The organism is Providencia alcalifaciens, assembly GCF_915403165.1.
Classification (GTDB): Bacteria; Pseudomonadota; Gammaproteobacteria; order Enterobacterales; family Enterobacteriaceae; genus Providencia; species Providencia alcalifaciens_C.
The window spans coordinates 3,398,985-3,514,327 of sequence record NZ_OU659204.1; the positions used below are offsets into that span (position 1 = coordinate 3,398,985).

At 43.1% G+C, this 115,343-nt stretch carries 96 protein-coding genes and 1 pseudogene (2 of these 97 cut by a window edge); 43 read left to right on the plus strand and 54 right to left on the minus strand.

All coding sequences use genetic code 11. The features are described from left to right. Both LDO73_RS15515 and LDO73_RS15520 read right to left on the minus strand, forming a co-directional pair. A protein-coding gene (locus tag LDO73_RS15515; protein ID WP_224059214.1) for an aminoimidazole riboside kinase crosses the window boundary here: on the minus strand, nucleotides 1–267 show its start. 657 nt of this gene lie to the left of the window's left edge; only the first 267 of its 924 coding nucleotides appear in the window; the start codon lies at nucleotides 265–267; its stop codon lies beyond the left edge, outside the window. Between the two features lie 39 nt (nucleotides 268–306). Further along, entirely contained in the window at nucleotides 307–1,302 is a 996-nt protein-coding gene (locus LDO73_RS15520) for a LacI family DNA-binding transcriptional regulator (RefSeq protein ID WP_224059216.1), read from the minus strand. Between the two features lie 220 nt (nucleotides 1,303–1,522). On the opposite strand from LDO73_RS15520, the gene LDO73_RS15525 reads away from it, so the two are divergent. From LDO73_RS15525 to LDO73_RS15585, 13 genes are all read left to right on the plus strand, one after another. Beyond that, nucleotides 1,523–2,785, plus strand: a complete 1,263-nt coding sequence (locus LDO73_RS15525; protein WP_224059218.1) for an MFS transporter — start codon at nucleotides 1,523–1,525, stop codon at nucleotides 2,783–2,785. Then, nucleotides 2,782–4,227, plus strand: coding sequence for a glycoside hydrolase family 32 protein (locus tag LDO73_RS15530; RefSeq protein WP_224059220.1), 1,446 nt, complete (start codon nucleotides 2,782–2,784; stop codon nucleotides 4,225–4,227). Before LDO73_RS15525 ends, LDO73_RS15530 begins: the two co-directional genes overlap by 4 nt. Before the next feature lie 355 nt (nucleotides 4,228–4,582). Beyond that, complete coding sequence (locus tag LDO73_RS15535) at nucleotides 4,583–6,058, plus strand: vWA domain-containing protein (RefSeq protein WP_224059222.1); 1,476 nt, start codon at nucleotides 4,583–4,585, stop codon at nucleotides 6,056–6,058. A 314-nt stretch (nucleotides 6,059–6,372) separates the two neighbouring features. Continuing rightward, entirely contained in the window at nucleotides 6,373–7,794 is a 1,422-nt protein-coding gene (locus LDO73_RS15540; RefSeq protein WP_224059224.1) for an SrfA family protein, read from the plus strand. 4 nt (nucleotides 7,795–7,798) lie between these two features. Next, the gene (locus tag LDO73_RS15545; RefSeq protein ID WP_224059226.1) at nucleotides 7,799–10,792 is read left to right on the plus strand and encodes a virulence factor SrfB; all 2,994 of its coding nucleotides are present in this window, start codon (nucleotides 7,799–7,801) and stop codon (nucleotides 10,790–10,792) included. Further along, on the plus strand, nucleotides 10,789–13,512 hold the full coding sequence (locus tag LDO73_RS15550; RefSeq protein ID WP_224059228.1) for a putative virulence factor: 2,724 nt from the start codon (nucleotides 10,789–10,791) through the stop codon (nucleotides 13,510–13,512). The genes LDO73_RS15545 and LDO73_RS15550 overlap by 4 nt, the downstream gene beginning before the upstream one ends. Before the next feature lie 4 nt (nucleotides 13,513–13,516). Further along, nucleotides 13,517–14,536 carry a hypothetical protein gene (locus tag LDO73_RS15555; protein WP_224059230.1) on the plus strand — a complete coding sequence of 340 codons (1,020 nt, stop codon included), beginning with the start codon at nucleotides 13,517–13,519 and terminating at the stop codon, nucleotides 14,534–14,536. A 9-nt stretch (nucleotides 14,537–14,545) separates the two neighbouring features. Further along, the gene (locus LDO73_RS15560; RefSeq protein ID WP_224059232.1) at nucleotides 14,546–16,528 is read left to right on the plus strand and encodes a vWA domain-containing protein; all 1,983 of its coding nucleotides are present in this window, start codon (nucleotides 14,546–14,548) and stop codon (nucleotides 16,526–16,528) included. After that, the gene (locus LDO73_RS15565) at nucleotides 16,528–17,220 is read left to right on the plus strand and encodes an ABC transporter ATP-binding protein (RefSeq protein WP_224059234.1); all 693 of its coding nucleotides are present in this window, start codon (nucleotides 16,528–16,530) and stop codon (nucleotides 17,218–17,220) included. The genes LDO73_RS15560 and LDO73_RS15565 overlap by 1 nt, the downstream gene beginning before the upstream one ends. Beyond that, complete coding sequence (locus LDO73_RS15570) at nucleotides 17,201–18,436, plus strand: ABC transporter permease (RefSeq protein ID WP_423810860.1); 1,236 nt, start codon at nucleotides 17,201–17,203, stop codon at nucleotides 18,434–18,436. The genes LDO73_RS15565 and LDO73_RS15570 overlap by 20 nt, the downstream gene beginning before the upstream one ends. Next, on the plus strand, nucleotides 18,426–19,979 hold the full coding sequence (locus LDO73_RS15575) for a formylglycine-generating enzyme family protein (RefSeq protein ID WP_224059238.1): 1,554 nt from the start codon (nucleotides 18,426–18,428) through the stop codon (nucleotides 19,977–19,979). The genes LDO73_RS15570 and LDO73_RS15575 overlap by 11 nt, the downstream gene beginning before the upstream one ends. A gap of 12 nt (nucleotides 19,980–19,991) precedes the next feature. Next, complete coding sequence (locus tag LDO73_RS15580) at nucleotides 19,992–20,684, plus strand: hypothetical protein (protein WP_224059240.1); 693 nt, start codon at nucleotides 19,992–19,994, stop codon at nucleotides 20,682–20,684. Nucleotides 20,685–20,697: 13 nt separating this feature from the next. Continuing rightward, nucleotides 20,698–21,186: a hypothetical protein gene (locus LDO73_RS15585; protein WP_224059242.1), complete on the plus strand. Its 489-nt coding sequence runs from the start codon at nucleotides 20,698–20,700 to the stop codon at nucleotides 21,184–21,186. 109 nt (nucleotides 21,187–21,295) lie between these two features. On the opposite strand, the gene LDO73_RS15590 is transcribed toward LDO73_RS15585, so the two are convergent. Further along, a complete protein-coding gene (locus tag LDO73_RS15590; RefSeq protein WP_224059244.1) occupies nucleotides 21,296–22,171 on the minus strand; it encodes an SEL1-like repeat protein in 876 nt (291 codons plus the stop codon). Nucleotides 22,172–22,442: 271 nt separating this feature from the next. Between LDO73_RS15590 and LDO73_RS15595 the strand changes: the two genes are divergently transcribed. From LDO73_RS15595 to pta, 4 genes are all read left to right on the plus strand, one after another. Next, on the plus strand, nucleotides 22,443–23,183 hold the full coding sequence (locus LDO73_RS15595; RefSeq protein WP_224059246.1) for a MurR/RpiR family transcriptional regulator: 741 nt from the start codon (nucleotides 22,443–22,445) through the stop codon (nucleotides 23,181–23,183). Nucleotides 23,184–23,465: 282 nt separating this feature from the next. Further along, complete coding sequence (locus tag LDO73_RS15600) at nucleotides 23,466–25,022, plus strand: PTS transporter subunit EIIC (protein ID WP_224059247.1); 1,557 nt, start codon at nucleotides 23,466–23,468, stop codon at nucleotides 25,020–25,022. Between the two features lie 11 nt (nucleotides 25,023–25,033). Next, nucleotides 25,034–26,404 (plus strand): class-II fumarase/aspartase family protein, encoded by a 1,371-nt coding sequence (locus tag LDO73_RS15605; RefSeq protein ID WP_224059248.1) that lies wholly within the window; start codon nucleotides 25,034–25,036, stop codon nucleotides 26,402–26,404. Nucleotides 26,405–26,878: 474 nt separating this feature from the next. Further along, nucleotides 26,879–30,112 carry an autotransporter Pta gene (pta, locus tag LDO73_RS15610; RefSeq protein ID WP_224059249.1) on the plus strand — a complete coding sequence of 1,078 codons (3,234 nt, stop codon included), beginning with the start codon at nucleotides 26,879–26,881 and terminating at the stop codon, nucleotides 30,110–30,112. A 71-nt stretch (nucleotides 30,113–30,183) separates the two neighbouring features. Here pta and LDO73_RS15615 read toward each other — a convergent pair whose 3' ends face one another. The 7 genes from LDO73_RS15615 to LDO73_RS15645 form a co-directional block, all read right to left on the minus strand. Beyond that, the gene (locus tag LDO73_RS15615) at nucleotides 30,184–31,140 is read right to left on the minus strand and encodes an Rpn family recombination-promoting nuclease/putative transposase (RefSeq protein WP_224059250.1); all 957 of its coding nucleotides are present in this window, start codon (nucleotides 31,138–31,140) and stop codon (nucleotides 30,184–30,186) included. A 207-nt stretch (nucleotides 31,141–31,347) separates the two neighbouring features. Continuing rightward, nucleotides 31,348–32,091 (minus strand): glycerophosphodiester phosphodiesterase, encoded by a 744-nt coding sequence (gene ugpQ / locus LDO73_RS15620; RefSeq protein ID WP_224059251.1) that lies wholly within the window; start codon nucleotides 32,089–32,091, stop codon nucleotides 31,348–31,350. Further along, nucleotides 32,088–33,158 (minus strand): sn-glycerol-3-phosphate import ATP-binding protein UgpC, encoded by a 1,071-nt coding sequence (locus LDO73_RS15625; RefSeq protein ID WP_224059252.1) that lies wholly within the window; start codon nucleotides 33,156–33,158, stop codon nucleotides 32,088–32,090. Before LDO73_RS15625 ends, ugpQ begins: the two co-directional genes overlap by 4 nt. 2 nt (nucleotides 33,159–33,160) lie before the next feature. Next, a complete protein-coding gene (gene ugpE / locus LDO73_RS15630) occupies nucleotides 33,161–34,006 on the minus strand; it encodes a sn-glycerol-3-phosphate ABC transporter permease UgpE (RefSeq protein ID WP_224059253.1) in 846 nt (281 codons plus the stop codon). Then, nucleotides 34,003–34,890 carry a sn-glycerol-3-phosphate ABC transporter permease UgpA gene (gene ugpA / locus LDO73_RS15635; RefSeq protein WP_224059255.1) on the minus strand — a complete coding sequence of 296 codons (888 nt, stop codon included), beginning with the start codon at nucleotides 34,888–34,890 and terminating at the stop codon, nucleotides 34,003–34,005. The genes ugpE and ugpA overlap by 4 nt, the downstream gene beginning before the upstream one ends. Nucleotides 34,891–34,958: 68 nt before the next feature. After that, nucleotides 34,959–36,272 (minus strand): sn-glycerol-3-phosphate ABC transporter substrate-binding protein UgpB, encoded by a 1,314-nt coding sequence (ugpB, locus tag LDO73_RS15640; protein ID WP_224059257.1) that lies wholly within the window; start codon nucleotides 36,270–36,272, stop codon nucleotides 34,959–34,961. A gap of 624 nt (nucleotides 36,273–36,896) precedes the next feature. Further along, nucleotides 36,897–38,468, minus strand: coding sequence for an AbgT family transporter (locus LDO73_RS15645; RefSeq protein WP_224059259.1), 1,572 nt, complete (start codon nucleotides 38,466–38,468; stop codon nucleotides 36,897–36,899). 456 nt (nucleotides 38,469–38,924) lie between these two features. Here LDO73_RS15645 and LDO73_RS15650 point away from each other — a divergent pair, with 456 nt between their 5' ends. Beyond that, nucleotides 38,925–39,293: a DUF1992 domain-containing protein gene (locus LDO73_RS15650; RefSeq protein ID WP_224059261.1), complete on the plus strand. Its 369-nt coding sequence runs from the start codon at nucleotides 38,925–38,927 to the stop codon at nucleotides 39,291–39,293. A 7-nt stretch (nucleotides 39,294–39,300) separates the two neighbouring features. On the opposite strand, the gene LDO73_RS15655 is transcribed toward LDO73_RS15650, so the two are convergent. The 18 genes from LDO73_RS15655 to LDO73_RS15740 form a co-directional block, all read right to left on the minus strand. Beyond that, nucleotides 39,301–40,002 carry a helix-turn-helix transcriptional regulator gene (locus tag LDO73_RS15655; protein WP_224059263.1) on the minus strand — a complete coding sequence of 234 codons (702 nt, stop codon included), beginning with the start codon at nucleotides 40,000–40,002 and terminating at the stop codon, nucleotides 39,301–39,303. A gap of 69 nt (nucleotides 40,003–40,071) precedes the next feature. Continuing rightward, the gene (locus LDO73_RS15660) at nucleotides 40,072–40,407 is read right to left on the minus strand and encodes a tRNA-binding protein (RefSeq protein ID WP_224059265.1); all 336 of its coding nucleotides are present in this window, start codon (nucleotides 40,405–40,407) and stop codon (nucleotides 40,072–40,074) included. 162 nt (nucleotides 40,408–40,569) lie between these two features. After that, nucleotides 40,570–40,896 carry a DMT family transporter gene (locus LDO73_RS15665; protein WP_006814367.1) on the minus strand — a complete coding sequence of 109 codons (327 nt, stop codon included), beginning with the start codon at nucleotides 40,894–40,896 and terminating at the stop codon, nucleotides 40,570–40,572. Between the two features lie 18 nt (nucleotides 40,897–40,914). Beyond that, entirely contained in the window at nucleotides 40,915–41,328 is a 414-nt protein-coding gene (locus LDO73_RS15670) for a DMT family transporter (RefSeq protein ID WP_224059267.1), read from the minus strand. 52 nt (nucleotides 41,329–41,380) lie between these two features. Next, a complete protein-coding gene (locus tag LDO73_RS15675) occupies nucleotides 41,381–42,064 on the minus strand; it encodes a hypothetical protein (protein WP_224059268.1) in 684 nt (227 codons plus the stop codon). Nucleotides 42,065–42,086: 22 nt separating this feature from the next. Beyond that, entirely contained in the window at nucleotides 42,087–42,731 is a 645-nt protein-coding gene (locus tag LDO73_RS15680) for a phosphate propanoyltransferase (protein WP_224059270.1), read from the minus strand. Beyond that, on the minus strand, nucleotides 42,728–43,120 hold the full coding sequence (locus LDO73_RS15685; RefSeq protein ID WP_224059271.1) for a BMC domain-containing protein: 393 nt from the start codon (nucleotides 43,118–43,120) through the stop codon (nucleotides 42,728–42,730). The genes LDO73_RS15680 and LDO73_RS15685 overlap by 4 nt, the downstream gene beginning before the upstream one ends. Before the next feature lie 13 nt (nucleotides 43,121–43,133). Then, the gene (gene cutD / locus LDO73_RS15690) at nucleotides 43,134–44,084 is read right to left on the minus strand and encodes a choline TMA-lyase-activating enzyme (RefSeq protein ID WP_224061200.1); all 951 of its coding nucleotides are present in this window, start codon (nucleotides 44,082–44,084) and stop codon (nucleotides 43,134–43,136) included. A gap of 82 nt (nucleotides 44,085–44,166) precedes the next feature. After that, complete coding sequence (gene cutC, locus LDO73_RS15695; protein WP_224059272.1) at nucleotides 44,167–47,598, minus strand: choline trimethylamine-lyase; 3,432 nt, start codon at nucleotides 47,596–47,598, stop codon at nucleotides 44,167–44,169. Between the two features lie 59 nt (nucleotides 47,599–47,657). Then, nucleotides 47,658–48,788, minus strand: coding sequence for a 1-propanol dehydrogenase PduQ (locus tag LDO73_RS15700; protein ID WP_036949247.1), 1,131 nt, complete (start codon nucleotides 48,786–48,788; stop codon nucleotides 47,658–47,660). Between the two features lie 7 nt (nucleotides 48,789–48,795). Continuing rightward, nucleotides 48,796–49,059, minus strand: a complete 264-nt coding sequence (locus tag LDO73_RS15705; protein WP_224059273.1) for a EutN/CcmL family microcompartment protein — start codon at nucleotides 49,057–49,059, stop codon at nucleotides 48,796–48,798. Between the two features lie 25 nt (nucleotides 49,060–49,084). Further along, a complete protein-coding gene (locus tag LDO73_RS15710) occupies nucleotides 49,085–50,722 on the minus strand; it encodes an acetaldehyde dehydrogenase (acetylating) (protein ID WP_224059274.1) in 1,638 nt (545 codons plus the stop codon). 69 nt (nucleotides 50,723–50,791) lie between these two features. Then, entirely contained in the window at nucleotides 50,792–51,070 is a 279-nt protein-coding gene (locus LDO73_RS15715) for a BMC domain-containing protein (protein WP_006658501.1), read from the minus strand. 15 nt (nucleotides 51,071–51,085) lie between these two features. Beyond that, a complete protein-coding gene (locus LDO73_RS15720) occupies nucleotides 51,086–51,370 on the minus strand; it encodes a BMC domain-containing protein (RefSeq protein WP_006658500.1) in 285 nt (94 codons plus the stop codon). Between the two features lie 16 nt (nucleotides 51,371–51,386). Beyond that, nucleotides 51,387–51,665 (minus strand): BMC domain-containing protein, encoded by a 279-nt coding sequence (locus tag LDO73_RS15725; RefSeq protein ID WP_004249182.1) that lies wholly within the window; start codon nucleotides 51,663–51,665, stop codon nucleotides 51,387–51,389. A gap of 633 nt (nucleotides 51,666–52,298) precedes the next feature. Then, nucleotides 52,299–52,799 (minus strand): FidL-like protein, encoded by a 501-nt coding sequence (locus LDO73_RS15730; protein ID WP_224059275.1) that lies wholly within the window; start codon nucleotides 52,797–52,799, stop codon nucleotides 52,299–52,301. Then, a complete protein-coding gene (locus LDO73_RS15735) occupies nucleotides 52,796–53,638 on the minus strand; it encodes a transcriptional regulator (protein WP_224059276.1) in 843 nt (280 codons plus the stop codon). The genes LDO73_RS15730 and LDO73_RS15735 overlap by 4 nt, the downstream gene beginning before the upstream one ends. Before the next feature lie 42 nt (nucleotides 53,639–53,680). Next, the gene (locus tag LDO73_RS15740) at nucleotides 53,681–54,253 is read right to left on the minus strand and encodes a TetR/AcrR family transcriptional regulator (protein WP_224059277.1); all 573 of its coding nucleotides are present in this window, start codon (nucleotides 54,251–54,253) and stop codon (nucleotides 53,681–53,683) included. A 315-nt stretch (nucleotides 54,254–54,568) separates the two neighbouring features. On the opposite strand from LDO73_RS15740, the gene LDO73_RS15745 reads away from it, so the two are divergent. Beyond that, a complete protein-coding gene (locus LDO73_RS15745; RefSeq protein ID WP_224059279.1) occupies nucleotides 54,569–55,126 on the plus strand; it encodes an NADPH-dependent FMN reductase in 558 nt (185 codons plus the stop codon). Nucleotides 55,127–55,199: 73 nt separating this feature from the next. Here the strand turns inward: LDO73_RS15745 and potD are convergent, their stop codons facing one another. The 4 genes from potD to potA form a co-directional block, all read right to left on the minus strand. After that, the gene (gene potD / locus LDO73_RS15750) at nucleotides 55,200–56,249 is read right to left on the minus strand and encodes a spermidine/putrescine ABC transporter substrate-binding protein PotD (protein ID WP_224059281.1); all 1,050 of its coding nucleotides are present in this window, start codon (nucleotides 56,247–56,249) and stop codon (nucleotides 55,200–55,202) included. A 119-nt stretch (nucleotides 56,250–56,368) separates the two neighbouring features. After that, entirely contained in the window at nucleotides 56,369–57,172 is an 804-nt protein-coding gene (potC, locus tag LDO73_RS15755) for a spermidine/putrescine ABC transporter permease PotC (RefSeq protein ID WP_036949236.1), read from the minus strand. Beyond that, on the minus strand, nucleotides 57,169–58,032 hold the full coding sequence (gene potB, locus LDO73_RS15760) for a spermidine/putrescine ABC transporter permease PotB (protein ID WP_224059283.1): 864 nt from the start codon (nucleotides 58,030–58,032) through the stop codon (nucleotides 57,169–57,171). Before potB ends, potC begins: the two co-directional genes overlap by 4 nt. Then, nucleotides 58,019–59,128, minus strand: coding sequence for a spermidine/putrescine ABC transporter ATP-binding protein PotA (gene potA / locus LDO73_RS15765; protein WP_006658491.1), 1,110 nt, complete (start codon nucleotides 59,126–59,128; stop codon nucleotides 58,019–58,021). The genes potB and potA overlap by 14 nt, the downstream gene beginning before the upstream one ends. A gap of 813 nt (nucleotides 59,129–59,941) precedes the next feature. On the opposite strand from potA, the gene LDO73_RS15770 reads away from it, so the two are divergent. After that, entirely contained in the window at nucleotides 59,942–61,588 is a 1,647-nt protein-coding gene (locus LDO73_RS15770; protein ID WP_224059286.1) for a fumarate hydratase, read from the plus strand. Nucleotides 61,589–61,672: 84 nt separating this feature from the next. On the opposite strand, the gene LDO73_RS15775 is transcribed toward LDO73_RS15770, so the two are convergent. After that, on the minus strand, nucleotides 61,673–62,803 hold the full coding sequence (locus tag LDO73_RS15775; RefSeq protein ID WP_224059288.1) for an agmatine deiminase family protein: 1,131 nt from the start codon (nucleotides 62,801–62,803) through the stop codon (nucleotides 61,673–61,675). Between the two features lie 133 nt (nucleotides 62,804–62,936). Between LDO73_RS15775 and LDO73_RS15780 the strand changes: the two genes are divergently transcribed. Next, nucleotides 62,937–63,806 carry a LysR substrate-binding domain-containing protein gene (locus LDO73_RS15780; protein WP_224059290.1) on the plus strand — a complete coding sequence of 290 codons (870 nt, stop codon included), beginning with the start codon at nucleotides 62,937–62,939 and terminating at the stop codon, nucleotides 63,804–63,806. Nucleotides 63,807–63,848: 42 nt separating this feature from the next. Here LDO73_RS15780 and LDO73_RS15785 read toward each other — a convergent pair whose 3' ends face one another. Both LDO73_RS15785 and araD read right to left on the minus strand, forming a co-directional pair. After that, nucleotides 63,849–65,201, minus strand: a complete 1,353-nt coding sequence (locus tag LDO73_RS15785) for a polysaccharide deacetylase family protein (protein WP_224059292.1) — start codon at nucleotides 65,199–65,201, stop codon at nucleotides 63,849–63,851. A gap of 272 nt (nucleotides 65,202–65,473) precedes the next feature. After that, on the minus strand, nucleotides 65,474–66,172 hold the full coding sequence (gene araD / locus LDO73_RS15790; RefSeq protein ID WP_224059293.1) for an L-ribulose-5-phosphate 4-epimerase: 699 nt from the start codon (nucleotides 66,170–66,172) through the stop codon (nucleotides 65,474–65,476). Between the two features lie 519 nt (nucleotides 66,173–66,691). Here araD and LDO73_RS15795 point away from each other — a divergent pair. From LDO73_RS15795 to LDO73_RS15825, 7 genes are all read left to right on the plus strand, one after another. Beyond that, nucleotides 66,692–67,504, plus strand: coding sequence for a DeoR/GlpR family DNA-binding transcription regulator (locus LDO73_RS15795; protein ID WP_165906944.1), 813 nt, complete (start codon nucleotides 66,692–66,694; stop codon nucleotides 67,502–67,504). Nucleotides 67,505–67,743: 239 nt separating this feature from the next. Further along, nucleotides 67,744–68,736, plus strand: coding sequence for a substrate-binding domain-containing protein (locus LDO73_RS15800; RefSeq protein WP_224061201.1), 993 nt, complete (start codon nucleotides 67,744–67,746; stop codon nucleotides 68,734–68,736). A 142-nt stretch (nucleotides 68,737–68,878) separates the two neighbouring features. Next, a complete protein-coding gene (locus tag LDO73_RS15805; RefSeq protein WP_224059294.1) occupies nucleotides 68,879–70,384 on the plus strand; it encodes a sugar ABC transporter ATP-binding protein in 1,506 nt (501 codons plus the stop codon). Further along, the gene (locus tag LDO73_RS15810; RefSeq protein WP_224059295.1) at nucleotides 70,377–71,366 is read left to right on the plus strand and encodes an ABC transporter permease; all 990 of its coding nucleotides are present in this window, start codon (nucleotides 70,377–70,379) and stop codon (nucleotides 71,364–71,366) included. Before LDO73_RS15805 ends, LDO73_RS15810 begins: the two co-directional genes overlap by 8 nt. Nucleotides 71,367–71,379: 13 nt before the next feature. Next, entirely contained in the window at nucleotides 71,380–72,414 is a 1,035-nt protein-coding gene (locus LDO73_RS15815; protein WP_224059296.1) for an ABC transporter permease, read from the plus strand. 16 nt (nucleotides 72,415–72,430) lie between these two features. After that, nucleotides 72,431–73,300, plus strand: coding sequence for an L-ribulose-5-phosphate 3-epimerase (locus tag LDO73_RS15820; RefSeq protein ID WP_224059297.1), 870 nt, complete (start codon nucleotides 72,431–72,433; stop codon nucleotides 73,298–73,300). A 10-nt stretch (nucleotides 73,301–73,310) separates the two neighbouring features. Next, nucleotides 73,311–74,780: an FGGY-family carbohydrate kinase gene (locus LDO73_RS15825; protein ID WP_224059300.1), complete on the plus strand. Its 1,470-nt coding sequence runs from the start codon at nucleotides 73,311–73,313 to the stop codon at nucleotides 74,778–74,780. Between the two features lie 67 nt (nucleotides 74,781–74,847). Here the strand turns inward: LDO73_RS15825 and LDO73_RS15830 are convergent, their stop codons facing one another. Continuing rightward, nucleotides 74,848–75,201: a hypothetical protein gene (locus LDO73_RS15830; protein ID WP_224059302.1), complete on the minus strand. Its 354-nt coding sequence runs from the start codon at nucleotides 75,199–75,201 to the stop codon at nucleotides 74,848–74,850. Between the two features lie 53 nt (nucleotides 75,202–75,254). Beyond that, the gene (locus LDO73_RS18170) at nucleotides 75,255–75,551 is read right to left on the minus strand and encodes a hypothetical protein (RefSeq protein ID WP_224059304.1); all 297 of its coding nucleotides are present in this window, start codon (nucleotides 75,549–75,551) and stop codon (nucleotides 75,255–75,257) included. Between the two features lie 1,243 nt (nucleotides 75,552–76,794). Here LDO73_RS18170 and LDO73_RS15840 point away from each other — a divergent pair. The 3 genes from LDO73_RS15840 to LDO73_RS15850 all read left to right on the plus strand — a co-directional run bounded on the left by LDO73_RS15840 (nucleotide 76,795) and on the right by LDO73_RS15850 (nucleotide 80,483). Continuing rightward, complete coding sequence (locus tag LDO73_RS15840) at nucleotides 76,795–78,213, plus strand: NAD(P)/FAD-dependent oxidoreductase (protein ID WP_224059305.1); 1,419 nt, start codon at nucleotides 76,795–76,797, stop codon at nucleotides 78,211–78,213. Nucleotides 78,214–78,302: 89 nt separating this feature from the next. Further along, complete coding sequence (locus tag LDO73_RS15845) at nucleotides 78,303–78,806, plus strand: RidA family protein (protein WP_224059306.1); 504 nt, start codon at nucleotides 78,303–78,305, stop codon at nucleotides 78,804–78,806. Nucleotides 78,807–79,016: 210 nt separating this feature from the next. Continuing rightward, nucleotides 79,017–80,483 carry a hypothetical protein gene (locus tag LDO73_RS15850; RefSeq protein WP_224059307.1) on the plus strand — a complete coding sequence of 489 codons (1,467 nt, stop codon included), beginning with the start codon at nucleotides 79,017–79,019 and terminating at the stop codon, nucleotides 80,481–80,483. A 142-nt stretch (nucleotides 80,484–80,625) separates the two neighbouring features. On the opposite strand, the gene LDO73_RS15855 is transcribed toward LDO73_RS15850, so the two are convergent. From LDO73_RS15855 to LDO73_RS15875, 5 genes are all read right to left on the minus strand, one after another. Continuing rightward, on the minus strand, nucleotides 80,626–80,856 hold the full coding sequence (locus LDO73_RS15855) for a ParD-like family protein (RefSeq protein WP_224059308.1): 231 nt from the start codon (nucleotides 80,854–80,856) through the stop codon (nucleotides 80,626–80,628). 67 nt (nucleotides 80,857–80,923) lie between these two features. Further along, a complete protein-coding gene (locus LDO73_RS15860) occupies nucleotides 80,924–81,679 on the minus strand; it encodes an ABC transporter ATP-binding protein (protein ID WP_224059309.1) in 756 nt (251 codons plus the stop codon). 1 nt (nucleotide 81,680) lies between these two features. Further along, the gene (locus LDO73_RS15865; RefSeq protein ID WP_224059311.1) at nucleotides 81,681–82,664 is read right to left on the minus strand and encodes an iron chelate uptake ABC transporter family permease subunit; all 984 of its coding nucleotides are present in this window, start codon (nucleotides 82,662–82,664) and stop codon (nucleotides 81,681–81,683) included. After that, the gene (locus LDO73_RS15870) at nucleotides 82,651–83,613 is read right to left on the minus strand and encodes an ABC transporter permease (RefSeq protein ID WP_224059313.1); all 963 of its coding nucleotides are present in this window, start codon (nucleotides 83,611–83,613) and stop codon (nucleotides 82,651–82,653) included. The genes LDO73_RS15865 and LDO73_RS15870 overlap by 14 nt, the downstream gene beginning before the upstream one ends. A gap of 3 nt (nucleotides 83,614–83,616) precedes the next feature. Continuing rightward, nucleotides 83,617–84,612 (minus strand): siderophore ABC transporter substrate-binding protein, encoded by a 996-nt coding sequence (locus LDO73_RS15875; RefSeq protein WP_224059315.1) that lies wholly within the window; start codon nucleotides 84,610–84,612, stop codon nucleotides 83,617–83,619. 204 nt (nucleotides 84,613–84,816) lie between these two features. Between LDO73_RS15875 and LDO73_RS15880 the strand changes: the two genes are divergently transcribed. The 6 genes and pseudogenes from LDO73_RS15880 to glgP all read left to right on the plus strand — a co-directional run bounded on the left by LDO73_RS15880 (nucleotide 84,817) and on the right by glgP (nucleotide 95,964). After that, a complete protein-coding gene (locus tag LDO73_RS15880) occupies nucleotides 84,817–86,490 on the plus strand; it encodes an alpha-glucosidase (RefSeq protein WP_224059317.1) in 1,674 nt (557 codons plus the stop codon). Nucleotides 86,491–86,873: 383 nt separating this feature from the next. Further along, nucleotides 86,874–88,757: pseudogene (glgB, locus tag LDO73_RS15885) on the plus strand (1,4-alpha-glucan branching protein GlgB); the annotation flags it as partial. Nucleotides 88,758–88,761: 4 nt separating this feature from the next. After that, nucleotides 88,762–90,693, plus strand: a complete 1,932-nt coding sequence (gene glgX, locus LDO73_RS15890; RefSeq protein WP_224059319.1) for a glycogen debranching protein GlgX — start codon at nucleotides 88,762–88,764, stop codon at nucleotides 90,691–90,693. A gap of 9 nt (nucleotides 90,694–90,702) precedes the next feature. After that, nucleotides 90,703–92,013: a glucose-1-phosphate adenylyltransferase gene (gene glgC, locus LDO73_RS15895; protein WP_224059321.1), complete on the plus strand. Its 1,311-nt coding sequence runs from the start codon at nucleotides 90,703–90,705 to the stop codon at nucleotides 92,011–92,013. An 11-nt stretch (nucleotides 92,014–92,024) separates the two neighbouring features. Beyond that, a complete protein-coding gene (gene glgA / locus LDO73_RS15900; RefSeq protein ID WP_224059323.1) occupies nucleotides 92,025–93,527 on the plus strand; it encodes a glycogen synthase GlgA in 1,503 nt (500 codons plus the stop codon). Further along, nucleotides 93,520–95,964, plus strand: a complete 2,445-nt coding sequence (gene glgP / locus LDO73_RS15905; protein ID WP_224059324.1) for a glycogen/starch/alpha-glucan family phosphorylase — start codon at nucleotides 93,520–93,522, stop codon at nucleotides 95,962–95,964. Before glgA ends, glgP begins: the two co-directional genes overlap by 8 nt. A gap of 166 nt (nucleotides 95,965–96,130) precedes the next feature. Here glgP and LDO73_RS15910 read toward each other — a convergent pair whose 3' ends face one another. The 3 genes from LDO73_RS15910 to LDO73_RS15920 form a co-directional block, all read right to left on the minus strand. Then, a complete protein-coding gene (locus tag LDO73_RS15910; RefSeq protein WP_224059325.1) occupies nucleotides 96,131–96,691 on the minus strand; it encodes a DUF6630 family protein in 561 nt (186 codons plus the stop codon). 88 nt (nucleotides 96,692–96,779) lie between these two features. Beyond that, on the minus strand, nucleotides 96,780–97,163 hold the full coding sequence (locus LDO73_RS15915; RefSeq protein WP_224059326.1) for a VOC family protein: 384 nt from the start codon (nucleotides 97,161–97,163) through the stop codon (nucleotides 96,780–96,782). Between the two features lie 26 nt (nucleotides 97,164–97,189). Then, on the minus strand, nucleotides 97,190–97,675 hold the full coding sequence (locus tag LDO73_RS15920; protein WP_224059327.1) for a MarR family winged helix-turn-helix transcriptional regulator: 486 nt from the start codon (nucleotides 97,673–97,675) through the stop codon (nucleotides 97,190–97,192). 58 nt (nucleotides 97,676–97,733) lie between these two features. Between LDO73_RS15920 and LDO73_RS15925 the strand changes: the two genes are divergently transcribed. Further along, the gene (locus LDO73_RS15925; protein ID WP_224059328.1) at nucleotides 97,734–98,210 is read left to right on the plus strand and encodes a carboxymuconolactone decarboxylase family protein; all 477 of its coding nucleotides are present in this window, start codon (nucleotides 97,734–97,736) and stop codon (nucleotides 98,208–98,210) included. Nucleotides 98,211–98,252: 42 nt separating this feature from the next. Here the strand turns inward: LDO73_RS15925 and LDO73_RS15930 are convergent, their stop codons facing one another. The 4 genes from LDO73_RS15930 to LDO73_RS15945 all read right to left on the minus strand — a co-directional run bounded on the left by LDO73_RS15930 (nucleotide 98,253) and on the right by LDO73_RS15945 (nucleotide 103,620). After that, on the minus strand, nucleotides 98,253–99,905 hold the full coding sequence (locus LDO73_RS15930) for an ABC transporter permease (protein ID WP_224061203.1): 1,653 nt from the start codon (nucleotides 99,903–99,905) through the stop codon (nucleotides 98,253–98,255). Nucleotides 99,906–99,967: 62 nt separating this feature from the next. Beyond that, on the minus strand, nucleotides 99,968–100,948 hold the full coding sequence (locus tag LDO73_RS15935) for an ABC transporter substrate-binding protein (RefSeq protein ID WP_423810861.1): 981 nt from the start codon (nucleotides 100,946–100,948) through the stop codon (nucleotides 99,968–99,970). Nucleotides 100,949–100,962: 14 nt separating this feature from the next. Continuing rightward, nucleotides 100,963–101,715, minus strand: coding sequence for an ABC transporter ATP-binding protein (locus LDO73_RS15940; RefSeq protein WP_224059330.1), 753 nt, complete (start codon nucleotides 101,713–101,715; stop codon nucleotides 100,963–100,965). 186 nt (nucleotides 101,716–101,901) lie between these two features. Continuing rightward, a complete protein-coding gene (locus tag LDO73_RS15945; protein WP_224059332.1) occupies nucleotides 101,902–103,620 on the minus strand; it encodes a lysophospholipid acyltransferase family protein in 1,719 nt (572 codons plus the stop codon). A 305-nt stretch (nucleotides 103,621–103,925) separates the two neighbouring features. On the opposite strand from LDO73_RS15945, the gene fdhF reads away from it, so the two are divergent. Further along, nucleotides 103,926–106,073 carry a formate dehydrogenase subunit alpha gene (fdhF, locus tag LDO73_RS15950; RefSeq protein WP_224059333.1) on the plus strand — a complete coding sequence of 716 codons (2,148 nt, stop codon included), beginning with the start codon at nucleotides 103,926–103,928 and terminating at the stop codon, nucleotides 106,071–106,073. Nucleotides 106,074–106,379: 306 nt separating this feature from the next. Here fdhF and LDO73_RS15955 read toward each other — a convergent pair whose 3' ends face one another. Continuing rightward, complete coding sequence (locus LDO73_RS15955; RefSeq protein WP_224059334.1) at nucleotides 106,380–107,975, minus strand: sigma 54-interacting transcriptional regulator; 1,596 nt, start codon at nucleotides 107,973–107,975, stop codon at nucleotides 106,380–106,382. A gap of 510 nt (nucleotides 107,976–108,485) precedes the next feature. On the opposite strand from LDO73_RS15955, the gene hydN reads away from it, so the two are divergent. The 3 genes from hydN to hybG are packed head-to-tail and all read left to right on the plus strand — an operon-like array spanning nucleotide 108,486 to nucleotide 109,677. After that, nucleotides 108,486–109,034, plus strand: coding sequence for an electron transport protein HydN (hydN, locus tag LDO73_RS15960; protein WP_224061205.1), 549 nt, complete (start codon nucleotides 108,486–108,488; stop codon nucleotides 109,032–109,034). Between the two features lie 10 nt (nucleotides 109,035–109,044). Continuing rightward, a complete protein-coding gene (gene hypA, locus LDO73_RS15965) occupies nucleotides 109,045–109,386 on the plus strand; it encodes a hydrogenase maturation nickel metallochaperone HypA (protein ID WP_154602955.1) in 342 nt (113 codons plus the stop codon). A gap of 18 nt (nucleotides 109,387–109,404) precedes the next feature. Continuing rightward, entirely contained in the window at nucleotides 109,405–109,677 is a 273-nt protein-coding gene (gene hybG, locus LDO73_RS15970; RefSeq protein ID WP_036949187.1) for a hydrogenase maturation factor HybG, read from the plus strand. 134 nt (nucleotides 109,678–109,811) lie between these two features. On the opposite strand, the gene LDO73_RS15975 is transcribed toward hybG, so the two are convergent. Together LDO73_RS15975 and fumC are read right to left on the minus strand one after the other, a co-directional pair. Further along, the gene (locus tag LDO73_RS15975; protein WP_224059335.1) at nucleotides 109,812–111,605 is read right to left on the minus strand and encodes an NAD-dependent malic enzyme; all 1,794 of its coding nucleotides are present in this window, start codon (nucleotides 111,603–111,605) and stop codon (nucleotides 109,812–109,814) included. Nucleotides 111,606–111,646: 41 nt separating this feature from the next. After that, nucleotides 111,647–113,095 carry a class II fumarate hydratase gene (gene fumC / locus LDO73_RS15980; RefSeq protein WP_224059336.1) on the minus strand — a complete coding sequence of 483 codons (1,449 nt, stop codon included), beginning with the start codon at nucleotides 113,093–113,095 and terminating at the stop codon, nucleotides 111,647–111,649. 1,122 nt (nucleotides 113,096–114,217) lie between these two features. Between fumC and LDO73_RS15985 the strand changes: the two genes are divergently transcribed. Then, a complete protein-coding gene (locus LDO73_RS15985; RefSeq protein ID WP_224059337.1) occupies nucleotides 114,218–114,445 on the plus strand; it encodes a SymE family type I addiction module toxin in 228 nt (75 codons plus the stop codon). Nucleotides 114,446–114,487: 42 nt separating this feature from the next. Here the strand turns inward: LDO73_RS15985 and LDO73_RS15990 are convergent, their stop codons facing one another. Together LDO73_RS15990 and LDO73_RS15995 are read right to left on the minus strand one after the other, a co-directional pair. After that, nucleotides 114,488–114,820 (minus strand): immunity protein YezG family protein, encoded by a 333-nt coding sequence (locus LDO73_RS15990; RefSeq protein ID WP_224059338.1) that lies wholly within the window; start codon nucleotides 114,818–114,820, stop codon nucleotides 114,488–114,490. Next, nucleotides 114,820–115,343 carry the final stretch of a hemagglutinin repeat-containing protein gene (locus LDO73_RS15995; protein WP_224059340.1) on the minus strand. Its footprint extends 10,390 nt past the window's final position, so only the last 524 of its 10,914 coding nucleotides appear in the window; its start codon lies beyond the right edge, outside the window; its stop codon occupies nucleotides 114,820–114,822. Before LDO73_RS15995 ends, LDO73_RS15990 begins: the two co-directional genes overlap by 1 nt.

Consider the following 115,343-nt stretch of genomic DNA (forward strand, 5'->3'; position numbering starts at 1 on the left):
CAGTTCAACCACCACTGTTGATGTACGATGTTGCGAGTCCAACTTCATATAGTCAGTGTCCACTCTCTCTTGCTCTAGCGTACGGCACATGAAGCGTCCAAAAGGATCATTACCGACTCGACCAATAAACCCACTTTGTCCATCAAGGCGAGCAACCCCAGCAGCAACATTCGCAGGAGCCCCCCCGGGAAGCTGAAGTAAGCAACCTTCTCTTTCTGGGATCAAATCAACAACAGCATCACCGAGAACCCACACTTTATCGGTCATAAATTACTCCACAAGCAATATTGAAAATATTCAGTATGATTAAATTGAATCCCTTGGTAACCAAGGAGATGAAATATAGACAGTTTCTCGATGCGTCTCCCCATTAATGATATGTAGCGCGCTACGCTTGCCAATCTCATAATGTGGAAGTTGTACCGTCGAAAGCGGTGGAATAAATAATTCACCGATCCCAACCATATTGTCGTAACCCACAACGGCGACATCTTTTGGGATCTTCAATCCACTCTCTAGCAAGATCTGATAAACGATAAATGCGATCCGATCGTTTCCACAAATGACTGAATCAAAACCCGCTTTTCCATGGTGGATCTGCTTGCGGACAATCTCAGGGATATCTGCATAATTTTCTGTACTTAAAAAATGATGAGATAACGCATCCGCATTAATTCCATGTTCTTCACAAGCGCGCTTAACCCCAAGAGCTCGACGAAGAGTCGCCGGGTGGTTAGCAGGAAGATATAAACACAGCGGTTGGCGGTATCCCGCATTTAATAGCGCTTTCACCGCGTTATATTGGCCATCTTCATCATCAGGTACATAGCTGGCAGTTTGCACATTTAAGCTTTCACAGTTAGCGAGTACTAATGGCACTTTCATCATGTGCTTCGTAATTTCAACCTGCCGAAGCCCCATTGCTGTGTAAATAATGCCATCTGGGCGATGGGAGAAAAGTAAACTCGCGATAGCTTCAGGATCATCACCTTCTAGCATGTTCACCACATAGCTATTCCAACCATGTGAACGCGCCGTTTCTTCAATAGAAAGCGTGATATCGACAGAAAAAGGAGACGTCGCCGTATCTAGCGCCAATACCCCAATCGTTCGAGGCTTTTGTCCTGACCGTGTACCGCGGATAATGCGAGCTGAAAGATCAGGCGTATAACCCGTTTCATTAATTGCTTTTTGAATGCGCTCCAATGTCTCTTTTTTCAGCTTTTCAGGATTATTGATAGCTCTTGAGACCGTCATCATTGAAACACCAGCCAGCTTGGCGACATCTTTTAAGAGTACCATTTTGCCCTCTTCACTCTGATTCCAACGTCTTTTCGTCGGAGTATATCAACCAATAAATAGCCACATGATTGCGAGAATAAGAAACCTGTGACATACCTCTCACACCGACAATGTTAATGTTAACATTGGTGATTAACATCATATTTATGCACTATACCGTCTTTTATAAATTGGATGTTAACATTAACAATATAGACATTCTGACAGTAGGAGAATATCTATGGGCAAAAAAACACGCGCTAACATGCATGCCTATCTCACATTAAGTGGTTTGTTATTTACTTTTTTTTGGACATGGTCATCCGTGTTTTCCTTGGTATCTCTGTGGCTCAGCCAAAAAATTGGCCTAAAGGGCACCGATACAGGCATTATTTTTTCTGTTATCAGCCTAACCGCATTTTGTGCTCAGCCTCTTTACGGATTTATTCAAGACAGGCTTGGCTTGCGCAAAAATCTATTATGGTTTCTGGGGGGATTGCTATTAATCAGCGGGCCTTGGTTTATTTTTGTCTGTACCCCGTTATTAAAATGGAACATTTTTGCGGGAGCTGCTGCGTTGGGCATTTATGTTGGCGCGACTTTCTTTGCCGGTATTGGCGCACTTGAATCCTATACTGAACGCGTCAGCCGCATCGCGAGTTTTGAATATGGTCGTGCCCGTATGTGGGGTTCACTGGGCTGGGCAGGTGCCACCTTTTTTGCCGGGTTATTATTTAATATCGATCCCAACTTGAATTTCGCCATGGGTTCCGCCAGCGCACTTCTGTTCATCATCCTGTTATGGCGGTTACGCAACGTTCGCCCTCATACCATGAATGAGCTTGAGTTCGGCAAAACTCAGTCGCTGACTATCGCTGATGCGCTGGGATTATTACGCATGCGCTCATTTTGGTCTTTGGTGATATTTGTCTGCGGGGTAAGTGTTTATAACGTCTACGATCAACAATTTCCGGTTTATTTTGCCTCGCTGTTTGCTAACCAAAACGAAGGCAATGAGATGTTTGGCTACTTAAACTCGCTTCAGGTCTTTTTAGAGGCCGGTGGTATGTTCTTAGCACCTTTCCTCGTCAATCGCATTGGTGCAAAACGTGGCCTGCTTTTAAGTGGTGTCATCATGGCGCTGCGCATTTTAGGTTCCGGGCTTGCCGACGATGCAATCACGATTTCATTGATGAAACTGCTACATGCGGTTGAACTTCCTATCCTATTAATTTCATTATTTAAATACATTACATCCGTATTTGATAAACGTTTATCTGCAACCATCTACTTAGTGGGTTTCCAGTTTGTAGCGTCGCTCTGCGCCTCATTCTTATCCCCACTCGCGGGGTACAGCTATGACACGATAGGCTTTGCAGATACCTATATGATCCTCGCCGCTATCGTCATTTTCATGACGATAATTTCAAGTGTCCTTCTGCAATCAGAGGATGCATCAACCGTCAATCACATGACAACATCGAAAAAAACGGTGGAACTATGAACCAAAAACTTCAGCAAGCACAATTTGCTCTTGAGCAACTTAAAGCTCAACGTGGAAACACCTATTACCCTGACTTCCATCTTGCTCCGCCCGCTGGCTGGATGAATGATCCAAATGGTTTGATCTACTTTGATGGGTTATATCACGCATTTTATCAACATCATCCAATGAGTGCTGATTGGGGACCAATGCACTGGGGTCACGCCACCAGCCACGACATGATCCATTGGCAACATCAGCCTATCGCGCTAGCGCCCGGTGATGATTATGATCGTGATGGATGTTTTTCGGGTTGTGCCGTGAACGATAATGGAACCCTTTCACTCATTTACACAGGGCATGTGTGGCTAAAAGACGCCGGTGACGATAGCGCTATCCGTGAAGTGCAATGTTTGGCAACCAGCACTGACGGAATTCACTTTGAAAAACAAGGTATTGTGTTAACACCTCCTGATGGCATTATGCATTTCCGTGATCCTAAAATTTGGCAAGAAAATGGAACTTGGTGGATGGTGCTCGGTGCACGAGACGCGGCAAATTGTGGACAAACGTTGATCTATAAAGGTAACTCACTACGCGAATGGCAACTTGATCGGATCCTCGCCCATGCGGATGTTGATGGTGGCTATATGTGGGAATGCCCAGATTTCTTCCGGTGTGGCAACCACCACTATTTGATGTTTTCACCACAAGGCATCCAACAAAGCACGGGTTACCAATATCGTAATCGCTTCCAATCCGGCGTGATCCAAGGTCACTGGCAAGCGGGAAGTGCGTTTATACAAAGTCAAAAATTTACTGAACTGGATAATGGGCACGATTTCTACGCGCCACAATCATTCACGACAGCGGATGGGCGACGTATCATTATGGCTTGGATGGATATGTGGGAATCTGCCATGCCGTCCAAACAAGAAGGCTGGGCAGGCTGCTTAACCCTACCACGCGAGCTATTTGTACGAGATGGGCATTTATGCCAACGCCCAGTGATTGAAGCCAAATCACTACGCCAACAGAGCCAACCCATTGAGCCTCACTCAATCAGTAAAACAGAAGTTTTACTCGACCATTCCAGCGCCATCGAGTTAGAGCTCGTTTGGGATATAAGCCAAAGCAATGCAGAACGATATGGTATAGCGCTAGGTAATAAAGTGGGCGATGGATTAGAGCTGTATATTGATAACCAATCCCAGCGCTTAGTGCTCTGGCGGCACTACCCTGAATATGAGCTGGACGGTTATCGCAGCATTCCATTACCCGCAAGCGATAAACTTTCATTGCGTATTTTTATTGACCGCTCCTCCGTTGAGATCTTTGTCAACGAAGGTGACGCTGCAATGTCTAGCCGTATTTATCCCCAACCTGATGCACGCAAGCTCATGTTATTTGCTTCTCATGGCACCGCGGTTATTTCTGAAGGGACACTTTGGCAACTCAAATAATTATTGAGCCGGAATTGAGATAAACAAAATCGCCTTGTGATAAGTGGCATCATGAAGTAGCTCCATAAAGTTAGATATTTTGAGTTAAGTATCTTGTAAGGTCTGATTTCGACACACAATTGGAGTCAGACCTTTTAATTTGGCGAAAAAATAGTAAATATCTTTCTGAATAAAAGAAGAATGATTCTTATGACAAACTTTGATTAGCCATCATAATTTTTTATCACACAATTTATTTTCGTCGACTCCATGTTTTGAACATAATTAAGACTAAGCTCCTAGGATGTGATAATTATATTCTTTATTATCTTGTTAACTTTCCGATGCGATGACTTTTTAGCAAGGTTGCTTAGCCATGAATAGAGTATTGCGTTTAACCAACGACACCCAAAAAGCAGATTACAGTTTAAATAATCAACAAGAACTGTCGGCATTATTAACCCAGTATTTCCCCGCAAAATACCAATATTTATTTGCCCATGCGGAACAACAACCCGATGGCGCAATTATCTGGAGTACATCCGTCTCTGGTCACCCCACTCCATTATCATCTTTAGATAAAGTTGAATTTTCAAATAATCACCGACTTCTTTGCGAGAGATTAAATGATATTCAGACGCGGGCTAATAAATTACTTGAACAAAAACAAATCACCCAAGAACAATATTTATTATTAGAAAAAGCCGCCGTCCTTCCTGACACTGAAAGTGTTTATATTATAAACAACCAGCCAGTTATTACATGGTGGCCGAGAACAACGCCCCTTCCGGCTCCGGTTGTACCTCCTGCGGCTATTCAACCCACAGCCCCTATTGCTGCTGCCGCCATTGCGTCAAATAAAAATCGTTGGTTAGCTTTATTTGGCTTTTTAATTCTGTTATTACTTTTCGCACTGTTATTTTCATGGCTAAGAGGCTGTTTTGATCCTAAAACTCTCCCACCTGCTGTAGAAAATACGCATGTTGAACCTGCGCCTAAGCCTATTCCTGAACCCATTCCTGAACCTGCACCTGAGCCTGAGCCTATTCCTGAACCTGCACCTGAGCCTGTTCCTGAGCCTGAACCTGTTCCGGTTAAACCATTAACACCGATGGAAAAATGCCTACAAACGGAAATGCAAAAACGCGGAATGACGGACGCAAAAGCCAACTCTGTCTGTTATGCAAAATTAAATCCACCGGTACGAAAAGTGTGCCCAGTGAATCGGAACCCTAAAGATGCGCCTCAAGTTGTTATTATTTTCGATGCCTCTTATTCCATGAATATGAGCATGAAATTGACAAGACAACAAATTGACTATATCGAAGAAACTTGGGAACCATTCACAGGTTGGGACGTGGAACCAAGACGTATTAGCGTGGCCAAAACAGCATTAGGGGAAATTGTTAAACACATACCTAATGACACAAATATCATGACGATCGTTGCAGCTGACTGCGAAAAAATCCAGTCGACAGGGAATATCACGCCGAATAATCGCTCTAGTTTATTGAATTTTATCAAAAGAATAGAGCCTGACGGTGGAACTCCACTGGCTGACTCCATCGCTCAAGCCAATAAATCGATTAAAGACAACAACCGAGATACGATTATTATCTTGATCTCGGATGGTGTTGAATCTTGTGAAAAAGACCCATGTGCCGCAGCGAGAGCGTTAAAACGCGCTCACCCTAAAGCTGTTATCAATGTTATTGATATTATGGGAAGTGGGGCTGGAAACTGTGTGGCAAAAGCGACGGGAGGAAAAGTCTTTACGGCCAAAAATGCCAAGGACGTTGCGGTAATGATGAAAAAAGCCCTCAGTGATTATATTCCAGAAGGATGTAATTAATTTCATATTATAATTCTTATTTTATGGTGCAATATTGTTCTATTGCACCATAAAAAATTAAAAGGTGAATTTTAAAACTTTCATCACATTAATTTATTAGCATTCATAATACCGGTTCGTCATTATTTTCATTTAACATACAAATTCATATGCGATTTACTTTTATTTCATGACCAACATCAATTTGAAAATTTAACATAATAGACAACACGTTTTTTGTTGATTAAAATAACAGATTAAATCATGCCTTCCAGAAACATTAACAATCAGAAAATTCTCATGTTATTTTAATTTAAAAAATTAGGAAGATTAAGGTGAATAAAGCTTTCCTGCGTAGTGGAAAATTAGAAAATTATCTTCCATTGGGAGAAAATGGGCAGGCAATTTATGTGTCTGCATTACAACTTCGAGAAACATTGCGCTTACAAAAAAAAAATAACATTGCAGATTGTCTCGCCATTCCCCAACCTAATGAAACTGGTGAGCGAATTGATTGGTACTCCCCTGTTGATGGCGAAATTATTTCTTGGACAACCGCATCTGAAGAAGAAAAAAATAATGCTTATGCACTGCTGAAAAATAATCAAAATGAATTGAAAAAATTCAGTGAAAATAAACTGCAATCAGAAAATAAAGAGCAGCAATTATTTGGTGCACTACTGAGTAAAACAATCCAATTTCCTGATCAAGACCACGTTTATATTGTCGGTGGTCAGCCTGTCATTACATTTTGGGGATTCGTGAGCGAGAACAAACAGTCACGTACCGATCCTGTGGCCTGTTTAAAACCATTAGTTTCTCCTACGCCAATCGCAACAGCCACCGCGCCAGTGATTGAAGCCACTCCGATGATTGTCCCCAAAAAACCGTGGTGGCGATTTTTGCTGTGGTTATTACCTTTACTGTTGCTTCTACTGCTTGCCGCTTTTTTTTTACGAGGTTGCTTTAGTGCCCCCATCATGCCAACTGCCAATCTTGATATGCCACAGGTGACCCTACCGAATATCAATGTTCCCGCCGTTGAACTCCCTACACCGCACTCTGGTGTAGACCCGATATTAGTCGCGCCACGGTCTACTCAAGTAACCAATACCCATGGCGTAAATGGTACCGTGGTCACTCCCGATTTAGCCACAAACGGGCAGATTGCAGGCGCGGTAGAGGCCAATCAACCAAACACTCCATTAGTCGACCCTGTTATTACGCCATTGCCAGAGGGTGACAATGGCAATATACCAGCAGTATCACCAGACCCCAACGCGCCAAATACGCCTGTGGTCGATCCAGTTCAATCTGCCTCCGGTAATACACCAGCCACCGCCATTTCCGCAAATAACGACGCAGTGGTAAATACATCAGTACCGCTGAATATTCCGCAAGAAGCCGTTCAGAATGGATCGGTTCAGTTTTTAAATGGACAGTGGAATGTGGGCGCTGGTGTTCAAGATCAAAAAACCGGTAAGCCACTAAGCCTGCAATACAATATGAATAATGGTAAAGGTGACGTCATTATGACCCGCAGTGATGGCGTGACTTGTCGGGGTCCCATCGTGGCATCCATGAATTCTGGTGGGCTGAATATTAATAACCAAGCCCAAGCAAATTGTAGCGATGGCTCATCCTATCGCATGCCCAATATTACCTGCCGCCCTGGCGCAAAAAACATCGCTGACTGCCAAGGCGCATATGATAAAAATCAAATATTCCCTATCTCAATGAAGCGGGAGAGTAACTAATTCTATGTTAGCGCAATTAACTGATCATAAAGATAAAATAACGCTTATTCGTGATAGTAATATCCAATTTTTGGATTTTGGTTTTACGCTGCCCCAACGTAAAGAGTATGGCGAATTCACACGCAAAGGCGAAAATGGCCCATTACTGCGTTTAATTTATGATGAACGCAGCGATAAGTTTTTCTTCCCTGCGCCTAAAAATAGCACGCCGACAGCATCAGAGCCTGAATTTAGTTTTTCCATCGAAGAGTCATTAAAGTTACTGAATGATATTTGGATCCCGCTACCCTTTTTCCGATTCAATCCACCGAGATCATTTTCTAGTGGCCCATATAACTGGGCCAGAGCCATGTTTCACCAATTGGCTGAACCCGATGAAGATGGAAATACACACCGCATTGTCGTCGCGTTTGATACCCGAATTGTGCCAAATCGTGAAAATACTGCTTATCTTGCACCGAATGAAGATGATGTGCGCTCAGGTATTGGGTTTGCTCTCGCCTATTTAGGCCATGAAGTTGAAGATTTCTTAGAGCTTTCTTGGGTTGATAGTTGGTTGCGTGAAATTTTCAGTGAACAAGCCACATCAACACTCAGAATGTATCACGATGAATTGGAAGAGGCGCTTTCACAGTTTCAACATCAAGCCCATTACCTCAATCTGCTGCAAATTCTGGGTAAGGATATTAAGTTACCCGAAGTTAAGCTGAATGAAACCAAGTCCCAAGAGCCACCGATTGAAGTCGATTTAATCTTGGACGTTGGCAACTCACGAACCTGTGGGATCTTAATTGAAGATCATAAAAACGATGACAAAGGTCTGACCCAGCTTTATGAGCTGACTCTTCGTGATTTAAGCCAGCCTTATTATGTTTACAATGAGCCATTCCAAAGTCGGGTTGAATTCGCCCAAGCTGAATTTGGTAAACAAGATTTTTCCGTCAGTAGCGGACGCAATGATGCCTTTATGTGGCCAACAATTGCTCGAGTGGGCCCAGAGGCCAACCGAATGGCATCTCAACGACTCGGTACTGAAGGGTCTACTGGGGTTTCTAGTCCAAAACGCTATTTATGGGACGATACCCCTTATTCCCCAGGATGGCGTTTTAGTCGTTCTTTTGGTCAAACCGAAAAAGAGCCATTGGCAACCGCAACCCCAATGACTTATTTATTGAATGACCACGGTGAACCGCTTTTTCGTTTAGACGAAAATGATCGCATGCCCGTTTTTACGCCAAACTATACCCGCAGCTCACTGATGACCATCATGCTAACTGAGGTTCTCACTCAAGCATTGACCCAGATGAACAGCTCAGCGCAGCGTTTAAAAATGAACCATGCCAGCGCACCGCGTCAGCTACGCAATATTATCTTAACCATTCCCCCTGCAATGCCGAAGCCTGAAAGAGTCATTTTCGAAAACTGCATGGAAAATGCCCTTGGGTTAATATGGAAGGCAATGGGCTGGAACCCAATTGATAACCCGCTAACATTTAAAGGCAATGATGTTGATTGCCGTCCACCACTGCCTTCAATTCATGTGAAGTGGGATGAAGCCACCTGCGGGCAATTGGTGTATCTCTATAACGAAACACAGATTCACTTTGGTGAGCGCACTGAAGCATTTTTTAAAAGCCAAGTTCGTGATGATAACCGAGCACTCACAGGGGATTCCGTATTAAAAATTGCCTCGATTGATATCGGCGGCGGAACAACCGATTTGGTGATCACCCGTTATAAATTAGATGCAGGTAATGGTAGCAACGTTAAAATCGTTCCCACTCAGCTATTTCGTGAAGGATTTAAAATCGCGGGTGATGATATTCTTTTAGATATCATTCGACTCTGCGTATTACCCGCACTGCGAACCTCATTACTTGATTCCGGTGTCTCCGATCCTGATGCGCTGATGTCCTCCCTGTTTGGTAGTGAAGGGTTGGATGCGGGACAACAAGTCTTACGCCAGCAGCTCACGTTACAAATTTTCAGTCCTATTGGGTTAAAGATTTTAAATCAGTACGAAAATTATAACCCACTGAAAATTTGCGAAAATATTAACACGACATTTGGTGAGTTTTTATCCCAGCAACCAACCCAAAAAGTGTTTCATTACATCAACGATGCCGTCAATAAAGAGCTAGGCACCACCGATGCGTTTTCGATTCTCAATGTGCCTTTGCAAGTCAATTTCTCTCAACTTCATGGGGAGTTTATTTCAGGGCAACGAATCAATATCACCTCCAGCTTGAAAGCCTTGTGTGAGGTTTTACATTACTATTCCTGCGATATTTTATTGCTAACCGGCCGACCTTCTCGATTACCCGGCATTCAAGCGCTCTTTAAATTGCTGCAACCTGTTCCGCCATCCCGCATTTTACCTTTGCATGGATATAAAACGGGTGGATGGTATCCGTTTAATAAAAAAGGGCGGATTGACGATCCAAAATCCACCGCAGCGGTGGGAGCGATGCTCTGCTTGCTCGCTGAAAATTCTCGGTTATTGAATTTCTATTTTTCTATCGGGAATTTCCGCCCCTATTCCACCGTTCGCTATTTGGGGATGTTGGATAGCCATAATACGTTAAGCGATGATGTGGTCTATTACCGAGATATTGACCTTGACCGCCCAGACTATCAACTCGATGAGCAGACCTCTTTCGAAGCTCGAGGTGCAGTCCGTTTGGGCTTTAGGCAATTAAATAATGCCCGTTGGCCCGCTTCGCCGCTCTACACATTGCGTATTAAGAATCCCAAATTGGCTCAAAAGCTCAGTGTGGAAAACGGCGTTATCCGCATGAAATTACAAGTTGAGCAACAGCGTCCATCCCGTGACGATAACCCGGTAAGTCTTGAGCGTTTTGTGATTTCCGAGGTTGAAATGCTGGATGCATCGAATGTCAAACCACGAGATTTAAATTTTAAGCTCAACACATTAGCAGACAGTGGTATTGGCGAAACTAACTACTGGATGGACAGCGGGAGTGTATTAGTTAAATGAGTATGAATAATGAACAACAGCTGATTGATGGCTGGAACGCCATTTACCAAAATGCCGACAATGCAATTAACTGGATTAACACGGTCAGAGAGCATGCTCCTCGTCTAAACACTGAGGCTGATAGTCTTATTTATCGCTTAAGACGCAGCAAAAACATCGCCAAAAATTTGGTAACCGCTACCCAGCGCCCGATGTCGGTTGGCTTCTTTGGTCTGTCTCAAGCAGGAAAGTCATATCTTATCTCGGCATTGGCGGCGGGCAATAACGGACGCTTGAAAACAAAAATGTCCGGTAAAGAGTTGGATTTCATTGACCACATTAACCCACCTGGCGGCGGTAAAGAGGCCACTGGGTTAGTGACTCGATTTACGCGCTCGGCAACCAAAGGCACAGACAGCCACCCCGTTGAATTACACCTATTCAATGAAGTGGAAATTATTAAGATCCTCGCGAACGCTTATCTGTATGACTTTAACCAAGAAAAAATTGATTACGTTTTAGACGAGCAAAAATTATCCCAGTTACTCACGCAGTTTGAGCAACAGCGCGCCTCTGCGCCTGTGGCGGGTATCTCCCACGATGATATGATTTCTTTATGGGACTATTTAAAGCGCCACGCGGAAAACAGTCACAAAAAGCTCGCATTAACTTATTGGCCGAAAGCGGTTGAATTGGCACCGTACCTATCGATTTCACAACGGGCAAAACTTTTCGCCATTTTATGGGGTGAAATCCCTGAATTAACAGAAGCTTACGAAATCTTTAGTCGCACCTTAGCGAAATTAAATTACGCTGAGATTGTGCTTGCCCCGCTAGAATCATTAGTCAAAGAACGCAATGGCATCCTCGTTCAAGAAGACAGTATTATGAACGTCGATATGCTTGAGCGGCTCAATAAAAGTATTGATAACGACATCCAAGTTTGCCCAATCAAGGGAGAACATGTGGGTTCGCCAGTGTCACTCTCGATTGCCGAATTAACGGCACTGACCGTCGAAGTCGTGATCCCACTGCTTGATACCCCAAGCAAACCGCTCTTTGAGCAGGTTGAGCTGTTAGACTTCCCGGGTTACCGAGGCCGACTGGGCGTTGAGTCCATGAGCGGCATTCGCAATGCCGTGGACAGCGACGATGCCAACCCACTCGCCCAATTAATTTTACGTGGAAAAGTCTCTTATTTATTCGAACGTTACACGGATAACCAAGAGATGAACGTCCTGGTTGTCTGTACCGCATCCACCAAACAGTCCGATGTCAAAGAAGTGGGCGGCGTGCTCACGGAATGGATACATAACACTCAAGGTAAAGATGAGCAAACACGGGCCAAACGCCCTTGTGGGTTAATCTGGGCGATGACGATGTTTGACTTACGTATCTCTCAGTCACTCTCGCTCAATGAAGCCCTTTTACGCCAATCTTGGGGTAAAGGCGGCATGATCAAAATGGCAATGCTAGAGCGTTTTGGTCAATACCCTTGGATGTCTGATTGGGTTGATAATCACGCGTTTGATAACACCTTTTTAGTACGGAAACCTCGCGTTCCAACCTCATTTATCCGCATGCAAAACGAGGAAGAAATCGCCTTTGATGATGGCTGTAAAGAACATCTTCAATTAATGAAAAGAACCTACGTGGAAGATGAGTTTGTTCAGCGACATATTCGCGATACCAGTGAATCATGGGACAGCATGTTGCAGCTCAATGATGGTGGCATGTCACGCCTTGCTAATTACCTAGAGACTGTTGCATTAAAGAAATTGAAATTAGAGCGTATCACTGAGCAACTCGATGAATTAAGAAAAGAATTGATCGGTAATTACCTTGAAAAATGGTATCAATCTGGCGGTGAAGAAGAGTTATTAGTCAAAACGAAAAATGCCGAGGCCATCCTACGTTTCATGCAGAAAGTGCCTTACCTGCAAGGGCCGTTTATTGATTACATCATGCCGAGCCGCAAAGACTTGTATGAGCTTTATATGCAAGAAGAAAGCGCACTTAGCAAGATTAAAGATCCTAAACAGTCTGACGCCGAGCCGCAAAATGTCTCGATTTTCTCACTTGGCGGCAACGAATTTGGTGGCGGTATCGACCTATTTAGTGATGAGCCAGCCACCATTTCTGCCCCTGAAACCGATAAACCCCAAAGCTATGGGTATGAAGTCATTTACCCACAAAAAGTCATTGCGCTTTGGATAAACCATTTACGCAGTTTACCGGATAACAATACGTTACTGACTTACCTTAATATCGAACAAGAGATTATGGTGACGTTTGTCGATGAGCTGATTACTGCCATTTCCCGTTTGCAGCTAGAGCAAAAGCTGGTGAATGCGCTGGCAGGGACAGAAACGGTCGGCGTTTTGCGAGATAAATTAGCCGAGTCTCAAGTTTCGCGTGTTCATAACATTTTAGGTGATTTCATCACTTGGTTTAATTTCAAAGATGAAGGGGTTCTACGTCCAAACAGCAAAGTGAATGTTGGGAAAAAAATCTTTGAACGCCCAGACCGAAATAGCGTGGAATGGGCGGATGACGAGCGTCTTGTACGTCTCCCGACAACACCACTGAATTACACTTTCTTATTTGTTTACGACTGGTTAATCGCTCTAGATACCATCATTAAAGAAAACGCAGGTCACTCTGCTGGGCGAGAAATTAGCGCTGAGCAAAATGCTCAACTTGGTCAAATTATTAAATCGATGAAATCATCATTGGAGTAAAACTGTGTTTAATCCAGAATTAAAGCCATTACAACCTGCTCGCCCTGGCAACGCATTATTGACTATCCGTAATTGGGATGGCGAGCATGAGCATGTCAGCTTAACCATTCAACGAAATCAAGATGGTAACTACCTCAATGACAAAGGTGAATGGGTCGGTAATGCTTTTGAAATTCAGCTCCCATTTGAGCTAAATGGCGATGATTTGCACATTGTTCTTGATAAAGTGTTTGTTGACCCGCTGGTCAGCAACCTGCAAATGGCCTATCGATTCACCCTCAAAGATGATGAAGGGAATGAAGATAAGGGTACACTTAAAATTCATAATGGCGTTTTAAGCTCACTCGCTCAAGGCCAGCAAGATATCATTCCCTCTGGGGGAAGTGTCCAGCCAACGCAGGGCATCAATGATGATATCGAGCCTGAAATCATCATTGAAGATGAGCCTGAGCCTATCATTGAACTTGCTGAAGACGTTGCGAAAATCCCACCAGCGCCTGAACCTATTATTAAAAAAGTTTCCCCCGCAAAAACCAAGAAATCCCCAGTCTTGGGCATTATCATCGCCCTTATATTGCTGCTCATTATCGCCGCGCTGGTCTGGTTTTTTATGTTCAAAAACAAAAGTGAAGAGCCCGCAGTTGCGCCAACCCAAGCCTCCGCGCCTGCCAATGGCATTGAAGGCGTCTGTAGCGTCGACAACATGAAATCCGGCGAGCCTCTCTCTTTCGTACAAAACTGTTTAAAAAGCCACCCAACAGATGTCGAGATTGTCACAACCATCGATGCAGCAATAGCCAATGGTCAATGTGATATCGCCCAACGTTTGTATGCGTACAAAGCGCAAGCTGGGGATGCCAAAATCGCCTTTAAATACGCGCAAGAGTACGACCCTAATAATACGTCATCCGGTAAATGTTTCTCGCCAGATAAAGAAACTGCCATCTATTGGTATGAAGTCACCGTGAATAATGACTCGCAAAATAGTGACGCGAAAACACGTTTAGAAGCCTTAAAGAAATAGAGGTCAAAAATGAAACAGTTTCTATGGTTAGGCTTTTTACTCGGAAGCAGCATATTGAGCAGCGCCGCTTATGCGGATGAACAAAAACCGTTGCTGCAAGCCGGTAAGAAAACACTTTATCAGCGGGTTTTAACTTACCCCGGTTGTGAACTTTCCGACAAAATCGCCACGAAAGGTAAAGAGCAGCCGGCATTCAGTCGCTTTTATGTCTACCAGCGTCAAACTCAAGGCGCAACAGAGTGGCTACATGTGGGACCTGACCAATTCGGGAAAACCAGTGGCTGGATGAAAGCAGATTGTACTTCCGAGTGGAAAATGCAATTAACGCTCGCGATGACCAACCCCGCAGGGCGCAATCCGACCTTATTTTTGAAAGATAAAGCGACCCTTGAGGGAATTTTAAACTCGGATAAACCAGAGACAAAATACAATCCCCTACTGGCCGATGTGACGAAGAAGAAAGCCAATCCGGCGGTACTTGCCCGTGAGCCTGATAACTTTGTCGATCAGAAAAAGAATTTCTATCTTCTGCCCGTCCTAGAATCCGATGAAGCATTCACGGAAGCGGGCTACAAAGTAAGAATGCTGGAAGTGGCGTCAGTTTCAACGCCATCATCCCAAGCAGCATCAGCTCAAACATCGCCAGCAAATGCTGCATCTACCGCGGATCAAGAGCAGATGATGCAAGGCTTCTCTGCTGCGGTTGTGTTTGTAATCGACTCCACCATTTCAATGGATCCTTATATCGACCGTACCAAAGAAGCCATTGAAAAAGTGTATGTACAAGTCGAAAAAGACCATCTTTTAGATAACGTTAAGTTTGGTTTAGTGGCATTCCGCTCAAATATCAAAGCCGTTCCGGGCTTGGAATATGATGCGAAAATGTATGTGAACCCAAATGATGTGAAAGATGGGCCTGATTTTCTTGCAAAAGTGAAAGAGTTAAAACAAGCCAAAGTATCCAGCAGCCGATTTGATGAAGATTCCTACGCAGGTGTGATGATGGCGCTGGATAAAATTGATTGGACGCGTTTTGGGGCACGCTACATTATTCTCATTACAGATGCAGGGGCATTACCTGCGGATGATCCACTATCATCCACAAAATTAGATGCTGAGCAAATTCGCCAAGAAGCCGCTTACCGCGGCGTGGCACTGTATACACTGCATTTAAAAACGCCTTCAGGAAGTAAAAACCATGCTTCTGCACAGGCACAATATGAAGCTTTAACATTGAATCCGTATATCCATAAACCCCTTTATTACCCGATTAACTCCGGTGATATTGCGAGTTTTGGGAAAATGGTCGACAGCCTTTCGTCCGCAATCACCTCTCAAATTCAGATGGCTTATCGTGGCGAAAAAGGCATTGGGAGCGCATTAAATGCCGATCCTAATTACGGCAACGATAAAGACACCAAGCCGATTCTGTCCGATGCCCATGATCTTGGGTATGCCATGCGCCTTGCTTATTTAGGTGAGAAACAAGGCACCAAAGCGCCGAGTGTTTTTAAAGCATGGATCAGCGACCGTGATGTGCTGAAACAGAATGTACCAACCACTGAAGTCCAAGTTTTGCTGACAAAAAGTGAACTGAGTGACCTCAGCGAAGTCATGAAGAAAATTGTGAATGCAGCCAATGAAGGCATGATTTCACCGGATAACATGTTTGAAAACTTGCGTTCTATCGCCGCTACAATGGGTAATGATCCTAAACAGATCAAACAAGCTTCTGGAACTAAACTCAGCGAAATGGGATTACTGGGCGAATATGTCGAAAACCTACCCTATCTCAGTGAAGTTCTTGGTTTAGATGAAGAAACATGGAAAAGCTGGGATGGGCTAGAGCAGGAGAAATTTATTCGCCGACTCAACACTAAACTTCAATATTATCAACGTTATAATGAAGATGTTGACCGTTGGATCCCGCTAGCTCCGAATAGCGATCCCCGTGACTATGTTTACCCTGTACCTTTAGAAAATCTCCCTTAATGTTACACATTGAGCAGTTGTCACTGACACGAAACGATGGGGGACGTGATTTTCATGTCACCCTTCCCTCTCTCACACTAGAGCCGGGTCATGTATGCGCATTAACGGGGCTAAGCGGCTGTGGGAAAAGCACATTATTAGAAATGATTGGGTTGATCCTTCAGCCCGATCAACTCGCCCATTACCAACTGACCTATGAGCTTAATATTACCGAAGCGGTTCTGCATGATGACGCCAAGCTTTTAGCGCAGTTACGAGCACAACATTTTGGCTTTGTGTTGCAAAATGGCGGGCTTCTTCCTTATTTAACCGTGCAGCAAAATGTTGTTTTACCAAGAAACATACTGTCATTACCCGCAAAATCAGACTGGTTAGATTTTGCGATTGACCACCTTCAATTACGTCATTTACTCAATAATTATCCCCATCAGCTTTCTATCGGTGAGCGCCAGCGAGTGGCATTTGTGAGAGCCATCGCTCATCAACCGACCCTGTTACTTGCTGATGAGCCCACAGCAGCACTTGATCCGCTCAATGCTCAGTCTCTGTATTCATTAATTATTGAAATGGTGAAAGATTTAAACCTGAGTGCGCTTATTGTTAGCCATGACTGGACGCTGGTAGAACAGTTTGGCTTTACACAATATCATGCCGAATTAGAAGGGAATGGTAGTGTCTTTAGACAAAAATAGTGCCATAAAAACGAAGTTTTCATTACTTACTCGATTGGCATGGCAAGATTTACTCCATGACCGAAAGGTCGCCCTGTGCATTATTTTCTCATTAACATCGGTCATTGCACCGCTGTTACTGCTGTTTGGCTTAAAAAACGGGATTATCACGCAGCTTCATAACCAATTACTTAACGATCCACGAAACTTAGAAGTGCGTATGATTGGGAATGGCAACTACCCGCCATCGTGGTTTGCTGAATTATCACAACACCCTGATATTCAGTTTGTGATCCCACAAACTCGCAGTCTAAATACTCAAGCTGACCTTGTTGCCGATAGCCAACATTTTGTGTCTAACGCTGAAATTATCCCCACCGCCAAAGGCGACCCACTGCTCAGTGATGCGATTGTTCCGGTTGAAGAAAACACGCTGGTACTCTCCACTAGCGCCGCTGAAAAATTAAGTGCGAACAAAGGTGATACCGTGAATTTGGTAATTACTCGCAAACGAGGTAATACCAACGAGCGAGTGAAACAGCCCTTTCGCGTGATTGATATTATTAGCGACGCCAAGTTTTCTCGCCCTGCCGCCTTTGTGCCGTTATCCGTACTTATTGCTATGGAAGATTACCGAGATGGCTACCAAGTTCCTCAGTTTAATATCACGGAAGGCGAAAACCCCAAAGTCAGAGAAAGCTTTGCAAAGGCCCGCATCTACGCCAGTAGTTTAGATGGGATAGCCCCTATCAATGACTGGTTTAATCAGCAACATATTGAAGTAATAACACAAAAAAGCCAGATTGACGCCGTCAAATCCATCACCTACGTACTCAATATTATCTTTTCTGTGATCATGTGGATTTCGCTATTTGGCTGCATCGCATCTCTCATTGGCGCTTTTTTGGCAAATATCGATAGAAAACGCAAAGACATGGCCGTATTGCGGTTACTGGGCTTTCACCAGTTGGCCGTGACCTTCTATATCATCATCCAAGCCTTGCTCTTAACCACTATCGCCTTCTTTATTGGCTTCTTGCTGTACCTTATCGGCAGCTATCTATTTACTGGCCTATTGGGCGAACAATTGCCTCAAAACGCCTTTGTGTGCCGACTTGAGCCAATCAATATCCTTATCGCTTTATTTACTGCGTTATTTATCGCGCTCTGCGTTGCAGGCATTGGGGCGTTACGTGCAGTGAAAATACAACCTGCGGAGAGTTTACGTGAAATCTAAAATAGCATTAATCACACTGTCATTCGTTTTACTGCACAGCGGAAATATTTATGCCGCGCCGTGGGAAGATAAATTCTTTAACCCGAAGGCGTTACCGGATGATGTTGTCTTACCATTCCCCTGTGAAGGCAGTATGGTTTTTCGTAAAGTGGCTATTCCCGTGAATCAACCTTTGCAAGATTACAATATTACTTTAGGCCAAGAAGGGGATGATTGGGGCTATCTAGAACAAACTCGAACCGAACATATTGCGGGGAGTTTTACTGAGAAAAATAAAGGCCGTTATTTCCTGATGGCGAAATACCCCGTCACTGATCTCCAATACACCGCGCTAGAAAATACGCTGCAAGGGAAAGAGTGCCCAACCCCATCCAATAAATTGCGTTTACCGAAAGTGAATGTGAGTTGGTATGACGCAATGCAGTTTTCAGACAAATACAACCTATGGTTGCGTGAAAAACATCCAAGTGCCCTGCCAGTCGAAGATGGAGCGAAAGGCTTTGCTCGTCTCCCGACGGAAACAGAATGGGAGTTTACCGCAAGGGGTGGGCTATCAGTTTCAGCATCAGATTTTCGTGATACCCGATTCCCTATGCCTGAAGGCATTCGAAACTATGTCTGGTCAGCGGGCACACAATCTGCCAATGGAGATTTGCAACTCACAGGCTTGCTGCAACCGAATCCATTAGGGCTGCACGATATGTTGGGTAACGTCTCCGAGATGATGTTCGAACCGTTTAGACTCAATAAATTGGACCGCCAACATGGGCAAGCCGGTGGATTTATCGTGCGAGGTGGAAGCTATTTAACCCCAGAAAGCGATATCCGCAGCGCTTGGCGACAAGAAGAAGCTTATTACACCGATAAAGGGCCAACCAAGAATAAGTATACCGGTTTTCGCCTTGCTATCGTGTCACCAACCTTGACCTCAAGAGATAGGATTAAAGAAATTGAAAAAGAGTGGCTCAAATTAGGCTCAGGTTCATCGCCAGCAAAGGGCCAACCACAGGCACAAAATAGCTCTCTCAACAATTTAAGCGCCATTTCAGCAAAAGTGCAGGATGAAGCTATCAAGCTGCAATTAACGCAGTTAAAAGATGAGCTTAAAGCGAATGCCCAACTGCGGGATGAGCAGCGTGATCAAGCTGTCAGAACCTCATTACAGTTAGGCGCATTTTTGTGCACAAAACTCAAAGATGATGGCGAATTTTATGACCGCTTAGCGGGCTTATATGACAAAAATTGTGCTGCCAATGCCGCCGAAGGCACTTGCGAGAAACGCAAATCACAACTTGAAGAACACAAAAAAGCGTTGGATTTTGTCGTGAATTACTACGCTGATACCTTAGTCGATATGGCCACAACCTATGATTCCGCCCTAGTGAAGTCCCAAGTTAACATTGTTAAACAGATGATGGAGGCCAGAGGAAAATCAAATTTACAGACCTACCTCTCGGCTTATGTTTCAAACTTAGATGGTTATTGGAAGAATGGAAAAGTTTCAAGAAATGAATGGCTTGAAACATGTAAAAAACAACAATAGGAATTACGCTAAATGAATAAAAAACTAATAGGTACGTTTTGTTTGATAATCACTATGGTATTAACCGGATGTCAAACAACTCGCTCAAACCCAGATGTTGACCCGCGTTTATCTCAAAATGAGGACATTGAGTTTTTCAGTAAATCTGGGATCACGGCATGTATGGGTGGAGCGGCAGTCGGTGCACTCGCGTGTTTAGCCGTAGATAGCAAAAACAGAACGGGATGTATGATTGCGGCGGCAGTTGTGGGCTGCGGTGTTGGTGTCGGTGCGAACGCTTACCTTGATAACCAGCGTAAAACATATTCAAACAAAGAGCAGCAGTTAAATGCCATGATTTCGGATATTCAACAAGAAAACCAACGCCTAAAAAGTGCATCCAGTACCGCAAAATCCGTTATTGCTGATGACAAACGCGAGTTGGCTAAAATCAACCAAGATATTGCGCAAAAACGTTTAGACCAAAAAGCGGCTGAGAAAAAACTGAAAGGTGTTGATGCCAACATTGCCTCATTACAAAAATCCCTGACTGACATGAAAAAACGTCAAAGAGAGTGGAAAGAAATTTCCGAGAAGAGTGCGGCACAAGGCATGAAAACAGCGCAGCTAGATACGCAAATTGCAGAAATGAAAACGCAAGTTTCATCTTTAGAAAAAGAGTTAGATAGCCTGTATTCTCAGCGTACTGCTATTAAAATCAGCTAATTGAGGGCATATTTTGAAGCTATTACCGTTAATCACATTAGGTTCAGTATTGGTTCTTTCGGGTTGTGCGACTAACGTAGAAAACTGCGACCCCACAACCGGTGACGTCAATATTATTACTAAATTTAACTGCAAATACTCCGGCACTTACGATAAGCGGATTGAGTTAAAACAGGAAAAGCTTGAACACGAGAAAGTGTTAAATAGCGAATTTAAAGCTGTTTTTGCTGCGATTGAAAATGAAAAGCGCCAAACCAATGCAGACTTAAAAAGCCAACAAAAAAGCCAGCAAGCGTTAAATAAATCAATCAATAACTTGTTAAATCAAGCAAGAGCCAAATCTAAAAACAGTAAGAGTATTCAAAATCAAATCAATTCTATTGACCAAAAAATGAAGGAAAATCAGAACGCGCCAGACCGTTCAGTGATGCAAAAACAACTCGAACTAGAGAGTTTAAAAAACCAAGTTTTAGATTTGCAAAAAGATTTAGATTTGAACTAAGTTTCAAGATGTTAGACATTAGGTCGGGTGGCCATGTTGACTTCCCGACCTAAGTATCCCTAAAAATTAAAATAGAGAGTTACACAGAATTATTTACAGGGCCCACATTTTATTTATTAAGCAGTTTGTATGCATCGCATGACTCTTGAATTCCCCCTTCACAAGCTTTGTTATAAAGGCTTTTGGCGAGGGCTTTGTTTTTTCCGCCAGCTTGTCCATTCTCATACATCACACCAAGATTATATTGTGCCGCCGCATCCCCTTGTTTCGCGGCTAATTCATACCAATATTTAGCCTTCTTATAATCCTGTTGAGTACCATAACCATTGTCATACAGTGAGCCAAGGTTATTTTGCGCATCTGGAAAACCTTGATTAGCGGCTAATTCATACCAGTATTTGGCCTGCTCGTAGTCTTGCTTTACGCCTTTTCCATCTTCATACAGTATGCCTAGATTAGATTGCGCGCGAGGCTCTCCCTGCTTAGCCGCTAATTCAAACCAATATTTTGCCTGCTCATAGTTTTGTTGCCCCCCCGTTCCCAGAACATAGAGTGTACCGAGATTGGTCTGTGCAGGAGAAAAACCTTGTTTAGCAGATAACTCGTACCAATATTTGGCTTGTTGAAAATCTTGGAATCCCCAGCTTTTCTCTGTATACAAGACGGCAAGATTATATTGAGCTTCCGCATCACCTTGTTTGCCTGCTAATTCAAGCCAGTATTTGGCCTGCTGATAATCAGGTGACTTCACTTTTTTATTAATATGCAACATAGCAAGATTATATTGCGCGTGAGAATTACCTTGTTTTGCCGCTAATTCATACCAGTATTTTGCGGTTTCATAGTTTTGTGTTACTTCCACGCCTTTCTCATACATAACACCAAAGTTATATTGCGAGATAGATTCCGACTTTTCAGAATTCATTTGGCAGCCCGTAACGGCAAAAAAAGCAAACAATAAAAAAGACAGTGAATAGGTTTTCATACTTATCTCATCCGTTAAATAATAGAAGGATTTAAATATACCTGAAAGATAAAACCATAACACGATGAGCTCACTTCAGTGGCATTTTTACGTGCATAGGAATGAAAATCTTCAACTCATAAAATCACTCAGAAAACCTGCATAAAATACGGCTTTAACGTATAATCAAGCTTATTGAGCTTTGGCTCACTTCACTGTGTCGGTATCATCATAAACAACACACGAACCCAGACTAAAATGGGCTTTTGAGACTCTATTGATCAGGTGGGATATGCTGGACTTTCTAAAAAATTATGACAACTTAACCGTCAGTGAAAAAAAAGTATTAAAATATCTTACCGATAATATTGCCGATATTCCCTACTTAAATATTAATGAATTAGTCGCCAAAACGTTTGTCTCTAAGACTGTCATTATTAATTTATCCCAGAAATTAGGTTTTAGTGGGTTTAAAGAACTCAAGTTTCAAATTAATAGCCATATACTTTCGCAAAATAAAGCGGAAAAAAACAACCCTGCGTCGTATAAAAAGCAGCTTGAAAATAATATTCATAAAACCTTCACCTTGATTAATGAAGAGCAAATTCGCGACTGTGCGAAAACATTACACGGCTCCCGTAATATCTTTTTAGTCGCGCGGGGCACGAGTAAAGCCGTCGGTTATTATCTTGAACACTTGCTTTTCTCTCTTGGATTGCATTGTTTTTTTATCAACGACTATAATCTCTCCGACTCTTTTACTCGTCTAGTTAACCAAAATGACACAGTCATTTTTATTTCGTTATCTGGCGGAACCAAGAAAATCATAGAAACCGCTAAAATAGTGCAATTGAAAGAGGCTAACATCATCAGTATGACCGCCTTTCACACCAATGAACTCACCGCCTACGCCAATAACACCCTTTTCTGCTTCGCGGATAGCTATGACACCAAACGGGATGATTCCAAATCCAGAACCGGATTTTTCATTCTGGTGGATTTGTTAATTAATGAATTGGAAAACCTGCTGTAAATAAACTCCCCATCACCTTATTTATTTAACTTAAGGTTAATTGAGTGTTTTTCATTCAATTAATTTTGTTATTCTTCAAATAATTATTTATTTAAAAAACTATCAACACATTGATGACAGAATCATTATTAATATGTTTTTTAAAGCTTTATTTAATTTTAATGACCTAGGTCTTAATCTGTGACCTGAGATAATATTTAAAACCGTAACATCATTTCATTTAAAAAACCCAGTGCTAGTATTCCAGTTAATTTCAATAATTCTTCGTCATTAGGAAAAAATATGGCTAAAAGAAAATTCAGTGAGTCAATCCAGCGCTTTGGTAGGACACTGCTCCTGCCGATCGGGGTTCTGGCTCCAATTGGTATGATACTGGGGATCAGTGGTGCATTAGTTCAAACCTACATGATTGCTCGATTCCCTTTCCTCGGCAATGAAACCGTTAACGCATTACTTGTCAGCATCCGTTCTATTGCGGGCGTTATCTTCGACAACATCCCATTACTGTTCGCCATGGGGGTTGCCTACGGCATGAGCCAGCGCGATAAGGGGATCGCGGTCTTCGCCTCTGTTGTCGGTTACCTTTCGTTGATCATCACCATGAATATTTGGTTGGTGCTCACCGGTAAACTGGCGGATCCAGCGATTATGGGTCAAGTGGGACAGATTAAGGTTTTAGGTATTCAAACCTTAAACATCAGTGCCGCTGGGGGGATTATTACAGGGTTAATTGGTGCATGGGCCACCGATAAATTCTATAACCTCGAGCTGCCAACTGCCTTCGCCTTCTTCTCGGGTAAAAAATCAGTCGCAATTATCATGGTCGGTTTAATGATCATGGTCGGTGGAACATTACCGTTTATCTGGGAAGTATTAGTGCAAGGCTTAATGAAGCTTTCCGCCGTCTTCCTCAGTCCTGTCGGTCCGTTCTTTACCGCGGGGGGTGAACGTCTGTTTATTCCATTCGGGTTACACCACGTTTGGAACGTTCTGTTTAGATTTACCGAAGCTGGTGGTACCTATGTTATTGATGGACAGACCTTTGTCGGTGTCGTTCCAGCTTTAACGGAAGTGTTATTTAAGCAAGGTCCAAGTAGTGAATACTGGGCAATGATGCCAAGCCTGACGCGCTTTATGGCACAGCAACAAATGCTGGTAACGCTGTTCCTGTTCCCTGCCATTGCATTAGCTATCTATAAAACATCGAAAAAAGAGAACCGCGCTGAAGTTAAATCGATGTTGGTGACCATGGTATTGACCGCGATGCTCGGTAACGTGACCGAACCGCTCGAATTTACCTTCGTGTTTATCGCACCGCTGCTGTACTTAATCTACGCCATCATCGTCGGTATTGGTGCAGTGTTGTTGTCATTCGCTGGCGTTGCTATCGGGTATATCCGTGGAACCGTGTTTGACTTCACTATCTTCGGCCTGCTGTACGAGCACACTAACTGGATATTCTTAGTCCTGATTGGCGGTGGTTTAGCGGTAGTGACTTACTTTATCTTCTACTGGGCGATTATTAAATTTGATATCAAAACCCCAGGTCGTGAAGAGTCTAGCAACCTGAAAAATACGTTAATTAAAGAAAAACGTTATGGCGAAATCGCTGAGATCCTCGTTGAAGCCTTAGGCGGTAAAGAGAACATTCGTAACGTAGATAACTGTATTACCCGTATGCGTATTGATGTCGCAGAAGTGAATAAAATTGATAAAGATTTAATGTTGGAATCAGGATGTACCGCATTCTTCTTTCCATCGGCAAACCACGTCCACGTAGTGTATGGACCGAAAGTTGAATTTGTTCGCAACGCTGTTGATGAGTTCATGAAGAAATAAAAGGATATATGATGAGAGCCTTATATGATTCTAAGAGTAAAACCATCGATGACCGCGGTATAAAAGCCCTGTTATCGGATGAGGCCAAATACAATACTTGGCTGATGTTTGAATCCATGTTAGCTCAAGCGCAGGCTGAAGCGGGGTTCATTCCCCAATCAGCGGCCGATGAAATTAAAGAAAAAGCGGTTATTGAGAACATTGATTTTGAAGAGATGAGCCGCATTTACCAAAAAATTGGGCATGGCTTCGTTCCCTTCTTAAAAGTCTTGGTGAATGCGTGTTCTGAAGAGAGTGGTAAATACATCCATTACGGAATTACTACCCAAAATATTCAGCAAAGCTCGCAGTTGTACATGATGAAAACGGTACATAATAAATTTATGTTGCTGTTAAGTGAGATCATCGAAAACCTGTCGGGTCTTGCTGAAAAAACCAAGCATATGGTGATGCCAGGCAGAACCCATGGACGCCACGCTATCCCAATTACTTACGGTTACAAAGTATCCGTGTGGATCAGCGATTTTATCGACTGCTACCAGCGTATGAAAGAGTGTGAAAAGCGCGTATTTACCATCATGATGGGCGGCGCTGTGGGTGCGTTTAACTCCATGCCGGGGATTGGTTTAGAAGTGCAAAAACGCGTTGCTGAACTGACGGGTATGCATGCGATGGAAGTGCCATCTCGTAACCTAAGCACCCATAAATTAGAGTACATGGCGAACTTAGCGCTGATGGCGAATATCTGCCATAAAATCGGGGAAGAAGTTTACAGTACGACGCTGGAAGAAATAGCGGAAGTGTCTGAAGGCTTCACCAAAGGTACCGTGGGCAGCAGCACCATGCCACACAAAATCAACCCGAAACTGGCGAAAGGGATTATTGCTAACTCCCAAAAACTGTATTCGTTACCGAGTGTAGGGATGTATTCTGCCGTCAGGCCGTATGAAGGTGATAGCAGCTCCTATATGTTATTCGATGGGCTTATCGAAGAAGCGTTGGAACTGACCACTGAAATTTTATTAAGAACCGAAGAGCTGTCGAGAACTCTGGTACCTCACGAAGAGAGAATGCTGCATAACGTTCTGAGAAATAAAGGGTTAGATAATACTGAATACGTGATGATGAAAATGGCTGAGAAGCTAGGTAAAGATAAGGCGCACTCATTACTGTATGAAGAAGCTATCAAAACCGCAGCGGATGGCGAGGATTTCTACACTAACCTCACCAAGAACGAAACCATTACAGCTGCATTTAGCAATGACGAAATCAAAGCGATGCTCGACCCTCGCTCGTATATTGGTTTATCCGTTGAGATTGCAGAAAAAGAAGCGAAACGTGGTTTAGCTGCAGCCCAAGAAATTAAAAAGCTTTATAAGTAATTATTAGCTTAATAATTTAACTTAAATCCGTCATTTAAAGCCGTCATTTGAAAACAATGGCGGCTTTTTTGGTTATAAAAATATGAATATCGCTAAATAATAGAAAAATAATTCATTACTTTAAATTAGTTATTAATACCTAAAAAATAATTAGCAAGAATGGCTGTTAATAAATAATGTGAATTTGTTATCACATCTGATTTATTCTCAATAAATTTATCTAAATTTTAATTCCTGTATTTAAAAGCAAAAATTAGTTTAATTCCCCACATAGAACTGTCATTTAATTTGTTCTTTTCACGTTCTATTAATCTGCGTTTGGTGTGATTGACCAGTCAATAAATCTACTTTTTCGATAAATAAAAAGATTTTGAGATGGTGCTCAAGTATTTATTTTTATAAAACACAGATTATCTCTGCGATTCTGTTTTCGATTCTTAATGATGTTTTTTGATTGATAACAAAGGTATCAGAATGAACAAAGCACATAAATTCGCATCACCTTCTCGTTATAAAAATAAAGCTGCAATAAATAAAAATATTTTTCAGCTCTCTATTATTACTTCAGCGCTGTTATTTTCCGGCTATACACTGGCTTACTCTGAAACAGGGCAACTCGGTGATAAAAATAGCTGGGAAAGCCAAGAATATAAAAATGACTGGGGACTGGCGGCAATGAATGCCTCCAGTGCTTACGCACTGGGATATCATGGGCAAGGCGCTAAAATTGGCGTAATGGACTCTGGCGCATTGCTAAGTCACAAGGAACTCAGTGGATCCCGCTTCCATGCGGTAAAAGCCAAAGGTGAATATGGCTCAACTGGTATGCGCTATCCACAGGAAATGGGTGGAAACTATGAAAAAGGTCAAGCTTTCGATGTGACTGGAGATTGGATCAAAGGCGTGAATGATACCCACGGAACCCATGTTACCGGTACGGTTGGGGCAAACCGTGATGGTAATGGCATGCACGGTGTTGCTTGGGGGTCTGATGTTTATATCGGCAATACTGGCGCAACAGACAGTAATAACTACGGTCCTTATCAAGATTATCAATATTTTTACACTGGCTGGAAAGCGATGGTCGATGACGGAGCTCAAGTCATTAATAACAGCTGGGGTACCAATACACGGATTATTAACACAGTAAAAACAACCGGTCCTGACGGAGGCAATACCACCGTCCATTTACCTGCTGATACCACTCAGCAAACTGAATACGAATATTTCTATTTCAAAAAAGTGTATGGCGACAAACCTTCTTTTGTCGATGCCGCCTATGATGCAGTAAAAGGCACCAATGTAGTTCAAGTCTTTACCACCGGTAACCGTGATTTTGCGAATCCATACTATCGTCCTCTCTACCCTTATTTTAATCCTCAAGCTGAAAAACACTGGATTGCGGTTGCAGGATTAAAACAAAATGCAGCTAAAACTGGCTATGAACTAGAAGGTATGTTCAACGAAGCAGGCAATGCTAAATGGTGGACTGTCGTTGCACCAAGCCGCTATATCTATTCAACCGTTGTCGACGCAGACGGTAATCCGGGTTGGGATACTTTCAGCGGAACATCAATGGCCGCGCCACATGTCACAGGCGCTATGGGCGTATTGATGTCGCGTTATCAATCCATGAATGCTCTGCAAGTTCGCGATGTTATGTTTACTACCGCCAATCGCTACAATCCTGATGGTTCCCTGTATAACAATTGGACTTCTGCAGATGGCGTACCCGATGATCGTTACGGCTGGGGTACACCAGATTTAGAAAAAGGCATGTACGGCCCGGGTCAATTCTTAGGTAAATTCGAATATAACTTAGATTCTACTCCACTTGATGTTTGGACCAACGATATCTCCCAAGCAGCGTTAGATCAGCGTGAAATCGAGGATCTTGCATGGTTAACTGACTATAAAAACAATGGTATCGATGCGGGAGGAAATTACGAATTAGGTGATAATTTCGTTGTCAACGATGGCAATCCAGACCCTGCATCCCATATTGTCGATATCAATGATGCTAAAAAATGGCGTCAAGAGTATTACCAAAAACGCGCTGACGCTATTCAAGCCAAAATTGATGCCGGCTTGTATGACGGTACATTAGTGAAACAAGGTCAAGGCGCTTTAGTCATGACTGGTGATAACACTTATCGTGGCGGCACTACCGTTGAACAAGGCACGCTGTATGGTTTCACTGAATCTTTCGGTACTGCAGATGTGAATGTGAACGGCGGTGCAATCAGTGTGATCGACCACTATAACGACACGTTCACTCAAAAAGGCCAGCTGACGTCCAATCAAAGTCATAAAGCCAACATCAATATCAATGATAAAGGCACGTATTTGGTCGCTGTGGGTCACAATGCGAATGTCGGTAATCTGACTTTGAATCAAGGTGCTCAACTTGATGTCGCCGCAAGTGATGTCGGCCAATTAAAAGATGTTTATCTAAATGGTAATACCGTTCAAGGTACAGTGAATGCAGATAATCTCGTGGATAGCCGTGCAAAAGCTAAAGCCTTAGCAGCAACGCCAAATAATGCGATATCGGATGATTACGCATTATTCCAAAAAGATGTTTCTGTAAAAAATAATACGATTACAGGCTCAATTAGCAAAAAAGACGATACGACTTTAGCGACCTTCGCAAACAATGAAAATGGTCGTGCTATTGCAAATACATTAGACAGTAATGCAAAAGGCCAACTGTTTGATGCCGTATTGCCAATGAGCGCAAATGACCTGAGCAGCACCTATCAATCATTGGGTAGCGATATGCTACTAAATGCAAATACTGCCAGTGTGGTGAACGTATTAGGCTTAACGCGTACCGTGAAAGATCAGGCTATTGGTGTCGGTCATGGCCGCTATGCTAACCTCGAAAACAGTAACGCTCGTATGTGGATGACTGGCGTCGGTCAATGGGGCAATCTGGACTACGGCTATAGCAATATGGACGTGGATTTCTACGCAGGATTAGTCGGCGCAGAAATTGATGTCACTGAAAATACCAAAGCAGGTCTGTTCTTCGGTGCGGGTTCAACCAAATATAAAGCTCACGAATACGGAAAAATTGACAGCAATGACCTCCATGTTGGTCTGTATGGTGTTTCCAACATCAAGGATGTAGCCGCAGTAAACTATGGTATTACTCACACTAACCAAGATCGTGATGCAAAACGCACATTATGGGTCGGACAAACGTCAGGTTTTAACTCCACCAGCTATGATGCAAAAATCACTCAGTTCTTCTTGGAAGGCGCTTATACCCAGTTGAATAATGATAAATACTCTATTGAACCGTATGCTGGATTTAACTGGCTACATGTTTCAACAGACAGTATCAATGAGCAAGTCGGCAATATGCAGTTCAGTACTAAAACTGATAATCAAGATATCCAAGTGGGTACTGTTGGTTTACGTGGTGGTTATCCATTCACTGCTGGCAGCATCAACATGGCTCTGAAAGGTGATGTCTCTGCAAGCCACCTGTTTGGCGATAACCGTCCAGAAGCTCAACTGTACTTGTCTAATTCCGGTGAAGCGACTTTACGTGGTGGAAAACTGGATAACCTATTCGGTGTAGGCTTAGGTGTCGATGCTCAGTTGAATAAATCAACCACCTTCGGCGTTTCTTACCAAGGTCAGTACAACAGCGATGTGAGTTCTAGTGGTATCAATGCAACACTGAAAGTGAATTTCTAATCACACTTTGAGTCTGTAAAAATGTTGGGCTCTGTCTTTAAGGAGCCCAACTTTTATTATTTTCATCCTGATTAGCGAAGCGCATGAATATCAGAGGGAGATAACCCAGTAATTTGGCTAATAATATCGACACTCAAACCTAACTTTAAGCTCATTACAGCTTGCTGTTGCAAGTTTAGTACTATTTGTTGTTGATGGTGTTGACGTTCATTCGCTAGTTTTTGTTGACTAATTATTCGTTCCTCTTCCCTTCCTTTTTCCATTCCTTCATTTCTCAATCGCTGTGCAATATTCATCACGGTCTCCTGATGCTCTTCTGTTCGCTCAACCAACCTTTTTACTATATGGGTATAAGCAGGTGTGTCCATAACGCTAAAGAGGTAATTAATAACCAAAATAACATCATCTTGATGATTTTGATTATTGTTGAGTACCTGAACCAATCGTTCCGATAATCCGAATACGTCACCCTGTAGAGATGCATGCTTTAAAACTAACTCCATCGCAGCGACTTTTCGGTGATTCACAAGTTCATCGTCACTTGCCACTGTGACATCTACTAAAGGCAGTGGATTAAAGTACAAACTATGCGCTAAATCAGGCCACTCAAAGCAATCCGTCCATGATTGGGAATAGGGATAAGGGGATTGATTCCCATGATAAAACAGGATGGGAACCACCATCGGCAGGGTTTGGTGCCCTTGCTGCAAATGTTGATTCATCGCGCAAAATGCATAATGCATCAACCGCCAGCCCATCAACTTATCGGGGGAAGATTGGTGCTCCACTAAAAAGTAAAAATACCCTTTACCCTTGAGCGTTTGCACGGAATAGAGCATGTCCGAAAAACGAGAGCGCAGCGTTTTATCCACAAATGAAGCGCTGGCTAACTTCAAGGTATCAAAATTGCAGAGGTGCTTAATGCGATGAGGAAGATGGACTTCAAAAAAATCCCGCGCATTATCCACTTTGCTCATAAAGCCTTTAAAGGTTGAATCATGAGGAGCTACAATTGATTGGGTCGCCATCTTGGCCTCATCTTGGTTCGGAAGATGACGAGATACTAACCAATATTTTGGGGAGCGTGAGAAAAAGTTAGTCCTAATTAACGAGAATGACTTGACAGTCTAACTCATTACTTTTAATCGAATTATTTACTTTTTTAGCCACAAAAAAACACCTTAATCAGCGTATTGCTCATTGAGGTGTCATTCAAAATAAAAAGATTTTTTAATTTACTCTGCGGGGAAATTTGGACCGATTAAATCAATACGATCAGTACAAATTGCATTAACGCCCCACTCTAATAATAATTTCGCTCGTTCGGGGTCATTCACTGTATACACCAGAATATATAAGCCCGCTTGCTTCAATTGTTCGACCCGAGCTTTATCCAATAAGAGATGGTCTAAATGGATAGAGACACAGCCTAAACGTGTTGTCAGTTCACGCCAATCCTCGCGCCACTCCTCCAGTAATAAACCGCGTGGCAATTCAGGTGCTGCGGCTTGAGCCGCTGCAAGGGATTCAATGGAAAATGAAGAAAGTAACGGTGCAGTTTGTCCTTGCCAGAGTTGGCGAGCCGCTAATGCCACCACGGTTCCTGTCTCCGTCTCCAAGCCAGTGGTTGGCTTAATTTCAATATTCGCCATCATGCGATGTTGTTGGCAACGCTCAGCCACTTGCGATAATAGCGGCAAATGCTCGTTGGCAAATTCTTGGCTATACCAGCTTCCGGCATCAATATTGACTAACTGGCTCCAGTCAAAATCCCCTGCAACCCCATGCCCATTACTCGTGCGCTCAAGGGTATCATCATGTAGAAGGAAAATTTGACCATCACGGGATAATTTGGCATCAAACTCAATCATGGTGTGACCATATTTTGCCCCAACATCAATCGCTGCAAGGGTATTTTCAGGGGCTAATTTACCGCCACCACGATGGGCGACAATGTTAGGATAAGGCCAAAGATTCATAAACGATGTCCATATTGAGTATCAAAAAAATGCTGATGAGCTTCAGGAAGATGAAGCCATAACGTGGAACCAATCTGAGGGCGATGCTCGTGCCCAAGGCGCACAATCACTTTTTGCCCTGCCCACTGGCCATGCGCTAAATTATCAGCGCCTAACATTTCAAGGGTCTCTACTACCAGCGGGATCCCCCCGGATGATTCAGAGCCTAATTGTAAATGTTCCGGTCGAATACCTAACGTTAGCGCATGCCTTACCCACTGTAAATACGTTCTACCTAACGGTAATTGCATTCCGCCGCCAAGTTCAAAGCAAGCACCATCCGAACTCAGTTTTCCTTCCAGCAAATTCATGGCAGGAGAGCCAATAAAACTCGCGACAAAACGGCTGGCAGGACGCTCGTACACTTCAACTGGGGAGCCAATCTGTTCCGCAACGCCTTTATTCATCACCATCACTCGCTGCGCCAAGGTCATCGCTTCCACCTGATCGTGAGTCACATACAAGCTGGTTGTTTTTAAGCGACGATGGAGCTGTTGTAGTTCAAGACGCATCTGTACCCGCAATTTTGCATCGAGGTTAGAAAGCGGTTCATCAAATAAGAATACGGCAGGGTCACGCACAATGGCGCGTCCCATTGCCACCCGCTGACGTTGCCCACCGGAAAGCTCTCTCGGTTGGCGTTTTAATAATCCATCAAGCTCTAAAATTCGTGCCGCATCCGCTACTTTTTGACGAATAATCTCTTTACCTAATCCGCGAATTTTTAGCCCCCATCCCATATTTTCTTCAACACTCATATGAGGATAAAGAGCATAATTTTGGAATACCATCGCAATGCCACGCTCTTTGGGTTCTAGATGCGTGACTCGCTTTCGGTCAATCCAAATATCCCCGCTCGTCACTTCTTCTAGCCCTGCCACCATACGTAATAGCGTGGATTTACCACACCCTGAAGGCCCGACCATCACGATAAATTCGCCATCCGCCACATCCACTGTAAGCGGCTTGATCACTTGATTTTTTCCGTCCCAACTTTTAGTGACGGCTTGAAGTTTTAATTCTGCCATGGTTATTTCTCACTATCGACCAAGCCACGCACAAACGCCCTCTGCATAGCTAATACCACAAGAATCGGTGGAATAAGCGTGAGCAACATTGCCGCCATCACTTGATTCCATTGAGTCGTACCTTCACCCGATGCGATCATGCCTTTTATACCCGCAACTGCGGTTCCTAAGCTGGGATCTGCAACGATCAAGATCGGCCACAAATATTGGTTCCAACCATAAATAAACGTGATCACAAACAACGCCGCTAAGTTTGTTTTGGACAACGGCAACACAATGTCGATGAAAAATCGCATTGGTGAAGCACCATCAATACGTGCCGCCTCTATCAGTTCATCCGGCAACGTCATAAAAAATTGGCGAAATAAAAAGGTCGCCGTAGCAGATGCCATCAACGGCAAAGTTAGCCCTGCGTAACTATCCACCATGTTTAAGTTAGAAATCACCTCTACCGTGGGAAAAATTCGCACTTCGACAGGCAACATTAACGTGATGAAAATCATCCAAAAAAACAGGCTACGGCACGGAAAACGGAACCAAACGATGGCAAATGCCGATAACATCGAAATCGTGATTTTTCCAATCGCTATCACCAACGCCATAATGGTGCTGTTCACTAACATCAACCAAAATGGAGCGCTGTTCGCTGCCACGCCGTTATTCCAAATATGAAGGATGTTTTCCCATAAATGAGAACCGGGTATCAAGGTAATGGGGGTATCAAAAACCGCTTTATCATCAAGTGTCGCGGCAACAAAGGCCACATACAGCGGAAATAAAATCACTAAAATCCCCATCGCCAGCATTGAATGACTGAATACGCTCAGCCCACGATTTTTCTCAATCATTGGTAACGTACCTTACGCTCGATAAAACGGAATTGAATCACCGTGAGGATGATCACCAAGCCCATTAAAATCACGGATTGCGCTGCGGATGAAGAGAGGTCGAGCCCTGAAAAACCTTCACGGTAAATCTTATAAATCAGCGTCGTCGTCGCTTGTACTGGCCCCCCACCCGTTGCCGCATCAATTACCGGGAAAGTATCAAAGAAGGCATACACCAAATTCACTACCAGTAAAAAGAAACTCACGGGGGTAATCAGTGGTAATGAGATCTTAAAAAAGCGTCTGATCGGGCCTGCGCCATCGATAGCCGCAGCCTCCATTAAAGAGCGGGGAATTGACTGCAATGCCGCAAAGAAAAATAAAAAGTTATAGCTAATTTGCTTCCAAACTGAGGCTAAGACGACTAAAAACATCGCCTGACCGCTATTTTGTGCATGGTTCCAGTCATAGCCAATGGATTCCAAACCATAAGTTATCAATCCTCTACCGGGGCTAAATAAAAACATCCATAAAACCGCCGCAACAGCAGGGGCTACCGCATAAGGTAGCAATATAAGAGTTTGATAAAAACGGCTTCCTCGGATCACATAGTCAACCAATGCAGCCAAAAAAAGGGAGATCAGTAGACCACTTCCCGCCACCCAAGCACTAAAAATCATCGTGGTATAGAAAGAGTCTACATAGTAGCTATCACTGAAGAGTTGAGTGAAGTTTTCTAACCCCACAAATTCACTGGATAAACCAAAAGGATCAATACTTTGTAATGAATACCAGAGCGCTTGCCCAGCAGGCAAAATAAAGAAAATCACCGTAATAATGAGCTGTGGCAGTACTAGCGCGTAAGGTAACCAGCGGGAGCGAAATACGGGACGAGATGATGACATAAGCAACCCAATAAATCAGATGTGATGCAGCGCCCCTCTTAATTCCACAAGAGGGGCGAAAGAACTCATTACTGAGTGGATTTTTCGAAACGGCGCAGTAATTGGTTACCACGCTCAACAGAGGCATCAAGTGCTTGTTGTGGGGTCTTTTTACCTGACCATACGGATTCCAGCTCTTCATCCACGATAGTGCGAATTTGCGGCATATTGCCTAAGCGTAATCCTTTGGTATAAGGCAATGGCGCTTTATTTAACATTTGACGAGTCGCAATATCCGCCCCTGGGTTTTTGTCATAAAAGCCGGATTTTTTGGTTAACTCATACGCTGCTGTTGTAATGGGTAAATATCCTGTATTTTGATGCCATTTTGCAGCATTTTCAGGTTCAGCTAAGAATTTCATAAATTCCGCAACACCTTTATAAGTCTCAGGATCTTTACCACCCATCACCCACAAGCTTGCACCACCAATGATGGCATTTTGTGGTGCCGTTGGAATTTGTGCATCGTAAGGCATCATGCCAACACCAAAATCAAACTTAGCATGCTTGCGAATGTTCGCCAGAGAACCGGAGGAACCAGTAATAATGGCACAATCCCCGTTATAGAATTTCTCTGTTGGCTCATCTTTACGTCCTAAGTAAGTGAACGTACCTTTCTTATTCATCTCTTGCAGCTGCTCAATGTGCCTTACGTGATCTGGGGTATTAAACTCCAGCACGGCATCAGCGCCGTCAAAGCCATTATTCTTCGATGCGACAGGCAACCCGTTCCATGCACTAAAGTTTTCAATTTGTATCCAGCCCTGCCAACCACTGGCATAGCCACATTTCATTCCTGATTCACGCAGTTTTTCAGTATATTGGGCAAGATCCTGCCATGTTTTTGGCGGGGTCTCTGGATTTAAACCGGCTTTTTTGAAGGCTTCTTTATTGTAATAAAGTACGGGGGTGGAGCTATTGAAAGGCTGAGATAGCAAATGCCCTGTTTTCGCATCACTGTAGTAACCCGAAACGGTAGGCACAAACTGAGATTCATCAAAATCAATTCCAGCTTCTTGGAAAACTTCGTAGACAGGTTTGATGGCTTTGGATGACATCATCGTCGCAGTACCGACTTCATAAACCTGCAGTATCGCAGGCGCATTGCCAGAACGAAATGCCGCAATCCCCGCAGCGAGGCTTTGCTCGTAGTTCCCTTTATAAGTGGGAACCACTTTATAATCTGGGTGAGTTTCATTAAAACGAGTGACAAGGTCATTCACTTCTTCGCCAAGCTGACCTTCCATTGAATGCCAGAATGGGACTGTGGTGACTGCCATTCCTTGACTGCTAAAAGCCATGCCTAACATCATTGCTAAAGCAGACTGTTTGATAGATGCCATGCCAATTCTCTCTTTTATTATGACTGAAGTTTATCCGCTGAGATTTACACTAAAATGTGCGAATTCACGCAGTTTATGTTCGAGAGAGAATTTATCACCGAGAAATGACAGAAATATCGCCAACACATGACAGATTAATGACGGCCATATCTCTAGCAAATGACGCTTACATGACAATCGACGTGTTTTATTTTCACGATATATCGAAAATAAACAATCAAATTAATTTAAATAATAAATTCTTGATTATTGAAATATGATTAAATAACAAAAAATAGGAAACATGAATAAAAGAGTAAAAACAGATGCCAGAAATAATTTTGCAGAAACTGTCATTCTATACATATTATCCACCTTGTTTTTTATTAAAAAAAGCAAATAAAAATAAAATTGAAAACAAGTCTATTATCGACATGGCAATTTAAACAAACTTAATTTCAAAATTAATTTTAGGATAACATTAAGATAATAACAAATATTTAATACTATAAATCCAATAAACTAATAATAACCCATAAAATAAACCATCTTATGATTATCACTTTATGGCCAATTTAAAATACACATCAGAAAATAGTGAAGGGTAAATAAAAATCTATTTACCCTTATAAACTCATTATTAGATTAACTTCCTGGAGTAAAATAAATTGGTGATCCCGGCCCTACCGGTAGCCCCAAAATAAATACCCAGATAATAAAGAACAGAGACCAACCAATAAAGAAAATAATCGAGTATGGCAACATCATTGAAACCAAGGTACCAATCCCTGCATCTTTCTTATATTTGACGACTATTGCCATAATTAAGCCAAAATAGCTCATCATTGGTGTAATAATATTGGTCACTGAATCACCAATACGATAAGCCGCTTGGATAGTTTCTGGGGAATAGCCTGCCAACATTAACATTGGAACAAATATCGGTGCTGTCACAGCCCATTGAGCGGAAGCAGAGCCGATCATCAGGTTAATAAAGGCGCATATCAGAATAAAGCCAACAAATAATATTCCACCATGTAGGTCAATACTATTTAAGAAATTAGCGCCTTTGACGGCAATAACTTGCCCAATGTTGGTCCAACCAAAAAATGCAACGAACTGTGCTGCAAAGAAAATGATGACTAAATAGAGACCCAAGGTACTCATTGCGCTTGCCATCGCATCAACCACATCTTTATCACTGCGCATGGTTTTTGCAATATAGCCGTAAACAATCCCTGGAACCGCAAAGAAAATAAAGATAAACACCACGATTGCTTTTAAGAAAGGTGAATTACTCACTAACCCCGTTTCTTGGTTACGTAAAATCCCACTTTCAGGCACCACCATTAAGGCTAATATTGCTGCTAATCCCCAAAAAGTCACCGATGCCCAGAACAACGCTTTTTTCTCAAGCGGCGTCACCTCGGCTGAGGCTCGGAGTTTATCTTCATCTTCATCAACACCACCGCCCTGATAAGGACCTAACTGCGGCTCAACAATTTTCTCTGTGATGAAATAACCCAAGATAGTGATCAAGAAGGTACTGACAAACATAAAGTACCAGTTGGCCTCCGCCCCAACGATATAGGTAGGATCAATAATTCGAGCCGCTTGCTGAGTGATCCCTGACAGTAACGGATCCACTGTTCCTAATAGTAAGTTCGCTGAATATCCACCGGATACCCCTGCAAATGCGGCAGCAAGCCCAGCTAATGGATGACGACCTAATGAATGGAAAATAATCGCAGCCAGCGGAATCAGTACCACATACCCGAGCTCTGCCGCGGTATTAGACATAATCCCAGCAAAAACAATCGCAACGGTAGTTAATTTACGTGGTGCTTTGATAACAATCAGACGCATTGCCGCAGATAATAAACCGGCACGTTCTGCGATCCCAACCCCTAAAAGAGCAACTAATACCGTGCCAAGAGGTGCGAACCCAGTAAAATTGGTGACCACATTAGACAGAATTTTACGGATGCCTTCAGCATCTAGCAGGCTAACAATATGAATGATTCCGTCTTCAGCACGACCTTTTGCACCCTCAGGGCGAGGGTCCGGTACACTAATACCAAAATACTGACCAACGGCGGAAGAGACTAATAAAATCCCAATTAAAATAATGAATAGAATAACAGGATGTGGCAGAGCATTTCCCAGCCATTCAACCGTTCGTAAAAAACGGCTACCCTCTTGTCTTTTTTGTTCCATGAATTCTCCTTATAAACAAGAGAAATGAACATTACACAATGTTTTTCTCTTCACCTAATTACAAGCATATAATTTCAAACCAACAAATTTGATACAAATTGAATACATTAACCAACAATCAACATACCGATAGTAAAAACCCAATATTTACTTTGTTAAATTTAATTTATGTTAACAACTAGAGCCAAAAAAATAAATATCATTAAATACAAAAAATGTGGTCAAGTTAACAATTTAATCACATTAAGTAGTCATTTTTTATTGTTTTTAACTGTATAGATATCAAATTTTGTCAGTTTTATTTTATTTAACTCGCCTAATGCTTGTTTTTACAATTACAATAAATTTGAGTTAAATAAAACAAACTAAAATATCAATTAGCCTGATTAATGTACGTTTTTAATCTAGATTAATCAGCGCTATAATCGACGTCTATTCACTACAGAGCGAACCATAATGTCTGTCATTGATCTTTGGGCAGAGCGTCATATTCAAGACGCTTTAAATAAAGGGGAGTTATCCAATCTCAACGGTGAAGGGAAGCCTTTACAGCTTGATGATGACAGCCAAGTTCCTGAAGAATTAAGAGCCAGCTATCGTATTCTTAAAAATTCTGGGTATCTGCCGCCTGAACTACAACAAAAAAAAGAAGCGTTGAATTTATGCCATATGCTGCAACAACTCTCTGCCGATGATCCCAATCGTGTTGCCATCAGTAAGCAATTGGCATTACTTGAGCTAAAACTCAAGCAAGCAAATATCAATACCGACTTTTTATATGGCGAATACGCAGTGACAATTTCAGAATATTTAGAGTCTAAATAGCGAAGAATTAACGCTTGGGTAGGGATTGCAGACGATATTCCTGAGGGGTTTTACCATAAAACTTACGAAATGCATGGCTAAAAGCAGAGTGAGAATCATACCCCACCAAGGTGGCAATATGCTCAATGGTTTGGTGAGTTAATAATAGACTTCCTGCTGCCTCCATCCGTTTTTGCAATAAAAATTGCATGACGGTGATCCCCATTTCGGCTTTCACCTTACGTTGTAATGTACTGACTGACATATAAAACGCACAAGCGATGTCTTCGCAGCTTATCGGTAAATGCAGACGTAACTCCACCCAATGAACCAGCTCATCAACCCAACGATTTTCCTGTTTTAACTGTGCTAATAATAGGCGAGCAACGGCAAAGTTTTGTTCCGGCGCTTGAGGAAAACATTGTAGCCAATTTAATAACCCCAACGCCGCTGGCGTCAGCGTGAAATGCGTCATTTTTTCATTTAATGACCATTGCGCCGTTGCAGGCATTTCCAATACATAATTTTGATTGCCATCTTGTCCACTGAAAGCATGGCTAACACTCGGCGGGATCACAACGCCCTGACCTGCATTTAGCAACCAGTGTTGACGATGCATATTGATTTCCATCGCCCCTGATAACGCAAATACCACCTGCCATTGCCCATCATGTTGATGAGAAATAACCTCTTGGGAATATTGGCGATAATGCAATTCAGGTAATAACAAGGCAAGCTCCTACTGGGTGGCATACAGTAGGAGTATACGGTTTTAATCAAAAAAATGCAGTCTCACCGATTATGCTAAGCGGGAACCATTCGGCATAGGTAGATTAAATTCAGCCAATACAATCGCCCCCGTTTCATCAGGAGCGCCTGTAATTAACACTTCAGATTTTATGCCAGCAATACGTTTAACTTCAAAATTACACACACATAAAACCTGTTTGCCAATTAAACTTTCAGGGGTGTAATGCACGGTAATTTGTGCGCTTGAACGCTTGATTCCTAATTCCCCTAAATCCACTTCCATCACATAAGCGGGCTTTTTTGCTTTACTGTTCACTTCTGCACGAATGATCGTACCAACACGCATTTCCACTGTCAAAAAGTCATCCCACTCAATAAGTTGCATATCTTTATTCCTAAATTAAACGATGGTAATGACTTAAATTAGCATAGGATAGATAGAGGCTCTTAGCGTCAAACATTCATTTTATGTTGTGAAACAGTCATTGATTATCACCTGATAATGACAGGCAATAATCAATGGGGACAAGAAAGGTAAAACATGAAATTACATATTTGAGAAAGTATTCATAATAATGCCGCCAGAGATAATTAATCCCATTGCGAAAACTGCGGGCACATCCGGTTTTTGTTTATATAAAATCATCGAAACTAACGTCACACCAACAATACCAAACCCACACCATAAAGAATACGCAACCCCAACAGGAATATAGCCCATCGCACGGGTTAACGCGAAATAACATAAACAATAGGCAATAATCACGAGTATTGATGGACCTAATTTACTAAAGCTATTGGTTTTTTTGATCATCGATGTACCCGTGATTTCTGAACCAATTGATAATGCTAACCATAAAAATCCAGTAAACATAATATTTCTCTCTTCTTATTAATGAGCAACTTTGTTGGTTGAAGATAGTGACGCATCCGAATTTTCAGCCGGTTCCGCCTCATCTGAGCCCATTTTAGAAAACAGATTCATGATCACGATACCTGAAGCAATCACGCCCATGCCAATCATTGCTGCCATATCTGGGTGCTGTCCATAAAAGATCATTCCTAATGTAGAGACCATCAAAATACCGGTACCTGACCAAGTTGCATAAGCTAATCCAACAGGAATATATTTTACTGCGCGAGAAAGAGAGTAATAACAAATAACATAAAGAATAACTATCAGACCTAATAATAATGATTTAATTGTTCCTTCACTATTATCGAACATTTTCAATGTGGATGTTGCTGAGGTTTCAGAAATAATAACCGCTAGCATCCAAAGCCATGATTTTGCTTTAGAGGACATAGATAATACTCCTACATAGATAGATGTTTAAAATATTAAATTGAAATAAAATTTATTTTTTCAGAGACTTTAAATAATCCATTGCCGAATCTGTTAATTTATTTTTATTTAGGGAATATTCCTTTGGGTCATTCATTACTTCTCTCAAAGTAATATAGCGATTCTGGTTTATTTTATTTTCACTCGATATCTCATCATTTCTAATGAGCATTTTATTTTCAATATTATTAAATGTATCGAATTGAATACCTAATGAGATAGCCTTATTCATATTTTCTTTAATAAGGCGGTTATAATGTTCATTTTTATTCAAACCTAATATCTGGTTCAAGTCACTGTCAGGGCAGCAATGATATTTCAATGCCATAATAGGAATATTTCGCGAGAGTGTTTGGATGATAATTTCGCTTTCTTCGCTAATTGCCAACCCATTCACGACTTCATTAAGTACCTTAGTTCCCATAAAAGGAAGAAAAACCCCGTGAAACTTCGTTAGATTTTCCATATTAAAGGTATGAATATCAAAACATTGCCCAATTTCTTTCCATTGATTTATCGTCGATTGCGTTAGCATCTCCTTGGTGGCATAGAAAGAAAAAGACATTGAAGATAACTGCAATACACGCTGATAAACCGCCTGTTGATAGTCTTGACTTGGGGACAATAACACCAATACTTGCCGTTTTAGCTGTTGCAGGACCTGTGACACTATCTGCTCAATCATTTTTTCGTTCATATTGCCACCGCTCGTTTAGTCCTTAGCTGACAACAAACACGCTGTCACTGTTGCGTAACCCTGCCGCATTCGCTTCATCTGTATCAATATGAAATTCCAGAGAAAACCTTGCATCCACTCGAACAACGACTTCATCAAATACGAGACTACGTTCGCCTTCAGTACGAACACATACTCGCTGTCCATTGGAGACATTTAGCGACCTAGCATCCATTAAATTCATGTGAATATGGCGCTGTGCACAAATCACCTGTTCCAACAAATTAACGTGACCAGCTGGCCCAATTAATAAAGCGCTGCCAGATGTATTTAAATCTCCCGATTCACGAACTGGCGCTTTTATTCCCAATGCGAAACAATCGGCTTTTGAGACTTCAAGCTGACTTTTAGGGCGAGTGGGCCCTAATACTCGCACCTTGCTAATGGAACCTTTAGGCCCCACCACCATCACACACTCTTTAGCCGCAAATTGTCCCGGCTGTTTTAATTCTTTGAACGGTGTGAGTTGATAACCTTTGCCAAATAAAGCCTCGACATCTTCGTCTGAAAGGTGAACGTGACGATTAGAAACGCCAACAGGTATTGCAATGGGACTCTCCATCATAGGAACAGCATTTGGCACAGACAAACGCGATAGAATTTTCCCCATCAATTGTTGGTTTATCATGATTTTTTACCTTTGCGCTGCTCCACTTTTTCCTCAGTCATCACACTTTCCGCCTGAGTAACAATCGGAGTAACAATTTCTGTTTTTTCGACGCGTTGCGCGGGCTCACTCGATTCATGGGTTACTGGTAATAATTTAGCAATAACACTCTCATCAGGGCGAGCAATCACTAATGTGCCTTTTAATAAGTCTTGATGACTAATAACCGATGCACCATGGTCAACGGCTGTTCTTACTGCACTAATTTCCCCTTGAAAATAAACAGAAACCAGCCCAGAACCAATTTTTCGATAACCCGCAATCTCTACACTTGCCGCCTTACATGCTGCATCTGCCGCCTGTATTGCAGATGTCAGTCCATACGTTTCAATCACACCTAAACTTTTCATCTTTCTCTCCTACTTAGTGACGAACCAATCGAATATCGAAATCGAATTTTTTAAAGAAAGCCTCTAATTGGTCTAACTCTTCGGTACTGTAGGTAGGGTCTTTCTTGATGGGATAAATCATGTCGAGCTTGTCGTATTTTCCACGACCAAGCTGGTGATAAGGCAAAATATCAATGCGATTTAAATTACCGCGTTTCGACAATTCCATGGCATATTCAATCGCCCCAGTAATGGCATCAAAAGAATCGTTACATCCACGAACCAACGGCATACGCATCACCACATTGGCCCCCAATTCCATTAACCGTTCGAAATTACGGCGCACATTTTCATTACCAATACCGAATAAATTTTTATGTTGTACCGTGTCGATATGCTTCAAATCAAACAAGAATAAGTCGACAACTTCAGCTAATTTTTCATAATTTTCGACGGATGTGGTGCCTTGAGTTTCCACCGCTGTGTTGATCATCATTTTTTTGCATTCACGTAAAAGCTCAACGGCAAAATCTGTCTGTAAACTCATTTCACCGCCACCAATCGTGACCCCACCGCCAGATGAAATATAAAAATCGTAGTCCTGCATGATGATTTCCATCATTTCAGAGACCGAAACATCTTTTCCCATAATGTCTAACGCATCAGAAATGCACACTTCCTCACATTTACGGCAACCAATGCAATCGATGCTACGATTAACTCGATGGATTTTTTCTCCCTGTTCGTTGGTTGTCATGTAATGGATCCCCGCAGGGCAGACATCCACACACTTCCCACATCCAACGCATTTATCATGGGAAAACATCACTTGGAACTGGCTACTTAGCCCTTCAGGGTTAGCGCACCAAGGGCAACGAATATTGCATCCTTTGAGGAAAATCAGCGTACGGATACCATCACCGTCATAAATCGAATATTTCTGGATATTAAATATCCGTCCCTTTATTTCTGTCGCTGGGTTCATCATTGCATCTCCAAAACAGTCTTAAACTTGTTGTTTTTATTATGTATTGGCAGGTATAACGCTATACCTGCCAATATTAGGCTTAGAATTTTTCAATCACGGTACGGCTGATGATTTCGTCCTGAACCTCTTTACATAATTCAACGAAGTAAGCACTGTATCCCGCAACACGAACGATTAAGTCGCGATATTTCTCCGGTTCTTGCTGGGCTTTTTTCAGCATTTCGTTATCAACGTAGCTGAACTGCATTTGACCGTTACCCAAAATGGATGCCGTTCTTAGCAACGTGATTAACCCATTGCGACCTTCCGGTGTATCCAATAAGCCTTTTAAGAACTTAAAGTTATGCACCATACCGATATTCATCGTTTCCACGTTCATCTTACTGATGGATTTAATGATGGCGGTTGGACCTTGTTTATCTGCCCCTTGCGTTGGGCTGATCCCATCCGACAGCGGCATCCACGCTAAACGACCATTCGCAGTCGCGGCGGTTAGCTCGCCAATCGGCGTGTTATTCGAAATGGATAATGTCCCGTGGCTCAATGTGGAATACAGCATGTCGTACTTGCGGCACTCGCGTTCAGTCCACTCGGTAATATCCAATGCATATTGGTCGACGTAGTTATCATCGTTACCGAATTTAGGTGCATTTAGGCAATCACGACGTAATTCTTCATAACCTTCAAAGTTGGCAAGCAGACCATCACGCACTTGCTCTAAGGTATAGCGGCCCTCTTCATAAACCACTTTGCGAATAGCCGCCATTGAGTCAACGTAAGTTGCTAAACCAGAGAAAATCAGCCCTGGGCCATGGTTAACCATCGCGCCACCCGCGGCGACATCTTTCCCTTTCTCCATACAGCCTTCCACCAGCAAAGACATCAATGGTTTTGGCGCGACATCACGGTGAACACGTTGGCTAATGACCGTACCAATCGCGGATAGACGAACAATATGGGCAATTTGCGCTTTCACAGCATTGTCGAAATCTTCGAAGGTTTTCAGGTTACGCAGATCCCCAGTATCTAAACCTTGGTGACTATCGAACAGCACCATCCGACCACGGTTCAGAACAAATTCAATGGCGATTGGCCACTGGGTGTAACCTGTTGATGTCCACTGATAAATACGACCTGATTTTTGTGGTTCCACACAGCCCATTAAGCAATAGTCGCGTGCATCTTCAAAATCAAAGCCTTTACGCAGCATCATTTTGATATGGGAATCATCAAAGTGGCAGGCAGGGAAGCCCATACCGGCTTTCACCACATCCACGATTTTTTCCATGTATTTTTGCGGAGATTGGTTGTGAATACGGCATGCTAATGACGGCTGGTAAACTTTCACAAAACGCACTGCATCCATAATTAAGTACGTTAAATCGTTACATGCATCACCACCAGAGCGTTTTTGACCACCCACAGTTAAGTTGATAAACGGCTGATATCCTGCGAAATATTTAGCGCCCAACTCACTGGACATCCACATCAATTCCGCACATTTGATGATAAATGCCTGCATCATTTCCAGTGCTTGGTCTTGGGTTAAACGACCAGATTGAATATCGCTTTCATACATTGGGAAACAGTATTGGTCTAAACGACCTAAGGATAATCCCGTTTGGTTCTCTTCAATTTCAAACAACGATTCCACAGTCCAAACGCTTTGCAGCGCTTCTTGTAACGTTTTTGGTGGATTCGCCGGCACATTTTCATTCACTTGCGCGATGGTCAGTAACTCTTCACGACGTTTTGGGTCAGTCTCTTGAGAAGCTAATTCGCGAGCACGTTCCGCAATGCGATGTGCGTAAGCCACGACACCTTCGCAGGTTTCAATTGACGCTTTATAGAAATAGATACGGTCGATATCATCGGGATTTTGCATATCTAATTCAGCGAGTTTCGCTTGAGCATCTGCTTTAATTCCGTTCATCCCTTTGGTGAACAGTAGAACGTCATAACCCGGACAGGTATCCCCGCCACCATTGATTTGGTGATAAGACAAGTCACTGACAAAGGTCTCGCCGCTGAATTCCCAAACGCCAGCTTCACGATATTGCGCTTCACAGATTTCATCCAGAGAACGACCTTCCCAGAATGGCGCAATTTCTTCACGAATGACTTTTTTATCTTCTTCAGAGATCACAAATGGATCTTGCGGGCGGGTGCTCATCGTATCGAGTTCATCCACCACCCAACGCCATGCAATATCAGGTGAAAATGCACCTGCACGCGCTTTACCACATGGATGACCGACAATCAGCTCTTCAGGCTGAATCAAGATAGGCGCGGTTTCACATGCACGACGGAACGCTTTTGCACGTAATAAAATCGGCGGTAAACCTGGGTTATTTTTCACTACTTCCGTAAAGGCTAATGCGCGATAGATAGACACGCTTGGACGCGCCTCTAGATAACGGTTACGCAAACGCTGTAAGCGAGGCGTTAACCCTTCCATCACGTTGAATTCATTATCTTGTTGAGCCGTTGGTGCCACATAACTGGCTGAAGCTGCAGAACATTGAGGCTGCGTACTTGCTTGACCACAATATAAACGGACTTTTAACCCTGCATTAATTGCACTGATATTTTCGTGGGCAGAAAGCATCATCGCGGAAAGTTCGTTAATGCAGACTTGCGGATCATTAAGGTAGACACCGCCTTTAAGTGCATCAAACATTGGATAACCATCAATGGCACGGGTCGCGCGAACCTCGGAAAGCTCGGCCAATTTCAGCCATAAACTTTCAACAATTTCGTAAGCTTGTTGTTGAGTTAATCGACCTTGCTCAATATCGCGCTGATAGAATGGATAAACCGCTTTGTCGAAGCCCATTGGGTTCACGGCATAGCTGCCATTTTCTAAATGCAAAATTAGTTGTAATAGGTAGAATGCTTGGCAAGCTTCTTTGAAGGTTTGAGCAGGTTTTGCTGGCACTTGGCGTAAAATCGCAGCACTTTCTTGTAATTCAGCACGACGATATGAGTTAGCTTCTGTGGCCGCAAGATTTTCTGCTCGTACTGCTAAAGCGTTAGCAAAATGGATGGCAGCATCACAGGCATAAATTGCTGCACGGCAGTTATTTGCTTCATCGATACTATTTCGGCTAACGGCACTGCCAATATTTCTGACACGATTTTCGAGCTGGTTTTTAATTTCCGCAAAGCCTACATTCAGAACCACTAAATAATCCGGTGCGGCGATTGCGCTATCACCTGCTAAAAATTCATAAATACTCTGGCTGTGTACTTCATCTTCTGTATGGAAAATTGCACCACGAGGTGTTGAAGATTGGCTCCCAATAATCAATTCATCTTGTGCAATAAAAGCTGGGAAATGACGAATAAACTCATAAAAGCGCTGAGCGGGTTTAATCGCTTGAGGTGCCCCTGTTAATTGATTTCTGACGGTTTCAAGAATGTTGGCACGTTCGGTAATGATTGAGCAATTGCGAGCACTTAAACGTTCAGCCAGTGTTTTTACACGTGGGGTCAAAGCATATTTGGCCATGTTAGCCTCTCCTGATGTTCTTTCTAGTTCGTTATTCATCACATAAAAAGCGTTAACTATTAAAAAGACTGTCTGTACAGTGCTTCTAGCTGCTTTTCATTTACGTCCCGTGGATTAGTCGGCGTGCAACTATCGCGCAACGCCTGTCCAACCATTTCCCCTAAACGGGCATTAAAATCAGTTTCATTGACGCCTGTAGCGTGAATGCCTTTTGGCATATTCATTTCATCTTTCAATACGTTGATTGCCATAATTAAGCTCTCAACGCCTTCACGTATATTTGAAGCTGGTAAATTAAGTTTTCTGGCTAAATCGGCATAACGCTTCGCCGCGTTGGTTTCACAGCACCCTTCCAGCCCCGCGTTAAATGCCACCACTTGAGCCATCAATAGCGCATTCGCGCGACCATGTGGAATGTGGAACACGCCGCCAAGTGCGTGCGCTAAGCTATGGGTGATGCCAAGGGATGCGTTGGTAAATGCCATTCCTGCAATACACGATGCGTTATGCATTTTTTCACGAGCCACTAAGTTACTGCCGTCGCGATAGCAATCAATTAAGTGAGCAAAAACTAACTGAACGGCTTTCTCGGCAAGTGCATCTGAAAAGTCAGAGGCACTGCGTGAAACATAAGCTTCTAGGGCATGACATAGCACATCCATTCCGGTATCTGCCGTGATAGCGGCAGGGACTGACTTCACTAAAACAGGGTCTAAAATCGCCACATCGGGCAACATAAATTCATCAACCAACACCAACTTCTCAGAGTGAGACTTGATCACCGAAAAAGACGTGACTTCAGAGCCTGTTCCGCTGGTTGTCGGGATAGCCACAAAATGAGGTTTAGCTCTATGGCTGTCTTGGCGGGTATGCCATAGGGAGTAAATAACCGCTTTTGCCGCATCAATCACCGAACCACCACCCAGTGCAATCACTAAATCTGGATATTGGCTATCCATGATTTTCATGCCTTTTACGATGGACGAGATTTCTGGATCGGGCACTACATCGTCATACAGAGAAAATGAAATTCCCTGCTGAGATAATCGATGAATCACCTCGTCGGCTAACCCAAATTTCACCATTGCTTTATCGGTGACGATAAACGCGTGCTGGGCGTTAACCTGAGATAAATAATCCAAAGCATTCGCACCGAATTGCACCCTTGGTTTAATCAAAAACTGGTTCATGCGTTATTTACTCCCTACCGTCTCGATACACTTTTTCAACAATGGCAACCACGGACATCGCTTTGTATTTGTCTTTATTCAATGCGAAGTACTCTTCCGCCAGAACAAGGTCATTAATACCTGCGCCTACACTGTCCACCGCAACATACGTTTTGTCCTTCAACGGTTTGAGATCATCGCCAAGCGCCGTGACCATCAGTAAATTACTGCCACTAAGCTCTTGGCATTTCTGCGTTGCGACAACATGCCCTATTACCTTTGCCAAAATCATGATTTACCCGCCTTATCTCAATGAATTACTTATTTAGGCGTCCGAGAACGGCCTTAATAATCTGCTCGACATTCTCTTCCGTGATATCCCCATGAGTGGCAACCGCTTCAACAACATCAGCATGACTCACTGCATTAGCAAATCGGTTATCCGCAGCGCTATTACTTTGAGCTTTTACTGGTTGAGCCTGACGGAAACGGTCATCATCGAGAATGCTGACAGACGCTTGATTTCCATGCCCAGTAGGTGCAATTGGCGATGTTGAGTAAGCCGGAGCACTCACTGGTGCGGGTTGTCTCAAATCATCAATGGAACGCACGCCATAACCGACTTTACGGATATTGAGCAAGTTCATCGGACCGACGTTGTCAGAACTAGAACCACCTCCAATCGCTCCACATCCTAATGTCAGCGCTGGCGTAATATTGGTGGTTGCACCAATTCCACCCAGTGAGGCTGGCGTATTAATCAAAATACGGTTAACTGGTTTTTCGAGCGAAAACTGGCGAATAACATCTTCATTTTGAGTGTGGATCACCAGCGTGTGTCCTAAGCCTTCGTTAGTCAGCAAATCAACAACGCGATGGCACGCAGAGCGCCAATCCTCTTCAACATACATGCCTAAGATTGGGCACAGTTTTTCCCGTGAATACGGGTTTTTCGGTGAGACCGTGTCTTGTAATGCAATTAACACTCGCGTGTTAGCTGGAACACTAAAGCCTGCACGTTGGCTCAACGTAATCGCGTCTTTTCCTACGACTTCAGGGTTAATCGTGCCATTCGCTCTCAGTAGCATGGAGGCCATACGTTTCGCTTCATCTTCATTCATGAAGTAAGCGCCTTGCGCTAATAACTCGCGATGAACGTCGTTGTAAATGCAGCGTTCAACAATGATGGATTGCTCAGATGCACAAATCACACCGTTATCAAACGTTTTGCTGGTAATGATGTCACTGACTGCTTTTTTGATATCCGCGCTACGTTCAATGAAAGCAGGACCGTTACCAGGGCCACCACTGATTGTTGGTGTGCCAGATGCATAAGCGGCGCGTACCATGCCTTCCCCACCCGTTGCCAGAATGAGAGAAACATCTTTGCTGTGCATTAATTCTTTTGTCGCTTCCAGTGTCAGCATCGACACGCCATCGACGATACCTGCTGGCGCACCCGCTTCTAGTGCCGCTTTTTTTACGATATCAAGCGTTCTAAAACTACATGCTTTCGCGTTTGGATGGGGGGAGAAGACGATTGCGTTACCGGCTTTCAAGGCAATCAATGTTTTATAGATAATGGTTGAAGTTGGGTTAGTCGAAGGCACCAGCGCCGTGATCACCCCTAACGGAACACCCACATCCATAACTTTATTGATTTTGTCATCATTAATGATGCCAACTGTTTTCAGATCTTTAATATGTTCATACACACGAACTGAAGCGAAGGTATTTTTCAAGACTTTGTCTTGCCACTTCCCGAAGCCCGTCTCTTCATTCGCCATTTTTGCTAATTCTTCTGCATGACGTGCAGACTCTGTCGCAATGTGTTTAACAATACTGTCGATTTTCTCCTGCGAAAAAGTCGCAAAGATTTTTTGCGCTTGTTTCGCATTTCTAACCAGCTCTCTAGCCAGTTGTCTGGATTGCAGATCTTTATCTAATGCAACCATGTCTTCCCCCGTACCGGAGTCAAAAGATTAAACTTACTAATTTGTTGTTTTATCTAATACTTCTAATGATTAAGCTTTGTGCTGCTGCGCGATTTTGCCGATATCATTGTGTGGTCTTGCTATCACACGAGAAGTCACCACTGTGCCAACACGCTTCGCAGCTTCTACACCGGATTCGACCGCTGCGTTAACTGCACCTACATCGCCTTTTACCATGGCGGTGACGAGTCCAGAGCCCACATTTTCATAGCCGATTAGCTCGACGTTAGCGGCTTTGCACATTGCATCAGCAGCTTCGATACATGCCACTAAACCTTTGGTTTCAATTAAGCCAAGAGCTTCTTTCATAAGTAAATTTCCTATTTATTCTGCGACTTTATACTGAGAGACAATTTTCTGGATGTCGCTGTGTGGACGAGCGATAACCAAAGAGGTCACAACGGTGCCAATGCGAGATGCAGATTCAACGCCAGAATCAACCGCCGCTTTAACCGCCCCAACATCCCCTTTCACCATGGCGGTGACTAACCCAGAGCCCACATTTTCATAGCCAATCAACACCACGTTAGCGGCTTTACACATCGCATCAGCTGCTTCGATACAAGCAACTAATCCTTGTGTTTCAATAAGACCTAATGCATCACCCATATTTCCCCCGAAAACGCTATGCTTTATGTTTAATCACGATTTTGTTGATATCGTTATGTGGACGGGCGATGACTAACGAGGTCACCACTTCACCAACACGCTGTGCAGATTCAACACCGGAATCTACTGCCGCTTTTACTGCGCCAACATCACCTTTCACCATGGCAGTCACGAGACCAGAACCCACGTTTTCATAGCCGATTAGCTCGACGTTAGCGGCTTTGCACATTGCATCAGCTGCTTCAATACAAGCCACCAAACCTTTTGTTTCAATAAGTCCTAATGCATCACCCATTGTTGTTTCCTCCAAGGAAGCCGTTACGTTTTTCTCTACCCGCAGCACCTAAGAGCCATGTTCCAAAACGTTGATGCCTCTTAACTGTGAGTAAACATTTATGCCAATTGAGTCTGCGTGGTGATTAATTGAACGCAGCTTTTGGCTTCAAAATCACTATAATCCCCAAAAAATAAAACAAAATATAAATCCACATACCGAAGATAATTAGAATAAAAATCCAGAATTTATAATTCAAAGGCAGTCAATTCATACTTCCATGCTGTTAAACTGGGAAATTCACGTATCTATCTGGTGGTAGGAAAAACCATAAATGCGGATAGCAGGTTTATTGGTGGAATGGTTAACAAGATGTGATTGGGCTGATGCAAGAAGGTAATTTGGTCAATAATAAGTGTGGTTTGCCTCACGCCCGAGCATAAACCCGTGGGAGATGGGAACATCAGGAGAAAGGGAATTGCTTGTGTTTTACGATACACACCGCGTGATAGTACTGAGCACCATGCAGTAAACTCATTGTTAATGCAGTAAAAGTCGTATCAACTTGCTAGTTAAAGTTGTGCAGTAAACCAATAGGAATGAATGTGTGGATAAACGCCCAATCTGTACGGGCTATCAATCAAGCCCACTTTCTTATTTAGGCGTACAGATAAACAACGGGGAATTAATTGAACTCAAGAGTAGCGCTTTATCATTGAGTTTTTGGGCATTGATAAATAAGCCGTCATGGCTATCTGACATTTCCCGCATAAAATAATCAAAAATCACATTAGGGGATTCATCAATCGAGGAAGCACTGGCTTCCCAGTGGCTAATATTATAGTGTCGTTCAGTTGGCGAAATACGTTTGCTGGTGTATTTGAATTTGACATACCGTTGTAAATAAAGCCATCCGGCACTGGAGGTCGTATATCCCTCGACAACGATAGAGCCGTTACCGTTCGCCCCAAAATTAAAGTGAATATTACCGTTTACGTTTTCATCCTTCATATTCTCAAAACGCATAATCCCCTTGGTTGAACACGCCATTTGACCGGAGTTTTTATTGGCCAATACAACTGACTGTGTATAAATCACAACACACGCAAAGATCAGCGCACTCACGAGACATAATAGCTTTCCCGATATTTTCATTGTGGCTTCCAAGAATAATAAAAATAATTATCACAATAACTAAATGGATTGGATTCATTGGCGGCGCAATGGGCGAGAAAGACGCGCCCTAAACCATTTTTTTGTAATTTATCTCCATAAAAGAAGACAAAACGCTCTTTATCATTACACGCCAAATTTAAATTTTTTCTAACTTTATCAAAGTTTTGCACATAGTTATCAGCAACGAAAGCGTTAATCATTTTTTCATTAGATAACACATCGCAGCTGGTATGTTCTAACGTTGGCAAAATCATTGGAGCGGAGGGTTGAGATGAAAAATAGCTCATCGCCGCCAATAAAATGGAGCAACATAAAAAAGCCGCACTGGCTAGATACCAGCAAATTTCACGTTTCTGTTTTGGTAATGAATGCGGTAATTTTTCAGAAGGAGATTCAGTAGGTTTAGTCTCTAAAGAAGGTGCCAGAACCACTTCGGCTTTTTGTATTTCACTCAGGCTGTTTAATAAGTGGGTGGTATTGAGTGTCTCTGCATCGAGTAATTCCAATAAAATCTCAGAATTAAACTCTAAGCGCCCACGCGCAACGGTGACAATAATATTTTCAATACCGTATTGTCGAAATGTTTTCCTTAGCAGGCTGAGATACTGGTTTAAATTACTGTTTGATGAAACCAGACCGTTATCATCCCAAACAGCCTTCAGTACTTCATCACGAGAAACTACGCCTTTTTTTTGAATCAAATAAAATAATAGTGCATTAGCCGTAATAGACAGCTGAGCATCCACCTCATCTTTTTTTAAAGATAAAGTGCCATCAACAGCATCATAAATAATGAAGGCATTGATTTTATATTTCATTATCGTCTCATTGTATGTTTAGACGTATTTTCCCTTGGAAAACTAACCTATCTCTTCAAACGAAATTTGTGTTAACCGCTGAATGATGGCATTACGTTCTTGGCTCGATAATGTAGGACCTTCCGTTAACGCAGATAACCACAGCCCATCGGCGGCATAGCGCACTAAAGCCCCCAAATAGCCATTATCAAATGCATCACCTTGGGCTAGATGCCCTAACATCCAATCACGCCAGCATTTGCGTAATACGGGCTCTGTGGGCATAGCCAATGATAAAAGTGCGAGCTGAAAACTTTCATCGGAGTCTTTAAGCTCGCCAACGTAGTGCAAATAGGCGCGAGAAAATCGCCCATAAGGATCGGAATCATTCTCCATAATGGCGGCAATACGCACATCCATAATGTCTAATAGTTGGATAAACAATGCATGAATAAGTTCTTGTTTACTGGGGAAATGATGCATTAATCCCCCTTTGCTCACACCCGCTTCTCTGGCGACAGCATTAAGCGAAAGTGCGGCAATACCTTCTCGTCCAGCGATTATCCTAGCTGCCTTTAGCAACTCTTCTTGTCGTTTGATTGGATCTTTTTTTCTTGGATGCGCGAGTGTGTTCATGGGGATGAATAATACCGACCAGTCGGTATGTTCTATTTTGACTCGTATCAATGAAGAGAATATTGAGAGGAATTAAATACGAATAGTGTAATTGACGTCACAGTATTCTTTTTTAGCCACTAAAAATCACAAAGTTAATTTGAAAATATAAACAAATAGCGCAATAAATTCTCTGCAATTTATAATTGGAAAAATTGAATTTAACTTAATTTATTTTCAATAAATTTTTTTATGCTAAATTATTAAAGAAATTCCTATTCCAAAGAAAATATGCAAATTCGTTGTATTTTCATAACATAAGAAGAGGTTTTGATTATGTCCAATCAATATAATATCGGGGTGGTTGTTGGTAGTTTACGTGCTGACTCTTATAATCTAAAAGTCGCTAAAGCCATCACTAAATTATTCCCATCTAATTTCACCTTTAAATTTATCAACATTGCCGATTTACCTCTCTATAACCAAGAAGCCGACCAAAATGTTCCCGCGGTAGTCGCTAATTTTAAGAGCCAAATCAAAGCATCAGACGGCATTATCTTCGCAACACCGGAATATAACCGTTCAATGCCAGGTGTATTAAAGAATGCGATTGACCAAGGTTCACGTCCTTGGGGAGATAACTCATGGGATGGTATTCCTGCGGGGGTATTCGGGGTTTCAATTGGTAATATTAGCACCGCAATTGCCCAACAACATTTACGCAATAGCCTTGCATTTCTCAATATGCCGACGATGAATCAACCTGAGTGTTATTTAAAATGGTATGACGGCATGGTGGATGAGCAAGACACTATTTCCCCAAAAAGTAAGGATTTCTTGCAGCCTTGGGCAGATAACTTTGCCAAATTTGTTATCCATAATCGCGCGCGTTAATCACTGATTTTACATATAAAAAAGGCATCACCAACGTGATGCCTTATATAATAACCGTCAAACAGAACCGATATTAACGACCTGCTTTCAGCTTTTGGAAATACTCTTCATACAGAATATTGGTATTCCCCACATCGCTTTGCCATTCCCCTTTTTTCAATACCTCTTCCGATGGGTACAGAGATGGGTCATTGGCGATTTCCGTAGGCAGTAATTTTTTCGCTTCTAAGTTTGGCGTCGGATAACCGATAGACTCTGCCACTTGCGCGGCAATTTCAGGGCGTAATAAGAAATCGATAAGCTTGTGCGCCCCTTCTGCGTTCTTCGCATTCGCAGGAATAGCTAAGCTGTCCATCCAGAAAATACCACCCTCTTTTGGCCATACAACCTCAATCGGTAAGCCCGCTTGTCTTGCCACAAATGCCGAGCCGTTCCACAGCATACCGACATCCACTTCACCTTCAATATATGGGGTGGCAGGGTTGTCTGAGTTAAATGCCAGAATATTTGGGCGCAATTTTTGCAGTTCGTTATAGGCTTCTTCAATCTGCTTTGGATCCGTGGTATTGCCAGAATAGCCAAGCTTTGTCAGCGCCACTTGGAACACTTCGCGGGCATCATCCATCATCAGTAAGCTGTTTTTGTATTCCGGTTTCCAAAAGTCTGCCCATGAAGTGACGGACTTAGGATCAACCGCATCACCATTGATTCCGATCCCTGTTGCGCCCCAAATATAGGGCACTGAATAATCGTTATTTGGGTCGAATTCTTTATGGATAAGGTTTGGATCGAGATTTTTAAAGTTAGGCAGCTTTGTCTTATCAATCTTTTGCAGCATGCCTTCTTTGCTCATTTTGTCGATAAAATAAGTCGATGGCACCACTAAATCGTAAGCCCCTTCTTTATAGGTTTTCAATTTAGTGTACATGCTTTCATTGGATTCATAGGTGGAGTAAATCACCTTGATCCCAGTCTCTTTAGTAAATTGCTCTAATAAACCGGGGGGAACATATTCTGTCCAGTTATAGAAATACAGTACGTTTTTGTTATCGTCAGCGGCAGTTGCCGTGCCAATGCTTGCAGCCATTAAACCTGCGGCTAGCAGATAGGACCATTTTTTCATCACTGATTTTCCCTCAACAAAGTGCTTTTTATCTATCTTCATAGGCTCAGTTAAAGCCTACCCTCTCGCCAGATGGCATGGAAAGATTGGGTGCCAAAATGACACCCACCAAGTACAACTTAACGTTTTGATGACTTCGCAACGGCGTTTTTACCGTGTTTATCGCGCATAACCCACTGGCTTAAACAAACCAAAACCAGCGACATCAGCAACAAGACCGTTGCCAGCGCATTCACTTCAGGGGAGACCCCCACTTTAACCATTGAGTAGATTTTCAATGGTAAGATTTCATAGCTTGGTCCCGTCACAAAGGAAGAAACCACCACATCATCCATTGATAAGGTAAAGCTCAGCAGCCACCCTGCGACAATTGCAGGCAGCGCTAATGGCAGAATGATTTTCCGTAAAATGGTAAATTCCCCCGCCCCGAGATCCCGCGCCGCTTCCAACATTTTCACATCAAAATCTTTCAATCTCGCGTATACCGTCACCACCACAAAAGGTAGGCAGAAGGTGATATGTGAAAATAACAGCGACCAGAAACCTAATGAAACGCCAAGGATCATAAACAGTACCAGCAATGAAATCGCCATGACAATATCGGGGGACATCATCACCACAAACAGCATTCCACCGACAAATGGCTTGCCTCTAAAACGATAACGAAAGAGAGCAACTGCGGTTAACGTGCCGATAATTGTCGCAAACGTCGCTGAAAGTACCGCCATAGTCAATGAATGCCCTGCGGCTTCAAGCAGGCTGTCATTATTGCTCAGTAACTCATACCATTTGGTCGAAAAACCTTGCCACTGAATACCAAAACGCGATTCATTGAATGAATTCACAATTAAGATAATGATTGGAATATAAAGATACGCGTAGATGGTGGTCATAAAGCCACCACGCAAAATACGTCCTATCATTCTTCATACGCCTTTTTATTCAAAAGCTTCGCAGCTCGGTAGTACACATACAGCAGCAGCCCCATCATCACCGTGAGGAAAATACTGGTTGCCGCCCCAAACGGCCAATCGCGAATATTCAAGAACTGGCTCTTAATGACGTTACCAATCAGCAGGTTTTTCGCCCCGCCCATTAAATCCGCCACGTAGAACAGCCCCATTGCTGGCAGCAACACTAATAAGCAACCCGCAATAATACCCGGCATGGTCAATGGAATAATAATCTTCACAAAAGTTTGGCATTTATTAGCTCCCAAATCCCGCGCCGCTTCCAAGTAGGATTTATCCAGCTTTTCAATACTGGAATAGAGCGGCATCACCATAAATGGCAACAAGATATAGATTAAGCCCAATACCACCGCTTCAGGGGTGTACATCAATTTAATCGGCTTATCGATAATGCCAATCCACAGCAAAAAGTCATTCAAATACCCTTTGGTACTTAAAAACACTTTTAAGCCATAAATACGGATCAATGAGTTGGTCCAAAATGGCACAATCAGCAGAAATAGCATGAGCGGTTGGATGCGTTTAGGCAGCCTCGCCAAAATAAACGCAAAGGGGTAACCGATCACAAGACAGAAGAAGGTGGCGATTAACGCCATATTCAACGAATGCAGCATCACTTGGGCATACATCGGGTCTGACAGACGGATGTAGTTGTCCCAAGTAAATACCAGATCCACCAGATTCGTATCACTGCGCGTGAAGAAACTGGTGCCAATGATCATTATGTTTGGCAGAAAGACGAAGAGTAGCAGCCAAGCGACGACGCCCGTGATAATCACATTCTGCAAAATTTTATGCTTACGAATGATCATCCAGAACTACCTCCCAGCTTTCAACCCAAGTCACAGCAACTTTTTGGTTAAGGGAGTGGTCGACATCAGGGTCATCTTCATTGAAAAATTCGCTGACCATAATAATTTTGCCATCTTCCATCTCAACCACTGAGTCTAACGTCATGCCTTTATAGTTACGTTCTCGCACGTAACCTATCAACCCAGGGTGATTATCGGCGTCATTGACTTCTTCAACGCGTAAATCTTCAGGGCGCAATAAGACGTTTAAATGCTGGCCTTCTGTCACCGATAAATCGGTAAAAATATCGCATTCATGGCCTTCGACGTTGGCACGAATACGTTGTTCATCAATACGATGCAGTACTTTTGCATCAAAAATATTGATTTCACCGATAAATTGGGCAACAAACAGATTTTTTGGCTCTTCGTAAATTTCACGCGGCGTACCATCTTGCTCAATTTTGCCTTCACGCATCACAATGATCCGGTCAGACATGGCCAGCGCTTCTTCTTGGTCATGAGTCACAAAAATAAACGTAATCCCTAGCTTGCGCTGTAAGGCTTTCAGCTCATTTTGCATCTGTTTACGCAGCTTATAATCCAGCGCAGATAAAGACTCATCCAATAGCAGAACTTTGGGACGATTGACAACTGCACGCGCAATTGCCACGCGTTGTTGTTGACCACCCGAAAGTTGGTTCGGCATACGCTCTGCAAAATCCGCCAATTGCACCATATGCAAGGCTTGCTCCACCCGTTTTTGAATGTCCGCTTTTGGTGTTTTTTGCATGCGCAAACCAAATGCCACATTTTCAAATACGGTCATGTGTGGGAATAATGCATAGCTTTGGAAAACAGTATTCACGAAACGTTGTTCCGCAGGAATATCTGTAATGTCCTGACCATCAAGAATAATTTGACCATCATCCACATCTTCTAATCCAGCAATCAGACGTAAAACCGTCGTTTTACCACAACCAGAAGGCCCTAAAATGGTGAGGAACTCCCCATTTCGGATAGTGAGGTCAAGCTCAGAAATAATTTGTTTGCCATCAAAACCTTTATTTAAAGATTTTAATTCGACGAGTGGTGTGAGAGAAGTTGTCTCAGTCATTTATAATACACTCTATCCCTAGGAATAATGCAGATAGAACCGCCACCGTTAAAGACTGTTAAGCCCCCAGGAGAACCCCAGCAAAGCCCAAAACCAGTAGCGCCATTTTTAATAAAACAATAAGGCCAGCATAATAAACACTGTTAATGAAAATTGAAAGCCATTTTCAACACTTTGTTTGCCTTTCACTATGAATTTAAAACAAATAAAAGCGATTTATGATAAAAATAAGTGACATAGCCATATTTTTCATAGCATTGTGCTTATCTATCATTTTTCATGATAGAACAAAAAATAAAAGAAACATTAAAAGATAATTAAATTCAATATGTTAAATAAAAATCAAACCAAGCTATCGATTAAGATAACTTGTTAAAGTAAAAATAAAAATTCATTTTTATTTTATTTTCACTCTGTATTTTTCATTATCTCCAGAATGCGAACCAACCATAAATGATTAATTAATCTGCTAACCAATTAGGATATTTATGGAAAAATTGAATGCATAAAATCTAAATTAACTGCTCCGCGATAACATGAATAACAAATAGTTAAACCCAACACCCATAATTAATTTATGTGATTAGCTTCATACTTTGAATTTGAATATTAGTTTCTTGGCAAAGTTTAACCAAAGTCATATTTTCTTTTACATCCCTTTGAATATAATGGGTAATTATTCTAATTGCATTCAGACTATTATCCCTATAAACGATTATCCCGCCTGATAAAACAAGCGGCATTTAGAATAAAAAGCCTATAAATAATTTATTTCTTATATTTTCCGCTGAAATTAATATGTGAGTGAGCAAAATGGCTAATAAAGAGTTTTTTTACCAAGAACTTTATCCGTTATCTGAGGATAAAACCGAATATTACCAAGTCTCTGATAAATATGTTTCTGTAGAGCAATTTGCTGGGAAGCAAATGTTAAAAATTGAGCCAGAGGCTTTAACTTTTCTTGCTGAACATGCAATTTATGAATCCCAGTTCTTTTTAAGACCTGCCCACCAAAAACAAGTGGCGGCTATCTTGCAAGATCCTGAAGCGAGCGAGAATGACAAGTATGTCGCCCTACAATTACTGCGTAACGCCGAGATTTCTGCGAAAGGTATTCTGCCAAACTGTCAGGATACGGGAACTGTTGCCGTAGTCGGGAAAAAAGGCCAACAAGTTTGGACTGGCAGTGATGACGAAGAATACCTCTCTCGAGGCATTTATAACGTTTTCCAACACGAAAACCTGCGTTTTTCGCAAAATGCCCCGCTGGATATGTTCAACGAAGTCAATACAGGTACGAACTTACCAGCGCAATTTGACATTTTTGCCACCACAGGTGATGAATACCATTTCTTGTTTGTTAACAAAGGCGGCGGCTCTGCAAATAAATCTGCCCTTTATCAAGAAACTAAAGCAACGCTGACCCCGGCTAAGTTGAAAAACTTCTTAATTGAGAAAATGAGAAACTTAGGGACAACCGCTTGCCCACCTTATCATATCGCATTCGTTATCGGCGGTACTTCTGCAGAAACCACGCTGAAAACAGCCAAACTGGCTTCAGCAAAATACTATGACAACCTGCCAACGACAGGTAATGAGTATGGCCGTGCGTTCCGTGATATTGAGCTAGAAAATGAGTTATTAGAAGCATCACGCCATCTCGGCTTTGGTGCGCAATTTGGCGGCAAATACTTTGCCCACGATGTGCGTGTTATTCGCTTGCCTCGCCATGGTGCTTCTTGCCCGATCGGTTTAGCCATTTCTTGCTCTGCTGACCGCAATATCAAAGCAAAAATCACCAAGGACGGATTGTGGTTGGAGAAAATGGAACATAATCCAGCGCAATATATTCCTGAATCGATGCGTCATCAGACAGAAGGGAACGTGGTTCATATCGACCTCAACCGCCCAATGAAAGATATTTTGGCCGAGTTGAGTAAACACCCTGTGTCGACCCGTGTATCCCTCAGTGGTCCACTGATCATCGCTCGCGATATCGCCCATACCAAGCTCAAAGAGCGCTTAGATAATGGTGAAGAGCTACCACAGTACTTTAAAGATCATATGGTCTATTACGCAGGCCCTGCGAAAAAACCTGAAGATATGGTATCGGGTTCTTTAGGCCCAACGACCGGAAACCGTATGGACCCATACGTTGATCTATTCCAATCCCACGGCGCTAGCATGTTGATGTTAGCAAAAGGCAACCGAACTCAAGCCGTGACCGATGCGTGTAAAAAACACGGCGGTTTTTATCTTGGTAGCATTGGTGGCTCCGCAGCAATTTTGGCGCAAGAATTTGTGAAAAGCTTAAATTGCCTCGAATACCCAGAGTTAGGTATGGAAGCCGTATGGAAAATGGAAGTAGAAGGGTTGCCGGCCTTTATTCTGGTCGATGACAAAGGCAATAACTTCTTTGATATTGTGCAAAAAGAAGCCTGCAATAAATGTGTTAAATAATCACCTAGTGCAATAAATCTTCCCCATCATTGCCTACTTTACTCACATTAAAGTAGGCAATTTTTTGTTTAACGCTTTTTATCTTCAGTCATTATGCACGGGTAATTGATGAGTTACACAGTGTATCCCACCACCACCCGCTGCGATGACATCAATATTTAGCATGATAATGTCTCGGTCTGGGTATAGCATTTTAAGGAGCTGCTTCGCATCATGATCCGCCTGCTTGTCCCCAAATTCAGGCGCAATAACGGCACCATTGATGACAAAGTAATTAATGTAACCCGCGGCAAAATCAGGGTTATGTTGGCTAAAACGAGTTTGGCGCAGAGTACTAGGTGGCGACACCGTATAAATTTTCAGTTTTCGTCCGTCAGCATCCGTCGCATTTTCTAAAATGTCCATATGCTTGCGCGTGACTTCATAATCAAAGGAGTCCGAATCATTATCGAGATTGATCAAAACAACCCCTGGTTTCACAAAACGCGCGTAGAAATCGACATGTGCATCCGTTATATCTTTTCCTTTAATGCCAGGCAACCAGATGATTTTACGTAATCCTAATGCTTTTTTTAGCTCTTCCTCTATTTTATCTCGAGTTAAATTAGGGTTGCGATTATCATTTACCCAACTACTTTCCGTCATCATCCCAGTTCCATGACCATCAACCTCAATCCCGCCACCCTCTCCAGTTAAGCGACTGATTAATGGGGTCATCACGCCAAAATGCTGCGCTTGAAATTTTGCCAATTGGGCATCGTTATCATGTTGCTGCTTATTGCCCCAACCATTGAAATTAAAATCAACGGCATTGAGCTCCCCTTTGGGATTAACCACAAAATTAGCTCCGATATCACGCATCCATATATCATCGAGCTCTGTCGTGATAAAACGCGTATTTTGGCTACCACACATTTCCTCAGCTAACTGACGCTCATTTTCTCGACAAAAAACCACCACTTGCTGGTAATTAGCAATCGCTCTGGCAATGCTCCCTAATGTTATTTGCACATCTGTAGTGAATTTTCCCCAAATGGCTTTTTGGGCACCGAAGGCAATGAAAGCACACTGCTGTAATTCCCCTTCATCTGGCATCATTCCCTGTTTTTCACTCCGCGTATTTCCTATTGCAACCGGTGATATGCCAAAAGAGACTGCAACGCCTATGGCACTAATGACTGAGGTTTGTCGGATAAACTGACGACGAGTCGGCATACTGGGTTCCTTAATTCTCATTATGATAAGTAATACTATTCAGTGATTTTCAATACACCTATCTTAATTCCCTTGATAGCCATAAAACTAACGATATAATTAGCGCACAACTGATTAGATGAGCTTATCAAGCATGCTAAAATATTGGCCACCATTAAATGCATTACGCGGGTTTGAAGCGGCCGCCCGATTGGGAAGTTTCCATCAAGCTGCAGCGCAATTGCATGTCACACAATCTGCAATTAGTCAGCAAATTCGTAGTTTAGAAAGCCAGCTCGGGCAGCCACTATTTATTCGACAAGGACGCAGTGTCACGCTCACGGATGCCGGACAGGATTTTTACAATAGCGTTCAGGATACATTGAAACAATTAGCGATTGGCGTTCGCCGGCTCGATCAGTATCGAAAATCTAACCAACTTATTGTGAACACAACGCCTGCATTTGCTCGTCACTGGCTATTACCTCGACTAGGACAGTTTCAACAACGATACCCTGACATTGATATTTGGTTATTCACTACCTATGACGTACCAAATATGGAAATGGAAACCATTGATATCACGATCCGTGATGACCTAGCCATACAAAATGAATGTACTTTTGAAGTGTTATATCAAGATAGTCTCTACCCAGCTTGCCACCCTAGCCTACTTGGTGCTAAATCGCCTTTAACACTACACGGCGAGCGAGAGATGGATTGGAATAACTGGATTATTGGCGGTGGTGAACCGGTTGGACAATCACAAAGAGGGGTTAATTTTTCAGACCCTAGCCTGTTATTAGATGCAGTTAGCCAAGGATTGGGGATCGGATTAGTCAGCCAATTACTCGCTGCACACGCTCTAAATTCAGGGCAATTAATTCCACTCACAGAGCAGCGCGTAACAGGCGCTAAATGGGCATGGTTAATTCATAAAGACGCTGAACACAACCCGTTAACACAATATTTCCGCCAATGGTTAACAGCCGAAATGGCAACATGTTCAGCGCAAAGCGAATAAAACCTTGGGCCTTTTGCATACTGCGCCCAAGGTCTTTTCAATTTATTTATCAACGACAACGTTCTTATTCACCACATCCTGCTCGCTATTGCCTACCATCAACGCAAATTTGCTAATCGGGTCAGTGCTGTAAGCGTACAGGCGTTTTAGTGCATAAGGATTATCACCGAGCTTTACCTTACCTTGGATGGTGGACACCGCAATATGTAAGCCCGCTTCTTTTGCCGCATTAATCGCCGTTTGGTTATAGGCACCGAATGGGTAGGCCAAATAACGCTGGTCTCTTTCGAATTTTGCCAAAACTTTCATTGAACGTTTAAAATCCAGCATAATTGTATGCTCTTTACGGCTAAAGATAATTGGGTTATTTCGGTTATCTAAGCGATGTAAAAAGTGCGTATGGGATTGAATATTGAAAACATCTTGGCTCTCTTTAATTTCCTGCTTACTCATAAATTGCAGAGAATCTGGATCCCATTTTTGTGGCTGAGTTTTGATGCGCGAAGAGATGACAAATAGCGTCGCCTGTTGCTGGTTATCTCTTAAAATAGGCAATGCATAGCGATAAACGGATTTAAGCCCGTCATCAAACGTGAGTACCACGGCACGCCCTGGTAAATTCGTATTCTTATTTAAATAACCTTCCACATCTTCGAGTGATAATGTTTGATACCCCATCTCTTTGAGGTAATTCATTTGCTCACGAAAAGCATCAACCGAGGTTGTCGTCGAAGTATGACGAAAGTTTTTATTTTCACTGTCTTCGAGAATATGGTGATAAGTAAAAATAGGGATGCCTTTATCAATCGCCACATCATCTAAACGAACATAACCCAGACGATCCCCGAGACGAATGGTTAGCCATGAGGTTTTGTCCCCATCTTCATCAGTTTTGATCATCCGAGCCAATACTGGATAGCGTAAATTTTCCCATAAGGAGGCGATTTGCCGAGAATCTTCATCAGTTGCACTGAATACCGGCGTTTTTTGGCTCGTAATCAAATAATCATAAACCGGGTTTTTAAGATCGTTTAAACGGTCATCTTCAGGGACATATCGAGGCTTCTTTTTGGATATCTGAGTGCTTTTAACATAAGCGAAATCATTACCAAACTGTAGGGCATTATAGTCACCATTTGGACTATAGGCGTAAAAGCCATTGTCTGGATTAATCTCTCCAACAATACGCATTTGACCGCCTACAATAGCAAAGATGTTTTCTGGCGCTTTTGTCTGAATCAATTTAGGAGGCACATCCACCAGCTCCCAATTGTCAAGATTGATAGCTTTTGAACCGCTGATAATTAAATTATTACTTTTTATATCCGCAGCATGTGAAACAGAAAAAAGATTAACGAAAAAGGTCAAAAATAGAAAAAGTACTCGATTAGACATGTCCTTTCCACTCAGTATCACCAATACACCGCGCCAGTTTAAACCGACTTACAATTTAACCCTATACCCTGATAAAAATATTTTTGCATGGCAAAGCCACGATAATATTTCCGTGGCTGTTGTTATAGATAATTTGTATAAGGTAACTGTATATGGCATTCAATGAACACTGAGCGAGTTAAAACCTTTCAATTAAATGAAAAATCAATTTATCAAATTATTAACAATAAAATAAATAGTCTTAAAATAACGTATTTAAAAAGAAATAAACTCTACTTTTGTCCGTAATACGCATTTTTTCCATGTTTACGTAAATAATGCTTATCCAGTAATACTTTCTGCATATCATCAATTTGAGGTGTCAATTGACGCGTAAATAAATTCATATAAGCAATCTCTTCCAACACCACTGCATTGTGTACCGCATTGTGAGCATCTTTGCCCCAAGCGAAAGGACCGTGGCTATGGACTAATACCGCAGGAATATCCTTTGCAGAAATTCCGAGCTGTTTAAATGTTTCAATAATCACATGCCCAGTTTCTCTCTCATATTCACCCGCAATCTCGCTTTCTGTCATTTTACGGGTACAAGGTATTTCACCATAAAAATAATCGGCATGTGTGGTCCCTAATGCGCTTAGCGGTAAGCCAGCTTGTGCCCAAATGGTTGCATGGCGCGAATGAGTATGAACAATACCCCCAATCTCAGGAAAGGCTTGATATAGCGCTAAGTGAGTGTCGGTGTCTGAAGAAGGCTTATATTTTCCTTCGATGACTTCACCGGTAGTTAATGAAACGACCACCATGTCATCCGCTTTCATGGTTTCATAATCCACCCCTGAAGGTTTAATCACCATCAAACCGGCGTCTCGGTCAACCCCACTCACATTACCCCACGTAAACGTCACTAGCTTATGTTTAGGTAACTCAAGATTCGCCTCAAATACTTGCTGTTTTAATGTCTCCAGCATGATTACCTCCCTAGGTGTAAAAAGATGGCGTGAATACGATATGAAAATAGCGAGTCATATCAACGACAAGGTTCTCTTTTATTCTCTATTTGCTGTCGATGAATAGACGTTGTTCTGATTATTAAGGTAAACAGATTTAGCTGAATAAAAAAGCCCGACACTTTACAAACCATTAACAAAACAACACAAGTCAGTCAAACTCGGTCATAACCGGACTAATTCAAACAAAAATACGCCTAGAAAAAATGCCCGAATATGTGAAAGTTGATTAATACCTCATCTGGTTTCTGACTGTATACCGCCATATTTAGTGATCTAATTAACGATAAAAATGAAAGATAAAATATTTGTTTCATACAAACGTGACGAACAACTCTATAAATAGCTTTGTTTGTTTCTATCCGTTATTACATGAGTCGAATCACGACAAAAAAAATTCAGCACTGGCAGACTATTTATCGTGGAAAGAATGTTTATCGCGGAAAGAATAGATGCCATGGGCTGAATAGGAGTTTTGAGATGCTACAAGCTGAACGCCACCGATTAATTTGCTCCCATGTTTCTCAACATGGTTCAGCGTTAGTGCGCGATTTAGCCCAGCTTTGTCACGTTTCTCAAGAAACTATTCGCCGAGATTTAACGGTATTAGAACGTGAAAAACGTTTAATTCGTAGTTTTGGCGGTGCGGTTGCCACTGAGCAGGATGAAAGCCCGGTACTGAATGTGATGCCCTCTTCGGTCAAACTCAGTCAAATGGTCGATGGTGCAGAATCCTTTCGTAAAAGAACGGAAGAGAACCCAGATGCGAAAATGAAAATCGCCAAAGCAGCGTTGAAGTTTATTCAGCCAGGTGACTGCATCATGATGGATAACAGCAGCACATGCTGGTTTCTAGCAAGACAAATACCCGATATCGATATTACGGTGGTCACCAACTCCGTCAAAATCATTCAAGCATTAGCATGTCGAGATCGTGTTCGCGTCATTGGTATTGGTGGAGAATATTCAGAACGCCATGATGATTTTCATGGTCCCATTTCTGAAAGTATTATCCGTAGCTTTCAAATTAAAACGTTATTTTTATCATGCCAAGGATTCAATATTGAAACTGGCGTTCGAGATGGCAGTGAAGTTAATGCCAAATTAAAAAATATTATGATTCAGGTTTCCGAGAATTGTGTGTTATTAGCGGATAACAATAAATTAGATCAATACGCTTTTAGCCAGGTTTGTACCTTAAATGATATTAACGTGTTAATTACCAATAAACTTAATGATAAAAATTTCAAGCAAGTATTTCCAAAATTAAACATTATTGAGTGTGATAAATAGTATTCAGTGTAATAAATAGTATTTATATCGATGATAGTCCCAGCGTAACTAAGTGAGTAAATTAAGCAATTTGTTTTTATTTTAAATAATCGAATTACACCAGGCAGCAAAGAAACCTATTAATTAAATTAACGATTAATAGAAATTAATTATATCTATCCGATTAAACAAAACATTAACCCTATGTTGATGAGCATGGCTATATCTGCACATCATCCCTGAGGAATATAACGATGAATATGAAAAAATTAGTTTTACCTTGCTTAATGGGTGCCGCACTGTTTTCCAACATGGCGATGGCTGAATCACAGAAAGCACAAAAGCCATTTACCATGGGTGTCGTGGTGAAAGTGGGGGGAATTCCTTGGTTTAACGTCATGGAGCAAGGGATCACCGAAGAAGGTAAAAAACTCGGCGTGAATGCATTCCAAGTGGGTCCAACTACTGCTGACCCTGCGGAGCAAGTTCGTGCAATTGAAGATTTAATCGCGAAGAAAGTCGATGTTATCGGCGTTGTTCCTAACGATGCAAAAGTCCTTGAGCCAGTTTTAAAACGCGCTCAAGAAGCAGGTATCAAAGTGATTACTCACGAATCCCCAGATCAAAAAAATGCGGATTGGGATTTCGAATTACTGGATACCCAAAGCATGGGCGCTAACCATATGAAAGATATGGCTGCATGTATGGGTGAAGAAGGTAAATACGCCATGTTCGTGGGCAGCCTGACTGTACCACTCGTCAACGAATGGGCTGATGCGGCTATCGCTTACCAAAAAGCGCACTATCCAAAAATGCAAATGGTCGATGACCGCTTTGGTGTCGCGGAATCCGTTGATGATTCTATGCGTACCACAAACGACTTGCTATCTAAACATAAAGATCTCAAAGGTATCATGTCATTTGGTTCCCAAGGGCCTATCGGTGCGGGTCGAGCTATCGACAAACGTCGTAAAAATGCAGAAACCTGTGTCTTCGGTACATTTACACCGGGCCAAGGCATCAAATTGTTAGAAAAAGGCGCGATTGACGGCGGCTATATCTCTAACCCGAAAGTGGCTGGTCAAGTTTTCGTACAAGTCGCGACGGCAATGATGAATGGCGAAGAGATCAAAACTGGCGTCAGCATCGGTGATATGGGTGAGATTAAAGTGAGTGGCAACACCATCCTCAGCGACAACCCAGTTAATCTGAATATTGAAAACACCAAAAAGCTGGTTGAAGTCGGTCTGTAATTTCGCACTACATAATAAAAATACGACAACAGTATTATTTTGTTTCACATAGTTTAAGTGACAGCAGCACCCTATTTAGGTCTGATAGCGGTGTCTGTTGTCACTCTGAATCTGACGACACAGTCAACACCAGGACTCCACTATGACAGCCGAAAAAAACTCCCCACTGATTACGTTACGGGATCTTTCCAAAAGCTTTGGTGGTCATCGTGCATTACGCAATATCGACTTGACGCTAAACAAAGGTGAAGTTCACTGTTTAGCGGGCACCAATGGCTGCGGAAAAAGTACGTTAATTAAAACCATTAGCGGCGTTTATGCTCCCGATGAAGGTAGCGAAATTGAAATAGATGGCAAACGATACTCTCGCCTGACGCCAGACAAAGCGCGAGAGCTTGGCGTTCAAGTTATCTACCAAGACTTATCCTTATTTCCCAACTTAACTGTGGCGGAAAACATCGCCTTTGAACTGAATTTAAACGGTTACTTTGGTTGGTTTCAGAAAGGAAAAGTGAGGGAAAAAGCGTTACAAATTCTCAAAGAACTTGAGTTCACCATTGACCCTGATACCCCAGTGCAATTTCTGCCAATCGCCCAGCGCCAGCAAGTTGCTATTTGCCGTGCACTGGTAGCAGATGCGCGCTTAGTGATCATGGATGAACCAACGGCCTCATTAACTCGCACCGAAGTTAATCAGCTACTTTCTACCGTGAATTACTTAAAAAATAAAGGCATCACCGTTGTTTTTGTCAGCCATCGATTAGAAGAAGTCAAAGAGATTTCTGACCGCATTACCGTTATTCGTGATGGTCAAAAAATGGGGACGTGGCCAGCTGCGGATCTTACCACACGAAAAATCACTGAGCTGATGACGGGGCTCGACATTGTTCATGAACGTAAGCTACCGAACAATGCTGAAGAAACGCATACGGTTTTAGAGCTGAAAAACCTCAGCCGTAAAGGGCAATACCAAAATATTTCCCTGTCGTTAAAGCGCGGCGAAGTGCTGGGGCTTTGCGGATTATTAGGTTCTGGTCGTACCGAGCTTGCCCTATCTCTGTTTGGGATCACCCGTCCTGACAGCGGCGAAATGATCGTCGAAGACAAGCCGATTATCTTCAAAAACAATGCCCAAGCTATCAAACATGGTATTGGTTACGTGTCTGAAGACCGCCTGACACTGGGGGCGATTTTGCAGCAGTCTATCACTGACAATATGGTGATTTCGATTTTAGATCGACTGAAAACCCCTCTGCATCTGATTGATGAGCAAAAATGCCAGCAAATCGTCCAAGAGTGGATCGCAGATTTGGATATTAAAGTGACCGACCCAAACAATGCTCTCTCCACCTTATCGGGAGGAAATCAGCAGAAAGTGGTGCTCGCCAAATGGATCCTGACGCGCCCTAAAGTGCTGATCCTTGATGCCCCTACCGTGGGGGTCGATATCGGTGCTAAAGACAGTATTTACAAGCTGATCCATCGCCTTTCTGGTGTTGGGATCGCCATTTTATTGATCACCGATGAGGCCTCTGAAGCTTTCTACAACTGCGATCGCATTTTACATATGAAGCAAGGATCTATCGTCAAAGAAATTGTGACGGATTCCATGACTGAGCAACAATTGGAGGAAATCATCAATGGCTAATTGGCAAAAACTTCGTCCGCAGTCTGTTGAAGGCTGGCTTATTTGGGTGATCCTCGTGATGGTGATATTTTTCACCTTAATGAGCCCACAGTTTCTCACTATTCAAAACTTGCTCGACTTAAGCGAAAGCTATGCGGTCACCGGTATTTTTGCACTGGGATTATTCGTGGTGCTAGTCACTGGCGGTATTGATATCTCTTTCGCTGCCGTTGCCTCAGTTGTCCAATATGTGATTGCCACCTTCTTACTGCAAGGATTACTCGAAAGCCCGACCCTCAGTATCGCTCTTGCGATTGTCATCGGGATCACCTTTGGGTTGATCAACGCGATTTTGATTTACTCCCTCAATGTGGTGTCGATCATTATCACCATTAGTATGCAATCTTTGCTATTCGGCATGCTGATGTGGCTAACCAACGGGCACAGTATCTATGACTTACCGGACTGGTGGGTGGATCCTGTCACTATCCTGCCTTTTGAAGTGGATGGTGAATATTATCAAATTGGTTTGCCATTGATCGTGATGTTGGGGATCGCGTTTTTAACGTGGATCTTAATGAACAAAACCCATATTGGTCGCCAACTGTATGCAGTGGGCGGCAGCCAAGAATCGGCTTCACGTATTGGTATTCGCGTCTGGGTGATTTACCTGTTTGCTTACGGTTATCTCGGTGCTATGGCGGCGATTGGCGGCATGCTGCAAACCTACCGTATGAGTGAAGTGGTGCCAAGTGCATTGGTTGGTGGCGAATTGGATGTCTTGGCGGCAGCAGTATTAGGTGGCGCGAGTTTATCCGGCGGTCGCGGTAGCGTTATCGGTACGCTTATGGGGGTTTTCCTCATCGGTATCTTGAAAAACGGTCTGAACTTGATCGGGGTGTCTAACTACTTCGTCAATATCGTCATTGGTATGGTCATTCTTATCGCCATTTGTATTACTCACTACAAAAAGCGTAAAGAAACGGACGTAGGCTTTGTTTAACAGGAATATCACCATGAAAAAACAAGATTTTTTTAAAATTGATGGCTCTGTTATCGGACTGCTTTCAATCTTTTTGATCGCTATTGCGGCTTTCAGTATCGCTATGCCAGGGCACTTTTTTACCCAGAATACCTTTTTAAGTATTACCTTTCAGTTGCCAGAGCTGGGTCTTCTGACCTTCGCCATGTTTGTTCCGATGTTGAGTGGCGGGTTAAACCTCGCCATTATCAGCACGGCTAACTTAACCGGTCTGTTTATGGCTTGGGTATTTATCAATTACTTACCTGTTGATGCTGGAACGGGCACGCAGCTAATGTGGCTGGTCTTTGCGTTAATCGGTGCCACCGTTATCGCCGTTATTATTGGCTGCTTAACGGGGCTGATGATTTCCCATATTGGTGCTCACCCGATTTTGGTCACTCTTGGTTCCATGACCATTATCAGCGGTATTGGCGTTTACCTCACCAAAGGTGCCGCACTCAGTGGGATGCCACCAGTGGTTCGTGGCATTGGTTCTGACACCGTTTTCGGTATGCCAATTGCCATGATTATTTTCATTGTGACCGCAATTATTTTGGCACTGTTTTTAGGTCGTACCCGCCTTGGTAAAAACATCTATATGAGTGGCAGTAACATTAATGCGACTTGGTTTAGCGGCGTGCGTACCGACCGCGTGATGATTGCGATCTACACCATTTCCAGCCTGCTGTGTGTGCTGGCAGGGCTGATCATGATGGCGCGTTTTAACTCCGCACGTATGGGATATGGCGACTCTTACTTACTGCTAACCATTTTAGCCATCGTACTGGGGGGCACTAACCCATTCGGCGGCGTCGGTAAAGTCAGCCGCGTCTTCTGCGCCCTGCTGGTTCTGCAAGTTATCGCGACGGGTCTTAGCCTGTTGGGCGTCAGCCTGCACTTCAATCTCGCGGTTTGGGGTATTACGTTGATCCTCGCTCTCGCCTTCAAATTCTTTAAAGAAAAGTGGAGCGCTAAGCGTGCAATGATGCGCAATCAACGCCTCAATAAAGCATCCGTACAAAATTAACTTACAGGGAATAAAGATGACTATTTCACGAAAAAATCCGATTGGTATCTATGAAAAAGCCCTTCCAAAGCACAGTAGCTGGAGCGAAAAATTAGCTATCGCAAAAGCGGCGGGATTTGATTTTGTCGAGATGTCGGTTGATGAAACGGACGAGCGTTTAGCCCGTTTAGATTGGAGTTTGGAACAACGCTTAGAGTTAGTGGCTGCCATCCAAAAAACGCAGGTACGCATTCCAACGATGTGTCTATCAGGTCACCGCCGTTTTCCATTTGGTAGCCATGATGAAAATACGCGACAAAAAGCCCGTGAGCTAATGACAAAAGCCATCAAATTGGCTCAAGATCTTGGTATTCGTACCATTCAGTTGGCTGGCTATGATGTGTATTACGAAGAGCAAGATGAAGGCACCATTGCCCGCTTTGAAGAAGGCATGAAATGGGTGGCAGAAATTGCTGCAGCTTCTCAAGTGATGTGCGCCGTCGAAATCATGGATACCCCCTTTATGAATTCGATCACTAAATGGCAAGCGCTTGCCGATAAAATTCGCTCACCGTGGTTCCAAGTTTATCCTGATGTCGGTAACTTAACCGCTTGGGGTAGTGATGTGGCTGCCGAGTTAACCAAAGGCATCGAAAATATTGTTGCTCTGCATCTGAAAGATACCTACGCCGTAACAGGCAGTTGCAAAGGTCAATTCCGTGATGTGCCATTTGGCGAAGGGTGCGTGGATTTTGTGGCTCTGTTCAAACAGCTTAAGCAGCTCAATTATCGCGGTACCTTCTTAATTGAAATGTGGACGGAAAAAGCCGATGAGCCGCTGATTGAAATCATCAATGCCCGCCATTGGATTGAAGATAAAATGCAGCAAGCGGGTTGGGAAAACTAAGGAGCCGACAATGAACACATTTTTCATGGGTGTCGACCTTGGGGGCACCGTGATCAAAGCGGGGATCTACAGCCCTAAAGGCCAAGAGCTGGTGGTTGCTGAGCACCCTTTTCCCACTGAAAGCCCACAAGCTGGGTTTAGTGAACGTAATATGGAAACCCTGTGGCAAGTCGCTTGCGGTGTGATCCGTGAAGCTATCGCTAAGAGCCAATTGTCAGCATCACAAATCGCGGGCGTCAGCTTTTCCTCTCACGGCAAAGGGCTATATTTACTGGATAAACACGGAAAACCCGTCAGAAACGGCATTGTTTCTTCGGATTCCCGCGCACAAGCGATTGTTGATCAATGGCACCAAAATGGTACCGCAGAACAAGCCTATCCGCTGAGTTTGCAGCAACTTTGGGCATCGCACCCTGTTGCCCTGCTAAATTGGTTAAAACAATATGAGCCAGACAGCTATCGCGATGCTCGCTATGTTTTGATGGTTCACGACTATATTCGTTATCGATTAACTGACCAGCTCACTTGCGAAGAAACCAACATTTCGGGCAGCCAGTTATATAACCCGACAACGTCCAGCTATGACCCTAAACTCTGTGAATTGTTTGGTATTGAAGAAGCCAATGACAAACTCGCGCCAGTGATTAACTCCGCACAGTCAGCGGGCTGCGTCACGAGCCATGCCGCAAAAGAGTGCGGCCTTAAAGAAGGTACGCCAGTATTTGGCGGGTTCTTCGATGTTGTAGGAGCTGCGTTGTCATCGGGTGTCAGCCAAAAAGATAAACTCAGTGCCGTCGCTGGAACCTGGACTATCTCCACGCGAGTTTTCGATAAAATCATGCCTGCCGATTACCCTTATGTGTGGGGCAAATACTGTATTCCCGGCACCTATTTTGTTCATGAAGGTAGCCCAACCTCAGCCAGTAACCTCGCTTGGTTCACGCGACACTTTTTCAACCAACGCTTGCAAGATTACAAAGTGCTCAATGCTTGCGTTGCCGAAGGGGCAACACGGCAAAACGATATTCTATTTTTCCCTTGGTTATATGGTTCTAACTACCACAGTAACCTGCATGGCGGGCTACTCGGGTTAAGCTCCCATCATACTGAAGGGGATATTGCTTACGCCATTTATCAGGGAATTGTGTTTTCTCATTTGCTGCATCAAGACCGTATTGTTGGCATTGATGACTGCACACAAGCTATCCGATTTACCGGTGGCCCAACCAATTCGGCGTTGTGGATGCAGATGTTCTGTGATGCCAGTAATCTGCCTCTTGAAGTGGTTGATGTTCAGCAGTCAGGCTGCCAAGCCGCCGCACTATGCGCCGCAGTCGGCTCTGGATATTATTCCGGGTTTGATACCGCGATAGCATCAAGCACACCGAAAATCACCGCGTATCAACCTAACCCTATTGCTTATCAGCAACTACGGGATAAATTCGCTCGCTTTAAAGCGGTGGCAGATGCATTGAGTTAAGAGAGTAATAATGGTCATTATTCAATAAAGCGAGCCATTCACTATTGATAATGACCATTTATCTTCCCTATTTAGGTACCATAATACAATCAGGTCCCAACGACATAATCGTACTGCCATTTTCAACGATACGAATATAGTGCCCTCGATTAAGAACTTTAATCACTTTTCGGATCCCATGCCCGCCTTTTACATAATTAATTTGATTTTCAATTTTTTCTGGCGAAATGTAGCTGTTCAAACCATCAACAGAACAAATCGCATAAAAACGCTGGTTAGCCGAATGCTTAAGGAAATTGTATTGCCTTTGCTTATCCATCCAACCGATCATTTCAATCATATCTTGGTAGTGTTTTCTTAATAAATTAATACTGGCTTGTATTCCATAAACAGGTTTAGAAAAATCAGGTTTTCTTGTCATTGGATTATCATAATAAAATTTCCATATCGCCTCATGATGTGAAAGCCGGTTTCTCAGCTCTCGAACCCGTTCAAACGATTGATAGGATAGGCCCTCTTCCCCATATACGATGCCAAATTAAATATCCAATCATGATTTGCATGCCATAATCCTGCTGCGCCTGGTGGTGGATATTTCTGTATTACGACATCTAAGGCATTCCTTAAGGTCACTTCTAAACATTGAATGGCAGGAAACATCGCACCTCCCAGTGACTTATTCCAATAATATGCAGCAATAACTTGATTTTTATTGACTTTTAGCTGACTAACATAAATATCCAAACGGTCATTAGAAATAAAACTGAGCATTAAATCTCCTTTTATGAAACTCAGATGTTGACAATAAAGGGCGGCTTTGGCTTAATAACGAACATTAAGGCGGAGCCGCCTCAGCTTGAGGTCTCCTGCGAGAAAGTACTTGGAAAAGCCACCTACCTAGGTGGCTTTTCTCGTTCTGGGGCTTTCCTGCTGAACTCTCTCCCCTTTTAAAAAGCTTCCCCTCAATCTTCCCGATAATAGATTTACATCCATTAAAATCATGCTGCATAAAAAATAAAAGAGTCACAAACCCTCATCTCAATGCTGCGAAGCGCTTCCCAAAATAAACTGTCATTGATGCGATAAAAGCCATTTACTTCCTCTAAAACCAATTTAATGTATTCGTAATAGTAATCCCGACTATTTATTTAACATTTTATTAACCATCATTTCTTAGCTTAAAAACCAATCAAATGTTAAATACTAAAATAAGCAAAATCTTTCCCACTTAATTAATTTGAGTAAATTATCAGCAAGATAAAATAATAAATTCGCTCTTAATATGAAAAATGAAAATGCAAAAAATCAGCATAAATAAAATCATTACACTTAGTAGTGTTAATAATCGCATTTAAACATGAGCAACTAACAGTCAAATACTCTCAGGAAGGGTGTGGGATTTATTTCGATTAAGGATTGGAAACAAAAAAATTATCAAATAAATAATTAACTTATTATGCTAGGAAAATCACAGTAAAAATAAAAGATCATATTTTTCATATTGATATAAAGAAAACCACATATAGAACAAAAAGCAACCACTTCTAACATCATCAGTAAATATACAGTACAACTAAACGTAAATTAATTGAGCGAAAATCCATCAATTGATGATAAAACAGCTAAAAAATTCAACTTAATATTTATTCTCCAAGGTAGAAAATAAAATAAAACTTAATCTAAATTCAGCATAATCAACTGATATTAATTATTTAACCCTCCCTCAACTTAGACACTGAAATATTCACCTTATCTGAAATTTATATATTTACACCTGTACACTTTTACTGACATTAACAATTAAATTTGTCTATTTCTGCTATTGATAAAATAATTCAAATTGCGACAAACCCCCAACAACACTGACCAGATCAAATAACCCATTCAAACTTTTCACTCAATTTTATTAACAAATACTTTCGATACTTAACAATTTCAAAATATATGATAAGATCATTATCTCAATTTGAAATTATTTACTATATAAAAAACAAGATTGTTATTGAGGTTATAGATGAAAATCTCGAGAAGAAAACTATTATTAGGGGTTGGTGCTGCTGGTGTTATTGCTGGGGGCGCTGCTGTTGTCCCTATGATCCGCAGAGAAGGTCGTTTTGAAGCTACGCCATCACGCGTACCGGCAGTCGCGGGTACCGAAGGTAAATTACCAGCATCTGCTGATGCGGTTGTTATCGGTGCTGGTCTGCAAGGCATCATGACTGCGATTAACCTGAAAGAGCGCGGCTTAAACGTGGTTATCTGTGAAAAAGGCGTTGTCGGCGGCGAGCAATCGGGTCGTGCATACAGCCAAATCATCAGCTATAAAACCTCCCCAGCTATTTTCCCATTACACCACTACGGAAAAATTCAATGGCTCGGCATGAACGAAAAAATCGGTGCTGACACTAGCTACCGTGTTCAAGGTCGTGTTGAAGTTCCTTCAAGCGAAGAAGATCTGGAAGTTGCAAGAGCGTGGATTAAATCTGCGTCTGAAAACCCAGGTTTCGATACCCCGCTGAGAACCCGTATGATTGAAGGTCAAGAACTGGCTAATCGTCTGGTTGATGCTCAAACCCCATGGAAAATTGGTGGTTTTGAAGAAGATTCTGGTAGTCTTGACCCAGAAACTGTTACCCCAGCAATGGCTAACTACGCAAAATCAATTGGTATTCCAATCTACCTAAATTGCGCAGTTCGTGGCTTAGAAACCGCAGGCGGTAAAATTTCTGACGTTGTGACTGAAAAAGGCGCAATCAAAACCTCTCAAGTCGTTCTGACTGGTGGTATTTGGTCACGTCTGTTCATGGGTAACTTAGGTGTTGATGTCCCTACTCTGAACGTTTACCTGTCTCAACAACGTATTACTGGCGTTCCAGGCGCACCAAAAGGTAACGTTCACCTGCCAAACGGTATCCACTTCCGTGAGCAAGCAGATGGGACTTACGCGGTTGCACCACGTATCTTCACCAGCTCTATCGTGAAAGATAGCTTCCTGTTAGGGCCTCGCTTCCTGCACGTATTAGGTGGCGGTGAATTACCATTAGAATTCTCTCTCGGTAAAGATCTGTTCAACTCATTTACTATGGCAACGTCTTGGAATTTAGACGAGAAGACGCCATTCGAAGAGTTCCGTACAGCAACTAACACGCCAAACAACGACCACTTAGATGGCGTTCTTGAGCGTCTGAGAAAAGAATTCCCAGTATTTAAAGAATCTAAAGTTGTTGAACGTTGGGGCGGCACCGTTTCTCCAACTGATGACGAGATTCCAATCATTTCTAAAGTTGAACAGTACCCAGGTCTGGTTATCAATACCGCGACTGGTTGGGGTATGACTGAAAGCCCGGCGGCTGGTCGATTAACTGCTGAGTTGTTAATGGACGAAAAAACATTTATCGATCCGACGCCATACAAGCTGTCTCGTTTTAGTTAATTAAAACGAAAGGCAATTAAATGGAACCTATTAAAGACAATAAAGTCTTAATAGGTTCTTACTTAACTATATAATATATGGAGTTTATTATGCGCTATAAAAGTTTACTGCTTTCCTTACCTTTAGTTCTGGGTGTAGCAACTGCAAACGCAGCGGACGATGTGAAACGTGTTCCAGTTAAAGGTTTCCCTATCGCTGAATCAGTAGAAATCGGCGCTAACAACAGCATTATTTTCCTGAGCGGAAAAGTGCCTTCTAAAATCTCTAAAGATGCTCCAGAAGGCGTTTTAGAGTCTTACGGTAACACTGAAGTACAAACAATCAACGTTCTGAAACAAATTCAAGCGACTCTGGGTGAAATGGGTCTGACTATGAATGACGTTGTTAAAATGCAAGTTTTCTTAGTTGGTGGTGATGAAACTAAAGGAACTATGGACTTCGCTGGCTTCATGGCTGGCTACAGTAAGTTCTATGAATCTGAAAAAGTGACCAATCTGCCAGCTCGTTCTACCTTCCAAGTCGCTAAACTGGCTAACCCAGCTTGGAGAGTGGAAATTGAAGTAACCGCAGTTCGCCCAGCAGCTAAAAAATAATTTTTAACTGACAACGAACGCTTAAAACGGCCGACTATTTATTTCCGCTTTGGCTTGGAAGTAAACATTAGCGGCCGTTTTTGTTTCCCTTCTCTTTGTCTCCCTTCTCTTTTATTGCCATCCACATTACTATTGTTCTTCCTTGATAAATACTTGCATCGTATTCACCTCATATTTGAATGAATACGCTGAAACACCGGTAGGAAGACCATGATTAAAGAATCTCTGAAGATCCACGGTAAAAAGCAGTTTGAAATCAAACAGCAAGTCTTTTTCCCTCGAAAATCAAAAGAGATCCGCTACCAAGTTGAAACCTTCTTTTTTCTTCCGGCATCGATGCAAGTTAACCCGGATCTCTACACCCCTTCAAATCTTCAGCGCAGCTTAAAAAACTATATTCGGCTACGAGCCCCTACAGTGCAGCTCTCTTCTATTCCCGCAGAAGGTGGGTTAGTTGATGAATTGAAAAGCTGGTTGGAACGGCTAGATCCTGAATTACCCCCAACATTAGATGAATATGAAAACCATCTAAAACGCTTTGCACTCACCTTTAAGCGCAGCGTACGGCTAACCCTGAAGATGGTCGCCCAGAACTCTCAACGGCAAACTGAAGAGTACATAACGGGGATGCTGGCAGACATTGGGCATGGTCTCAAACGCTATCGAGAACTCAGCGCCTATGCAACACCAATTGAGAGCGTCATTCAATCCAACGCTTTCGCTTATTGCGATGAGTTTATGTCCCATTACACCTTGTTTTACTTACAAGATTTATTAAAAGACAAACAACTTCCTTTGCGCGATGAAATTCGCCATCTGTGGTATCAAGAAATGCGTTACTTGAAAAAGCTAGCCCCTGATAGCTTTCCACATGATGAAAACGACGCGGAAATGGTCACCTATCGCCGTAATTTGCTGAAAAAATATATTAACCGCTACCTCTACTTAGAAATTCGCCACAAACGAGGTCTTCCCCTACTTTTGCACTCTATTTATGGTATTGCAGCCGCAATTTCGATGATTTTCGCTACATTTATCGCTTTTATGTGGCAAGGTAAATACGGTGCACTCAGCGCTAATTTATTCTTAGCGATGGTGATTGGTTATATCTTTAAAGATCGCTTAAAAGAAATTGGGCGAGAGCAGCTATATCGGTTATTTCAACGCTGGATCCCCGACCGCCAATTGCGTATTTATCGGGAAGGGGTAAAAGACCCCGTTGGGGTTTGTAAGGAATCATTCCGCTTTCTGAAAGAAAGCACCCTATCCCCTGATATTCATGAAATGCGCCAAAAATCCCACTGGGTGAATTTGGTCAATGTGCAGCGCGTGGAAGATATTCTGTATTATCGCAAGGATGTCACCTTACGCAGCCATTCTGCAGCCTTTATGCAGACTCAATCGTCTATTGTGGATATTACGCGGGTTAATATTTCAGACTTTCTGAAATATATCGATATTAGCTATGAAGAGTTAATGGTTAATGATGATGAACCCGCGATTATTGGCGAAAAGGTTTATCATATTTACCTGTGCCGCCGCGTCATCATGAATAAGAAAGCTTACAATGAATTAGCACGTTTAGTGGTGAATGCCGATGGCATCAAACGCCTTGAAATCCTTCAGCCACTGGATGAACTAGACAGCGACGAAGATATTACGATCCCGCCGCAATAATATTCCTATGCACTAAAACAAAAATGGCGGCATTATTTGCCGCCACCTTATCGTTAACTCATCCAAATCAAATCAGCTTTAGTCCGTTTCTTCTGATTATCATAGAAGTTTTCATGTGAGCCAATAGTGAGTAAATACAGCTCTAATCTCGTTTTGTTCTTCTGACATATCGAGATACCTTGTTATTCTCGACTTCAGCTTTTGCTAAGAGCATTTCCTCAATAAAGCTATAAGGTAGATCAGGGTTTTCTTCAGCAATCCAGCCTATTTTAGCCCAATGTTCAATTTGCTTAGGAACACTTCTGCTTTTCGCTTCAGCGTGAATTTTAGCATCAGACACAAAGTCATCATTTAATCTGACTGAAATGGCCATAATGTTCACCTACTCACAAAAAATTGCGGCATCACACGATCTTAAGTTGCTTTATTCTAAATAAAAATCAGTAATACAGCGCGATGTGTCGGCCATCCAGCTCTTTCACTTCTAAAGGCGTATCAAAGATATCCTCAAGAATTTCAGCCTTCATAATCTCTTCTGGTGCACCGTGATAAGATAGGCGACCATTTCTGAGCGCCACAATATAGTCTGAATACACAGAAGCAAAGTTAATATCGTGGATAACCAAAATGATGGTTTTACCTAGCTCATCCGCCGCACGGCGCAGTAATTTCATCATGATCACCGCGTGCTTCATATCCAAGTTATTCAGTGGTTCATCCAGCAGCACATATTCGGTATCTTGGCATAGTACCATCGCCACATACGCACGCTGACGCTGACCACCAGAAAGCTCATCAAGATAACGATGACGAAATTCAGTTAGGTTCAAAAACGCCAGAGACTCGTCAATTTTCTGTTTGTCATCCAGCGTTAAACGCCCTTTGGTATAAGGATAACGCCCGAAACCAACCAGCTCTTCCACCGTTAAACGGCTAGCAAATTGATTTTCTTGGCGAAGTACCGATAAGCAGGTAGCGAGTTGATCGCTTGGTGTCGTCGATACATCCAAGTTATTCACTTTGACATAACCGTGATCCGCCGATAGTAGGCGACCAATAATCGACAACAGCGTTGATTTCCCTGCACCATTTGGACCGATGATTGAAGTGACACCGCTATTTTTAATATTGGCTGTAACGTTATCTAAGACCTTAGTATCTTGATAACTTTTCGATACCTGATGAATTTCAATCATACTAAAACCTTCTTAACACCATATAAATAAAGAATATTCCACCGACAAACTCGAGTACCACAGACAAGGTACCCGCTTTATTCAATCCATATTCAAGAACCAGCTGCCCCCCCACTAATGCAATCACACCGAGTAGGAAAGAGACAGGCAGTAAATAGCGATGCTGGCTGCTTCCTGCAATGTAGTAAGCCAAGTTAGCCACCATCAAGCCGAGGAACGTTAGCGGGCCTACCAGCGCCGTGGAAATTGCCACTAAGACAGAAATCAGTAATAAGATGATGGTGACTTGCTGACGGTAGTTAATCCCTAAGTTCACCGCATTGGCTTGTCCCAGTGCTAGCACGTCAAAGCAGTAGCGCATACGCCAAAGCAGAACGCCCACAATCACGGTGATCACCAACGTGAGTAGAATCAGCTCCGGCGTCCCTTTAGTGAAAGTTGCGAACATCCGGCTTTGCAAGATGGAAAACTCATTCGGATCCATCAATCGTTGCAGCAAGGTCGCCACACTGCGAAACAGTGTTCCGAGGATAATCCCCACCATCAAAACTAAGTTGATATTCATTTTGACGGAGATAAACAGCCAGCGGTACAGCAGTACGGAGAAAATCACCAGCAGGGATGATTCCAGCAAAAACTTACCAATATTCAACAACCATGATGCAGGAAAACTATCGGTATAAAACACAAAGATAGTTTGCAGCAGGATGAACAATGCCTCTAACCCCATAATAGATGGCGTCAGAATTTTGTTATTGGCGATAGTTTGAAACAGAACCGTCGATACCCCAGAGCCAAACGCCACAATGACCATAGTCAGCACGATATAACCGCGATGGGGCAGGATATACGCGAGATTACTGCCCAAATTAATGGTCATATACAAAATGATCGACAGCACTGACAGCGCGGCCAACAAACCGATGCGCTGGATTGGCGTGAACGTTCTTTTCACTGGCAAACTTAATGAATTAACTTTTTCCATAACGCTGATGCTTTAACAAGAGATAAAGGAAAATAACCGCACCTACGACACCTAAAATCACACTCGCAGGAATTTCAAACGGATAACGAATTAAGCGACCAATAATGTCACACAGCAGCACTAAACCGCCGCCAGCCAAACAGATCCACGGGATAGTTTTACGAATATTATCCCCCATCACTAAGCTAATCAGGTTCGGGACAATCAACCCTAAGAATGGCAGCGCACCGACGACGACCACTACCACACCGCTGATTAAGGCGATAATAGATAACCCGATGGTCATCACTTTCTGGTAATTCAAGCCGACGTTAACGGAAAACTCACGCCCCATACCTGCCACTGTAAAGCTATCGGCAATTAAACAGGCAGCCAGCGTTAAACCACCCACCAGCCAAAGTAGCTCATAGCGACCTTGTAAAATGCTGGAGAAATCGCCGCTCATCCAAGCACTTAGGGATTGAAGCAGGTCAAAATAGTAGGCGGTAAAAATAGTGAGCGCGCTGATCACTGCCCCAAGCATAATGCCGACTAACGGCACTATCAGGGCGGACTTTAAAATAATCCGGCGTAAAATCAGCATAAACAGCGCTGTGCCTAGCAGTGCAAATCCGCTCGCCACCACCATTTTGGTCATGATAGATGCAGTTGGATACAGGATCATCACGAACAATAAACCAAGGCTGGCAGATTGTGTGGTACCCGCAAGGGAAGGTTCGATAAAACGGTTTTGGGTGAGTAACTGCATGATCAGCCCCGCGACACTCATGGCGCTTCCTGCAAGGATCAGGGCGGCGGTGCGAGGGATACGACTCACGAAAAAGATATCTTGCATCTCGGGATCGGTGAAAAGCGAAACGGGTGACACGTCACCCGCTCCAATAAACAAGCTTAATACCGCTAATACCAATAACGCGATGATACCAAAAGAGAGATAAAGCGTTTTCATTGATTAATTCGTTTTTTTCTTCTCTAAAGCTTTGTTTACATCATCCATTAATTTGGAATAGGTTTGGATACCACCAGCGATATAAACCGCTGAAGAATCTAAATAAGCCACTTGACCTTTTTCCCATGCAGACGTTTTTCTGACTAATGCATTATCTAACACGTCTGCCGCAGGTTGTGCATCTTTCGCACCAATCGCGCCATCACGGTCGATAACAAATAACCAGTCTGGGTTCAGTTTTAATAACAGTTCTGAGTTCACGATATTACCGTGACGGCCTGTATCTTCTGTGAAGACATAAGCAGGTTCAAAACCGAGTACGTCAAAGATAAAGCCAAAACGGGAACCTGGGCCGTAAGCAGAAATTTTACCGCCACTCACTAAGATCACCATCGCTTTGCCCGCATCAGGGGTTTTGCCTTTGATATCATTAATTTTGTTTTTGAAGTCAGAAACGAGTTTATTCGCTTGTTCTTCTTTACCAAATAAAGAACCTAACAGCGTCGTACGCTCCATCAGGCTATCAATAAAACGTTTGTTATCAATATCTAGAGAAATCGTTGGTGCGATACCGCTTAATTTGTCATAAGCATCGCGAGCACGGCTACCACCTAAAATTACATCTGGTTTTGCACTGCTGATAGTTTCGTAAGCCGGCTCAAATAAGCTCCCACCATTAACATATTCTGAGGTGCTATATTTCTCTAAAAATTGCGGAAAATGGGCGTTAGTTTGTGGAACACCAATCACCGGAATACCCAGCGCATCGATGATGTCTAAGGTTTCCATGTTCATCACAAACGCACGTTGTGGATGGCTAGGAATTTCAGTTTTGCCTTGGGCATGTTCAACGACAATCGTTTGTTTTTCAGCTGCTTTTTCTGTTGCTGACTGCTCAGTCGTTGGCGCTGCTGTTTCTGTTTTCTTAGCGTCATCACAACCCGCTAACGCAACAACGGATAATAGGGCAAACCCGGAAACTAATGATTTTGCGAACATCTAAATTCCTCCACCTTTCAATGTGATTATCGTTAGCCACGTCACTCATGGCCCGAAGATGGCGGTCATCTTACATGAAACATAGCGCTAATGATATTAGTTTGCATTTGCATTTCGCAAAATAATGATACATCGCACAAAAACACACATTGCCTATATTTAAATCGACACATTGATATCTCATGAAAATTAAGGGGAATACAGATGGCTCAAGAATGGTGGAAATCTGCAGTGGTATACCAAATCTACCCAAAAAGCTTCTATGACCATGATGGTGATGGGATTGGCGATCTCGCGGGTATCACCGCCAAGCTAGATTATATCCAATCTTTGGGTGTAAACGTGATTTGGCTATGCCCAATTTTTGAATCACCGATGAAAGATAATGGCTATGACATTGCCAACTATGACAGCGTCGACCCGGTTTTTGGTAGCAATGATGACCTTGATATTTTAATAAGCCAAGCTTCGCAGCGTGGCATTAAAATCCTACTGGACTTAGTGCTTAATCACAGCTCAAACCAGCACCCTTGGTTCGAAGCTGCCCTTGCCGACCCCAACAGCCCTTATGCAGACTATTACCAATTTATTGAATGGGATAAACCCACGCCACCAAACAATTTACGCACCTACTTTGATTGCTCCGTGTGGACTCGAGTCCCAGATACTGCTCGCTGGTATTTCAACTCTTTTGGCCCTGAGCAACCTGATCTTAATTGGGAGAATCCACAACTACGCCAAGAAATTATTCAAATGATCAATCGTTGGATAGCCAAAGGCGTTGCCGGATTCCGCATTGATGCCATCGGCAATATTAAAAAATCCCCTGAAGCACTTTCACCTTATCAATTCCCCGCAGATAGGGAGGATGGTTCTGCGTCTTTAGTTCCTTGGGTGGTTAACCAACCGGGCATACATAAATTTTTAAAAGAGCTCGCTAGCCAAACCTTCCACCCTGCGAACGCAATGACGGTGGCTGAAATCGATGTTCCTCCGCAGGATCTTGCTGACTATATCGGGGAAAATGGGGCATTTTCCATGGTGTTTGACTTCAGTATTGCGGATCTCGATATTGCCAAGCAGCCCCCGTTCTCTCTTGCACCAATCACAGGCGAACGTATGAAACCTGTTTTTCTAAAAAGCCAGCTCACGACCCAGCAAACCGGTTGGGGCGCACCTTATTTAGAAAATCATGACCAACCGCGTTCACTGAATAAGTTCTTACCAAAAGACGCCATCTCCTCAACCGCCGAAAAAATGTTGGCGATGTTCTTATTGACTCAGCGCGGCACCCCCTTTATTTATCAAGGGCAAGAAATTGGTATGACGAACTGCCCAATGACATTAGACGAACACCATGACTTGCATCTTTTTAAACTCTACCAATGGGGTCAAAATCATGGGTACTCTCACACCACCATGATGAACTATTTTACCCAGCGTAGCCGCGACAATGCGCGCACACCATTTCAATGGAATAGCCAACATCATGGCGGATTTACAACTGGGACTCCATGGCTGAAGGTCAATCCCAACTACCGAGAGGTTAATGTCGCCGCCCAACAGCAGCAACCCGATTCACTTTTCGCGTTTTACCAGCAATTAATTACCCTGCGCCGCCATTCACCAATTAGCGATATTTTGGTTGAAGGTGAATTCTCAGAAATTAACGCCCCTGAACCTGTTGTTGCTTATCGACGAACATTAGGTTTACGTGCCATCGATATTTACTGTAATTTCAGCGATAAATCACAGGCTATTAACCAAAATTATCGCCAAGTACATTTAAGCAATATCGCAAATACCCATCAAGACAATCAGCAAATTATCCTACAACCTTATCAATCAATAATTTTTGAAGTAGAGAAAAGTGAATAACTCAATTAACCACTCTGAATATGCGTAATTAAAGATAAATAATCATCCGATATTTCAATATCGAACATAATCAGGTGATAGTCATTAAATTACGCATTTAATTACGTTGAGTATTATTAATTGATAACTTAATAATACTATTCAAAAACAAACTAACACATTGTTAAATAACACATTTAACCAGATTTAAAGCTAAATATGTGAGGCCTATCAAATACAAATTAAATAATTTAAGTAAAGTTTAAATTGCTCATTTCACTTTTTTTGAGGTTATTTATTTGCTAAATAAAAATCGCGAAGCTATTTCTAAAATAACTTCAGGGCGTCGTTCTGTGGAAATATCCTCCGCAGAACCCCTAGCAATTAAAAAACACGCTGATGGTTTTGGCACTCTCATTCGAGATATAGATGGCTGGCTACTGGCAGAAGGCACCCATCTACGTCCCTATGAATGTCTTGGTGCCCACCCCGTCAACTTCGACGGTGTTGATGGGGTGATTTTTTCTTTATGGGCACCCAATGCCCAACAGGTTTCTGTCGTCGGTGAATTTAATCAGTGGGATGGGCGTATTCATCCAATGACATTGCGCCATGAAGTGGGCATTTGGGAACGATTTATCCCCGAAGCCAAACTCGGGCAAGCGTATAAATATGAATTACAAGATAGCCGGGGCTATATGCGGGTCAAAGCAGACCCCTACGCACTCAAAAGCGTGCTGTTTCCCCATGTAGAATCGGTGATAACGGCCTTACCAGACAAACAAACTCCGCCTCACTCCGCCAGCGCAAGTTCGCCACTTTCCGCGCCAGTCTCGATTTACGAAGTGCATTTAGGCTCTTGGCGTCGTCATCCACACAATAATGGCTGGCTAAGCTACCGACAACTGGCTGAGCAGCTTATTCCTTATGTGGCAGAAATGGGATTTACTCATCTGGAATTACTCCCTATTAGCGAACATCCATTTGATGGTTCTTGGGGCTACCAACCTATCGGTCTCTATTCCCCAACCTATCGTTTTGGCGGCATTGAGGACTTTCTCTACTTAATTCAAACCGCCCACAAGCATCACCTCAAAGTGATCCTCGATTGGGTGCCCGCCCATTTTCCCAATGATGAATATGGGTTAATTCAATTTGATGGTACCGCACTGTATGAATATGCAGATCCGCGCGAAGGCGTCCATCAAAACTGGCACACCTTGATTTATAACTACAGCCGCTATGAAGTGGCAAACTTTTTGGCGGGCAATGCCCTCTATTGGCTAGAACGTTTTGGTGTCGATGGGCTGCGTGTCGATGCAGTCAGCTCAATGATCTACCGCGATTACAGCCGCGAAAAAGGGGAATGGGTACCCAACAAATGGGGCGGCAAAGAGAACCTCGAGGCCCTCGATTTTCTACGTTATACCAACCAAATTGTTCAACAGAACTGCCCCCATGCATTAATGATAGCCGAAGAATCAACTGCCTTTCCCAAGGTCACAGGCTCTATTGAAAATCACGGTTTAGGTTTTGATTTCAAATGGGATTTAGGCTGGATGCATGACACTCTGCGCTATATGTCCCTTGACCCGATTTACCGTCAATATCATCACCAACAAATGACCTTTGGTATGTTTTACGCCCACAGCGAACACTTCGTTTTACCCCTTTCACACGATGAAGTGGTGCATGGCAAAGGGTCACTCCTCGGCAAAATGTCCGGCGATACTTGGCAAAAATTTGCCAATTTACGGGCTTACTATGGTTTCATGTGGGGGCATCCGGGTAAAAAATTGTTGTTTATGGGAGGAGAATTCGCCCAAGGAAGAGAGTGGGATCACGACACGGGGCTGGATTGGCATTTACTGAACCCTGAATATGATGGCTGGCATACGGGTGTACAGCAACTTGTACGCGATTTAAATCATTGTTATCAGCAGCATTCCCCACTGCACCAACTCGACTACTCCCCACAGGGTTTCGAATGGTTGGTGGTTGATGACCACCAAAACTCCGTATTCGCCTTTGTACGCCGAGATACCCACAACCATGAAATTGTGGTGGTTGCCAACTTCACTCCAGTTCCCCGTGAAAATTACCGCATTGGCGTTCACCAATCGGGTTGCTACCAAGAAATTATCAATACTGATTCTCACTATTATCGCGGCAGTAATATGGGGAATCAGGGGGAAATATCCACCCAACCAATAGCGGCTCACGGTAAAAATCATTCCCTAAATATTACGCTTCCCCCCTTGGCCACTTTGTATCTGAAACGGGAATAGCCGAATGACGCATTTTAACTTTCAGCGAGGTCACGCTTCCCCCCTTGGCAGCCACATGGACGAACACGGTGTCAATTTTGCGCTCTACAGCGAACATGCTGAACACATTGATTTGTGCGTGCTGGACTCACTCGGTGATGAAATGCGTTATCCACTCAATCGAGGAGATAACCACATTTGGCATGGCTATTTAATGGGCGCAAAAACAGGTCTACATTATGGTTATCGTGTCAAAGGGAAATGGGAACCGCAGGCAGGATTATATTTTGATGAAACGCACTTACTGATTGACCCTTACAGCCGCGAACTCAGTCATAAACAGCACCCTTACTCCGTCGTCAGCCATGAATCTTATGACTGGCAAGGGGATGTACCGCTTCATACTCCATGGTCAAAAACCATTATTTATGAAGCCCATGTTCGGGGGCTTACCAAGCAGCACCCTGACATTCCACCCGCCCTACGGGGTAGCTATGCCGCTATCGCACACCCTTGCATAATCCAGCATTTAACGCGACTTGGTGTGACAGCGCTGGAATTACTCCCCGTGCAATTTCATCTGGATGAACCGCGATTACAGGCAAAATCACTCACCAATTACTGGGGCTATAACACGCTGGCTCCGTTTGCAATTGAGCCTCAATATTGGTCTGGGCAAGCAGGCTCTACGCCACTCAGTGAGTTTCGCGATATGGTCAAAGCCCTACATTGTGCCGGCATTGAAGTTATCCTCGATATTGTGTTTAACCACACTGCCGAATTAGACCGATCAGGGCCTTGCTTATCGTTTAGAGGGTTAGATAACCCCACTTATTATTGGCTAAATGGTAATGGCGAATATGCAGATTGGACGGGCTGCGGCAATACGTTGAAATTGTCCCACTCGGCAGTAAGCCAGTGGGTGCTCGATTGCCTGCATTTTTGGGCGGTTGAATGCCATGTTGATGGCTTTCGCTTTGATTTAGCCACGATATTGGGAAGAACACCGGAATTTAATTCCCATGCTCCACTGCTTAAGGCTATCAGCCAAGACCCCATTCTTGGGCAGCTAAAGCTGATTGCCGAACCTTGGGATCTCGCCAACAACGGTTACCAACTAGGGCAATTTCCACCGCCTTTTGCCCAGTGGAATGACCAATTTCGCAATGATTGCCGCCGTGCTGTTTTGTATCGAGATATTCCTATCGGAACGTTGGCAAGCCGCTTAGCAGGTTCGCGGGATGACTTTTCACAAAATAATCCCCCTAGTTTTGTTTCAATTAACCACATCACCGCACACGATGGCTTTACGCTGCGAGATTTGGTTAGTTTTAATCACAAACATAACCACAGCAACGGGGAAAATAACCAAGATGGTAACGACCACAACAACAGCCATAATCATGGCTTTGAAGGATTAAACGCCGCTAAAAAGATAATATCGGAACGTCAACAGAGCCAGCGCCATTTATTAAGCTTACTTTTACTCTCACTAGGCACACCGATGCTGCGCGCGGGGGATGAACTGGGGCATAGCCAACAAGGAAATAATAACCCTTATTGCCAAGATAACCCGATAAGCTGGCTTAACTGGCTGGAAGCGGATAGTGCTCTCATGGCATTTACGGCACAACTTACCGCTTTGCGTCAGCAGATCCCTGCACTCACTTCGGGGCAATGGTGGCATTCACAACCCCCCAATAAAACAGTTGAGTGGCTAAATGCCCAAAGCTCCCCCATAACCCTTGAACAATGGCAGCAATCATGCCCCATGCAAGTGTTACTTTCCGGTCAATGGCTATTATTGATTAACTTTACTGAGCAAGCCCATTCGCTCACGCTTCCCGAGGGAAATTGGCACCCTGTCCCGCCTTTTTATTGCCATTTACTTCGCGCTATTCCTCCAAAAATCTTCGTGGTAATGCAGCGCCACGACTTTTCGCAAAGTGATCATTAAGGAATTGATATGACTGAGAAAATGCCTTTTTACACCTACCCAAATCCCATTTCAAGGCAACTATTAGCCAAAGAGCTTCCAAGTAATACGGTGGCGCTTATTTTGGCAGGTGGCAAAGGATCTCGTCTCAAAGCCCTGACTCAGAAGCAGCCAAAACCCTCACTCCACTTTGGCGGGAAATTTCGAATTATTGATTTCACCTTATCTAACTGTATTAATTCAGGTATTTATCGTGTTGGTATACTCACCCAATACTATTCCCATCATTTAATCCAACATATCCAGCACAGTTGGTCATTTCTTAATGGCAAATCCAATGAATTTATTGAAATTTTTCCTGCTCAACAGAAACTGGATGCCGAAGATTGGTACCAAGGTACCGCCGATGCCATCTTTCAAAATCTCGATGTTATTAGCCAATATCAAGCCAAATACATCATTGTGTTAGCCGGGGATCATATCTACAAAATGGATTATTCCCGCATGTTACTCGACCATGTTGAGAAAGGGAGCCAATGCACGGTGGCCTGCATTGAAGTGCCCTGTAACCAAGCTTCCGAACTTGGCATTATGGACATTAACGATGATGAACAAATTATTAATTTTATTGAAAAGCCCCTATTTCCCCCATCGATGCCAGGAAAGCCTTATGTCGCATTAGCCAGTATGGGCGTTTATGTTTTTGATGCCCAATACCTCTACCAATTACTCGCTGAAGAGCAGCAACAGCAGAACACACAACATGATTTTGGTAAGAATTTAATCCCTAAAGCGGTGCAACAAGGCAAGGCTTGGGCACACCCGTTTAGCCGCTCCTGCGTCTATTCTGATTTTAATATGGGCACATCCCCCTACTGGCGAGATGTGGGTACCATTGATGCCTACTGGAATGCGAATATTGATTTAGTTGCAGCGAAGCCCGCACTGGATATGTATGATCCCCAGTGGTCGATTCGGACGGGTCACTCCCCATTGGCACCAGCTCGGTTTATTCAAGGTGAGTCGCTGCAATCCCCCCAAATTACCAACACATTGATTAATGCAGGCTCCATCGTCGAAGACGCCAAAATTGCTAACTCCGTGATTTTCCAAAATGTCCGCGTGAATGCTCACAGCCAACTCGATGCCTGTGTGATCCTCCCTGATGTCTCTATTGGATATGCCTGCCGCTTACAACGCTGCATTATCGATAGCGGCTGTGTGTTACCCAATAAACTGGTTATTGGTGAAGATCCACAATGGGATGCCCAACATTTCTATCGTTCTGAAGGTGGCGTCGTCCTTGTCACTCAAAAAATGCTCGATAGCCTTGCAGCTTAAAGGAGACTCAGATGCGCATACTTCATGCTGGCTCAGAACTATTTCCTCTTCTCAAAACCGGCGGCTTAGCGGATGTGCTCGGCGCATTACCCCAAGCTCAAATCGCTGAAGGGGCGGATGTCCGTATCGTATTACCCGGTTTCCCCGCGCTACTGGATGCGGTTCACCACACCTTAGTTGGCAACCATATCAATACATTTGCAGGCCCCATCACGGTGCGTTTTGGTCATTATGATGGTGTTGGTCTCTATTTAATTGACGCCCCGCATCTTTATCAGCGTACAGGCAGCCCCTATCATGACAATCATCAACAAGAATACAGGGACAACTATCTGCGCTTTGCCTTATTAGGCTGGGTAAGCAGCGAACTTGCCTGCGGTTTTGATGCCGATTGGCGACCCGACATTATTCATGCCCACGACTGGCATGCGGGACTCTGCGCCGCCTATCTCGCCGCTAAAAACACCCCGGTTCCTTGCGTATTTACCGTACATAATTTGGCTTACCAAGGGCTATTTTCGGCAACTCATTTTTCTGAGTTACAGCTACCAAATGGGTTTTATTCCCCCGAAGGCTTAGAGTTTTATGGGCAAATTTCCTACCTCAAAGCCGGGCTGTTCTACGCCAATAAAATCACCTTTGTCAGCCCCACTTATGCCAAAGAAGTCACGATACCTGAATACGGTTATGGGCTCGCCAGTTTATTGAAACAGCGCCAATCTCAAGGGGATATTTTGGGGATCTTAAACGGCGTGGATTACCAAGTTTGGGATCCGCAGCTTGACCCGTTGATCCCCCATAATTACGGGCGTCAAAATATGCTCGGCAAAGCCATCAGTAAAATGACCCACCAGCGAGAAAACGAACTTAATGTCACCGATAAAGTGCCATTATTCGGTGTTGTCAGCCGCCTCAGCACACAAAAGGGGTTAGATCTCTTGCTTGAAGTGATCCCCGATTTACTGCACCAAGGCGGGCAGCTGTCCGTTTTAGGCACTGGCGACGCTGACTTACAACACGCCTTTGAGCAGCTAGCTCACCAATTCCCAAAACAGGTTTCTGTCCTGATTGATTATGACGAACTCCATGCCCATAAATTGATTGCTGCCGCTGACGTGATTGTGGTGCCAAGCCGCTACGAACCCTGTGGCTTGACCCAACTTTATGGTCTGAAATATGGTGCTCTCCCTTTGGTTCGCCACACTGGCGGGCTAGCCGATACCGTCACCGATTGTTCCCTCGAAAATTTGGCGGATCGCACCGCAACCGGTTTTGTATTTCACGATTATCACGGTTATCGCTCCCACCATGGAAAAGCCACTGAACTCAATGATGCTGTGCGTCGCGTTTTCGCGCTTTGGAATGAACCGACTCGCTGGAAACGTGTACGCCGCCAAGGTATGCAGATAGATTTTAGCTGGCAGGCTTCCGCCCAAAAATACCTTGCGCTTTACCAAAGCTTAATTGAACCAAAGCTTCATTACTCAACGACGGAAGGTGCTGACCATGAATGAGCCATTTACCATCCAAAATCGCGAACAGCGGATCAACACACTGATCGACTCCATTCAAACCAAATTGAAGTTTATGATTGGAAAAGACCCCATTATTGCCACCCAGCATGATTGGTTGAATGCCATCTCCTACGCTATCCGCGATTTAACCGTTGACCGTTGGTTACACGCCATTCGCCGTTCTCTATCTCAATCTGATCGTGCGGTTGCCTATCTCTCAATGGAGTTTCTGATTGGCCGCACCCTTTCCAATACCTTATTAAACTTAGGCATGTATGAGGATGTGGCTGATGCTTTAAAAAAAATGGGCTTTGAACTGAATGCTATTTTAGAGGAAGAGGATGATCCCGGCTTAGGCAATGGCGGTTTAGGGCGTCTTGCCGCCTGCTTTTTAGATTCTCTCGCCACCTTAAAAATCCCCTCCGTCGGGTTTGGTATTCGCTACGAATATGGCATGTTTCAACAAAATATTATTGACGGTCAACAAGTTGAATCTACCGACCGCTGGCTACAATATGGCAATGCGTGGGAATTTCCACGCTATAACCTTAGCTACAAAGTCCGCTTTGCAGGTCGTCTTCAACAAGAAGGCAAAATCGTTCGCTGGGTGGAAACCGAAGAGGTGCTTGCTCGTGCCTATGACCAAATCGTGATGGGCTATGGCTGCGATGCCACCAACACCCTACGCCTGTGGTCTGCCCATGCCACGAATGAGATGAATATCAATAAATTTAATCAAGGGGAATACTCGGCAGCCGTTGAAGATAAAAATTTTTCTGAGAATGTATCCCGCGTGCTCTACCCCAATGACTCTACGGAATCGGGGAAAATTTTGCGTCTTGGGCAAGAGTATTTTCTTGTCTCCGCAACCTTGCAGAATATCCTCGATGTCCATTACCGAATCCACGGCACGTTAAGTAACCTTGCCTATAAAGTGGCAATCCATCTGAATGATACCCACCCCGTTTTAGCGATTCCTGAACTGATGCGCTTGCTGATAGATGAACACGAATATGAGTGGGAAGCCGCATGGCAAATGAGTGAAAGCATCTTTTCCTACACCAATCACACTCTGATGGGGGAAGCATTGGAACGTTGGCCTGTGGATCTTCTTGGGCGATTACTCCCCCGCCACCTACAAATTATCTTTGAAATAAATGACCACTTTCTCACTAAAATCAAGCAGCGTTACCCCAACAACCCAGAACTTTTAGCTCGCTTATCTCTGATTGATGAATCCCATGGGCGCTATGTTCGCATGGCATGGCTTGCCGTCGTCGGCAGCTACCAAGTCAATGGCGTGTCAAAGCTGCATTCTGAGCTCATGACCCAAGAAATTTTCGCGGATTTTGCCAAAGTATTTCCTGAGCGTTTTAGCAATATCACCAATGGCATTACCCCACGTCGCTGGCTGGCATTGTGCAATAAGCCCCTTGCAAGCTTGATTGATGAAACCATCGGTGAAAGTTGGCGAGACGATCTCACAGAGCTTTCGCGACTACAGCAACGCGCCGATTTTCCTCTATTTATTGAGCGGTTAAAAACCTGCAAGTTAGAAAACAAAGTTGCTCTTGCCAACTATATCGCTAAAAACGTCAATATCATCGTCGATCCTCACGCAATGTTCGATGTACAAATCAAACGCATTCATGAATATAAACGCCAATTACTCAATATCTTGCAAGTCATTGGACGCTATCAACGAATCTTGCAACTTCCCGAAAAGAATTGGGTTCCGCGCGTGGTGATTTTTTCAGGAAAAGCCGCCTCATCCTACGCTAACGCCAAAATGATCATCCGGCTCATCAATGACGTCGCTAACGTGATTAACCATGACGCCCGAATCAAAAACCGTTTAAAAGTGATTTTTATCCCAAATTACAGCGTGAGCTTAGCGGAATTAATCATTCCCGCCACCGACTTATCCGAACAAATTTCGCTTGCAGGAACAGAAGCATCTGGAACAGGTAATATGAAATTTGCCCTCAATGGCGCATTGACCATTGGCACATTAGATGGCGCTAATATTGAAATTCGCGAACATGTTGGCGAAGAAAATATGTTTATCTTTGGACATACAGCCAAGCAAGTTGACGCGATTCGTGCGCAAGGCTATGACCCACGAAAGATTTACCAAGAACATGAAGATCTGCACAATGTCCTCAATTCCCTCGTTTCGGGCATTTTCAGCCCCGATGACCCTAATCGCTATTACCCGCTTTATGATTCCCTGATTAATTTTGGCGATCATTATCAATTGCTTGCCGATTACCACTCTTACATTCAAGCCCAAGATGCTGTCGATAAGCTATACCAAAACCCAACATTATGGGCGCAAAAAACCCTGTATAATATCGCTAATATGGGTTATTTCTCTTCCGATAGAACCATTAATGAATATGTTGAAAAGATATGGCGAATGAAACCAACTCAATGAAATAAACAAAAAACACAAAATATATATTTTCGCATTTTTATTACTTTAATTTAAATGATCCCATTGTTGTGAGTGTCCCATTTATTAACTTCGACTGGAGTTTGATTTAATAAGAGTTTGAGTTGATATATGAAAGGGAATACTGATTGTATTCCCTTTTTTGCTCTTAATACTCGCTGTAATCCACTTCTTCGTCATTCAGTTCGACCATGACGTCGAAATGTTCCATGATGTCCATAAACGGTTCGAAAATACCGGAAGGAATTAAGATCTCATGGTAAGCATCATTACCGGAAGTCAGACCCAATAAATAGTAGCCGAGGGCTTGTAGCTGCTGATTAGCACGAATAAAAATTTGGTCTGGCCTTAAATCGTTTTTAGGGTCTTTAACGGCAAAATCTAGTTGAATATCCAATCCTTCAACGTCAACAGCATCTTCCAAGAAACCCACTGCAGATTCACTGTCTTTCCAGTCTATCCAAAAGCTGTTTCCCATATTCGACCTGACAATAAGATCTGCCATTAAATAGCCAATTTCACCTTCTTCGATACGTTCGACGAACCCCTCTTCGTCTTCACTAATACACTCTTTTAACTCTTCCTCAAATGAAGAGATATCTATTTCCATATTCTCGATTGAATCTGGATTTAACAGCTTCGCCAGCTTGTTAACCACTTGCATAATATCATTGAAGTGGTCGAGCGCTTCTGGGTTCATGCCCTGCATCGTTGTTCCTTATTTTTAGCGTAATTGGCTGTATTTTCACTAAAATAGGTTATTCGGTATATCGACCAATTCCGATATTTACATTTAATTAACCCTGTACTGGCGTGCAAATTTCGATCAAAAAGCCATTTAGGTCATGAACATAACCGATGGTTTGTCCCCAAGGCATCTCCTGCGCATCTTGTACCAACTCAGCGCCTGCTTTAACCGCCTGAGCCAACGCGTTTTGTACATTATCAGTCTCGAAAGCAAGTTCAAAAACAGGGGCGTGCGGATTAGGAGAAACCGCGCCTTTACCAAGTTGGTTCATCAATGCCAATGAAGAAAATGAAATCGTGGTGTTGCCAGTATCCAGCTCTCCATAATCACCGCTTTCATGGAGAAACGATTTTTTAAAGCCAAAAGCCTGTTGGTAAAAATCGAGGGTTTTCTCAACATTCTCGACATACAAAATAGCGTATTTGAATTTCATTATTTTCTCTCACGTCATAGGGAGTATTAGGCTTTGTCGATATCAAATTGCTTGGCGACATCCACCAGCCATTTTCGGATCACTTTTTCATCAGACTCGCTCACTCCACTTAATAATCTATTTTCAGTGGATTTAACAGCACCTTTGCATTGAAGTAATAATGCTTTCCCTAATTGGGTTATTTCAATAATTTGGATCCGCCCATGCTCAGGGTGCGGCAACTTAGAGATCATTCCCGCCTTTTCGAGATTTTTCACAATCACACTCATGGTCTGTGGCGTTAATAATGATAGCCTCGCTAAGTCAGCGCCTGAAGCTTTCGGATATTCTGCAACCATTAACAACACGGAAAATTGAGGAAGCGTCACTCCCACATCCTGCAAAACTTGCTCCATGCGAATACGATGAGCCGCATGAGCCTGTCGCAGTAAATAGCCAATATGACCAGACTCTCCACGTTTGCCTTCCCCTATTTCAGGGATCATGGATGTATTAACTTTTGACTTGCGCATAATGTAAGAATTCGAATATTATTATCAGAGTTCTTATATTATCCGTTTGGAGCACAGAATGAAACCTGAAATTATTGGAAGAAGTGATTGGAACCAGTTTGAAAAAATCGCCCCGGAAGTCGTTGCTGCAATGGGAGAGCTAGGAAAAGCCGTTAGCAATTCAGGACTTGAAAAACCGCTCACTGAGTTACTGAAAATACGCGTTTCCCAAATCAACGGTTGCGCGTTTTGCTTGCAATATCACTTAAATTTAGCCCGTAAATTGGGAATTGAAACCGCTAAATTAGATCTTCTACCAACTTGGCCTGATGCGGGTATTTATACTCCCCGCGAACAAGCTGCGCTCGCTTGGGCAGAATCACTAACTCTAATGGCTGCTCAGCATGTTTCTGATGATGTTTATCAAGCACTACAAAATGAATTTACTGAATCCGAAATTGCATTTCTAACCTCAGCGATTGGGGCGATTAACGCTTGGAACCGCATCGCGGGTGCTCTGCAATTTGCGCCACCAATTCCTAAATCAAGTCTGTAAAGTCATGCATCCCAAGGTGAATATCGCCCTTGGGATGGTTGATTAACGGCTATACCGCTGCTGAATAAATTGCGCGCACAGCATCAAAGTTAAGCTTATCAATACCGCCAGACAGGCCATCGCCATGCCGCTGCCGATGGAACCTTGTTCAAACTGACGCCAAACAAAAATCGACACGGTTTGCATGCCTGCGGGAGCCAGTAACAATGAGGAAACCAGCTCTCGTGATGCCACCGCAAACACCAACATCATCGCCGCCACTAAACTCGGTAAAACCAACGGAAATAAAATTAGTCTCAGTGACGTCATCAACCCTGCGCCATGAACCCGTGCCGCATCGGATAAACTGCCGCCAATTTGCGTGAATGCCGCACTGCAATAACGCACAGGATAAGGCAGTAATAAGCAACTATAAGCGAGCAATAAAATACCCCAAGTATGATAGGGCGTGATGGGCCAAAACGGTTGATTCCAAGCCAAAATAAGCCCCACTGCGACCACAATACCGGGAATGGCTATCGGCAATAACGAAAGCCCATCCAGCAATGCCGCACCACGGATCCGCTGCGCGACGACCAGCCATGCACATAAAAAGCCCAGTATCCCCGTCAATATCGCTGTTGCCGTTGCGAGAGACACACTCGTCAATAAGGCATCAAGAGCTTCCGTGTGGCTATTTAGCAGCCCAGAAAAATGCCGGAGCGTTAGGTTATCCCACGTCAATCCGCCAGAAACGGTATTGGAAAATGCCGTGCCAAACATGGCGAGTAATGGCATACCCACCGCACAAAGCGCCACGAAAGAAAACAAACACACCGCGGGAATACGCCAAATACCCAGAGAGCGTGTCACCAATGCCGCAGCTTTTCCCGTATTCGTCGCCACGTTACGCCCAGACACTAACGAACGCTGTAAGGTATAAGCCAATAGCGCCAAACTGGCTAACACCAACGACAGCGATGCCGCTCCCGGTAAATCAATCGGCCAGTCGGCAAGACGCTGCTCGATATCCGTTGTCAGCACCCGAATACCATTCGGCGAACCAATCGCTGCGGGGATCCCATACTCTTCAATCGCTAAAGTGAAAACCAGCAATAAACCTGCGGCAATGGAAGGCAGAGAGAGGGGTAATGTCACTCGCATAAATGCCTGCCATGCAGATGCCCCATGAACTTGTGCCACATCTGCCAGACGATTGCCATTCGCCGCCATACTGCGGGAGACGGCAAAGTAGAGAACAGGAAATAAATTCAATGACATAATCACCACCATTCCCCCAAGGGAAAACAGGGCGCTGCCGGGGCTAATTCCAAATAATTGCTGAGAATAACCATTAGGTTGCAGGGTTAACATCCATGAAAGCCCAGCAATATACGGTGGAATCAAAAATGGGATCAAAAACAGCAAATCCCAAACACGGGCAAAAGGCAGGTTAAATAACCCTCGCAAAGCCCCTAATGGGATGGCTATCACCGCACTTAGCAGCGCCACACCTAAACCCAGTAAAAACGTATTTTGCAGTAAATTTGCCAGTTCTGGCTCATTAAATAGATGGATAATCGGCTGGAAAGTTTGGCTGAAATCCCCTTGGCCAAAATGCGGGAATAACGCTTGTAACACAATAAAACTCAAGGGAATAATCACTAAAATCGCCAAGGCGATTAAGATAGAGAATGGCAATAAACGACGTGTCATCATCAGAGAATCAGCTCCTGCTGGGTCGCTAATGCCACCCAGCGGCGAGGAAGAAAAAACCGCTAGCGGAAAATTCCGCTAAAGCGAGATAACACGCTGCTGCGCTCTGCACTGTCGGTAGTCGGTTCTGGCAACAGTTTTAACGTCGAAAAATCAGGGCGTTTACCAACAACATCCGTTCTGGCTGGCATCAACCATGCCTCCGCCACGATTTTTTGACCTTCAGGGGAGAGCACGTAATCAATAAAAGCTTTGGCTTCATTTTGCTGTTTACTGCTATTTAAAATCATCATTGGGCGTGGTGCGATGGCCGTTCCGCTACTTGGAAAAATCACCTCGATGGATTCACCTTCCGCGATACTGCCGTAAGCCACATAGTCGACTGCACCAAAAACGGCCGCTTTTGCCCCTTGCAACACAGGCGTTAAGGCTTGTGCATTCGGACCAGAAATCACCATCCCGTTGGCTTTCAATTCAGAGAATAGTGTCCATGCTGCTTCTGGTTTTGCATTCTGTAATCCCAATAATAAATCTAGCGATGCCCCTGACAACGCAGGATCTGGCATGGTGACTTTATCTTTAAAAACGGGCTGTGCTAAATCTGCCCAATCTGTTGGTTTCGGCGTGCCACTTTTGCTGTTCCAAACAATCCCCAATGCGGAGATCCCTTGCGCCACATAGTAGGGTGTTTTGAATTGCGCAGGTACTTTTTCAGCATTTGGGCTTTCATACGCCAGTAACCAGCCTTTTTGCTGAAGGTCTACCGCGGTATCCCATGAGGCAGAAATCAAGACATCCGCTCGCGGATTGGCTTGCTCTGCTTCTAAACGCGCCATCACTTTGCCTGTCGTTGCCTGAAAAACATCAACTTTCACGCCCGTTTGCTTTTCATACCCTGCGGCTAGCTGTTTTGCCATCGCCCCCGGACCTGCGGTATAGACGGTCAATGCCTGGGAAGAAATGGAGAATAGTGCACAGGATAATCCTAAACTCATTGCGATACCTTTCATGGAAAAATGGTTTGATAACATCAGCTTTTGCATAACAGAGTCTCTCTTCATAAGGTGGTCAAACTGTCTATTTTGCCGTTTTGCATATGGGCAATTTGATGCGCCAATGCATGGGCTTCAGCCGGGTCGTGAGTGACATAAACGGCGGTAATTTCTAGTGCGCGAAGTAGCTGTGCCATCTCATCACACAGAGCACGGCGCAAGGCAACATCGAGGTTAGAAAGGGGTTCATCAAACAGTAATATTTCAGGTTCTGCGATAATGGCTCGGGCTAATGCCACTCGTTGCTGCTGACCGCCAGAGAGATCGGCAGGTTTACGCTTGGCAAACCCGGCTAACCCAACCCGCTCTAAGGCTTGGTTCACCCTATCCTCTATCGCTTGACTCGCGACTTTGCGCATACGTAAAGGAAATGCCACGTTCTGAAATACGGTCATGTGCGGCCAAAGTGCATAATCTTGAAACACCATACCGAGATTGCGCTGTTCCGGCGGGACAAGGCGCTGGGCACTTGCTACCAACTTTTCATTCAAGAAAATCTCGCCTGAGCTTGGTTGCAATAACCCAGCTAGCAGCTTCAATAAGGTACTTTTACCGCAACCAGAGGGACCTAATAGCGCTAAGATAGAGCCTTTTGCGACTGTCAGATCAATCCCATCCAGCACCGTTTGATGAGCAAAAACTTGAGAGAGTTTGTGAATCGAAATCATAGGATACTGCGAAGCTAATTGCGCATTCGCTGCGTTAGCTTTTTGAAAAGCATCCTGACTCCCATTCAATGAAGAGAGTGCGTTTAACATACATTGTTATCCTCTTTGGGACTTAATCGTTATGGAGGATGCTACGAAAGGAATGGGTCAGTGAGATGACAAATTTATGATGGAATAATGACAAGGTGAATAATACGAATGGAAACCATATCGAGGGAAATAAGCAATATAATAAATAAACAGGAAAGGATGAGCTTCCTCACCCTTCCCACCATTTTATTCCGTCGTAGATTGCGCTTGATGTACTCCGATATAGCGCTGATAACGCTGTGGTTTCAAGTGGCTTAAATCCACTAAAACCAAACCGTCGATACAGTCATTGAACGCGGGGTCGGTACCAAAATCAATAAACTGCACGCCGCCCGGCTCACACAGCTCAGTGTACTGTTTATATAGCGTCGGGATAGAGCAGCCAATATTGCTCAGTAAGCTTTTTAGCTTCACTAAATCTTCTTGGTAGTTATTGCCATCAAACTGGGCTAAAACCTGTGGCAGTGACGCGGGATACGGCTTACGGGATTGCGCCATTGCCAGCTCCGAGGAGAAATAAAGGCGATAAAATGCAATCAGTAAATCACGCGCAGCAACGGGCATACTTCCTGAGATAGACACAGGGCCAAATAGATAACGATATTGCGGATACTTCGCTAAATATGCGCCAATACCTAACCAAAGATAATCTAAGCCGCGTTTCCCCCAATAGGCGGGCTGAATAAAACTGCGCCCTAACTCAATCCCTTGAGCCAAAATAGGCATCATGTCTTGGTTATAGTGGAACAGGCTATTACTGTAGATCCCCTCTAACCCTTTTTTCTCTAGCTGCTGCTCCGTCGGCACAAATCGGTATGCGCCCACCACTTCTAAATCATCTTCATCCCATAAAATTAGATGGTAATAATCGTCATCGAAACTATCGAGATCACGGCGTCGACCGGAGCCTTCCCCCACTGCTCGGAATGCGATTTCCCGCAATCGTCCTAGCTCGCGTAAAATCGGCGTTCGCTCTTCTTGCTGACGCTGGTAGAGGTAAATAATTTTACCATCGGGAGTCACACCTAATTGCTCGCAAGCCGCTAAGGCCTTTTTCAGTTCAATACGGTCTTCGGGTAACGCGATTGGGGCTTCACAGGTAAACAGCCCCGCTTTTCCTTTACCTAGCAGATACACATGGCGACGAAACCGCTCTGCCAGTTCATTATCATTTGTTCGCCCGTCATACCATTGGGAAAACGGGATGCGCCCACCGATGCGTAATTTAATGCAATTATTGCGCTGCTTGAACATTTCGTTCACCAGCATCAAAGCAGATAGCGGCTTATACACCAAGGATGTTGTGTAGAACAGCAGGCTGTTACGGGCTTGAACATGCACGGGGACAATCGGTGCGCGAGATTTTGCAGCTAAGCGTAAAAAACCGGTGCGCCAATGACAATCACGAACGCCTTTCGTACTCCAGCGAGAAACTTCTCCCGCAGGGAAAACAACTAAGGCTCCTTGGTTATCAAGATGAGATTGCATACCCACCACTTGCTGGCGATTAGTGCGATTGCCAACATTATCAACAGGAATAAATAAGCTTTGAAGTGGCTCAAGGTAACTGAGCATTTGGTTGGCGACGATTTTGACATCCGGTCGAACCGTTGCCACTGCGCGTAAAATTGCGAGTCCATCAAGGGAGCCAATCGGATGATTAGCAACAAATAAGACTGGCCCTTGGCTTGGGATATTCTCTAAATCTCCGTCGCCTAATTCGCAACGGACATTCAAGTCATTCATAAATTGCTCGACAAGATCGAGCCCTTTTAAATGCGGGTAATCTTCAGCAAGCTGCTGGAAATCTCTTTCATGTAGTAAACGCTTTAATAATTTCCGTTTCCAAGCGGGCAGTGTTTGCTGCGGAAAAGCACTTTCCAGTAAAGCATCAACACTAAACATAATGAAGTCCTCTCACATGCGCGTTATTGGCAAATTTAAGTCATAATAATGACGAATAAATAACCACTTTGTGACAAGATTATGAAATAAATGATGCAAGAACTATACGTCATTGTCCGAGAAACCCTCGACACTTTTGACGATTTCATCGCCATTTAGTTTTTGTTTACTATTCACCTAAAAATATTTTCTTTTTATTCAGTGAATTACAAATTCAATCTTCGCTAAAAAAACTGGCACAAACCCTGCATTAGCTCTCTTGAAAGAGCGGGAAACCGCTACACAAAAATAGAGGAGCAATGTTGATGGAAAAAGTCATCACCGTCTGCCCGTATTGCGCCTCAGGCTGTAAAATCAACCTGAAGGTGGAGAACGGGAAGATCATTGGCGCAGAAGGCGCAAATGGTCACACAAATGAAGGGGAGCTTTGCCTGAAAGGTTACTATGGCTGGGACTTCATTCATGACACTAAAATTTTAACGCCGCGTTTAAAAAACCCGATGATCCGCCGCCAGCGTGGTGGCAAATTAGAGGTCGTTTCTTGGGAGGAAGCCATTGAATTTGCAAGCTCCCGTTTATTAGCCATCAAAGAAAAATATGGTCCAAAAGCCATCATGACGACAGGCTCTTCCCGCGGTCCGGGTAACGAAGCTAACTTTGTGATGCAAAAATTTGTTCGTGCAGCGGTCGGTAGTAACAATATCGACTGCTGCGCTCGTGTCTGACACGGCCCTTCGGTTGCAGGTCTGCAGCGTTCGGTCGGTAATGGCGCAATGAGTAACTCAATTGTTGAAATTGAGGATACCAAATGTATTTTTGTCTTCGGCTATAACGCCGCGGACTCACACCCTATTGTCGCTCGCCGGATTTTAAAAGCGAAAGAAAAAGGGGCACAAATTATTGTCTGCGACCCGCGTTATATTGAAACCGCGCGTATTGCAGATATTCACTTACCGCTGAAAAACGGTTCGAACATTGCGTTATTGAATGCGTTCGCCCACGTTATCATCGAAGAAAATCTGTATGACTACGCTTTTATCGAGGCACATACCGACAAGTTCGACGAATATCGTGCATTAGTAGCACCGTACACACCAGAATCTGTCGAAGAAACCACTGGCATCAAAGCTGAAGATATTCGCAGAACTGCTCGGATGTACGCAAAAGCTGAAAATGCCACCATTTTATGGGGCATGGGTGTTACTCAGTTCTATCAAGGGGTGGAAACAGTTCAGTCTCTCACCAGCTTGGCATTATTGACAGGCAACCTTGGTAAGCCGCATGTCGGCGTGGGCCCTGTACGTGGTCAAAATAACGTACAAGGTGCGTGCGATATGGGGGCGTTACCCAATACGCTGCCGGGCTACCAGTATGTTTCGGATAAAGCGGCTCTCGATAAATTTGCCAAATTCTGGGGCATTGACGCAATGCCGGATGAAAATGGTATTCCGCTGAGTGAGGTACCCCACTTTATCGATGAAGGCATTCTGAAGGCGCACTATGTAATGGGTGAAGATCCACTACAAACTGAACCGGATTTAGCAACGATTCGCCGCACGTTCGACAAACTTGAGCTGTTAATCGTGCAAGATATCTTTATGACCAAAACCGCGGCGATTGCAGACGTGATTTTCCCTGCCACTTCTTGGGGGGAACATGAAGGTGTTTATACGGCGGCTGACCGTGGTTTCCAACGCTTCTATAAAGCGGTGGAGCCGGTGGGTGATGTAAAAACTGACTGGGAAATCATCAGTTTAATGTCAACCGCAATGGGCTACCCAATGCACTACAACAACACCAAGGAAATTTGGGATGAGCTACGTGAGCTTTGCCCGATTTATTTTGGTGCGACTTACGAGAAAATGGCGGGCTTGGCCTATATTCAATGGCCATGCAGTACATTAGAAAGTGAAGGCACCGAATACCTGTATGACGGCGGTAATTTCGATACGCCAAATGGTCGCGGTCAATTCTTTACTTGCGAATGGCGTCCACCAATCGACCAAGTCAGTGCTGAGTACCCTATGGTTCTTGCCACCGTGCGTGAAGTAGGTCACTACTCTTGCCGCTCTATGACCGGTAACTGTAAAGCTCTAGCGTCTCTTGCTGACGAACCAGGTTTTGTTCAGATCAATACTGCCGATGCGAAAGCGTTAGGCATTAAAGATCAGGAACTGGTTTGGGTCTGCTCACGACAAGGTAAGGTCATCACTCGCGCAAATATCAGCGACCGCCCAAATAAAGGCGCTGTATATATGACGTATCAGTGGTGGATTGGTGCTTGTAATGAACTAGTCGCCGAGAACTTAAGCCCGATAACCAAAACACCAGAATATAAATATTGTGCAGTGCGTGTTGAGCCAATCGCGGACCAACATAAAGCCGAGCATTATGTGGTTCAGGAGTATACGGGGATCAAGCGTCGCTTACGTGAGGCAGCCGAAGGCTTATAGTTTGTTTTAACGCTTTGCACTGTAGGAATGCCGATATAAAGCAAACCTACAGTGCAAATTATATTAAAAGCTACATAGAAATAATAAACATAATTTATTTTTAGTTATTATTTTTCCTTTTTCCTTTTCCCTTTTTCCTTTTCCCTTCACTAATTTCTATTTTCTATCAATCTCTAAATAATTCGTGTTGTGGCTAGGCGGCAAACGAAGATATCTCGGGGAGCATACATAAGTATGTGACCCGAGTATCACAGTGCGGCCAACAACGCCACGGCGCGAAGTATGACGAGATTAAGTATGACGAGATTACTGGAATAAATCTTGAACACTAACCCCCAGCCTCTGCATCCTTGAAAGCAACGTCGTGCGCTTCAACCCTAAGCGGGCTGCCGCCCCTCTCGCCCCAGCAACCACCCCATTGGTGGCTTTCAGCGCTTCAATAATGCGATTCCGCTCTTCGTCATCGCTCTCAGGCGCATCCGTCTGCATTTTTCGTTCTAATGAACTGGGCTTATTCAGGGCTTCTTTAATGCGAGATGGTTTCGGGATATTTAGCTCATGCAATTGAATATTCAGCGTATTCCCACGGGTTAAAATAACGGCTCGTTCAATCACATTTTCCAGCTCTCGCACATTGCCCGGCCATGGATACAAGGATAGCTGCGCGAGTGCATCGCGAGGAATGCAATCAATTTTACGATTCATGCGCTGCGCCATTTTCTTGGTGAAATAGGTTGCGAGCAGCGGAATATCTTCGGGTCGGTCACGTAATGGCGGGATCACAATCGGGAACACATTCAAACGATAATAAAGATCTTCACGAAACTCGCGGTCTTCCGTCATCGCCTTTAAGTTGCGATTGGTCGCCGCCACAAGGCGCACATCCACAGGGATAACTTTATTGCCACCAATGCGCTCAATCTCGCGTTCTTGTAAGACACGCAATAATTTTGGCTGTAGATCCAGTGGCATATCACCGATTTCATCTAAAAATAGCGTGCTTTTATCCGCCATTTCAAAGCGACCAATATGGGTGCTCGTCGCGCCTGTAAATGCACCTTTATCATGTCCAAACAGGTCGCTTTCTAATAAACCTGTCGGAATTGCCGCACAGTTCATTTTAATCAGTGAGCGTTGGTGACGATTGCTAAGCTGGTGAACAGCTCTAGCAATTAACTCTTTACCCGTTCCCGTTTCACCCAAAATAAGCACGGTGCTATCACTGCGAGCCACTAAATCCACTTGCTCCAGCACTTCACGCATCGCCTGACTTTGAAAGACAATTTCACTAAAGCTATTGGTGTTTTGAATCTGTTCATTGAGCCATAAATTTTCATTTTTCAGGCTATCTTTGAGGCGAGTAATTTCACCATACGCTGCGGCATTGTCCACTGCAATCGCAAAGCGCGCTGCTACTTGCTTCAACAAAGTGCAGTTATCATCGGTGAAAATGCGGTTATCTTCATGGGATAATACCAAAACACCCAATGGCTTATGATTAAATGCCAACGGTAACAGCAACGTTTCCGTCATCCCTTCTGCACACAAATTTTGATACAGAGGGTCTTGAGTTTGACTATCGAGCGCTAAGCGCAACGGTTTGTTGCTCTCCAAGACTTGAGCGAGATCCGCATGCAGTTCATTAAGATGATACTGGCTTTTTTTAACAGGTTTTGAGCGTTGATAATGGCTTGAATAACAAAGGTAAACCGCTGAACTAACATTATCACAAAGGGCAACGCTGATTTGGCTAATACCAAAAAATCGGTAAATTTCTCGCGAAACTTCAGCCACTAACCCATCCATTTCAAGATGAGAAAGCACTGAGTTAGTGATGTCCACAAGGATCCTGAATTGGTCACGTTCATGACGAATTTGTTCGGTGGTTTCGGATATGCTCACAAAATCTCCAATCTCGTCCTAACCCACTGCATTGCTAAGTCATTTATTTATTTTACTGACTAACAATAATGAGAATTAGTTAGAGTTTTAAATTTTCATTTATAAACGACTTATTTATCCATAATAAAAATAAAAAAGTTTAATAGTGTGATTAATGCGATTGCTGTTTTTGATTTAATACTAATATTGTAGTCATTATTTGAAAAAATAATATCAGAGTCTGATTTAAGTTTGATCCATTCACCTATTTTAGATATTGGTTGATTTAACCCAATATCCGCTTAATAACGATTTCATGCCTCTCGACAATAATGTCGAAAACTGTGTCGAATATGAAATCTCTATTTTTTCGTGATTATCCGATAATATCTAACCGAATGATTTTATTAAATTAATTTATTTAACGAATTTGGCACGATCCATGCTTATCTCTAAGTATTGTCAGCATAAAACGAGGCAACCGGAATAGACCGGATGGAATGCCCGTTTACGATCATTCAGGAGAATATGATGAACCGTTTCATCATTGCAGACCCAAAGAAGTGCATTGGCTGTCACACCTGTGAAGTGGCTTGTGTGGTCTCCCACCAAGAGCAAGAAACAGGGATTGCCACTGTTGTAAAAGATGAGTTTTTTCCACGTATTCATGTGTTAAAAAGCTATACCATCAGCACTGCAGTGGTTTGTCGCCAGTGTGAAGACGCCCCGTGCGCCAATGTGTGCCCTAATGGTGCCATCAGCCGTAAAGATGATTTCGTGTATGTAGACCAATCTAAATGCATTGGTTGCAAAACCTGTGTTATCGCTTGCCCTTACGGCACCATGGAAGTCATCAGCCGCCCTGTTTCGCAGCACACCACGGCACTCAATACCATTCCACAGTATCGTGCTGAAGCGCATAAATGCGACTTATGCCATACCCGTGAAGGTGGGCCTGCTTGTGTGGAAGTTTGTCCAACAGAAGCCTTAATGATCGTCGACAGAAATAAAATGGATGAAATTATCAAAGAGCGCCGTCGTCGCGCTGCCTTTGAAAATCCAGCGGATATTTTGTCTTAAGGAATGACAAATGCATGAAGTTGCCTTATGCCAAAGCGCATTTGAGATTATTGAACAGCACGCTAAACGCAACCATGCTCGGCGGGTGACGGGTGTGTGGTTAGAACTCAGCGCCGTCTCTTGCGTAGAGGAATCCGCCGTGCATTTTTGTTTCGATATTATCTGCCGTAATACCCTCGCCCAAGGTGCCGAATTACATATCGTGATTTCCCCAGCACAAGCACAATGCCGAGATTGTCAGCATCAGGTACAAATAACCCAATTTGGTGAAGGATGCCCCCACTGCGGCAGCCAAAATTTAATTGTCGACAGCGCTAGCGCCATGCAAGTAAAGCAAATTGAAGTTGAATAACCCGTTTAGGAGCCAGTTATGTGTTTAGGTATTCCCGGTCAAGTGGTTGCCGTTGGTCAAACCCCTATGGATAGCGCCCAAGTGGATGTTTGCGGTGTCCAACGGGAAGTGAATATTGCCCTCGTATGCGAAGGGGATACCGAGAGTATGGTCGGTAAATGGGTACTCGTTCACGTCGGTTTCGCCATGAGTATTCTCGATGAAAAAGAAGCCCGAGATACCTTAGAAGCGTTAATGGCAATGGAAGAAGTTGAAGAAGATGTAGGGTATTTTTTGCGAGGAAATGCGTGATAGACCGTATTATTACCCCTACTGCTTTTTTGTATTTCGTTCCTTTTTACGCATCAAAAAAAACCTGACACACTTTGTGTCAGGTTTCATTAATTACCGTTTTACTCAATCAAACTATCAATCACACTCTGTCATTAGATAGCTTCAACTGGCACATAAACTGGCCACCAAGATTGTGTTCTAACCATTTCAACTTCAGAATCACTGGCGTTAACCCCTGCTACACCTTGGCTTTTCGCCATACGTAAAACAGCGAGAGCAACAATACTTGAAGTGATACGTAAATCTTCATTCGATGGTAATAGCGATGCACCTTCTGAGCCTAATGTTGCTTGGCTTGCTACTGCTTGTACTGCGGCAAAAATCATTTCATCGGTAATTTTCGTGGCTTTAGACACGATAGCACCGAAACCTAGCCCCGGATAAAGCGCTGCGTTATTCGCCTGGCCGATTTTGTAGCAAACACCGTTATAAATCACATCATCAAATGGCGCACCCGTTGCAACAAACACTTTCCCCTCTGTCCATTCAATTAAATGCTGTGGGGTTGCTTCATGCAGTAATGTTGGGTTTGATAATGGGAAAATAATTGGGCGTTCAACGTGGCTTGCCATACTGCGAACAATATCTTGAGTAAAAGCACCCGGTGTCGTTGATGTACCAATTAAAATCGTTGGTTTTACATTCTCAACAACCGTTGCTAAATCAATAATACCTTTCGTTTTATCTTGCTTAGCAAGGATATTCGCCATATCAGGCCAACGAGTTTGAGCTTCTACTGAAACATCAACGGTCTTTCTTGGATAATTAGCAACATCTTGGCTATTTTTCGCATAATCTTTTTGGAAATATAGCAAGCTGTCCAGCATGTCCGTCGTAAGCAGGCCCGGTAAATCAACTAACCAAATTCGAGAAATAGCGTCTTCACGAGAAAGGCCACTACGCATCATTTGGTCACGAATTTGGTCTGCAATTCCGCATCCAGCGGTTCCTGCGCCAAAGATAACCACTTTTTGCTCAGTCCAAGGCGTTTTACTTAATTTCACCGCATTCAATAAGCCTGACAATACAATGGCACCCGTACCTTGCACATCATCGTTAAATGTCGCGAAATTCGCTCTGTATTTATCCAAAATACGACGCGCATTGGTTGAACCAAAATCTTCCCAGTGCATCACTGCATTTGGAAATAGCTTTCTTGCCGCTTTGACATAAGCATCAACAAAATCATCATAGACTTTGCCTTGAATACGCTCATGACGATTACCCACATATGATGAGTCATTTAACAGTTTTTCATTGTTAGTCCCGACATCTAGAACGACAGGAATAACACTATGAGGATCTACACCCGCAGCGGCAGTATAAACAGCCAACTTACCGACTGAAATATCGATACCATTAGAACCCCAGTCTCCGATACCTAAGATTTCTTCTGCGTCAGTGGTCACGATCAATCTAATATCACCACCTTCTGCACCAAATGCACGCAGCTTTTCTTCGATTAATTCAGGTTCATTAATACTGAGGAAGATCCCGCGAGGACGAGTAATAATCTCGCTATAGTTTTCAATGGCATCGCCGACAACTGGGTCATAAACGACTGGCAGCATTTCCAGCATATGACGTTGTAATAATGCATAAAATAATGTCACGTTATTATCGTGCAAACGCCACATATAAATATGTTTATCTAAGTCAGAATGGCATCCACGGTAAGCGTGATAAGCACGATTTAATTGTGTTTCCATATCCTCAGTTACAACAGGAGGAAGAATACCATTTAAATCCAACGCTTTTCGTTCTTCTTCAGTAAAAGCCGTTCCTTTATTTAAGGATGGGTCGCGTAATACTTCATATCCTCTTGCGGTGGTTTTAATTTTACGAATGTTATTTTCCACAACAACTTTAGCTTGTCGATTATACATAATTAATACCTTCTAATTTAAATATTATAATTCAGAGAAAACTACGCGCCAGATAGACCATTTCCTGTCATATCAATCGGATTGACATATTTATTAAAATCTTCTTCACTTATTTTCCCAGAAGCGATTGCAGATTCTTTTAACGTGATATTTTTCGCTATTGCATTTTCAGCAATATGCGCTGCATTTTGATAACCAATAATTGGGGATAATGCCGTCACTAACATGACACTATTTTCCACATACTCGGTTATTTTCGCGTTATTTAATTCAGTACCTTCTACTGAATATTCCATAAATTTACGGCAGCCATCAGAAATAATTCGAATGGAGTGCAGGAGATTATTAATAATTACCGGTCTCATCGCATTTAATTCAAAATTACCTTGGCTACCTGATATTGCAATCGCAGCATCATTACCCATAACCTGAATACCAATCATGACAATCGCTTCACATTGGGTTGGGTTGACCTTTCCAGGCATGATAGATGAACCAGGTTCATTCGATGGCAATATTAATTCGCTGAAACCACAACGAGGGCCCGAAGCTAACCAGCGCATATCATTCGCAATTTTGATCAGTGCCACTGCCAGTCCACGAATAGCGGCATGTGTGCGAACTAATGCATCAAGAGAGCCTTGAGCGGTAAATTTATTGGGTGCTGTAATAAACGGCTTTTGAGTTAATTCCGCTATCTTATCTGCGACATCTTTTGAAAAACCTTTTGGCGCATTTAATCCTGTACCAACAGCCGTGCCGCCAACAGCGAGCTTATAAAGATCTTGCTGACTACGTTTAATGTCATCTAGCGCATCTCGTAATTGACCCGCCCAACCGTGCCACTCTTGTCCTACAGTTAAAGGTACTGCATCTTCTAGGTGAGTACGACCGATCTTAACGACAGTCATCCACGAGTCGGCTTTCTTTTCAATAAGTTGAATTAAATCTTCAATACTCGGAATTAATTGTTCATCAAGCGCAAAAATAGCGGCGATGTGCATTGCAGTAGGGAATGTGTCATTGGAAGATTGACCCATGTTGACATCATCATTGGGTCCAACGGGCAATTGAGTTCCTAATGAGCCACCTAATAATTGAATTGCTCGGTTAGAAATGACCTCATTCACATTCATATTAGATTGTGTGCCAGAGCCTGTCTGCCATACATAAAGCGGATAATGCTCATCTAATTGACCATGAATAGTTTCATCAGCAGCGATCACAATCGCCTCTTTTTTCCATTCAGCTAATCGACCTGCTTCGCAGTTAACCAATGCACAGGCTTTTTTTACATAGCCATACGCGTGGTAAACCGATTTTGGCATTAAATCATCGCCAATATTAAAGTGCTGTAATGAGCGTTGAGTCTGCGCCCCCCAATAACGATTTGCAGGAACATTTACTTTTCCCATGCTATCGAATTCTTCACGGGTGCCTGTTTCATTAATACCAATAGGGATGCTCTTATTTAGAATATAATCTGTCATTACAATAACTCCATTTTAAATATAAAACATATGAGCAATTCCTATACTAAGTTAAAAAAATCAATTAAACATCAAATACCAAACATGCTTTAAAATAAGAAATTAAACCCAATAAGATAATAAAATATCAGTTTAAAATATAAGAAATTAATTAACACTCGACTTTTTATAAAATATAACCTTCGCAAACAGACTGTCTATTTTATCCAAAAATCATATAAAGACTAAAGTTTCAAAATAACGTTAAAAACAATATTATGCATTATAAATCTTATCTTTTAATGACAACTTAAATAAATCAAACAATTTAAATGTATAAAAAAATCATTGAAACACTGATATAAAAAATAAAAAACTCATGTGCTAAGTGAAATATTTAGATTAAATAAATTCAAATCTTAAAATGAATTAATAAAACAAAAACAATCACTGAAATATAAATGAAATAATATTATTCAATATACATAACATTATAAAAAAGAGCTAAAAACATGTTATTCATTTAAAATACAAGGTGATATACCCACTGAGATTCTCTTTAGTTTAATACGCATTAATTCAAAAAAAAATCATCCTTAATTATGCTTATGCAAAAATAAAGAACATCATAACTCAACAATACTGAAGAGAAGCACTTGATAATAGTGATCATGCCCGCCTTGTTTGGTCATTGAACCTAACTCCACGCACAAAACGAGTACCGCGTTTAATATTCATATCGACACCATATTAAACACTGGTTTTACGCAATTTTAGAGAAATAGTCGAATTTCCATGGATGGTGACGTGCTTTTTCAGTAAAAACCGCACTGCATCCCTGTAGCGCGGTCTATTTATATTTTTCTAATTGAATTGAAGCTTGGTTCCACCATTAGCCGATTGATATTTAGGACTCAACTCCACTACTAATCCCTACATTACCGCCTTGGTATTTTGCAACACGCTTAAAGTGGTCAAACAGATGGACGAAGAAGAGTTAAAATCAGTGACATCGATTTTGGATGTGCTGATTTGAAAACATCAAGCTAAGCGTTTGATTGGATAGTAAATTGAGATAGCGCCATGCTCGGGTGCGGGAACACCCCAACATGGCTAACCAGTGCAACTAAAGGAGTAGTCACCATGGCTAAGCGCGATTGTAGTGTAAAAACACCGACAGCTAAAGAAGAAGGGGTTAAAACCAGACACTATACAGTGGGTTATACCCCCAACCGCGGTAAACCCAATCCCAACCCGCAACTGACATTCAGCGGTAAGTGGTTGAGTGAGTTAGGGTTTACGGTGGGCAGCCACGTCACCCTCACTCAGCAAGCCGGACAGTTGATTATCCAGCTGGCTGAGGGGGAGTAATTACACGAAGGAGATCCCAGAGTAGGTCTGGGGTCTTTTATTTCAGTCTTCATACTTAAAATGAATATTAATTTGCATTTTTTCTAGATCTAAAGTGGCTTCACAACTTTTCCAAACAGGCAGGCCATTAGTTAAATTATTTTCAATATAATAGTTTTGCAATTCAACTAAATTGTGAAGCATATTTGTATTCGCAACCCCTCCCGCCGTAAGCCATTTCAACGCATTTTCATTGTCAATATAATCATACTCATATTCACATGTGTCACTTTCATCTGATAAGCTTGCTCTCATTATTATTTTTTGAGCATCATCTGGAGCTATACCGTATAGTAATGACCCTATTTCATTGTATATTTCTTGTTCAGTTTTCATTATTTACCTCCAGAATCATTAATAAATGTTCTTTCTACGGGGCGTTCATTCCCTATCTTATACATAACGTTAAAACTACTTGGCCGATCACTATTCCCTAGATATACAGGCTCGATCTTAACATCAACATCCTTATTTTCTTTCAATGCTTTTGCCCATGAGTTCTCCATTTTTTTCCATTCACTTCTATTCAAGTTAGAGTTCATAGGAACAATATTGAGTTTCTCTCCTGGGCCAGTGAAAATAGTTGCAATTAAATGTCCACCTTCATCACCAGCAACACCGCATTTGCCAACTTTACACTGCTGATAGGTATTTCTATCATTTGAGTTCAGAGACAATTTCGCTTCTACAGTCTCTACTCGCCCTTGTGAATCAGTTTTATAGGTTTTATTACCATCAACCTGATAAATGGCATTTGGCTCTGGTTTGTTCAGTTGCTTATTCCAATCACCCTTACTACCTGATTTTATTTCAATAATTTTTTGTTCATTTATGATTTTAGGTATTTCTTTACTTACAT

Coding starts and splice junctions, on each gene's coding strand:
- LDO73_RS15520 (WP_224059216.1), bottom strand. CDS start 1,302: ATGGTACTCTTAAAAGATGTCGCCAAGCTGGCTGGTGTTTCAATGATG.
- LDO73_RS15525 (WP_224059218.1), top strand. CDS start 1,523: ATGGGCAAAAAAACACGCGCTAACATGCATGCCTATCTCACATTAAGT.
- LDO73_RS15530 (WP_224059220.1), top strand. CDS start 2,782: ATGAACCAAAAACTTCAGCAAGCACAATTTGCTCTTGAGCAACTTAAA.
- LDO73_RS15535 (WP_224059222.1), top strand. CDS start 4,583: ATGAATAGAGTATTGCGTTTAACCAACGACACCCAAAAAGCAGATTAC.
- LDO73_RS15545 (WP_224059226.1), top strand. CDS start 7,799: ATGTTAGCGCAATTAACTGATCATAAAGATAAAATAACGCTTATTCGT.
- LDO73_RS15550 (WP_224059228.1), top strand. CDS start 10,789: ATGAGTATGAATAATGAACAACAGCTGATTGATGGCTGGAACGCCATT.
- LDO73_RS15560 (WP_224059232.1), top strand. CDS start 14,546: ATGAAACAGTTTCTATGGTTAGGCTTTTTACTCGGAAGCAGCATATTG.
- LDO73_RS15565 (WP_224059234.1), top strand. CDS start 16,528: ATGTTACACATTGAGCAGTTGTCACTGACACGAAACGATGGGGGACGT.
- LDO73_RS15580 (WP_224059240.1), top strand. CDS start 19,992: ATGAATAAAAAACTAATAGGTACGTTTTGTTTGATAATCACTATGGTA.
- LDO73_RS15590 (WP_224059244.1), bottom strand. CDS start 22,171: ATGAAAACCTATTCACTGTCTTTTTTATTGTTTGCTTTTTTTGCCGTT.
- LDO73_RS15595 (WP_224059246.1), top strand. CDS start 22,443: ATGCTGGACTTTCTAAAAAATTATGACAACTTAACCGTCAGTGAAAAA.
- LDO73_RS15600 (WP_224059247.1), top strand. CDS start 23,466: ATGGCTAAAAGAAAATTCAGTGAGTCAATCCAGCGCTTTGGTAGGACA.
- LDO73_RS15605 (WP_224059248.1), top strand. CDS start 25,034: ATGAGAGCCTTATATGATTCTAAGAGTAAAACCATCGATGACCGCGGT.
- pta (WP_224059249.1), top strand. CDS start 26,879: ATGAACAAAGCACATAAATTCGCATCACCTTCTCGTTATAAAAATAAA.
- LDO73_RS15615 (WP_224059250.1), bottom strand. CDS start 31,140: ATGGCGACCCAATCAATTGTAGCTCCTCATGATTCAACCTTTAAAGGC.
- ugpQ (WP_224059251.1), bottom strand. CDS start 32,091: ATGAATCTTTGGCCTTATCCTAACATTGTCGCCCATCGTGGTGGCGGT.
- LDO73_RS15625 (WP_224059252.1), bottom strand. CDS start 33,158: ATGGCAGAATTAAAACTTCAAGCCGTCACTAAAAGTTGGGACGGAAAA.
- ugpE (WP_224059253.1), bottom strand. CDS start 34,006: ATGATTGAGAAAAATCGTGGGCTGAGCGTATTCAGTCATTCAATGCTG.
- ugpA (WP_224059255.1), bottom strand. CDS start 34,890: ATGTCATCATCTCGTCCCGTATTTCGCTCCCGCTGGTTACCTTACGCG.
- ugpB (WP_224059257.1), bottom strand. CDS start 36,272: ATGGCATCTATCAAACAGTCTGCTTTAGCAATGATGTTAGGCATGGCT.
- LDO73_RS15645 (WP_224059259.1), bottom strand. CDS start 38,468: ATGGAACAAAAAAGACAAGAGGGTAGCCGTTTTTTACGAACGGTTGAA.
- LDO73_RS15650 (WP_224059261.1), top strand. CDS start 38,925: ATGTCTGTCATTGATCTTTGGGCAGAGCGTCATATTCAAGACGCTTTA.
- LDO73_RS15660 (WP_224059265.1), bottom strand. CDS start 40,407: ATGCAACTTATTGAGTGGGATGACTTTTTGACAGTGGAAATGCGTGTT.
- LDO73_RS15665 (WP_006814367.1), bottom strand. CDS start 40,896: ATGTTTACTGGATTTTTATGGTTAGCATTATCAATTGGTTCAGAAATC.
- LDO73_RS15670 (WP_224059267.1), bottom strand. CDS start 41,328: ATGTCCTCTAAAGCAAAATCATGGCTTTGGATGCTAGCGGTTATTATT.
- LDO73_RS15675 (WP_224059268.1), bottom strand. CDS start 42,064: ATGAACGAAAAAATGATTGAGCAGATAGTGTCACAGGTCCTGCAACAG.
- LDO73_RS15680 (WP_224059270.1), bottom strand. CDS start 42,731: ATGATAAACCAACAATTGATGGGGAAAATTCTATCGCGTTTGTCTGTG.
- LDO73_RS15685 (WP_224059271.1), bottom strand. CDS start 43,120: ATGAAAAGTTTAGGTGTGATTGAAACGTATGGACTGACATCTGCAATA.
- cutD (WP_224061200.1), bottom strand. CDS start 44,084: ATGAACCCAGCGACAGAAATAAAGGGACGGATATTTAATATCCAGAAA.
- cutC (WP_224059272.1), bottom strand. CDS start 47,598: ATGGCCAAATATGCTTTGACCCCACGTGTAAAAACACTGGCTGAACGT.
- LDO73_RS15700 (WP_036949247.1), bottom strand. CDS start 48,788: ATGAACCAGTTTTTGATTAAACCAAGGGTGCAATTCGGTGCGAATGCT.
- LDO73_RS15705 (WP_224059273.1), bottom strand. CDS start 49,059: ATGATTTTGGCAAAGGTAATAGGGCATGTTGTCGCAACGCAGAAATGC.
- LDO73_RS15710 (WP_224059274.1), bottom strand. CDS start 50,722: ATGGTTGCATTAGATAAAGATCTGCAATCCAGACAACTGGCTAGAGAG.
- LDO73_RS15715 (WP_006658501.1), bottom strand. CDS start 51,070: ATGAAAGAAGCTCTTGGCTTAATTGAAACCAAAGGTTTAGTGGCATGT.
- LDO73_RS15720 (WP_006658500.1), bottom strand. CDS start 51,370: ATGGGTGATGCATTAGGTCTTATTGAAACACAAGGATTAGTTGCTTGT.
- LDO73_RS15725 (WP_004249182.1), bottom strand. CDS start 51,665: ATGGGTGATGCATTAGGACTTATTGAAACAAAAGGTTTGGTGGCTTGT.
- LDO73_RS15730 (WP_224059275.1), bottom strand. CDS start 52,799: ATGAAAATATCGGGAAAGCTATTATGTCTCGTGAGTGCGCTGATCTTT.
- LDO73_RS15735 (WP_224059276.1), bottom strand. CDS start 53,638: ATGAAATATAAAATCAATGCCTTCATTATTTATGATGCTGTTGATGGC.
- LDO73_RS15740 (WP_224059277.1), bottom strand. CDS start 54,253: ATGAACACACTCGCGCATCCAAGAAAAAAAGATCCAATCAAACGACAA.
- LDO73_RS15745 (WP_224059279.1), top strand. CDS start 54,569: ATGTCCAATCAATATAATATCGGGGTGGTTGTTGGTAGTTTACGTGCT.
- potD (WP_224059281.1), bottom strand. CDS start 56,249: ATGAAAAAATGGTCCTATCTGCTAGCCGCAGGTTTAATGGCTGCAAGC.
- potC (WP_036949236.1), bottom strand. CDS start 57,172: ATGATAGGACGTATTTTGCGTGGTGGCTTTATGACCACCATCTACGCG.
- potB (WP_224059283.1), bottom strand. CDS start 58,032: ATGATCATTCGTAAGCATAAAATTTTGCAGAATGTGATTATCACGGGC.
- potA (WP_006658491.1), bottom strand. CDS start 59,128: ATGACTGAGACAACTTCTCTCACACCACTCGTCGAATTAAAATCTTTA.
- LDO73_RS15770 (WP_224059286.1), top strand. CDS start 59,942: ATGGCTAATAAAGAGTTTTTTTACCAAGAACTTTATCCGTTATCTGAG.
- LDO73_RS15775 (WP_224059288.1), bottom strand. CDS start 62,803: ATGCCGACTCGTCGTCAGTTTATCCGACAAACCTCAGTCATTAGTGCC.
- LDO73_RS15780 (WP_224059290.1), top strand. CDS start 62,937: ATGCTAAAATATTGGCCACCATTAAATGCATTACGCGGGTTTGAAGCG.
- LDO73_RS15785 (WP_224059292.1), bottom strand. CDS start 65,201: ATGTCTAATCGAGTACTTTTTCTATTTTTGACCTTTTTCGTTAATCTT.
- araD (WP_224059293.1), bottom strand. CDS start 66,172: ATGCTGGAGACATTAAAACAGCAAGTATTTGAGGCGAATCTTGAGTTA.
- LDO73_RS15795 (WP_165906944.1), top strand. CDS start 66,692: ATGCTACAAGCTGAACGCCACCGATTAATTTGCTCCCATGTTTCTCAA.
- LDO73_RS15800 (WP_224061201.1), top strand. CDS start 67,744: ATGAAAAAATTAGTTTTACCTTGCTTAATGGGTGCCGCACTGTTTTCC.
- LDO73_RS15805 (WP_224059294.1), top strand. CDS start 68,879: ATGACAGCCGAAAAAAACTCCCCACTGATTACGTTACGGGATCTTTCC.
- LDO73_RS15810 (WP_224059295.1), top strand. CDS start 70,377: ATGGCTAATTGGCAAAAACTTCGTCCGCAGTCTGTTGAAGGCTGGCTT.
- LDO73_RS15815 (WP_224059296.1), top strand. CDS start 71,380: ATGAAAAAACAAGATTTTTTTAAAATTGATGGCTCTGTTATCGGACTG.
- LDO73_RS15820 (WP_224059297.1), top strand. CDS start 72,431: ATGACTATTTCACGAAAAAATCCGATTGGTATCTATGAAAAAGCCCTT.
- LDO73_RS15825 (WP_224059300.1), top strand. CDS start 73,311: ATGAACACATTTTTCATGGGTGTCGACCTTGGGGGCACCGTGATCAAA.
- LDO73_RS15830 (WP_224059302.1), bottom strand. CDS start 75,201: ATGACAAGAAAACCTGATTTTTCTAAACCTGTTTATGGAATACAAGCC.
- LDO73_RS18170 (WP_224059304.1), bottom strand. CDS start 75,551: ATGCTCAGTTTTATTTCTAATGACCGTTTGGATATTTATGTTAGTCAG.
- LDO73_RS15840 (WP_224059305.1), top strand. CDS start 76,795: ATGAAAATCTCGAGAAGAAAACTATTATTAGGGGTTGGTGCTGCTGGT.
- LDO73_RS15845 (WP_224059306.1), top strand. CDS start 78,303: ATGCGCTATAAAAGTTTACTGCTTTCCTTACCTTTAGTTCTGGGTGTA.
- LDO73_RS15850 (WP_224059307.1), top strand. CDS start 79,017: ATGATTAAAGAATCTCTGAAGATCCACGGTAAAAAGCAGTTTGAAATC.
- LDO73_RS15855 (WP_224059308.1), bottom strand. CDS start 80,856: ATGGCCATTTCAGTCAGATTAAATGATGACTTTGTGTCTGATGCTAAA.
- LDO73_RS15860 (WP_224059309.1), bottom strand. CDS start 81,679: ATGATTGAAATTCATCAGGTATCGAAAAGTTATCAAGATACTAAGGTC.
- LDO73_RS15865 (WP_224059311.1), bottom strand. CDS start 82,664: ATGGAAAAAGTTAATTCATTAAGTTTGCCAGTGAAAAGAACGTTCACG.
- LDO73_RS15870 (WP_224059313.1), bottom strand. CDS start 83,613: ATGAAAACGCTTTATCTCTCTTTTGGTATCATCGCGTTATTGGTATTA.
- LDO73_RS15875 (WP_224059315.1), bottom strand. CDS start 84,612: ATGTTCGCAAAATCATTAGTTTCCGGGTTTGCCCTATTATCCGTTGTT.
- LDO73_RS15880 (WP_224059317.1), top strand. CDS start 84,817: ATGGCTCAAGAATGGTGGAAATCTGCAGTGGTATACCAAATCTACCCA.
- glgX (WP_224059319.1), top strand. CDS start 88,762: ATGACGCATTTTAACTTTCAGCGAGGTCACGCTTCCCCCCTTGGCAGC.
- glgC (WP_224059321.1), top strand. CDS start 90,703: ATGACTGAGAAAATGCCTTTTTACACCTACCCAAATCCCATTTCAAGG.
- glgA (WP_224059323.1), top strand. CDS start 92,025: ATGCGCATACTTCATGCTGGCTCAGAACTATTTCCTCTTCTCAAAACC.
- glgP (WP_224059324.1), top strand. CDS start 93,520: ATGAATGAGCCATTTACCATCCAAAATCGCGAACAGCGGATCAACACA.
- LDO73_RS15910 (WP_224059325.1), bottom strand. CDS start 96,691: ATGCAGGGCATGAACCCAGAAGCGCTCGACCACTTCAATGATATTATG.
- LDO73_RS15915 (WP_224059326.1), bottom strand. CDS start 97,163: ATGAAATTCAAATACGCTATTTTGTATGTCGAGAATGTTGAGAAAACC.
- LDO73_RS15920 (WP_224059327.1), bottom strand. CDS start 97,675: ATGCGCAAGTCAAAAGTTAATACATCCATGATCCCTGAAATAGGGGAA.
- LDO73_RS15925 (WP_224059328.1), top strand. CDS start 97,734: ATGAAACCTGAAATTATTGGAAGAAGTGATTGGAACCAGTTTGAAAAA.
- LDO73_RS15930 (WP_224061203.1), bottom strand. CDS start 99,905: ATGACACGTCGTTTATTGCCATTCTCTATCTTAATCGCCTTGGCGATT.
- LDO73_RS15935 (WP_423810861.1), bottom strand. CDS start 100,948: ATGCAAAAGCTGATGTTATCAAACCATTTTTCCATGAAAGGTATCGCA.
- LDO73_RS15940 (WP_224059330.1), bottom strand. CDS start 101,715: ATGTTAAACGCACTCTCTTCATTGAATGGGAGTCAGGATGCTTTTCAA.
- LDO73_RS15945 (WP_224059332.1), bottom strand. CDS start 103,620: ATGTTTAGTGTTGATGCTTTACTGGAAAGTGCTTTTCCGCAGCAAACA.
- hydN (WP_224061205.1), top strand. CDS start 108,486: ATGAACCGTTTCATCATTGCAGACCCAAAGAAGTGCATTGGCTGTCAC.
- hypA (WP_154602955.1), top strand. CDS start 109,045: ATGCATGAAGTTGCCTTATGCCAAAGCGCATTTGAGATTATTGAACAG.
- hybG (WP_036949187.1), top strand. CDS start 109,405: ATGTGTTTAGGTATTCCCGGTCAAGTGGTTGCCGTTGGTCAAACCCCT.
- LDO73_RS15975 (WP_224059335.1), bottom strand. CDS start 111,605: ATGTATAATCGACAAGCTAAAGTTGTTGTGGAAAATAACATTCGTAAA.
- fumC (WP_224059336.1), bottom strand. CDS start 113,095: ATGACAGATTATATTCTAAATAAGAGCATCCCTATTGGTATTAATGAA.
- LDO73_RS15985 (WP_224059337.1), top strand. CDS start 114,218: ATGGCTAAGCGCGATTGTAGTGTAAAAACACCGACAGCTAAAGAAGAA.
- LDO73_RS15990 (WP_224059338.1), bottom strand. CDS start 114,820: ATGAAAACTGAACAAGAAATATACAATGAAATAGGGTCATTACTATAC.